This is a genomic window from Paenibacillus shenyangensis, assembly GCF_000346635.1.
Taxonomy (GTDB): domain Bacteria; phylum Bacillota; class Bacilli; order Paenibacillales; family Paenibacillaceae; genus Saccharibacillus; species Saccharibacillus dauci.
The window spans coordinates 1-115343 of record NZ_AOIG01000005.1; the positions used below are offsets into that span (position 1 = coordinate 1).

Here is a 115343-nt window from a genome sequence, read left to right on the forward strand (position 1 = left end):
GTTCATGAGTATTTCCTCCTCAAATGTTTTGGATAGATGGTCGTTCAACTTACCCCTTTAACATGCGGCGATTAGCTGCCCGGGTTGTACAGATCGGCGTCATCGTAAGTAACCCAGTCAATGACTTTCCAGCCTTTACCAGCTGCTGTCTCATTAACATCCAGGACCTGCATTTCCGGAGCTTGCCATTCCATTTTTGTCATGTTCATTATTCACCTCCTTTATAGGGTATACCTTGCTATGCTAAGCTGCGAATGAATCGTCCCATAATGAGACTGCGCATCAGCAGGCGTGTAGCCGGATTAAATGCCGCTTCGGCTGAAGGGGACTCGCCCACTTCATTTAGAGCTTCCATAATATTCTCTGTGTTCATCCACTGGGCAGCTGCCGAGTCCTGACAAATCTCACGGATCTCGCTTGTAAAAGCAGGCCACATCGGCAGCATACGCTGTACCCAATCCGCAGGCTGCAGACCGCGTACTTTCTGGTTCAACCTGATCTTGTCGGGCAGATCACCTGCCGTCGCACGCCGGATCAGCGCGCGGTCCATTCCATTTTGCACATACTGGTTATAAGGTACGGACAGACAGAACTTGATCACGCGTGGATCATTCGTCGGGTCACGTTCCCAGACACCATAACCCATGGATATTTTGGACGTTACAGCCCCATCTTTGTTGGCAGTAGCCAGATTGGAGAACTTGTCCAACCGGATATCCTGGTCACTCATGGTATCACTGCCTACCAGATTCAGTTCAGCCTGGCGTACCCGCTCGGCCATCCCGGTCCGCTCGGCGAGCTCGGGATTAATCCATTTCAGTGCATCTGGCCGGCCCAGGTCGCGGGTATTGCGGCTCAGACGGGGAAAGGCGGACTGCTGAATCTGCTGGATAATCTTTTTACGCCGGATACCGGCATTTTGGCTGTACATTTTCATTTCCTGATACAGTTTGATCCATTGGAACTTTTTGAGCATTTCGCCATAATACTCGATCGCTGGTCCCCAGGAGATAGTAAAGTTACCACGTGCTCCTGTCAGCAGTACTCCTGCCCCCTGCTGCTGGGCCTGCTCGAAAATGCCGCGAATCCAGAATGAATTCTCAAAGTACTTGTACGGCATCTCCATCAGGGAGAGCCAATGTTCCACTTCACTGAGTGGGCTCCGATCAGCAAAATCCATATAGTGATCATGGACCGGATGAATCTGGCTGACATGTCTGACCGTCTCTTCAATATATGGTCGTTCATTAGCCATTAGTCGTGAGGATGTCCAGTCTTTGAAGCCGGGAATCGGCACAAAGCTGTATGTATAAATCGGCTTGTTCTGACCCGAGAGGATCTTGGCTGCATAACTGACGACACTGCCTGAATCCAGTCCGCCGCTGAGTGTCGCTGCTACACCGTGGCGGGTACGCAGCTTGGCACGGATAACCCGGCTGTATACATCCCTGAACGCCTCTACATATTCTCCATCCGACTTGAGTCGCAGCGGTTCATCCGGCAGCAGTATACCGTACTGATAAATGGAAGATTTGTCCGCAGACAGCATCATCGCATGTGCCGGCGGCAGCTGCTTGATCTGATCATAGACCGTCGCCTGAATATCGGTCGACTCTTCCATCGCTACCGTTGTCAGGAACTCCGCCATCCACGGAGTGGACAATTTCTTGCTCACATCACCGGTCTGGAACAAAGCTTCCATTGTGCTGGCGAAAATAAACTTCTCGGCGGTCTGATAGTAATACAGTGTACGGTTACCGGACCAGTCTCTCGCCAGAAAGAGCTGCTGTCTCGATTCATCCCAGATTGCAAAAGCAAAGTCGCCGTTCAGATAACGAGGCATCTGCTCACCCCATTTGTCGTAGGCATGAAGCAGAAGCATAATATCCGGCATATCATACATAGAAGCATTCAATCCCAGCTGGCTGAACAATTCCTCTCGATTATCAATAATCACATCGCCCGTAATGGCCAGTCGGCGAACCGAATCGTAATGAGGCATACGCTGATGGACCGATTCGGGAGTGACCCATTGATCATGACAGCCAAGGAAAAGATGTTCTCCCTGCCATATTCCTGAAGCATCGGCTGGATATCTCTCCATGCTCTGCATCATCCGGTTGCCCTGCTGCTGCAATTCTTCACTACTATGTCGTTTTGCCATATCCCAGATTCCAGCTGTTGCACTCATGCCTGCACCTCCTTCGGGTGATTAATTATTTTGATATCGGTGTATTTATAATTCATATATGAAATATTTGGTATGGATTAATGAATATGCGGATCAATAAGTGTCTCCTGTCGTAGATAATCGCTGTACTGCTTTAGACGATCTCGCTGACCCATATAATCATCCAGCCTGCGGCGATAATGTTCTACAAAAGAAACTGTCTTATCAATACTGGTATCTCCCTGCCATAAATAGGCTCTGGAGCCGCTTGGATAAGTAATGACAGAATCGATTTTCTCCAGAGTAGCACGCGATGAGCAATGAACAGGTTGTGCAGATATTAGTGACTTATTCACTAACTTAGTTTTGTCGTATGCTGTGTGCACGTGTTTACCCTCCTATCCGGATCATTCTTCGATACGAACATTCACATCTACTGTAAGACCTCGTTCCTTTCAGCAGTCTTCATCTTTATATCAGGATAGAAGATCATGCTGCTGATCCATCAGCAGACAGATTGTTTTTCTCTGCCTGTCTCCTCATGAACATATGAACCCATTGTTACCTTTACCCAAATGTTATTCGTTTTGAATAACTTTATTGATTTGTAACATATTATATACTCTAATCGAATAATTTACATGATAAATTTTCCAATTACTAAGATAAATTATTTTTTTCGAGTATTCTCTAAATGTCGAAAGTCCTAGTCCCATCTAGATTCTCATCTTACATTTATGGTATTTTAAGTAAAAATATTTACATAAACCCTTATAACATAAGGAAATGTGCTAACTTATCATCATGGTCTATTCCTACTTTTTTGTTTAGATAACTTTCTTACGTAGCTAAAAAGTAAGCGTTCTTATTTATTACAATTTTGTTACATAAGTTATTTGGTTGTAATCAAATATGATATTTATTCCACTTATAGATCATATGTTCTGTTTATATACCTAATTAAAATATTCCCAATTTGGCTATCCGAATTTGATACTATTTTTTTATCACTTCTTTTGCTCACTTCTCATGTCAACTTCATCCTTTTTTACTCTACAATCCATGTATTTTCTTTCTTTTGGCTATAACAAAAAGAGCAGACTTTATAGAACAGTCTGCTCTTTTGCTTTTATTTATCTCTTTACTCCATATACATGGAGCAGAAAAAGACCGTATAACGGACTCTTACGTATAAGAATCAACATTTATTTATATACAGTTATGCTGGTTTCTTGTGGAATTATGGCATGGATTCGCCGCGTGCGGTCACATACAGCGTATACCATTCTTCTCTGGTCATGAGCTGGGATTGGCGCTCTGCATCTTCACAAGCTTTGATTCGCTGTGGATTGGTAGTACCAATAATCGGTTGGATCATAGCCGGATGGCGCATCAGCCAGCCCAGAACAATTGCCTCGGGAGTCGTTTCTTTTTCATTTGCCAGTTGTTGTACAAGCTTCGCTGCTTCCTGAATATGCTCAGGTTGATCCTTCACATCGCGACCGGAGAATTTGCCCTGTGCCAGTGGTCCCCAGGCTTGAAGCTGGATATTCTGGGTACGACAGTATTCCATCAGACCCTCGGCAAAATTCACTGCTGTACCTGCCGCCTGATTCACATGTACCCCCTGATCTACAAAGTGCAGATGACCCAGGCTCATTTCCAGCTGATTCACTGCAAAGGAATCCGGAATCGCCTGCTGCAAAAAGGCGATCTGTGCAGCACTCATATTGGATACACCAAAATAACGTACTTTGCCGGATGCTTTGAGCGATGCAAAAGCCTCTGCTACTTCCTCCGGCTCGACCAGCGGATCCGGACGGTGCAGCAGCAGGATATCCAGATAATCTGTACCAAGACGTTCCATACTGCCATCGACAGAATCCAGAATGTGTCCTTTGGAGAAATTAAAGCGACCCGGCAGCTCCTCATCTCCCAGCTGAATACCGCATTTGGACTGGATCACAATCTGGTCACGCAGTTCCGGGCGATTATTCAGCACACGGCCGAATACCTGCTCGGCTTTGCCTCTTGTATAAATATCAGCATGGTCAAACATCGTAATACCAATTGACAGTGCTGCATCGACAGCAGCTTCTGCTTCTTTGACATGCTCCTCTGTAAATGGAGTCTGATCCCAGCCGCCCCCAAAAGGCATACAACCGAGGGCCAGACGACTGCTGGAAATACCGCGATGAGCCAGTGGCATAATCTTGTTCATTTTATTTCCTCCTGTCTAATGATAGCGCTCTTTTTCTATTCTATGTTCTCACAGTTGCGGACATAAGCACAAGCTATCGTATCATTACCCACTAATTCGATCATGGTAGGTGGCTGGCTCTGACAACCACTCTTATCACAGCAAAGAAGAAGCAGCCCCTGCATAGGCTGCTTCTTCTTTTGCATTTCTATAGGATGGATAAGGAAGGCAGTGTGATGGACTGCCCATTCCTTTTTATTGATACAGTTCAAATTCGTTGACTACAACTTGAGTAGGACCGGAATTACGGTTGATAATCAATTTGTAGGATTTGTAAGCCGTATCGTTATCTACTGCATAGATTTTCTTCTGACCTGGTTCCCAGCGCATGGAAGACTTCACTTCGTGAATGACTTCATCCCACTGTTTACCATCATTGGAACCTACCAGCATCCATGATACAGGTGCTGTCGATTTGGCTGTTACTGCTACCGCATAGCCTTTGATCACTTTCGGGCTGGAGAAGGTATAAGACAGAGATGCATCAGCATACCGCTGCGAGTCGGATGCCCATACGCTGTCTTGACTTACCGAGTGGTCAAATGCTTTCCAGGCAGATTCTGCATTTACCGAAGCAGCAGCACCAGGCGCATTGTCAGCGCTTAATGTAGGCGCACCCATCGCCGGAATCACATTGGTATTACCTTCGAATGAAGTCAGCTCCAGATCGTTAATGCCTACCCATTTGCTGCCGTTATTGCCTGTGATGAACAGTGCATAACCGGAATAAGCTACATCGTTGTCTACTTCGAATGTACGCTTTTCTCCAGGTGCCCAGCCGCTTTGGCCGGCTTGCTCGTCAATTACGAGCCAGTTGTTGCCGATTTTACCGGCAAACTGCCATTTTTTCGGAGCATCTGCTGCATCATACGTATCTGTTTGTACTGTATATTTATTAACAACCTGCTTCTGGTTCAGCTCGTATGACAGCTTCGATGTGCTGTTTGCCGGCGCTCTCCAGTAGCTGTTTGCATTTCCATTATCGTCAAATGCTTTCCATGCTTCATAACCCGACTCTTCTACACTGGCTTTGGCTGTACCATTACTGCCTGCGCTGCTGCTAAGTGTCGGAACGATATCTCCGCCATATTGCAATGCATGCACCGTTCCACTCTGAAAAACAGTCCCAAGAAACAATGCGCCAGCCAGTACCATACCATTTTTGAAATTAAGCAATCCCATTTTAAAATCTCTCCTTTTGAATTAAATCATCTTTATGTCTGTGTGTAAATCGGATGGGATAGCTTTCTGTAGAAGTGCAATACATCATCGAGTACTATCACAGTTCCACTCCCATAGAACCGTTTGAGTTTGAAGATTGATGAACTGTCTACATCCATTTCTCCCCGAAAAAATGAATGATATTTCCATGACGGTTTAATAACCATATTTTGGATTGTTGACTCACTTGATTACATATTATTTTATAATTTTCCAATTTTATTTTTTTATTACTTGCCCCCTTTTGTGATGGCGAATTAGGAGTTGGATCGCCGGTATACTTTTTCGGACGAAAAACACAGGAATTGCAGTTGTTATGCGCATTATAGAGAACGATGTAGCAGTCTCTTTAAGAACAGAGGAGTATTTTTGCTACAATTCCTATATTTTTCTAATAAAAAGTATTTATGGATAAATTTTAACTTCATCGTTTGAAATTGGGATGATTCGAATTGCTCATTTATCTCTTTTTTATTTTTCGTTCTTCCATCGCTGTATTTTGCCGAAATACGGTTGTTTTTTTCGGCATTTTCCTTGTTATTCTTTTTACTCCATTCTAATTGACTATTTTCGACAAATAACCAGCTTTTTTATTTCAAAATTAATTAAACAAAAGGACCTCTCCGCTTCGGGATGAGGTCCTTTTGTTTGGATTGCTTTAGGATTGGAATAATCCGCAATTATTACTTGCGGGTTACAGTGAAGCTATTTCCATCAGCAGCTACGGTTGCACCCAGAATATTGGCTACCGAGCGCAGAGGTACATAGACTTTACCTTTGACATTAACGACTTTGGAAGACAACGTATGGGACTGACCATCCACTACTGCCTTATTGGAGTTCAGCTTCAGTACAGTCACTGCACCTGTAATATCATCTGTCAGTGTCAGCTGTTTGGAAGAAACATTCCACTGCATTTTGGCATCAAGGCCTTCTGCCAGATCCTTGACCGGAACCAGTGTTACATGATTACGGGTAATCGTGTCATCGTAATCACCATAAGATCCAAAGTAGATCGTTTTCTTGGTAATGCCGTTCATATTGTTAAGCAGCATGTACACCGGAGAAGTCTTTTCAAAGTTACGCAGGAAAGTACCCGGCGTTGTCTTCTCCGATACCTGCAGTACACCACCTGTAGTGTCAACCGGATCTGCAGTCACATTTCCATTGATATTCCATGATTCGCTTGCTGTAGACACACGGATCGAGGAAATTGGCGTATATTCGGTATCCGGCAGTGCAATCGTCATCTCCATCGACTGTTTACGGATATACATGTCCTTGTCGAAGTACACATCTGTGCTGACACGGGTATTTGGTCCAAATACAGTATTAAATTCTTTGGACTCCTGCAGTTCAGCCAGCTGGCTATCATACTCTTTGAGGACAAGATCCAGCGTTTTATTTACTTCTTTGTAGCCATTATTTACGAATTCTTCTCTGCTGCCGCCCATAACGGACTCGGTTGAGCCTGGCTCTGTCTGTTCCAGTGTGGTAGACATAAAGTCATAGACAGCACCAATCAGCTGACGGATTCCTTCTTTGTCCTGGGAGACACTCACAAGGAAAGGCTTAACCAGTGTAATCAGCTCTTCACCTGTCAGCTCGACATGCAGCTGGGTCAGATCCAGAGATTCACCATACACATCCTGTTGTACGGAGTTCACCGATACATTTGCAGGATTCGGCAGGTGGGTATACAGGAAGGAGATAACCTGCTTAACAAATTCCTGTTCTTCTCCCTTGAGGGAAGCTGCACTGAATCCGCCGCTCAGTCCGGACAGACCCATGGAATCATTGAGGGCAAAAGATATGTATATTGGCTGTTTGGCGCCCTCCAGATCAATAGTCATTCCCTGCTCATCCAGATAAATATGATAAGGCAGTTTCTGTCCGCTGTATTGTACCGACCCTTGTACAGACATTTTGCCGTCTGCCTGCAGTTTGGCACTATCAATATTCAGCTGCAATGCGTTTACAATGGTGGCCAGCTGAATATCTTCTGCATCAGCTGTAGCCGAAGGTGTCAGATGAACCGATATGGTCTGGCTGGACTCTATCGATTTAACATCCAGGTTGCGAATCATGGCATTTTTGATATCCAGATTTCCAACGGCTTGACAACCGGACAATACGATTAACAGCAGTACCAGTGGAAGTGTAATCCATAATTTTCTTTTCATGATTAGCTCCTTTCATATTTGAAATTCCCTTTCATTATCCCAGCTTGTCTTGTATTTGTAAAATAATCCTGTAATTTTATGTAAATATCTATGTATACGATTTAGCTATCCCTATCGCCTGCTATGTCTGACCCGAAGAGGAATATGATACAATACAGCCTGATCGCTAACGAGATGTATAACACAAGAAAAACCAATAGAAATGCTGGAGGAATTACCTATGATCAAAAATGAAAAAATCAAAGCATCCGAAGTGCATCTGACTGGTCTGAACGGCGAAGACCTGGGTATTATGCCTACCGCTGAAGCCCTGCAAATGGCGCGTAAGCTAAAAGTGGATCTGGTCTGTAATTCACTATTCAGCAGCCCGCCACCCTGCCAGCTGATTGCCGCCGGCGCTGCCCGGCAAAACAAACAGCAGGCTGCCAAAAGCGACAGACCTGCCAAAATCAAAGAAATTCGTCTGACTGCTCATATTGAGGATCATGATTATGACACTAAGAAAAATCAGGCACTGCGCATCCTGCAATCGGGTAATGCCGTAATGCTCGTCGTCAAAATACAGGGCAGCAAAGAATCTGCCAAAGCCAAAGCGATTATCGAAGATCTGCTGCGTGATCTCAAAGAAGCCGGCAAACCACAAACCGGTATTCAGATCAGCGGCAAGCAATCCATGGTGCAGGTAGACCCCGTATAATCCTCTTATCAAATATCATAATCAAAAAGCGGATCACCAGGGAGAGCCTCGGTGATCCGCTTTTGCATAATATAGAAGGATAGCCTCCATATTGTATAGGATATGCACTTGTTCTTTATAGCTGCGGATCAATGACCGGACGGCGAAGGCGAAGCATATCCGCACTCTCCTGCAGCACTCTCTGTAGTTCCGAATTCATCACCGGCTTACTGACAAAATTATGCATGCCGGCATTCAGGCATCGTTCCCTGTCTTCCTGACGGGCGAATGCCGTTACACCGATAATGATAGGTGTTTGTTCATTACTGAAATGTCCACGAATGATTTGTGAAGCTTCCAGTCCATTCATCCCAGGCATCTGCACATCCATAAAAATCAGATCATACGTCTTGTCCAGACAAGCCTGAACAGCCTCTTCTCCGTTCATAACCAGCTCTGCCGTGTATCCTTCACGATGCAGCATCGACAGCAGTACCCGCTGGTTGGATGGATGGTCCTCAGCGATCAGGATGCGCAGTTCCGGTATGTGCTCAGTTGTATCAGAACCGGCTGCTGTTAATAAACGACTTTCGCTCAGGAGAATATCCGGCACTTGATTGGTAGAATCATCCATCTGATCAGCAGTCACCGTACCAAGCTTCAGTACAAACCGGAATAAAGCACCCTGGTTTTCGTCGCTAATCACCCCAATACTGCCTTCCATCAATTCCACGAGCTTTTTGCAGATCGACAGGCCCAGACCGGTACCGCCATACTTGCGGTTCCAGACTGGATGCAGCTGGGAGAATGGCTGAAATAGCAGATGCTGCTGATGCAGGGCAATACCGATTCCGCTATCCTGTACAGCAAATTCCAGCCAGATTTCACCGGGGTGATCAGTCTGTCCCTCCGAGCGTTCCAGGGCGCGAACCGAGACATTGATCTGTCCCTCTTCCGTGAACTTCACGGCATTGCCTACCAGATTGATCAGAATCTGTCGGATTCGTCCGGCATCGCCGACCAGTACATCCGGTACTTCCGAAGCCACCTCCACAGTAAGCTCTGTTCCTTTCTCGGAAGCCCTTACCCGGAACAGTTCGGCAACAGAATCCAATACTCTTGTTGTCTCAAACGGTTCGGGTTCCAGTGTAAGCATACCGGCTTCCGCCTTGCTGAAATCGAGTATTTCATTTAGCAACTGTAGCAGCGTCTCACTGCTGTTCATCACAATTTCCAAATAGCTGCGCTGCTGTTCATCCAGCTCCGTATCCGCCAGCAGACCCGTCATGCCCATAATACCGTTCATCGGCGTGCGCAGTTCATGACTCATCACCGACAGGAACTCCGATTTGGCACGATCTGCTTTTTCCGCCGATTCCTTGGCACGCAGAATTTCCTTTTCGTCCGTAATATCCCGGAATACGATAACAGTCCCGCGGTATTCCTCCTGCTCGTATACCGGTGTTACCCGGTATGCAGCGAGGAAGCTGGAACCATCATTTTTCCAGAAGACGGTCTCTTCCTCCTGATGCGGTGTACCCTGCCGGATCGCCTGAATAATCGGAGACTGCTCGTTCAGAATATCCACATCATACAGTGCCTGATTCCGGCCATGAGAACTGTACAACCCTTGACCGTCCGGCTGCTGTATAACAAGTCCGAGCATTTCCGCACCAGCACGGTTAATAAAAATCCCATTGCCTTCCGCATCGACACTGAATATGCCTTCAGAGACCGAGTCCAGAATTAGCGCACGTTCGTTGCCCAGCTTCTCAATCTGGTTGATATACTCCTTAAGCCGGGTCGTCTCGGTAATAATTCCGTATAATCCAATAACTTCGGTATCCGCCATAATCGGCACATTGATCACATCCGCCGGGAAAAAGGAACCATCCTTGCGAGGTACGGAAATCTCGTACGTCTGCGGAACTCCTCTTGCCGCCATACGGGCATGATAACTAATCTTGCCCAGATCCTCTGCCGAGAAAAAGTTGAAAATCCGGCGTCCGATCAGTTCATGCCGGGAGAATCCGGTGATATCCTCCAAGCTACTATTGACCGAGAGGAAATGGCCTTTGAGATCCATCGCACATACACCGGACGGATTATTCTCGAATAGGGAACGATAACGATATTCACTGTCACGCAGCACCATTTCCAGATATTTGCGCTCGGTAATATCACGGGACACCGAAGTATATCCGTAGCTGCCTTCCTGTTCATTATAAGCATACCGGCTCAGGGTCTCGAACCATACATAATGGCCCTTTTTGTGCCGATATCGGAAAATGATTGTGTCATGCTGACTACCCTTGCCCTTGATCTCTTCCAGGAAGCGGCGCGCTTTGTCGACATCTTCCGGATGCAGCAGTTCATAGCAAGAACTTCCGATCAGCTCTTCCGGCTCATATCCCAGAATAATCATGCTGGCAGGAGATACATAGCGGAACGTAAACGCCTGATCATCGTAATGCCGGGAGATCATATCCAGCGAATTTTCGGTAATCAAACGATAATTTTGCTCGCTCTGCCGCAGCTGCTCGCTCATCTGGTGACTGGCAGTTACATCCTGCACGATGCCGATAATCTGCAGTGGTGTACCGCTGGTCTTGTCGGTAATGACTTCCCAGTAGGCCTGCACGACTTTTTGGATATTGCCAGGCAGTATAATCCGGTAAAGAGCTTCTCCGTTGGTCCCCTCATGGAGAGCATCCAGAATACATTTCATCACCCGCTCGGCATCATCGGGATGAATCGTGGACATATACGAATCAGTATCCAGCTCCACCGGTTTCATTACATTGCCGAAAATACGCCGGATATCTTTGGAGAAATGAATACGGTTGTTGACCATATCCCAGTCCCAGGCACCGATCTGGGCCAGCTTATGCGCCCGGGAGACAATATCTTCCTGGGCTTTGCGCTTGGTGACATCCTGCGCAATACTGAGGATTCTCTCCACTTCGCCATTCGCATTATGCATCGTCTGGGTGAATACTTCGATCCACAGATAATGCCCATCTTTGTGCTTCGCACGGCGGATGAAGGTTTTGCTGTCGTTATACATCAGTCCAGGCTGAAGCATATCTTTGGCATCTTGCTCATGATAATATTCCATCCGTTTGGAGTTCATTACTTCATAAGGCTCGTAACCAAGCATTTTTTTTATCGAAGGCGATACATAGTTGATTGTTCCGTCCGGCAAGCTGACCGAGATTACATTGGAAGCATTGCGGGCGACCATTGTATACAGGTCTTCCTCTTCCCGGTCGGCAATCTCACTGGCATACAGCACCAGATACTCCAGCGGCTGATCCGGTGCATCCGGATAGCGCGAAGCCTGCAGCGACAGCCAGATAGTCTCCTGATCGCGCCGCATCAGGCGCCGCTCGATTGTATCCTTCTGCTGCTGATACAGCCAGCTATCCGCCAGCTGCTGTATATTCAAACATCTTTTTAACTCTTCCTCTTCATAATCCAGTAAACGGCAAAAAGCGGGATTGACCTGCAGACATTCACCTTGAGGCGAGAAGATCGCAATCCCTTCCGGGATATGCTTATATACATGTGTTAGTAAAGACATGCCTGGTGCAGACGAAATATCCACGAACCAATCCTCCTTTGAATGATATGCCTTGAGTGTAGTGCGTATTTCTTCCGTACAACTGCCTGTGCGGTCAGCTGTTCCAGTATGCCGACAATCCAATAATCAGACTGCCCGGTCCTTGCAGATTTCACGGAAATTGCACTCTTTGCATTTGCGCGGAGACGGCATCGCGGTGAAATAGCTTTCCGGCTTGGGCCGGTTATAATAATCATCATCCAGACAGGAACGCATTTCCTCAATATACCTGCCGATGTTTTGTTCGACTTTGGAGATATCTTCACGAGTTACGCTGTATTCCTTATGCTCTCCGGTGACCAGGTACTCTACCCGGATCTGTATTTTTTCCAGAGGCATATTGTATTTTTCCTGAACATAGGAGGCGTACAGATACAGCTGATCGGAGAAATCATCTTCGCGGCCTGTTTTCCAGTCCACAATGACTACTGTACCATCTTCTTTGCGATATAATAAGTCCATTTTGACATAGACTTTGGTATCGAACAGAATCATCGTATCCCATTTCTCGATTTCCAGAATATTCACCTTGCTGCCAGTGATTTCCTGCCATGTCTTATTATGATAAAGATGGCTGACACACTCTTCTTGCCGCTGCCTAATTGTGGCAATACGGCTGTTCAGGGTATCGTCGCCATAATAAATTTCAGACAGCATCATATGATGCTTGGGGTTACGCAACCAGCCTTCCCGATCCTGGGACTGTACATAGGCGTCGTTAAGCAGCTTGCGTATGGTGGTTAATAGAAATTCGGGCCGTGGAGAGCTTTTGGATTCATCCCATTGCCGCAGCGCCGATTCGCACATCCGGTGCGCCAAATCGCCAAACAGCAGATAAAAATTACGCAGCTGTTTCAGCCGATAGGCCTGCACCTGCTCTGGCGAACCCAGCCGTTCATTCCAGCCGTTATGTGAACCATAATAGTGAAAGTAATATTTACGCAGACATTCATCAAACATATTGGCCCTGGACTGTGAGTAGGACCATTGCGGGTATTGTGCCATGCCAGACAGCCTTTCTGTAGATAATTGTAGATATTTATCGTAATTATACCCATTATACCAGACGTTTTGCGATAACTCTTTAGAGAGTACGATAAAGCGCTGCTAACAGGTCATACAGCCGCTCCGTATTCATTTTAATGTTATTAATGAAAACCCTTTCATTTTTAATGATATCCATGTATGCTGGGAATAATAGTACTAGTAAAATTACCCATATCTATTTTATTACGATATTCTACAACTCATCCAAGCCTGTTACACCAGCACTCTATCCAGCATAAAATGTGAGATTGGAGGTTATCGATGTCTACTTCCTTTATATCACCGGAATGGGGAATCAGCCTGTCTGAGACCATATGCCCGGACGTACAGACGACGGTTAATCTATTGGGAATTCATCTGCGTGAGGTTAGCCATGACTGGGAATGCCCGAGTCACAAGCACGACCAGTATGAGATCAATTATGTACTGCAGGGCACCCAGCAAATGAAAGCGGGTACACACAGTTATACCCAGCAGGCCGGGGATGTAGTCATCCTTCCGCCGGGTATTCCTCATACCAGCCGGAGTGTCGGCGATCAGTCACTGGTCTATGTATGCATTCATTTTGAAATGACGGATCGGGTGTTCCTGTCTCTGCTGGAACGTCTGCATCAGCTTGTCTTCCGCAAGGACAGCATGGCTGCACAGCAGATTCAGCCCTGCATCATGAAGCTTGTGCAGGCTGCCGAGCATGAGAGCGAGCATATGATTACACGACGAATTCGCCTGCAGGCAGCTTCGTTTGAGCTGTTCAGCGTATTATGGGAGATTTTATTAAATGAAGCTGCACAGGTATCACCTTCGACCTATGCACATATGGAGCTGGCTCATCAGATTGCTGCCCGCCTGCAGGGTATTGTAAACCGTAATCCGAGTCAGATCGCCGAGCGTCCCGATTCCCATTACGGAATCGACGATATTGCAGCAGAGCTGGGAATCAGCCCTTCACATTGCAACCGGATTTTCCATCAGGTTTTTGCCATCTCGCCGCGCAGCTATCTGTCCAATCTGGTATTGCACAAGTCCAAGCTATTGCTCGCCGATCCACAGATGTCTATTCAGGATATTGCGACGACACTCGGCTACCGGGATATCGCCCATTTCAGCCGTCAGTTCAAGCGCTGGTCGGGTATCTCGCCAAGTCACTATCGCAAAACCCATCTTCAGATGCGTCAACCTCTGGAGGCAGGTGTATAAATAAAACACACAACTGGCTAAGACATCCATGCGCAGCATAATATCAATGATGGAGTGTGAACCGTATGAGAATGGTATTTCGCTGGTTCGGTGAGAACAATGACACCATAACATTGGACCAGGTACGTCAGATTCCAGGCGTGGAAGGTATCGTCTGGGCTCTGCATGATCTTCCCGTGGGCGAAGTCTGGCCGCGGGAACGCGTGCAGGAGATGAAACAACTCAGCGAGCGTTATGGCTTACATATTGAAGTCGTGGAGAGCGTCAATATCCATGAGGATATTAAGCTGGGACTTCCCAGCCGTGACCGCTATATCGCCAACTACAAGCAGACCATTGAACATCTGGGTGAAGCCGGTGTCAAAGTGATCTGCTACAACTTTATGCCGATTTTTGACTGGCTCCGTACCGATCTGCACCATCCGCTGCCGGATGGATCGAATTCCTTATTTTACGAGAACAGCCGAATCGAGAATATGGATCCCTTTGAGCTGGTAATGCAGATTCAGTCCAACTCTGCACTGACCATGCCTGGCTGGGAGCCAGAGCGTCTCTCCCATCTGACCGAGCTGTTTGAGGCATATCAAGGATTTACGGAAGAGGATCTATGGCGTAATGTGCAGTATTTCCTGGATGAGATTATTCCGGTCGCCGAGGCTAATGGTATTCAGATGGCCATTCATCCGGATGATCCGCCCTGGTCGATCTTCGGGCTGCCGCGTATTATCCGCAGTCAGGATAATATTCGCAGATTCCTCGGCATGTATGACAGCAAAGCACACGGAATTACCCTGTGCAGCGGATCGCTCGGTGCCAATCCGGACAATGACATTATCTCTATGATTCATGAATTTGCGGACCGGATTCCATTTACACATATCCGTAATGTCAAAGTAGAAGACAATGGCGATTTTCAGGAGACCTCGCATCGTACGATCGATGGAACAGTTGATATTGCCGGTATTGTGCAGGCTTATCATGAGGAAGGATTCACCGGATATTGCCGACCCGATCATGGACGACATCTCTGGGGCGAACAGTGCCGTCCGGGATACGGATTGTATGACCGTGCACTTGGCATTATGTATTTATGGGGATTATGGGATTCCCTTCAATATCGCCGGAACCCCTTTCTGACAGCAGCGACCGGACGAAAGGAAGGGACTGCCGATGAATGAACAGAAACAGCAGACTCCAGGCGGCAATTTGCCGTATGCTTCGGACATACCAATCACGCCCACTGTTCCGGCAGCTCCCTCGACCGGTAATTCGCTGGTAGACAAAACACTGCGCGAAGTCATTCACTCGGTAGAAGCCAAGGAACAGGAGCCTCCGACAGCTTCCAGTACCCAGCCTCTGCCGCTGCATGATGGTCTTCATGGCAAAATAGCCGTCATCACGGGTGGTGCCGGTATCCTATGCCGGGCAATGGCGCTGGAGCTCGCCCATCAAGGCTGTCATATTGCTATCCTGAATCGTACCGTGGAGAAAGGTGAACAACTGGCAGAGGAAATTCGCAGTCTGGGTGTGCAGGCAATAGCGGTCGGATGCGATGTAACTTCCGAAGACAGTGTGATCCTCGCGGAGACAGCGGTTACTACCCAGCTCGGTCCCTGCGATATTCTTATCAATGGGGCTGGCGGCAATCGTCCGGATGCCAACACGACCGAAGAAAGCTTCCGCGAAGAGGACCTCAATGACGAGCTGAAGCAGACTTTTTACGATATTCGGATTGACGGGTTCCGGCACGTACTTGATCTGAATATGACCGGTACGCTGATTCCGACCCAGGTGTTCTCGCGCCATATGATCGACCGTCCAGAAGCGACGATTATTAACATTTCGTCGATGAGTGCTTTTGCTCCAATGACCAAAGTACCTGCTTACAGTGCTGCCAAAGCGGCAATCAATAACTTTACCCAGTGGCTGGCTGTTCATTTTGCCGATGCGGGTATACGTGTGAATGCGATTGCTCCCGGTTTCTTTTTGACCGCGCAAAATGAAAAGCTGCTCAAAAATGACGATGGCTCGCTCACTGCGCGGTCCGAGAAGATCCTCGCCCATACTCCGATGAACCGATTCGGTGTACCTGACGATCTGCTGGGTACGCTGCTCTGGCTCGCCGATGCACGCACCTCGGGATTTGTGACAGGAATTGTGGTACCGGTGGATGGTGGATTTATGGCTTACTCCGGTGTGTAGATAACAGGATCGAAGAGTTATTGGTATTATAGTAGAGTCTTATATATGATTTTATAAAAGTATACAAAAACGAAGCAGCACCGTTCGCGGGTCTGCTTCGTTCTTTGTATAGGTAATATTCTGTTTTTCATTGGATCGTTTTATCAAGCCAAAAGGTAGATGGCTCTAGAAAGATATTATCTGTCTGCTACCTTCTTTTATACATGCTTATGCATATTTCTTCTTCCTTTATATGCTTTTACCCAATCGTTAATGCTACTTGTATGGTTGATAGAAATGCTGCTCTATAGCTCCATTAACCTGTCTGTCACTTAGGCTTTATTTACAACTACATTCTCCTCTGACGCATATGCTGGAGACAATTCTTCGCGGAATGCCGAGCGATATACGAACCCAATCACTACAGCGGCAGTCGTCATTACACCTGCTACCACATACATATCCCGCATCCCATACCGGTCGGCGATCCAGCTAAGCAGCAGCATGGCAATTGCAAAAGTAAAATTGCTTAGCACGCTGAGAGCAGACATAGCACTTGGTGTCTCGGCTGGTGTCAGATTCTGCTGGATCAGTGTACGGCGGATGATGCCGGCAATCTGTACAGGCAGTCCCGATACAGCGAACAGGATCAGCGCCAGCATGGGAACACTGTTAAAGGCAAAGAAAAAGGTGATCATGACGTAAGCGAGCAGGCTAAACAACATCCACAGATAGGCATTTTTTTGCAGCTTTTTGACACGGGCTACAATAAATACGCCTCCGGCAATCGAGCCGATAAAGAACACCGTATTCATAAAGCCCCACCAACTGGCGTCCTGATGCAGCACTTCCACGACAAAAGCCAGAATAAATGCGCCGAGCCAGGCTGCGCCTCCAAGTGTATCGATATTATCAACAATCGCCAGTGTACGAATACGCCGATTGGTAGCGAGAATTTTCCAGCCTTCGGAGAGTTGTTCTCCATACGATGGCTTGCGAAGCGCCCCCTTTGCGCCAAACGCTTCAGGTGATGCATCAACATTCCCTATCCCTGCAGCGGCATACGGATCACGGATAAAGGCAGTAAAAAACATCGCCAAAAAGTAACTAACCGACGCGATCCACATCGTCGGAACCGCACCAATCACAGCGACTATCACCCCGCTGAGTGCCCAACCCGAGCATTTGACTACCTGATCGCTGACAGACATCAGTCCATTGGCTTTCATCAGTCCTTCGTCTTCTGCCAATCTAGGAATTAACGCATTACGGGCAGGATCAGTCCACCCATCGAGAAAGGACATTCCGAATACAGCCAGAAAAATAATCGGATACGATACTTCGGGACTCAGCCACAGATAAAAGATCAGTCCGGTAAAGATAACGAACTGTCCCAACTGTGAACCAATCAGAATAGACGTCAGACGGATACGTGACATGATTAGTGGTGCTACCAATCCACTGACCATTTTGGACAACATCCGGAACAATGGAATAAAAATCGTAGTGAGCAATGAACCACTCGCTGTAAATACCAGCGTTACCAGACTGAGCGTGTACACAATATCCGCAATATTCGATACGGTCTGTGTACCCCATAACATATAAAACGATTTTCTTATCAAAAACCCCATCCCTTTCTGAACAATGCTTGATCTTCTAAATAAATGGATATGTGACGGTTTTAAATTTGAAGCGCTTTAAATTAAAGTTAAATATTCAGTCTAAATACACTAGTATGTATGAACATGCAATAGGAATGCTAAATATGTATGGTATTAAATTGTTCTAATAGTAATTATATCCATTTAAATTGAATTAAAAATAGTATATGATTTTCTTTTCGCTTTTGTCAATTTTAAGTATCGCATGGATAAACCTTGTTGACTAGCCAAAAAGTAAAAATTGTAAACCAATTTCATATACACCTAAATATTATATTAATAGATCGATTGAAATTTATCCATATAATAATAACGTAATTGCGTATAAATTATCTATTTTAAGTATCTTAAAATCAATCTGTTATCTGCTCTTCGTTTTTTTCACTGATATCTCTTTATTATGAAGAAAAGAACAAAGCATTCGTTCGCTCTGCTCTTTTCCGAAATAAAAGATCATGTGTCTGTATTTCTTGATTCTGACTCTGTTTCATTATTATTCAGTCTTTGTAAGGATCGAATTCATCTGCCCCTGCCATACATACGCCGATCGGCTTGAGTACATGCAGTACATCGAGCGTCTCGCTATGCGCATCCAGTACGGTCTGCAGCTTGCGATAAGCAAATGGACTTTCGTCCGTATCCGCGCCGCGCAGCTCTACCCCAAAGCTGGATACTGCTTCTTTCATCTGTTCGCGGGTCACCTGACCACCAGATCGGGTACGGGTTTTCCAGTTCATTTTGCCGGCGGCCTGGGTACGGCTCATGACCCGGCCAGCACCATGTACAGTGCTGTACAGCGCTTCGCGGTTCTCGTCACTATCCTTGCCTTGGACAATAACCGAGATATCGCCCATGCTGCCGCCGATAAATCCGAGCTGTCCTGGTGCAGATGGGGTAGCTCCTTTACGTACAACGATCGTCTCCTGGCCTTCATGTTGTTCTTTCCAGGCAAAATTATGATGATTATGCACTTCAAAATCTGCTTGTGCGCCCAGCAGTCTCAACAATTCATCAATTACATAATCCCGTCCGGCATAAGCATACCGTCCAGCCAGTTTCATCGCCCGGTAATACATATCTCCCAGCTCGCTGTCCAGATCCAGCAGTACCGGCGGCTGATCCATATGTTCACCCGGTGCCTTGCCGAGGAATTCCCGTCCGGCAGCCAGATTAAGGAAGCCACTGGCTGTCTTGTGCCCAAATCCGCGGCTACCAAAGTGATTGCCGATCCAGAGTCGACCGGTTGCTTCTTCTTCGAACAGATCGACGTAGTGATTACCGCTGCCGACCGTGCCCAGTTGCTCACGCGCCAGGCGCTTTAATTTGTCATAAGCTTCACGACCGGCGGCAGACCTATACACATCCCAGTCCGGATCATCGAACAGTTCGTGATCGACGCGCTGCTGATTTACACGTCCTACGCCAAAGGAAATACTGGCGGCGATCCGGTCCATAATTGCGGCGATCTGCGGACGGATATCCGCAGCCATCAGATTCGTCCGAACCGCCTTGTTACCGCAGCCGATATCATAACCGACACCAGAAGGAGAAATCTGGCCGCTGTAAGCGACCACTCCACCGATCGGCTGACTGTAGCCTTTATGATGATCTGCCATTAATAGCGTCTGTACCACATTACCGGTACGCGAGCAGGTAACCGCCTGACTGAGTGCTCCCGGATCAGGTTCTCCCCACACACGTACCCCATCAATAATTTGAAATGCCATTGTATTCCCACCTTTCTCTTCCTTCAGAATCATTTGATATTAAAGCCTTGGATCGATCGCATCCGATTCGAGGCTCAGCGCAGCCAGTACACATTCATGCATACGCTCTAGCGGCTCCTTGCGGACAAAGCGGTCTACAGATTCCAGGCTCAGTGCAAACTCCATTAGTGCATGACGTTCTTTTTTACGGGTTTTACGCTGCTTGAGTCTGATGAGATGCTCCGGCTGCAGATAGTCCATTCCATAGATCATATGCAGATATTTACGACCTCTGACTTTGATGGCAGGCTGGATCAGCCGATCGCCATCATACATCGTCATATACTCCGGTTTGAGTACGATTCCTTCATGTCCATCCTCGGTCATCTCGATCCACCAGCGGATCAGTTCCTGTTCGCTGTCCGGATTATTTTCAATATCCATGACCCGATACTCGGTCGGCATAAACAGGACAGAACACTCTGCCAGCTCTGCGGCGTGCTGCATATGCCATTCATGCGAGCGATCCATCAGGGAACCGCTGCTGTGAGCAAGAATATGAAACGGCGCAATACGCAGTCCTTCTGTTCCTTCGGTATCCCAGCAGTATTTCTGGAACGTCTCGCGGAAGATATCCGCATTGGTCTTGCGGTTCATCCATTCTGCAATCCAGTCGTCTACTTCACGTCCTTCGCTACGGGCTTCATGGAGACGTTCCAATATATAACTCCGGTCCATATCAGCCGCTTCGGATACATGGGCATACTGGGAAGCAATCAATTCACGGGCTTTGAGATTCCACGGTACGATCTCTGTATCCAGCAGTACCCAATCTGTATCATAACGGTCAAAATAGCCTGCTTTGTCCAGATCACTGTGTAGCTGTCCAATAACCATCTGCTCCATTGTAGTCTGGAAAAAAGCTCTGCCGGTACGGGTATAGATAGTGCCAGCCAATGGGCGTCCCACATAAGGTACAGCCGCCTGCTCATTGCGGAACAGCAGCACAATCGCCCGGCTGCCCATATGCTTTTTTTCGGCTACCATTCGGGTAACGTTACGGGAGCGGTAATATTCTATCGCCTCAGCCGGATGTTCCAGATATCCCTCTGCTGCCGCTGGAGCAGGAGGTGGCGTCATGGTAGGCGGAATATAGACCAGTTCCTCCAGCGGCACTGTATAATGGGAAGTCGAATCCAGTGCCGATTTAACAAACTCACTACGAACGGCAATCTCACCGTAGCTGTCTGTTAGTACAGTATATCCATCGATAAACTGACGCAGATTCGGCGCAGCAAAGCGGCGCTTTTGCCATCGGATTAACGGACTGTCCGGGTCCTGGGCATAGTCTTCCCTCGCTTCTACACTCACAAAGCTCTGCTCCGGATAACGATAGGCTGTCAGTCTGCCGCCAAATACGGCTCCCTGATCAATATTAATCGTTCGGTTCACAATCGTCGGCTGCGGACGAGGATCATGTCCCCATACAATAATCTCACCCGAGGTATGGTCGGTAAACCAGTCTTTGCGAACAGGTTTGCCACCTTCTCCGATCTCCGATACATCCCCATAACGGCAATAATCATCAATGCGCCGTGATTGCTTGCCGATAAAACGATCCTGAATCCCGGCATGGGCCACGACCAGACAGCGAACACCATCATGCTGGAACACCAGATGCGAGGGAGCCGACATCAGCATATCTTTTAACGAACTTTGCAGCTGCTTCATTGCTTCTATTCCCTGCTCGGCTTCATAATCTTGCAGTTCGGCAGCGAATTTCTCGTCACCATGATTCATCGTGACCTTGCGACCTTCCAGATAACGAGCTACTTTCCAGCCGTGATTGCTATCAACCATCCGTCCCTGACCAGCAGCAATTTGACGCTGCCAGAACAGCATAGTGTCCAGCGAGCGAGGACCACGGCTCATAATATCACCAACCGATACCAACTGGCGTCCCTCGGGATGCTGATATATTCCGTCTGTATCCGGCTCATAGCCCAGCTGCTGGATAAGCTCCATCATTTCTTCGTAACATCCGTGAATATCGCCAATAATGTCGATGCCCTGACCGAGATCATGAACCAGGGGACTCGCTTTTCGTTCGAAGGTTACAGATTCCATATCCTGAGGCTTCAGAATATGGACAGCACGAAAGCCTTCACTTTTCAGAGTGAATATATTTTTGCGGAATACCTGATAATGCTGCTTCACCCGCTGGCGGCCGCGGGCATGCTCACGTTCACGGTCGCGCTCCAGTAGGGTTCTTTCGGGCACATCCAGTGCAATAATAGTGACAGGAACATGATATTTGCGTCCCAGTTCAATATAGACAGCTCGATCTTCCGCATGCAGATGCGTCGCATCAACCCATGTAGTCAAATTAAGCCTGCAGCGTGAACGGATAATTTCTTCCATAACGCGAAAAGCCTTGTCCGAGATCAGGCGATACTGCTGGTACAATACTTCACTCTCGTCGCGGGATGATCGCCGCCAATCGATATAGTCCGTATCCCCGACAACAGCGCGATACTGATCGGAAGAGATCGCTTCATGTGGACCGATTACTCCCTGCTCGATCAACGAGCGAATCCAGGTACTTTTGCCACTGTTGGAAGCACCCATCAGCAGAATGATTCCTGCATGAGGCAGCTGGATAGTTTTGTTTGAGGATTGTTCATTCATTGGGATGATGCTCCTTTCCGGCGGAATACCGCCATTTGGGTCGGTTGTCCATGTATTTCCGAGATATCTCCGATACCATGCAAGCTGACTTCATAAGGACGTCCGGATACCCAATCCTGACAATGGTCTGCCCATTCGGCACGCGTCCACTCGAATCGGTGATCCGTATGACGAATCTCCTGCTCTTCCATTTCATAGACGGCATTATATTCACGATTCGGCGTCGTCATAATGAGCGTCTCCGGATGATACTCATCCAGCAGTGTAGCCATCACCTGAGGGAGACGATATTCATTGATATGCTCGATCACTTCACACAGAATGATGACGTCCTGTCCTGCCCATTGATCATCCCGGTAAAAGAGTGAACCGGTCACCAGACGGGGTACGATCTGCTGTCCTTCCCGCTCCAATTTGCCAAAGCGCTCCAGCGCTCTCAGACCGGCATAAGCCGAAGGCTCAACCGCATAGACCTGCTCGACTCCCTCAATCCCTGCCAGACGCACTGACAGCTTGCCTTCGCCAGCTCCAAAATCAACTACGCTACGGCGGCTCGGCAAAATGCTTACCTGATCTACAATAGCCTGGTAACGCAGTTCATTCAGACGTATCGGTGGTGCAGCCGTCTCCTGAACATCTGCAGAAGAAGATAACGTATTAGCCTCACCTTGTTGTGAAGCTGTTATTCCTGTGGTTATTTGTTCATTTCCTGGCTGCTGCAAAGTGTTGGCATCTGTATCTTTTGTATTTGTATTTGTATTTGTATTTGTATTTGTATTTGTATTTGTATTTGTATTTGTATTTGTATTTGTATTTGTATTTGTATTTGTATTTGTATTTGTATTTGTATTTGTATTTGTATTTGTATTTGTATTTGTATTTGTATTTGTATTTGTATTTGTATTTGTATTTGTATTTGTATTTGTATTTGTATTTGTATTTGTATTTGTATTTGTATTTGTATTTGTATTTGTATTTGTATTTGTATTTGTATTTGTATTTGTATTTGTATTTGTATTTGTATTTGTATTTGTATTTGTATTTGTATTTGTATTTGTATTTGTATTTGTATTTGTATTTGTATTTGTATTTGTATTTGTATTTGTATTTGTATTTGTATTTGTATCAAGTAGGTTTACAGCTGCTTTTTGAACCTTATCACCTGCCAGCTTGCGATAATCCGCAATCAGCGGCGCGAATCGCAGTGCTCTTTTGATAATCAATTCCTGCTGCGGATGATCCTGCAACCATCCTTCTCCATAGCGCTGCAGTTTATCGACTTCCTCTGCCCCGATATAATAATGCTTGTAATCGTCCAATACCGGCATCAGAATAAACAACTGTCTGAGCATCTGCTGCAGCGTTGCCTGACCGCTCACTCGTATATTCCTGACACTGCTGCGACTTTTCAGATCAAAGGTATACTCAGCCGCTCCACGCTCAATATCCACCTCATACCCGAGAGCGGTAAACAGCGATTCTATCACTGCATCCGGCAGATTGGAGGCAACCGGACCAAATGTCACTTCCAGTGGAAAAACATGTTCCACCCAATCGGCATAATCCGTTTTGGGCTTGCCATTCAATGCCGTGCCCAGTGCAGGACGGATATAGGAACAGAACAGACTGCTGACGACAAATTCCCGGTCATTGATATACTGGGTAATATCGTAGCTATCCGGACTTCCTTTAACCAGATCGATCGGATCAGGCGTAGCAAAAATAGTAAATTCAATCTTCTCTTCAGCAAATGCCGAGTAGATCAGGCGCACCCTGGCACCTTTTTCGTTACGCTCGTATCGGTTATGCGGATTCTTGGCCAGCAGATGTGAAATCATCCCGGCATGGGGGCCTGCTGCTTTGACAGTTAAATACATCGTATATTGCTCCTCTCCTGCTCTTACTTCGCCAACTGCGCAAAAAAAGCCGTGGACTCTTCAGTCCACGGCCGGTATCTGCTCAGCGTATCCTGCCGAAATATACGCTGAATGCACGTATATCCTCAAGCAAAGGATCGTTCACATATGTAATTCCAGAATAGCTACACGGGTGCAGTACACATCTGAGCCTATAGCTCTACTGCCACCCGATCTCTGGAGGTCCGGTGAGGATGATTTGTCGTTGCCGTAATTGTCCGTGAGTGAATCGCTCATATTTGGAATACAAGCTACTACGCTGTTGTTCATAATGAAGCTGTTCCAATTGTGTCATCTCTACGGGCAATACGGGATTATACATCATCTGCTCACGACCTCCTGTTCATTGGTATTTTGAATATAGCAGGCTGCCAGGAATAACATCGGCGCCTTTGAATTGTCAACATCATAATACGGCTATCCAGATTCTGTCAACGTCTATCCGTTTACAGATTGTATACGAGCAGAGCAGCAGCAAATAGAATCATCGCCACCAGTACACAGCGAAGTGCCCACCGCATACGTACTTTTTTGCGCTGCTGATAGGCTTCTGCCGCCTGCTCATCCATATTCCATCTGGCATATCCACCGCCGAGTATCTGGCTGCTCAGCAGTACAGACAGCACGAGAAAAATCATGCCACCCCATAACAACGTACTTAACACACTCATATTTCTTTTTCCTCCTGATTTTTCTTCGAATTAGCACAATTCTTCAAGCCATTTCTTCAGCTACCCTCGTACTGATGATCATCTCATCTCTACCGGGATTAATCTCAACACAGCAGCATCCGCGTCTCAGAAGGCGCAAAATTACGATATTTTTTGAATGTACGACTGAAATATGAAATATCATTATATCCTGCTGCCATAGCCACTTCGGATACGGTCATACCGGTATTCAGCAGCAGATACTCCGCCCGGTTGATCCGCACACGGTTAATATATTCGGTTACTGTACGGTTGGTCAGTTCATGGAATAATCGGCTAAAATGAAACCGGCTGAGACCTGCCAATCCGGCAAGTCGATCGATCGTAATCTCTTCGGCATAATGTTCCTCAATATACTGCAAAATCGGTGTAAAACGTTCCAGATTCTTCATCCGGTGCTCGGTATGCTTCCAGTCCGAGACATTGGCGACATAACCGCGCACGAGCAGGGATAATAGCTGGTACATATACGATTTGACCGATAATTCATGACCGATCTCCCGGCTGCGGAACTCTTCCACAATCTCCGACATGCACCGCTGCAGACGTTGATCTCCACTAATATGACTTTGGAACAGCAGCCTGCTCTGGGTCATCGGCGTAATAAATCTTGTCTCCACCGCATCTTGTGAAGGACTTTGCAGCGAGTTCAGATCGGCAATCAGCGCATAATAGATCAGATGATTGGATAGGCTGGTGCCCTGATGCAGATCATTGCTGTTCAGCACAATCAGATCACCGGCTCGCACATGCACCGGCTCGGCATTGCATTCAATGATCGCTTCGCCGCTCTCAAAATACAGAAACTCCATATGACGGTGCCAGTGATGCGGGAACATCACCTGGCCATATTCATACGACTTGCAGAAATTCAGCTTGATTGGAAAATAAGGGTCAGGCATACTCATCGGTTCCTGCAAATCAACCGGCCAGTTCATGGACCATCCTCCTCTGATCACGTTCGATCCCGCCCTCTCCACAAGGCATGGCTTACCGAACGTCATCCAATGATTTCCGCTGGAATTACAACATATGTAGGTTTTCTTTTCACCATTAACTATAACGTAAAAATCAGGGATAGCACAATTGTGCAAATAAACCGCAAATCCATTCATGACCCTGCCCGCAGTCCGATTATATAATCGGTTCAATCTACATATTCCGCTGAATGGGAGAGAATCTGCATATGAAAACAACGATTGGTATTGGAGTCATTGGAACCGGCAACATCTCGGAGTATCATCTGAAGCCTTATGCCAAGCATGAGGGCGTCAGCATCCTGGGTATCTGCGACAAAAATGAAGAACGTGCCAAAACCGTCGCTTCCAAATATGAAGGTGCACGCGCATATAGCGATTACAATGAACTGCTCGCCGATCCGGAGATTGATGCCGTCAGCATCTGTACCTGGAACAATACCCATGCCGAGATCAGCATCGCCGCTCTGCGCGCAGGCAAGCATGTACTCGTCGAAAAACCGCTCTGTCGTACGATGGAAGAAGCTCATCAGATCGAAGCAGCTGTACGTGAATCCGGCAAGCTGTTGATGGTAGGATTCGTACGTCGTTATGATGACAATGCACAGATGCTCAAGCATTTCAGCGATCAGGGAGATTTTGGAAATATTTATTATGCCAAAGCTTCATATATCCGCCGCTTCGGTAATCCTGGCGGCTGGTTCAGCGATATTGAACGCTCCGGCGGCGGTCCGGTAATCGATATCGGCGTCCATGTCATTGATCTGTGCTGGTATCTGATGGGGCGTCCCGAACCGGTCTCGGTCAGCGGTAATACGTATTATGAGCTTGGCAATCGTGCCCATATTCAACATTTGTCTCATTACAAGGCTTCTGATTATGACGCTACCAAGAATGATGTGGAAGATATGGCGAATGTCATGATCCGTTTCAAAAATGGCGCGTCACTCATGGTAGACGTCAGCTTCAGTCTTCATGCCAAGGAAAATGAAGGCATGATCCGCATGTATGGCAGCAAGGGCGGATTCGAGGTCGATCCTGCAGTATCCATCACGACTGAAAAGTACAATACCGTGCTGAATATCCAGCCGCAGACCGATCATCCGGGCTTCCATTTTGAAGGAGCGTTCGAGAATGAGATTGGTCACTTTATCGAATGTGTACGCACCGGTAGCCAGCCGATCAGCCCGGTCGAAGATGGCGTCCAGATGATGCGGATGCTGACGGCTATTTATGAATCGGCACGTCTGCGCCGGGAGGTGATCCTGTGAAGCTGGGACTTAGCACGTATAGCCTGCACGGCTCCCTCAGCTCCGGTACGATGACCGTACTGGATGTAATTGATTATACGGCAGAGCTGGGTGGGCAGCATGTAGAGATCGTGCCGCTCAGCTATAGTCTGTCCGAGAATCCGGAACTGACGATGCAGATCGTTGAGCGCGCCCGTCAGCAGGGGATTGAGCTGTCCAACTATGCAATCGGTGCCAATTTTCTGACTGATGATCCTGATGCCTATGAACGCGAGATTGAACGGGTCATTAGCGAAGTGGATATCGCCGCCAGACTGGGCGTGAAGCTGATGCGTCATGATGTAGCGTCCTCGCCGGATGTGTCGATTGCTAATTTTAACCGCCATCTAGGTCGGCTGGCGGATGCCTGCCGCCGGGTCGCTGATCATGCTGCCAATTACGGGATAACCACCAGTGTGGAGAATCACGGCTTTCTGATCCAGCATGCCGATCGGGTACAGGCTCTGATCCAGGCTGTAGATCGCCCCAATTATAAAACAACGCTGGATGTGGGTAATTTTGTATGTGCAGATGAGAATCCGGTAGCTGCCGTACAGAAAAATCTGCCGTTTGCATCCATGGTGCATATCAAGGACTTTTATATGCGTCCTTCCCATCGCAATCCCGGTGCAGGCTGGTTCACCAGTACAAGCGGCGTCTATCTGCGCGGTGCCATTATCGGACAGGGAGATCTGGATACGTGGAAGATTCTGCATACGATCAAGGCTTCCGGGTACGACGGATATATTTCGGTTGAATTCGAAGGCATGGAAGACGGCATGACCGGTTCGAGGATCGGTATGGAAAATGTACAGCGAATCTGGGACGAAGTCTAAGCGATACAAGCTGGATATCGCCTCATACTGGACAGTCTGCCGTGAGTACCTGTTTACCGGCAGACTCGTCTTTCTTTTACCAAAACTGTGAAGGAAGTGATTCCATGGCAACAGAACTTGGCAAAATCGGCGTGATTGCAGACGCATTCAAACTGGAACTTCGCGAGAATCTGCTCAAAGCAAAAGAAGTTGGTGCAGACGGTGTACAGATCTGGGCTACCGAAGGCGTGATGGACCCGGATAATCTGGGCATCGACCGCCGCCTGGATCTCAAAGAGTATCTGGATGGACTGGGGCTGGAAGTATCGGCGCTGTGTGCAGACTTTGGCGGCAACGGCTTCCATAGCGCACAGGATAATATCTGGAAAATCGAAAAGTCCAAAAAAATTCTCACACTCGCTCTGGAACTGGGTACGCCTATTGTAACGACTCATATCGGAATCGTACCTGAGGATACCAATGCGCCTGAATATGCCATTATGCAAAAAGCCTGTAACGAGCTAGCCGAATTCGCTTCTTCGATGGGTGGTTACTTTGCGATCGAGACAGGTCCCGAACCGGCTGCCCGGCTCAAGCAGTTCCTCGATTCCCTGGACAGCAAAGGCGTAGCCGTAAACTTTGACCCGGCCAATATGGTTATGGTCACCGGAGACGATCCGGTGCAGGGTGTATACACGCTCAAAGATTACATCGTGCATACCCATGTCAAAGACGGCATTCGTAACCGCGAGGTCAATCCGCATGATGTGTACGGTAATCTGAGCCATGAACAGATCGCGGCGTTCGAGGATGGCAGTATTGGCTTCCAGGAAGTCGCACTCGGCGAAGGACAGGTCGATTTCAAAGCCTATTTCGCAGCGCTGCAGGATATTGGCTACACCGGCTACCTGACAATCGAGCGCGAAGTCGGTCAACAGCCTGAACAGGATATCCGGCGGGCCGTCGAGTTTATCCAGGGATTCAAAGCCACTGTCTAGAAATTGACAGGGATACCATAATGGGAAGACACAGCATACAGCGCGAGCAGTGGGTAGCCAGCATCCTGCTGCTCGCGCTGTATACTGTCGTGCATTTCCCCTATGCGGAGGATGAAAACTGTATGGATGATGCACACTCGGCATAGATAGATCCCCCTTCATTCATGTATAAAATATGTACAAAAAAAGCTGATTTCATCCACTGTCTGACAGCGATGAAATCAGCTTTTTAAGTTAACGATAGCCTTGATCGGTACTCTATCTTACTAACGATATTAACAAATAAAGAGCGATCACCCAGATCATCAGCGCCGAACAACGGTTCAGCCAGTAGAACCAGCGTCCGCTGCGATCAAATACTCCCACCGCCATCCCTGCTGCAGCCAACACTGCAAACCAGAGCCAGGAAACGATAATACAAGTCCACATAAACGCCAGCTTTTGCTGACCTTCATACTGAAGCGAACTTGTTCCTATGACGCCGACCGTATCCAGAATAGCATGCGGATTGAGCAGCGATACCGACAGCGCGAATAGTATCTGTTTGCGCGCGGGGAGAGCTGCCGTTTTGTTTGGCTGCTCTTCTCCGTCTACTACCGCGGCTGTCCGGACAGTCTCGGCACTTTTCCACGTCACATATCCCATGTAAAGCAGAAACAGCACTCCCGCCAGCATCAGTGCCGTTTTGACCCATGGTAGTCCCAGCACTAGGACCGATACTCCGCCGATAGCCAGACTGATCAGTAGCGTATCACATAATCCAGCGGTGATTACTACGGGCAACACTTTCCACCATCTGCGCTGTACCATTCCCTGCTGAAAAATAAACACATTCTGGACACCCAGCGGCAGAATCAATCCCAGCGCCAATATAAAAGCATGCAGTATAACACCAGCCATTTGTATCTCCCCCTTGTTCACCAATACCAGTGTAGCGCGGGATCAACAAACTGCATACAGCAATAATGTTTCTTTTATTTTTCTAATAATCTTATAAAATGAAACTCCATTTGCTCTTGCTTATCTCTTCTCTCCATCAACATACACCGATGATCCTCTTGTTCTCGCCCAGTCCGCAATCCGCGATGGATCGCCTTGCCATAATCGCTGCTTGCCCCATATATTACTCTCCGGCACACCATCACACTCCACTCGTATGACGGGAAAAAGAGCTGTCGGACGCTCTTTGGGAAGTCCTTTGATCCATACTACCTGATCCTGCTGTTCAAATTCCAGCTCATGTCCGGTCGTGAGTAGTGTCACCCGTTTTACTCGCGATACCAGGTCGGCAAGGCGTATTTCCGGCTTCCCATCCCAAAAGCGAATAATCAAATACAGATGGTTCCCACTAATGGTCTGTCTTCCCCGTGTAATAAACTCGGTCAGATCACCACCATCCGATTTGTATATCGCTTCACCATGCACTTCCAGCCACGCCCCAATCTCTAGCGCTCGCTGTACAAATTCCGGCGGCAGCTGGCCGTCCGGCTGGGGACCAACATTGAGCAGCAGATTACCGCCTTTCTCTGCACATTCGCATAGCATATCCAGCAGCATATCTGCAGAACGCCAGCGTTCTCCGGCAGCATATCCCCATAGACGCCAGGTAGTGACCTGGTTGGACTCCCATAACCGGTTCGGATCAGGCACAATCTGATGTTCCGGCGTACCAAAGTCACCCAGCACTTCCGAATCACCAGCGCCGGCGCCACCATCTGCGTAAGTACGCGTTCCATCCGACGGACCCAGCCGATTATTCACCAGTATACCGGGCTGCAGCTCTTTCATTCGGCGTACCAGTTCTACACTACCCAGCTCCTCTGCTGTTCGCGGCCATACCCCATCGAAGAAGAAGTGATCAATCTGTCCATACCGGGTCAGCAGTTCCTCGACCTGATTATGCATATATTCCTTCATCGCCTGCCAACCATCCGGGTCTTTCTCCGGTCCGTCAAAAAAAGCTGGAATCCGCCAGTCCATCCACGAATAATACAGTCCAATATGCAATCCCTCTGCCCGGAATGCCTCGACAAATTCACGTACCAGATCACGCCCGCATGCCTGAGCAGCAGTAGAATAGTCTGTGTACTGTGAATCCCATAGACAGAATCCGTCATGGTGGCGCGTTGTCAGACATGCATATTTCATTCCTGCTTTGCGGGCTGTCTGTGCCCATAACGGAGCGTTGAAATGCTCCGGATTCCAGCTGCACGCCTGCCGGGCATATTCCTGATGATCCAGATGTTCTCGGAACAGAACCTGTTCCCCGCGTCCATACTGTGCATAAGGTCCAAAATGAATAAACAATCCATACCGACTATCCGTGAACCATTTTGCAGACTCCGACCCAGTGTGCCTGCTGTTGTTATCCTGTCCCGTATTCATACACCCATCTCCATTTCACTTATACGATTTAGATTGGTTTTGTATCTACGCTGACTGAATGTATGTAGATTTTCTTGGTGTGCTTATTTTGCCTTTATGACTTTTTTTATTACTTATAAGCCCAATTCATCTAAACATCATAATGTTATTATCTATTTGCATTATATCATTGTTATTATGCTTATCGAGTTAAAATATCGAATTTCACAAATAGATTTCCAAACTCTCAAGACAGCAGAAGTTCTTAAATCCATCAGATTAAAATACCCATATATTGTATATTAAATTACAGTATATGGGTATTAATATATATATCGAATTTATCCTTTTTATATCCTGCCTATAGTGTTATTCTTAAAATTAACTGTGTAATTTCGACAAATCCAAAGGCAGGAGGATGAATATAGATATGAAAAAATGGGCGTACATGCTAATCGTTGCAGGCATCCTGGTGATGATCTATCCTCAGGCAAATGAATGGTATGACGATTGGCAGCAGGAGCGTCTTCTGAGTCAAGCGGAGCAGACAGCCGCCGTTTCTCATCAGAATACGACAAAAAATTTAAAAAATAGCTATTCGGAGGTAAATGCTCTACTAAATGAAGGAGCTGCTGCCGATAATATAAATAGTAAGACAGAACTACCAGCAAGCGGTGAGATTCTGGGAGTGATTCATATCCCGGTAATCGATGTGGAACTTCCGATCGTAGAAGGTGCCACTCGTGAAAATATGCGCAGCGCTGCTGTTCATATTTCCGAGACTGACCAGCTGGGACAGAAAGGCAACTTCGCTGTTGCTGCGCATCGCGCTCATAAAACCGGTCGTTTATTCAATCGTCTGGGTGAAGTTAAAGTCGGTGACTCGATCCAAATCGAATCTGCCGGTCAACAATACAATTATCAGGTCGATCGCATCCGAATTGTAGAACCCACTGAAGTATCTGTACTCGATAGCGATCATCAGTCGGAAGAATTGACACTCGTGACCTGCGACCCACTAATCAATCCAACCCACCGTCTTATAGTACATGCGGTACGCGTCTATGATCCTATAAATGAATAGCAAATTATTCATTTCGCGTACATTCCTGTTTGACGCTTTTAGTCGAATTATCGCTGTGGTACTATAAGATTATAACTAACCAGTAACTTATTATTTACCCATAAATCACACCAATATGTATATCTTGCATATTGTTGCTATGTAACTTGCTTATTAAGAGCTTTTACACGATAACGGCAAACCTGTCTAAAGATAGGGACGCAAAGCTAAAGGGCCTTACCCTCCGGGGTTGGCAGCCAGCTACCGAACGGAAAGGCTCTTTTTATATGAATGGATTGTAAAATATTACACTTTATAGAATATAATGGTTTAGTCAAACGACGGATAACAGTGAGTTAATGTGATCCTTCATTGATCGACTAAGCCCCTTTGAAAGGATTTGTCGTCATGAAGAAACTTTTGCTAACTTGCTTGACAACTATTTCGCTGCTTGCAGCAGCTCCATTATCTGTATTCGCAGCCGAAGATTCTAGCTGGCTGGACAGCTCCACTGCCAATCAGGGTTATGTCGCTGTTCACTATGAAGCTCCTTCCAATACACGTACCAAAGTTATGATTACTAAGAATGATACCAGTTATACGTACAATCTTTCTTCTTCCCATACTGATACTTCGTTGCCATTGCAGCTGGGAAGTGGTACGTATCAGGTAAGCGTTCTGGAAAATACATCCGGCAACAACTATAAAAAAGTATATTCCGATTCGCTGCAGGTACAATTGAGCAATGAGAACAGTGTATATCTGGCCTCCACTCAAAATATCGATTGGAAAAACAGTCCTGCTGTTACTTCACTCGCAGCCAAGCTAACCCAAAATGCTACAAACGATCAGCAAAAAGCACAGGCAATCTACGATTATATTACAAGCAGCATCAAATACGATTATCAGCTCGCTAGCGCATTACCAACCGTCTATGTACCTGATCCGCAGCAGACACTGTCTTCCCGTAAAGGCATCTGCTATGATTATGCTTCTCTGAATGCAGCGATGCTGCGTAGCCAGGGTATTCCTGCCAAGCTGGTAATGGGAACTACATCAGCTGTTAAAGAATATCATGCCTGGAATGAAGTTTATCTGAACGGTAAATGGGTCACTGTGGATGCTACTGTAGATGCATCGCTTCAACAAAAGGGCAAAAGTATCCCCTTTGCCAAAGACGCTACACAGTACCAAGCAGCCAAAGTATATTAATATCGTTACTGAAGGTTTCATCTTCTCCTAAACGTTGCACTCCTTATTCACAGCTTTTATCGAAGGTTAATTAGGCTTGATAAATAATAAACAAACTTCATATAACATTGAATTTAAGAAAATAAAAACCCCTTTGCCTACCATCGGCAAAGGGGTTTTTGTATTGTTACCCATGTATACATCACCCAGATACTTTATTGATATGATATATACTTTATTCATAATAAGTCGATTTAAACATCTGATCCATGCCTGCTTCTTCTTATATAGAAGAAAGAGGGGTTGTTATACCGGCAGTAGGGTTAGATGGTACAGTTCCTTTACCGATATTTGGAGAGCTCCCAGCCGACTGCTCCAGCTGCAGAAGTGCCTGCTTCATCGGCATACCTCCCCGGTATCCTGTCAAATTGCCATTTTTACCGATAACCCGATGACACGGAATCGTGATCAAGACAGGATTGGCCCCAATTGCCGCGCCTACCGCTCTCACTGCATCGGGTCTGCCAGCCATTTCGGCAACTGCCGAGTACGTTAGAGTCTGACCATATGGTATACGGCTTAGTGCTTCCCATACTGCCAGCTGAAAAGGGGTTCCCCTTAGATCATGCTTTACGTTATCCAGTGCATCTGCTGCTCCATGCAGATACTGGATTATAAGTGCTGCATAGCCTTCCATCTGCTGCCCATCTTCCACCAATACGTATCCCGGAAAACGGCTGCTCGCCCACAATACCAGGTCTTCCAGCGGCTGATCCGGTGAACTGACATAACATAACCCGTCTACTGTCGCAGCGATATAGAGATGCCACTGTTTATCATTTAACCACTTGTAGTACAAAATGGGCTGATCTGCTGACATATCGTAGGCCTCCTTTTGTCAAATTACATATACTCTACTTTATGCGGATTATTGCCGTTTTGTGCTGTAGCTTATTTCTCGTTTATTGCTTTTATCTATCTATCTTTCTGGTTCGTATGTTCCGACTGCATTTGATGATCTTCTGCTTCAGTTATATCACGATCTGATGTTCAAAATATTGCGCTTCTATTCCAGCTTCTATTCCAGCTTGTACTTCATCCTGCTATTTTCCCGGAATCCACTTCCCTTTCGGAACATACCAAAATGCAGCTCCTTGTGTCATCCCGGAGCTGCATTTGATATCCGTCCTTTTTCTGTTATGCCCTCTATGCTGGTTTGCTTTTACCTGTATCGCGTTATACTTCCTTGTGTGTTTCACTTTCTTTGCGCTGCGGATCAGCAAAAGAATCGGATGGATCGGGTTTTGGTTTGTTCAGCTCGCCGCCCATCGACTTGAGAAACTGGAGTCCAAAAGCCATCGTCGTACGCACATCCGGATCGCGCATCGTTTTGAGCAGATGCAGCATTCCCGGCGGTTCCTGATCCCGTGAATCTCCATGCTTCGAGTTCGCAGGGTCCATTTCACCGAGATGGCTTAACCCGCTTCCCAGTGCATTCAGCAGTCGATCCATTTCCAGCGGATCAATCTTGCCGACCATTTGACTCAGGGTAAAGGCATTGCGGATCAGCGGCGGAATATTCAGGGAGTTGATTAGATTGACTCCATGTACGCCTACTTCTGTCCGGTTCTTGAGCAGGGCACCGGCAATATCGAGCATGCCGGCGTTATCCAGTTCTTTGATAATATCCAGCGTTTTGAGAATGGCTTCCTTATTATCGCTGAGTGCCTTGATAATCTGGGTGAGGGATTCAGCCTGTATTTCCGCTTCTGTCGGTTCGTGGCGTTCAATCCGGTTAATGGCTCTGGCCATACTGGGCACGCTCCTTCCGAATGGTATCTGCTATCGGCTCATAATCCTGACGCTTCCACTTGTCCTCTACCCGAACGCTGATCTGCGGACGACGCTTGGCAAACCGGTGGTTAACCTGCGGCAATGGCGATACACCGCGATCTTCAAGTACTTCCATCCGTACACTGATTTCCTTGTAACTCGGCGTATGCGTAATTTTGTCCGTATGACTGCTGGTCAGACGATTGATCGCTTCACTTGCATTCTGGGTATTCATCGGCAGATATAGCTCTTTGCCTTTAACCCGATCGGTAACAACGACCGACAGCTTGGCCTGACCATATGGAGATACGAGCCGCACTTTGGCACCTGTCTCCATGCCTCGCTCGGCAGCCAGCTCCGGCGAGACTTCCAGCCATGTAGATGGTACTTTGTGGCGGATATTCTGGGATTGATACGTCATATTGCCTTCATGGAAATGCTCCAGCAGTCGGCCATTATTCAGATGAAGATCATATTCTGCTTCCGGCTCGTATGGCAGTGTCCAGCTGACCGGGAATAGACGTGCCTTGCCGCTTGGGAAAGCAAATTTCTCGGTATACAGTAGTTCTGTACTGCTTCCATCCGGTTCTACCGGCCAAACCTGACTATTCCATCCTTCCAGGCGATCATAGCTGACCCCCGCGAACAATGGAGCAAGGCTTGCTGCTTCCGCCATAATTTCACCGGGGTGGGTATAATTCCAGCCAGCTCCCAGAGCATTGGCTACATCCTGGATAATTCTCCAGTCCGGTCTGGATTCACCCATTGGCTCGAACACTTGATGGAAACGCTGAATCCGGCGCTCGGTATTCGTGAAGGTGCCGTCTTTTTCCAGACTTGGTGAAGCAGGCAGAACCACATCTGCGAACTGTGCTGTCCGGGAGAAGAATATATCCTGCACCACGAAAAATTCCAGCTTGCCGAACATTTCTTCCACAAAGTTGGAGTTGGAATCGACAAATGCCATTTCCTCTCCAAACAGATACATCGCTTTGAGTGTACCTTCTTCGATCGCATCGACCATTTCATGATTATCCAGTCCCGGCTCTACCGGCAGCTCCACGCCCCATGCCTGCTCATAACGGGAACGTACCGCATCGTCAGTCACTTTCTCATATCCGGGGAAATAGCTCGGCATCGTACCAAAATCACAGGCGCCCTGCACATTGTTATGACCACGCAGCGGATACGCTCCTGTACCCGGGCGACCAAAGTTGCCGGTAGCAAGCAGCAGATTACAGATCGCTGTCGATGTATCTGTACCACCGCGATGCTGAGTAACCCCCATCGCCCACAGGATACATACAGAACCGGACTCATGGATCATCTCTGCTGTACGAATCAGCTGCTCACGGGTCAGACCGGATACCTGTTCTGCATAATCCAGTGTGTATGGAGCGAGTGACTCACGATATTCCTCATACCCTTCAACACGGTTGTTCAGGAAATCTGCCGCTTCCCAGCCCTGATCGATAATGTATTTCGTCACCGCAGAGAGCCAGACCAGATCGGAACCTGGTTTGGGATGCAAATGCATATCTGCACGTTCCGCCATTTCATTTTTGCGAATATCCGATACGATCAGCTTCTGACCATTCAGCTTATGCGCACGCTTCACCCGGGTAGCGAGTACCGGATGGGATTCTGCCGGATTGGCACCGACAATGATGACCAGCTCTGATTGCTGGATATCGACCATCGTACCACTATCCCCGCCCATGCCAACCGTACGCATCAGACCGGATGTAGCAGGCGACTGACAGTAACGAGAGCAGTTATCGACATTATTAGTACCCATAATCGAACGGGCAAATTTCTGGAAAATGTAGTTCTCTTCATTGGAACATTTGGAAGACGCGATATAAGCGATCGAATCGGAGCCATGCTGCGCCTTGATACCGCCCAGCTTCTCGGCAATCAGTGCCAGCGCTTCATTCCATGTGGATTCCACGAACCGGTCACCCTGACGGATCAATGGGCGGGTCAGTCGTTCTTCACTGTTAACAAAGTCCCAGCCCCATTTGCCCTTGATACAGGTAGATACCCCATTCACTGGCGCATCTATTGAAGGCTCGATTTTGAGAATATGACGGTCTTTGGTCCATACTTCAAAGCTGCAGCCCACACCGCAGTACGTACATACCGTCTTGGTCTTCTCGATACGGGAATTGCGCATCGATGCTTCGATCTCGGAAATCTGGAAAATGCCCGAATAACCGGGCTCTACCGCTTTGGTCAGATCAATCAGCGGTTCCATCAGCTTGTTATCGATATTGGTCATGAATCCGGCTTCCCCGAGCATGGAAGATTCCATCAGTGCATTACACGGACAGACCGTAACGCAGTGTCCACAGGAGACACAGGAAGATTGGTCGATCGGTACATCATCATCCCAGACGACGCGCGGCTGTTCCCGGCTCCAGTCAATAGACAGCGTCTCATTGACTTGCAGATCCTGGCAGGCTTCTACACAGCGGCCGCACAGAATACATTGGTCCGGATCATAGCGATAAAACGGATTAGTGTTGTCGATCTCATAGGGTTTGTTCCGGAAAGGATAGGTCTGATGCTCGATACCCAGCTTTTCCGTGGTGTTATGTACCACGCAATTACCGTTATTGTTATCGCAGACCGTGCAGTAGAGTTCATGATTGCGGAGAATTCGGGACATGGATTCCTGCTGTGCATCCTTGACCAGCGGGCTCTGGGTTGATATACGCATTCCCGGTGTAATCACGGTACTGCAGGAGCGTATCAACTCACCGTCCACTTCGACCATACAGGTATCACAGGTATTGATCGGACCGAGCTGTTCGTTATAGCAGATCTGCGGAATATACAGATCAGGCGCCGTATTAACCGCCTGAACGATCGTCATACCTGGCTGTGCCACAACCGACTGTCCATCGACATGAATCACAATATTCTGCTGATCATCCATCTTCATGATGCCACTTCACCTCTGTCTGAGTAATTGGATATTTTGAAACCTATTACCCGTTTATGGTAAAAGTATGCAGCCTGTTCGTGCCTTACTGCTTATTTCGGAGCTTTATTCCACGAAGCCGTCACATATATGTAATTATTGAGTATATTATGTAAGAAAATATATATTAATTAGCAGCAGGAACTTCTGTCATACGGCTGGAACGATCCTGCTTATTTCTTTTCGCGCCAGTATTCTGTTAGCTTCATTTCCTTTACAATCTGCTATAACAGGAGTAACGTTAGAAGATAAGCTTGTCCAAGAAAGCTGGCATGGTTGAAGGAGGTACGCTGATATGGAGGCTTCACGCCTTGACAATACATTATCTAATCGAATACTTATTATGACAGCGGTCGAAGCTGAACGCGAAGCGGTACAGAGAGGACTCAGCGATAAGGATAAACTACGGTACGATGTTCAGCTCGCTGGCGTAGGACCTGCTTCGGCAGCAGCACGTACAGCGCTGCTGCTGGCACGAGGGTCATATGATCTGGTCATTAGTGCAGGGATCGGCGGCGGGTTCGAGCCTCATGCTGCTCCCGGCTCTATTGTGCTGTCCAATCGGATTATCGCTGCCGATCTGGGTTCGGGAACCCCGGAGCACGGATTTATTTCCGTGGATGAACTGGGATTTGGCTCATCCGTTATTCTGCCAGACACTACCCATCTGGATCGTCTGGCGACTGTGATGCGTGATGCAGGGCTTATGGTACATACCGGACCTGTGCTCACTGTATCCACGACGACCGGATCGGCAGAGACCACAGCCGCACTGATCCAGCGTATTCCTAATGCTTTGGCAGAAGGCATGGAAGGATTCGGTGTAGCCGAAGCGGCGCGACTGATGGATGTACCTGTGCTGGAGATCCGGGCGATTTCCAATAAGGTCGGCCCACGCGACCGTGGCAGCTGGCGTATTCCCGAAGCCCTGCAGTCTTTGACACTGGCAAGTTCCCTATTACCGGAGGTGCTTTAATATGAATATAGCTTTTTCCCCTTGTCCCAATGATACATTCGTGTTCCATGCCTGGGTGCATGGCCTGATTCCAGGCGCACCCGAGCTGGAAGTTACTTATGCAGATATCGATATCACCAACAACTGGGCTGCCGAAGGCGAAGGCCCCGAAGTACTCAAAATCTCCTATGCTGCTCTGCCGTGGGTACTGGAAGATTATGCACTAATCCCTTGTGGTGGCGCACTCGGACGCGGCTGTGGCCCACTCGTATTGACTGCCAATCCCGAGGCGACCGATGCTTCTGCACTCGCTGGCAAAAAGGTGGCGGTACCGAGCGAACGTTCTACTGCTTATCTGCTGTTCCGTCTATGGGCTGCCCAGAACGTACCTGGCGGTATTGGCGAAGTAGTCGTTATGCCTTTTGACCAGATTATGCCTGCTGTACGTGATGGACAGATCGATGCAGGTCTTGTTATTCATGAAGCCCGCTTCACCTATCAGAATTACGGTCTGACCCTGCTGCAGGATATGGGCAGCTGGTGGGAAGAAGATACCGGATTGCCGATTCCGCTGGGTGCGATTATCGCCCGCCGTTCACTGGATATTGCCCAGATTACCGAATGGGCACGGTCCTCGGTCGAATATGCCTGGGAACATCCCGAAGCTTCCCGCGATTATGTGATGGAGCATGCACAGGAGATGGATGCCAGCGTAGCTGATTCCCATATCAATCTGTATGTTAATGAATTCACCCGCAATCTGGGTGAAGACGGCTACGGTGCGATCGAAGCACTGCTTGGCCGGGCAGCCCGTGAAGGGCTGGTACCCGAGTTCGATCTCAGCCTGTTACGCAAATAACTATTACAAACAAGTCAATAAAAACCGTGATTAATGAAGCAAAACAAAACCCCCTGCTCTCCACAATGGAGAAACAGGGGGTTTTTTACGATATATTACGATTATTTGGGTCATACGCCCGTTTATCGGGGAATAAAGGAACAAAAGCATTTGCCAAATTCGGTATACGTCCTGTATACTGGGAGTGTTACTACAAAAAGTAACAACGACAAACAGCCTCTTTTGCCGAAGAGACTGTAAAACGCTGTATATTATGAGCACAGGAGGTGAATCATCATGGCTCAAGACGTATTGTGTGAAGTAAGTGCATGCACTCACTGGGCGGAACAAAACAAATGTACCGCTGACACTATTTTTGTAGTTAGTCACGCTGCTGCAAAAGAGCAAACTGCTGAAATTCAAGAAACAGATTGCCAAACGTTTGAAAAGAAATAATACTTACTGTTTGTTGTAGATCACGAGAAGGGACTTTGCCGAGTTCCTTCTTTCTTTTTATATTCTATCAACAATGATTATTATTATCAAGTGGATTTTCAATATTTGTTGAGAAAAGATTGAGAAAAGAAGGATGCCCCTGTTATAGGAGCATCCTTCTTCTTGTTGATCATTCGATAAATGGTTCATAAATTCCCTTTGCTGCAGGCTTGCTGCAGCAGAAACAATATTTATACTGCGATTCGTGCTCTCTCATGTCTGTTCACAGCTGAATAGATAATGGATATCAAGTAGACTATTACAGCTTGAATTTGGCTACAGATTCTGCCAATTCGTTAATCCCCTGCTTGGACTGCTTCATCTGCTCGGCTACGCGTGAAGTCTGCTGTACGATATCATCGGTTTTCTCGGCAATCATGCTGGTTCCTTCGGCACCTTCATTGGCTGCAACCGAGATTTCCTGAATTGCTTTGACGACATTCTCGATCGAAGCCAGCAGTTCTTCGGAAGTAGCGCTCAGGTCATTGGCAATATCATCGATTTCCTGGGCACTGGAAGCATACTGATCGGCGGAAGACAGCATCATCTCATAGTCGGTACGAACATTGGTACTGAACAGATTTAGCAGGTCGTTGGAGTTGGATGACAGATTACTTACTGATCCGACAACAACCTGGGTAATCTCATTGATCTGATCGGCTGCTTTTTTGGAATCTTCAGCCAATTTACTGATCTCACTCGCCACGACGGCAAAGCCGCGTCCGGCATCTCCTGCACGTGCCGCTTCAATACTCGCATTCAAGGACAACAGGTTCGTCTGTGAAGCAATATCGATAATAGAAGAGACCAGACTGTTAATTTGCTGTACGGATTTGGATTCTTCCAGAGCCTGTACCAGACTGTCCCGTACCTGATTGTACGTCGTTGTACTGGTATTGTACGACTGTTTGAACTGTTTGCTCAGATCGGCTGCACGTACAGTCAATCCTTCGGCTGCACGGGCACCTTCCTGGGCTTTGCTCGCCACAGAGTTTACCGCCGACTCGATCTCTGTCGATGTGGCATTCATCTCCTGCGTAGAAGCTGCAGTCTCTTCCATACCGGCAGACAGCTGCTCGGTTGTGGCCGAGATATCCTGTACGCCGCCTTCTAGCTTGTTCATTTCCTCATCAACGATCTGGATCGTATCCTGCAAATTACGACTTTCCTGAATAACACGACTGAAGGTGGTTCTGAACTCTTTTCTCGCTTCGCCGAGTGCCTGAATAATGACGGCAAACTCGTCTTTCTCTGTCAGATAACGGGTATAGCTATCATCATAGACCAGATCAAAATTCGCCGTTTTGTGGATCATGGTCAGTGTATCGTTGGTACGATTGCGTACATTACGTACGATGAAGAAAATCAGCACTGCAGCGATAACGAGAATCGCAGCCAGTTCAATAATCGTAACCAGACGCATCTGTCCGCTTAGAGCAGCACTCTCTTCAATCGCGTCCTTGCTGTACTGATCCATGATATTCTCAATTTGATCCAGATTCTGACGCGACGCTGCAAATTTCACTCCAGATTCGGTCGAATTCACATAACGATGTTCTTCGTAGTTGAATTGACTTTTCCATGCTTCGTAATTGGTATTAAAGTCTTCAATTAGCTGGAATACATTTTTTTTGGTCTCGGGATCTGTATATTTCTCGAATATAGCATGGTTCTTCTCCATAATCACTTTGGCCTGCTGTACACGGTCATACGTCTGCTTTACATTTTCGTTATAATTGTCCTGCTGAATCTTAATTTCGCTCTCGTTTTGAAGACCTGTCAGTGTGAATTCGGCAATCATCGCCTGGTAATAATCACGGTCTGCATTCAATACTAGATAATTGATCTGATAGGCTTCAGTATAGAGAGAGGTAATTAACTTATCTCCCATTTTATCGATATTACGGATCGCCAACACCGATAAGACGACCAGCGCAATGACGAGAATTGCTGCTGGTAACAACATCTTGGTGCTAAGACTCCAATTGTTCAATTTAAACATTTTCACTATTAAATCCTCCCGGCATATTGACTGACATAAGAGTTGAGGGGACGGCTAGGAACGGGTACGCTATCCGCCTTGCAAACTGGCTTGGAGTAACATACATAACAAACCGGCGATAGGATACTGCTGATATTAGTCAGGCCTTTACTAATTATCCGCACTTTTGTACTCACTACCGCTTCATCTCATTGATATGTACTATTATCGGTAAAACGACCTATTTTTTTATGTATATTTTCAGGAATATCAAAATATAGCTATTTATCAAAATATCATAGGATGAAAATTGGCCTAGATAAATAAACATCCGTAGTTAGATGAAGTTCGTATCACAAAAAATAAAAGCCACCAACCGGATTGGCTGGCAGCATCATAAACAATATAATCAGATCGCATATAAATAATTACGATAAAAGAACATAACATTCTTGTAATAAGGACAATTGAACTACAGGCTGATGATTACAAATATTCACATTCGTGTAGCATACGGACATTTATTGTACATGGGTAGATATCAGTAAAGACAGCGCACGGATACCATCGGCTACAAGTCGTGCTATCCGATCAGCCCCGTACTCCTGAAAATGAATATCGTCTGCCGAGCCTGCTATAAAAGCAGGATATTGTCCGGGAGCCGTATACAAAAACAGCTGCTTGGTTGCTTCTGCTCCAATCGAATTATAATAAGCGACACTGCTCGCACTCAGGTCCAGCAGCGGTGTAGCTGTATCTGACGCTACCTGCTTCATCGCCGCTACATACTCGGGGAAGCTGATCTGAAAGTGTCCGTCTGCATTCGGAGTACGCGTCCCCATCGGTGTAATCAGTATCGGCGTGGCCCCATGATCACGCGCTCCCTGAATGTACTGGTGCAGATAACTCTTGTAATCTGCTACCGGTGTATAACGATCCGGCTTCGCCTGATTGGCATCATTATGTCCAAACTGGATCAGCAGATAATCCCCCGGCTGAATTTCCTGCCAAATCGTGTCCAGTCTCCCCTGCTCGATAAATGTTCGCGTGCTGCGGCCGCTAATCGCGTGATTGCGAAAGGTAACTCCCTGATCAAAGTAACGACCAATCATCTGTCCCCACCCTGCCTGTGGGCGCTGGGCATCCGTATAGGTCTGTACTGTAGAGTCGCCTGCTATATAAATCACTGGCCGTCCATGTCCTGCACTCGTACCTGTAGAAGCCCCTACCGCAAACCATAGACTCACAATCATAATACCGAGCAGTACAACAGGACCCAATCGACGGTTAACCGAACTCCAGCGGTTAATAGTCTTCCGATGGTCACCAGCTTTTCGACGGTTAACAGCTTGCTGACGATTAACAGAATTCCAGAATCTATTACGCAAGGGCTTCCCTCTTTCATAAATCAATATAATGGATAGTTAACAGAATGGAAGATTAGACAGACAACGTTCATTAAATAGTGAGAACATCGATACATTGTTGTAAGCAAGTAAAGCAGCAGTGAACCGACAGTGGGATTAGAGAATAGAACTACAGAAACACAGGATAAGGTTCATATAAATAGAGAGATGGAGCATAATGATACTATCAGGAGATAATGGGCAGAAAGCAGCCTATACAACGTGTCATCAGGAATAATGGTGAATATCGTGGTTTTAAATGTATTTTAACGTATACTCTCCTGCACTGACAATTCATTTATTCGCAAATCATACATTCATAATGGATAGCCGTAGATGGAATAGGAAGAATGAAAGAACCGATGTTATATGACATTACCGAATAAAAATCAGACTTTCTGCTATTGGTATGTACACGTATTTGAATAGACTGGCAGCAGCAAAAAGGACAGTAGCCACACAGGCCTGCCCTTTTTGTTAGATGCATCCTGCCTGTAACCAAGTAGAGCTGCTAACTAATGCTGCGACAGGATGGTGGAGTGATCGGTTACATTTACTGAGCTGCGCTAGAAGCAGGATTCAGCACATGCTCGGACAGTGGCAACCCCAGGTCCCGGATGCCTTCAGCTACCAGCCCGGCAATCTGCATTGCTCCGTATTCCTGGAAGTGCGTATTATCTACAACACCATTTGGGAAATAAGGATACAGACCCGGCTGTACATGCAGGAAAATAGAAGTAGTTCCTTCTATACCCACCGAATTGTAGCAGGCCACACTGCGTGCACTGAGATCAAGCAGCGATGTCTGCGTGTCGGCGGCGACCTGCTTCATTGCTGCTACATATTCAGGGAAACTGACATTGAATTGACCGCTAGCATTATAGTCTCTTCTCGATACCGGAGTGACCAGAATTGGAGTTGCGCCTTTGCTGCGGGCACCATGGATGTAGACTTTGAGGTAGTTGCGGTAATCTTGTACAGGCGTATATCGTTCCGGCTTGCGGTCAGCATCATTATGACCGAACTGGATCATCAGATAATCTCCCGGCTGAATCTGACTGATAATCGTATCCAGTCGTCCCTGCTCGATAAAAGAGCGGGAGCTTCTGCCACCGATTGCCTGATTGCTGACAGCAATAGAATCATCCAGATACTGACCGATCATCTGTCCCCATCCTGCCTGCGGACGCTGCGCCTCGCGGTAAGTCTGTACCGTCGAATCGCCTGCCAGATAGATGGTGGGCAGATGAGTATAGACATCCTGGGTAACGGCTGGGGTAGTGAAATTGTTGGTTACGCCATGGGTAGCATCCTGCACAATCGTCGTCGATGATGCAGCTGAAGCTCCTCCATAACCAAATAACGTTCCCAGACAAGTGATGATACTCAGCAGCATAAAAGGCATTCGACGTTGAAGCTTTGCTTTATTTCTCAATTGCATCCCTCTTTTCTATTTTATAAAAGCGCTTACATTAATATGATAATCATTACGCTTGTGCTGAGGTATGCAATAAACCGCTCTGTTTGTTCAATAATCAGAGGGAACGGAGGTGTTATTTCTGCATGTTTATGGGGGTTATAAGGATAGGGTTGGGCACGGTCTGAGAAAAAGAATGCCATAAGGTAAAATACTGTACTCAAAACAACGCAATAAAAGAAGAGGATAGCTGTAAATGCGATCCTCTTCTTTTACTGTGCTAGATTATATTCTCTTGATTGAAAAAACTGTCAAAGAGTGTGTATTCATAAAATACATGACTGCTATTTTAAATATATATTTAGTGATACATGTTACTTGGGGAGAATGTTGTAAATCTCCGGGGTAATACTTTCTTTGTTTAGAACGCGATATGCCCCTGTTCCATCTTTGAATCTGAGCTTGATTATATAGCTCTGCCCTGCATTTCCACCGTCAGACTCGCTTCGATTCAACAATTCATTGATCTGGTTTTTGTTGCTGATTACGACCTGCTTAGAAGTTCCACGATATTTTTTGAATAAATCAGCATAATTGACCACTGCAATTTCTTTTTGATTCCGCTCATCCGGAATAATAACAATAGCAGAAATATCTTCCACCTTGGTAATCAGCAGATTCCAGTATCCTTTTTCTTTCAGCCACTCCTCAGTCGGCTTGAATTGAGGATTCCAGCTGTAATAATACTCTCTACCAAAATAAGGGTCTTTATAAATTTGTATTACCATATTTAACGTATTACCGTATATCGGATTGTTTCTTGGGTTTTTCACTGCCAGCTTTTCTTTTATAATTAGCTGATTCAACTGTTGAATTTCAGTCGGATCCATAATATCTATTTTACGCTTTGGATTATCCGGGTTTCTGATCTTTATTGCACTTTCGGATTTCTCCAACGCTCTGAGATTATAAAATGCCATTTTATATTCTTTGGATTGCTGAATTTGCTGAAGATATGGCTGGTATTCTTCACTCTTAGGTATCATATAAGATCTTAAAAGATGACTTCCATCCTTCATAATATAAGCTATTTGTATTTGTTCATTGACGTTATAATAGTTATAATCGTTTCTACTTCCAGGATCAGGTTTATCTTTTACTACCTGAGAATGTAACCGAATCACACTTTGAATATAATCAGGATTAGAAGAGAGCATATCAGGATTGGGTTTCTCGATGTCTATTCCATGTGTCGGGTAATTAGATAGATCATTTCTAATATCATTGCCTATATATATAGATTTCACATCATTTGGTGCAGGTACTTTTGTTTCGTATCCAGTCAGTGGAGACACTGGGATATAGATGAACAATGCAACTATCACTCCGTAAAAGACCATTCCCAACCACAATTTGCGATCAAATACGTGCCGGGTTTTGCGAAGCACCATTTCGGCTGCTACATAACCGATTACTCCGCCGATTATGCACCATACAACATCCCATTTTTCAAAAAAAGTTATTCCATATAATCCGATTAATAATGCACTGCACAGTGTAACTCCAACACGGAATAATGGATTAAAGTAACGGAATACGATAGGCTGGGTGGATTTCTCCGTTGGACGCAACTTATACAGCAAGTAGCTTAGACCAATTAGTACGAAGGAAATAACAAGGTATATCCAGCCAATTCGCTGACTAAATCCATTTGTAGATACATTCATTAATTTTTCAATAGGAGACCAACCAGTCATAAAAGTCGAACGAGGTTCTCCATCATAATATCCATAAAGATATCTGGAAAAATATCGAACATAAAGAAAACTCAATCCACTAGGAAGCAGAAATAATATAATTGTAACAATGATCTGTAGGATGGACTGACCAATACACATTCCTACAAATAACGTAAATGTAAAGATAAATAAACTAATAACTGTCAGAGACACAGCCCAGTCGATTACCTGATCAACCGTAAAAACAACATGATTCAGATTGCCTGCCATTGATCCAGTAATAATAGCCGTAACCCATATTGGAACAATCAACATGCCAAGTCCAGATACCAGTGAGACCGTAAGTAGCTGATCTCTGCGTACAGGCAAACTATGGAACATCTCAGCCGCTCGCTTGGATTGTATAAATCTCATCAAGAAAACGGCCATCAATATGCACATGATGAAAGCAAATAGAATTGCCATCTCTCCGTCTTCTTGGAACAGATAATTCACGATTCGAGTATCTTTTTGATATTCATAAGCTGAATTCGATGATAACAGCTGCATCGGTCCGGCAAAGATCAGCAGCAGCAAATAGATAACCCCGATCCAGCCGCCTTGCCGCCAGGCATGCATCCATAATCCCCGGTTAAAGAAGTAGTGGTTGAACGTCATAACCGGCATCCCCCATTTCGTATATAAATATCTCTTCCAGTGTCATCGGTAGTACGTCGAATACATAAGGCTGATAGGCTTGCACAACCTCGGTAATGCGCTCGACCGTACCTTTGATAATATAGGTGCCTACGCTACCCCGTTCTTCCTTATGCAGGATATCCAATAGTCCGGAGATCGCCTGCTCATGTCTTGGATCACGGAAAGCGATCTGGATTTTGTGGCTGGCGGCTTTGAGATCGTCCAGTTCTTTTTCAATCAATAGACGTCCCTGATGCATAATCCCTACATGATCGCACATATCCTCAATTTCCCTTAGATTATGCGAAGAGATGATCACAGTCAGTTCACGATCAGCTACTTCCTGGAATATCAGATTCTTGACCTGTCTGCGCATCACCGGATCAAGTCCGTCGATCGGTTCGTCCAGAATAAGCACGTCCGGCTTGCAGCTAAGTGCCAGCCACAGCGAAGCTTGACGCTGCATACCTTTGGACAGACGATGCAATTTACGCTTGAGTGGAATGGTCTTGAATGCCTGAGCCAGCTGCTGGAAACGCTGTTCATCCCAATTGGGATACATCGCCCGGTAAAATACCGCCATTTGCTGAATCGATGTCTGTGCAAAAAAATAAGGTTGATCCGCCAAAAAAATCATTCGCTGCTTGCTCTCGGGATGTTCATATATCGGCTGGCCTTCCAGCAGCACTTGTCCCCGGTCTGCGCGGTAAATACCTGCTACCGTCTTGAGCAGTGTCGTCTTGCCGGCACCATTTGAACCGAGCAATCCGAAAATCGAACCTTTATGTACGGTGAGAGATACTTCTTCTACAGCATGTTCTCCTTCAAAAATCTTGCTCAACTGCTTGATCTCAATCACTGCTTTTCCCCCTCTCCTGTTCTTCCATGGTCTGTTGATACAGCTTTTCAATGTCTGATTTGGTAAAGCCAAGATAGATCGCTTCAGCAAAAAGCTTGAGCAGCCGCTCTTTCATCTCTGTCAGCTGTTCGTTATTCGGCTGCTGCCGGGTCGGTGACACAAAGCTTCCTTTGCCTGCCTGGGAGTAAATATAGCCTTCTCTTTCCAGCTCCCGGTACGCTTTCTGGATGGTATTGGGATTGACGGTCAGCTGTGCCGACAATGTGCGTACCGAAGGCAGCTGTTCATCCGGCTTGAGAATGCCATACAGAATCATTTCCTTGATTTTATCCATTAACTGTTCGTAAATGGGCTTGCGACTGCGTACATCCAGTTCAAACATGGGCTTCCCCCTTTCACTGTATTAACTGTACTACTATTATTAATACAGTTGAAGACAATTGTCAATGACTGGGATTTACTTTTTATTAGGATAAGATGAAATGAGATGAACTATACAGCAAGAGTGGGCTGGATTTGTAGAGAAATTGGATGTGTGGAGTTACTGTATCTTTGAAAAGATGAAGGGGTACGTTGAAGGTCAATCCGCTGTGCAAAGAGATTTTACCGCTTCCTCCGGTTAAAAATGAAGAGCCTGAATGACCGATGATATCGGTCGATCTCCATTTTTAAATGTCGGGCGCTGGCAGAATTCTCTTTTCTCCGCTCTATGCTTGAAGGAAATACAATCGAGGATACAGAATAACGAAATACGAATACGAAATACCGGATACAATACACGGGACACTAGTTACGAAATACCAGATATCTCATCCAAAAAGAACAGTCTATCCATGTTATCGCTCTTCAGATTCGCTTTGAAATGTCACTATCATGATGCAACAGCACATAGCGAAGGGAAGGGAATTCTGCCAGAAGACCGATATTTAAGAATGGATATTGTCCGCTGCAAGCGGTCATTCCAAATATCCATTCTTAACCGGAGGTCGCCGGCAGAATCCCTTCCCGCAGCGATAGATGCATATAGCGCTCAAGCAGATCTATATCTATATCTATATCTATATCTATATCTATATCTATATCTATGCGTGCATCTACCTACCAATTCACCAATCTCATTTACCAATAAAGGAGAATCTCTAATGCCCATTCAACAGATTACCAAAGAACAAGCCTGGCAGCTTCGTCATGAAGTCATGTGGCCGGATCGCGAGCTGGATTATGTACAATTGAAAAATGATGATCAGGGTGCGCATTATGGATTGTTTGTGGATCGTCAGCTCGTATCGGTGCTCTCTCTGTTTATCGATAACAATGAAGCCCAGTTCCGCAAATTCGCTACACTGGCGCACCAACAGGGGCAAGGCTACGGCAGCCAGCTGCTCGCGTATGTGATTCAGCAGGCCGAGCAAGCCGGTGTACGGCGTATTTACTGTAATGCGCGCACCGAAAAGACCGGATTCTATAGCAAATTCGGTCTTCTTCCTACCGGCGATTCTTTTGTTCGCGGTGGCAAAAGCTATGTGATTATGGAACGCGTCTATGCCGCTTCTTTCAGCACTTCACATCATGATTCCAGCAGTGAAGCATAGCCTTCCAGCTGCTGCTCCAGCTCGGCAAAACGGATAAAGCGTGCTGCCCTGTACACTTCCTTGCCTTCATAAAACAGTATGAGTACGGGTGAGGTAAAGATTAGATACTCGGAAGCCAGCTCTGGTGCCTCTTCTACATAGATATAGGCACCGGTAATCTGTGGGTAATCCTCCAGCAGTTTTGCGGTCTGGGGCTGAACAGCCTCGCAGACACTGCAGTTATGCATTTTGAGCAGAAGCAGCTGCAGGCGGTTGCTTTGAATCTCTTCTCTCACCTGCTCTACGCTGTTTAATGATTTCATTGCTTGTCGATCCCCTTTCCAAACTACCCTAGAAAATAGCAAACACGATGCCTTGACCTTTGCTGGCTGCATCCAGATACAGATCAAAGACCTGATTCAGATACGGCATCAGATAGTCTTCTACGATCTCCTCATACGTATCGTTTTCATTGATCGCAAAGAAAAAGATCATCATCGCATGGTCTTCCACATCACCCGGGCTCTGCTGGTTACTGGCTTTCCAGCGGTCAAAATCGATACGCTGCTCCAGTGCTTCACGCTGGCGTACGACTGGAATCGATTCAGCCATCTGGGCGACCTGATGTGGCGGCAGATAGAAAGTACCAAATTCGGTCAACTGGCTGTCGATCTTATACTGATCCTGTACCGGCACAAATGGAATATCCGGAAACATATCCGCGATCAGACTCCATGTTTTATCGATATCCAGGTCGGGTCGACTGGGGTCTCCAGCCAGAACGGTCTGCAAATTCTCTTTTTCTACATAATAAATTCCTGTCATTCCCATGCTCATTACCCCCTGTGAATAATAGTGTTGTTACTCATTGTATAAGCTTCCGGGAACGATTACAAAACATCCATTTTATTCATATGTACATGTATGTATAATCGCTATTCCTTCCCACTATCTCTGTGCTGTATAACTATTATCGAAGAAGCCTGTGATCGCTCATGTCTTACTTGCGTTCATACGTAAGAAGGCTGCCTTGTCTGCATCATATGCAGCAAAACAGCCTTCTCTTATCCCCTTTTAAATACCTCCGATACCATACATCCGTTGTTCTGTGTCTCTCTTTATCTATGCGGTAGGCATGGCATGGTCAAGCTTTGCTCTGTAACTAACCCTTTTATCTCTGGAAAATCATCTCTATCTGTATATATCTAAAATAAACGAAAGTCCTCTGTTTTTATATCGGCTTTGTTTATATTAAAAATCGAATTTGAAATCCTCGTCAGTCAGACGCTCTACATTCATTGCACGTACATAGCCATTTCCTTTTTTGGAGAAAAAGTCATGCTGTTTGGTGTGTGTGCTGATTCCGTTGAAGACAATCGGGTTGACTTCTTCTTCCGGGAACAGCGGATCAAAGCCCAGATTCATGAATGCTTTGTTGGCATTGTAGCGCAGGAACACATTTACTTCGTCTGTCAGGCCGATCGCATCGTAGATCTCGGCTGTATAGCCTTCTTCGTTCTCATGCAGATAACGGAACAGGCCTTCCAGTGTCTCGTAAGCGTCTTTTTGCTCGTATTCGTCCAGCTCGTTGTAGATTTCCTGTGCCAGTACACCCACGTATACACCATGGATACTCTCGTCACGCAGGATCAGGTCAATGATCTCGCCACTGCAGGTCATTTTGCCTTGACCCGCCAGGTACAGCGGATAGAAGAAACCGCTATAGAACAGATAGCTCTCCAGCAGTACAGACGCAGCCATCGCCAGGAACAGCTCTTTCGGAGAATTGATGTTGGTGTAATACTGACGGATCGTCTCCGCTTTGGTCTGCAGACGTGGATGCTCTTCGACCCATTTGAAGATCTCGTCGATCTCTTCCGTTGAAGACAGTGTTGTGAAAATACTGCTATAGGACTTGGCATGGATCTGCTCCATCATTGCCATAAAGCCCAGTACCGCTTTGCGCTGCAAGCCGTCAACATGCTCCAGGATTTGCGGCATACCAATGCCACCCTGAATCGTATCCAGCAGGGTCAGTCCACCGAGGACTTTCATATAGGTTTGACGTTCCAGATCGCTCAGCTGAATCCAGGACATTTTGTCATCGGACAGCGGGATTTCGTCGTCTGTCCAGAACTGCATAATATTCTGGTTCCAGAACATCAGGGAAAAATCGTCATCCGGACGGTTCCAGTTGACTGCTTTGATTGGCTCACTCATGTGTTGTGCCCCTTTCTCTTACCTGTCGTTATGTAGTGAAACAGTAGCTGTTTTTATCATAACAAGACTACAGTATGCAAGAAGAAGGGTTGTTCGCTTCTGATGCATACTGCAAGGTAAAGATCCATATTTATATTTACGCCAGTGGCGGGTTAGATAGTTTTGAATGTTAATTCACAATAGATAGAGTTTACGATTCTGTACGATTGTGCAGCTGATCCCATTCTTGCCAGGACATAATCGGCAGATCGGGTCTTGGCTCATCGTCCAGCATCGCCAGATATTCAATAGAATGTCCATCCGGATCGTCAAAGTAAATCGAGACGGCAGGCATAAATGGGAATACCATTAACTGCGCTGCATCTTCACCATGAAAGTTCTCTGTCGATATTCCCAGACGAGACAGTTCTTCATGGGCAGATCTCAAATCCTCCAGCTCTACACGAAAAGCAAAATGCTGACGCTGCACAAGTGGCGTTGGATAATTCTCGCGAATCCCGAGCATACTCACACCAGGTGCACCGACCCAGTAGAATCGGCTTTTGCGAGCCGTGTCTTCATGAAGGAGTGTAATGCCGGGCAGACGCTCATAAAAAGCAGCGGATAGCGGTATGAATCAAGCAGATCAAATCGTATATAGATGAATATTATACGGAGCAGCTAATGCACTCTTCAACTGTCAGACGCTTGGTACGAGTGTAATACAGGGATTTCAGGCCTTTGTGTGCTGCGTACAGATAGTAGCGAGCCAATTGACGGGTCGTTACATCACTGCTTACGTGCAGGACTGTAGAGATCCCTTGATCGACGTGCTGCTGGATCTCGGCGATCAGATCCAGAACTTTGAACTGATCCATAGTGTAAGCGGATTTGTAGTAGAAATAGTTATCCTGCTGCATGTATGGCATTGGATAGTATGTGGTCGAGTTCGCATACGTACGTGTCTCGATCTGCTCTACAATCGGCATTACGCTGGATGTTGCATTCTGGATATAGGAAATGCTTGCTGTCGGCGCAATCGCCAGACGGTAGGCATGGTACAGACCATTTTTCATTACATCGGCTTTGAGGTTCTGCCAGTCTGCCGGTGTCGGGATGTACATGCTGCCAAACAGTTCTTGTACACGTGGCTTGGACGGACGATAGTCGGTCGCCAGATAACGGTCAAAGTACACACCACTTGCATAGTCAGATTTATCAAAGTCCATGAATGTTTTGCCAGTCTCGCGTGCAATCTCCATGCTCTTCTCCAACGAGTAATAGTTCATCATCATGAAGAAAGTACGTACGAAGTCGATTGCATCTTCGCTCTCGTAGGCAATTTTGTTTTTGGACAGATAGCCGTGCAGGTTCATAACGCCCAGACCTACAGAATGCATCTCACGGTTGGCTTTGGCTACACCCGGTGCATTAGCGATATTAGTCATGTCACTTACCGAAGTCAGACCCATAATGCCTTCATGTACGGATTCACGGATTTTGCCGAGTTCCATAACATTAACGATATTCAGGGAACCGAGGTTACAGCTGATATCGCGGCGGATAATATCATCTACGCCATAGTCCATGATTTCTGTTGTTTCCTGCAGCTGGAAAATCTCCGTGCACAGGTTGGACATTTTTACCGAACCGATGCCATTGAGGGCATGGAATTTGTTGGCGTTACTTTTGTTCATAATATAAGGATAGCCGGATTCCAGCTGGATGCTGGCAATTTTGGTCAGCATATCACGTGCGCTCATGATTGGTTTTTTCTTGACACGGTCATCTGCCATCAGCGTATCGTACATTTCGTCGATGTTCAGATCGTCGAGGTGCTTGCCGTATGCTTTGTATACACTGTATGGTGCAAATACGTGCAGCAGCTCGTTATCGGCTGCCAGCTTGTAGAAGCGGTTAGGCACGATCAGACCGATCGACAGTGTTTTCAGGCGAGTACGCTCGTCCGCATTGATCTTCTTGCTGTCCAGGAACTCCAGGATATCCCAGCCGAAGATGTTGTAGTACGCTGCACCGGAACCTTTACGTTGACCCATTTGGTCGGCATAGGAGAAAGCATCCTCCATCAGTTTCAGAACAGGCATGATGCCTTTAGCTGCGCCTTCGACGCCTTTGATTGGCTCGCCGCGTCCACGAAGCTTGGACAGGTTAACCGCTACACCGCCGCCGATTTTGGACAGCTGCATGCAGGTATTCAGTACATAGTTGATCGAGTTCAGGGAATCATCCATTTCCAACAGGAAACAGGATACCATCTCTCCACGGCGACTCTTGCCGGCATTCAGGAATGTCGGTGTTGCCGGCTGCAGACGCTGTTCCATCATGGAACGTGCCAGCGTCTTGGCATTTTCGGCATTACCGCGTCCGAGATGCAGTGCTACAACGGCTACACGATCCGGATAGTGCTCCAGGTACTTCGCACGGTCATTTGTTTTTACCGCGTAGTCCTTGTAGAACTTGGAAGCTGCCATATAGGAAGGGAACTGGAAGTTATAGCTGTGTGTAATCGCATATACTTCTTCCACGGCCTGCTCATTGTAATGCTGGTACATGTCCTCATAGTAATCGTTGTCGATCATGTAACGCACTTTGGACGAAGTGTCCGCGAAATGGATACTCTTCTCATCCACTTCCTTCATGTATTCCTGTACTGCTTCTTTATCTTTATCCAAACGGAAAAATCCGTTATCATCACGCTGCATCAATAGGTTGTTCAATTCAATATGCCGCAATTTTCTCTACCTCCTGTACGAATCGTTGTGCGTCTCCTGTAGTGCCGGATAGTTCAAATTTATATACGACCGGAACACCGTAGCGCTCCGATATCAAATCTGCACTCTTGCCGAAGTTCTCGCCCCAGTTACGGTTGCCGCTGGCTGCTACGCCAAGCAGACGGCCATGGTTTTTTTCCAGAAAATGAGTCACCTTCTCGGGAACCTGACCGAAGCCGGTTGTGTAGGTGACCAATACGAATGGTTCATTCAGCTGCAGCGCCTCTTCAATCTGTACGGCCTGCACCGATGCATTTTTCAATTTTCCGATAAACCGTTTGACGTTGCCTGTCTTGGAATCATATGCAATCAGCATGTGGGATGACATCTCCTTCTCACTCAATATATAGTGTTCATCACTGTTCTTTTTATAAAAAGAACAGTGATGAACTTGCGTCCGCCCTAGAGCAGCAAGGCCTCTCAAAGCCTTACTACATCAGCTTGGTTTCTCTTAACAAGGATTACCCATATACCGCATCTTAAAACAAGCCGTAACGCAATATATAGAACGTGAGATTAAGATTAAACGCTATATATAGTGTTGTCAATAGGACCAACCAGCGAGAAAGCAGCATCCAAAATAGCCGTAAAAAGCAGATAACAAGTAAAATCTCCATGTATTCCGGCTTATTTGAACGCTACCTATCTGGTGAAAACTATTCAAAAAAATAATTCACTTGACACACTATATCTAGTGTGTTTTTTCAAACCATCTTTACTATCATTTCCAGATTATGAAATGAAGTTAGACAGCCATCACGATATACACTCAAGTTTAAAATTTTACTGCTTTCAACATGAAAAAGCAAATGAAACTTATATAAAAATATAGATTTTTTTGACCTGTCATTTGTAGTGCTCCATGATAGCGGTTTATCCTGGAAGGCAGTCTGTCCATTGGTCAGAGACACTCATTTTTTTCGCTGCATACGCTGCAGCAGACGAATCAAGTCATTGCGATTTTTGGCCTCTTTCATATACTTGGGCAGCCGGTAGGAAGCGGTACGTACATGGCTGGAATTCGGCCTTTCGCGTAAACTCGCTGCAATATAGTCGATTAGATAGGTAAGATGCTCCCGGTTAACCGCCCAGACCATCTTGCCGCGATAATAATCAAGGAAATACAATTCCTGATCGAAAAAGGGATCGCGTCCATTACGTATGTCCGATCCTGTCCAGACGGAACTTTCTCGTTTGTGGAGCTCTACGATATTATCCGTATGGCATGCCGGACAAATAATATGTACATGTTTTTGGGTAAATTGACGTTCATCTTTGACCGGTTCGTTGAACCAGCATTCGCAAGCTGTGCAGATCGCTGCAGCAGAATACGTATAATCCGGTTCCGCCAGCTTCCGGTAAAAGCAGGAATGACAAAAAAGCTCGATGTTCTCTCTATTGGAATCGGCTCCGATATAGGCAGCACTTTGGCATTTGGGACATTTCACCACGATACTGCCCTTTCGGGCCAGTATATAGGGAACAGAGTACGGCTCAAACAAAGGATCGACAAAACGTTTCATCAATTGCTCCTCCTTTTTTGGGGAAATCTCATTTAATGATAGATCTTGATTCTCAAGTATAACTTTCTCTTTCTGCAGCAACAACCGGATGGAAACTTCGCTCTCCTTCAGAGCAGAAGCAGGAGACTGAAAAATGCACATGCTTTCCTGAGAAATGCACACGGTTTTTGATTGAATCCAATTCCATATATTGTAATAATTAAACATGCATCTGAAAGCGTATACAAAATAAGGAGGTAGTTTATGAGAAATTCGGTCTTCAAGTATGTATTGCTCGCTGTTCTGATCATGGTGTGCGGATTGTCTCCGCTCTCTACCACTTCTGTCTCTGCTGCTGCACCTTCGGTCGGTTCCATACCGGCTTCCTCCATCCCTGCGCCTTCCGGCAAGGGCGTCATGACGTTCAAAGTCATGAATGCCACTAATGGAGCCTATCCGGACAATCGTGTCTATTGGGGCATCCTGGGCATTAATCCCGAGACCAAGCAGTGGAGCTACCTGACCAGCACAGGCCAACTGCAGCCTATCTCCGCAGCGCTGAATGACGCTCCCGGACATCTGACCAAAAACAGTGTCAACTATGCCAATATCTATAGTACCATCAGCCAGGCCGAATGGGTAAGCCTACCGAAAATGGATTCCGGACGCATGTTTATTTGTGTGGGTTCGCCTTGTTATATTAAGACTTTCAATGATGGATTTGCCGGACCGGATATCAACAACCCAACCGATCCGAATCTGGATGTTTATTTTGACTTTGTAGAATTTACAGTAGATAACACCGGTTACCATGGCAATACGACTCGTGTTGATGGATTCGGATTCCCATTGCAACATCGTCTGGTGAATCGTGCGGGCAATTATGACCGTACGGTGGGCGAACTGGAATCCGAGACACGTGCGAGTATCTTCAGTAAGTATCGCGGTGAAGTGCCTGCAGCCTTCCGCTCACTGGCTGATATGCAGGCACCCTACCGAATCGTAGCACCGATCCATGGATCATTCAAAGCCGGTGGTGCGAATGCCAATTACTTTGGCAGCTACGGTGGCGGCTATAACACGCAGGAGATTCTACTCTGCAATGGCAGACTGCAGGAATCGCCTGGTATCTGTTCTGCGATCAACCGCCATGTCTATGAGAATCAGGCGAACTGGAATAATGTATCTGCCTATTACCAGGCAGCGCCTGCCAACTATTATGCCAAGTTTTGGCATGATCACAGTATCGACCGCCTTGCTTATGGATTCGCCTATGATGATTATAATCAGCAGGCTGCCTATCTGGAAGTCGGTGATCCAAAAGGATTAATTGTACGGGTAGGCTGGTAATTTATCAGCACCATTGTATGAGATTTTGCTGCTATCATTATTATTCTGAAGTGAAACCATTCTAGTCAGCCCCAACACAAAAAGCCCTGCATAACCGGCAGAATACATCTGCTGGCTGCAGGGCTTTTTTATATTGCTTTTATATGAATTCAAAATGAACAATAGAAGCTTCGATTATAGCTTGAATCGATCTACAATCCGATTCATCTCTTCAGCCATCTCGGACAAAGCCGAAGCACTGGAAGACAGTTCGTGCATGGATGCAGACTGCTGCTCCGAAGCGGCTGAGATTTTCTGAATCTCATCTGAGGAATATTCTACACTTTGAACAATGCCGGTGATAGATTGTTCCATTGCTGTAGCGCTTCGGTTAACGCTGCCCGACAGCTGTGCCGCTTCACGGCTCTGCATAGCTACTTCATTAACCGACTGTTTGATATCTTCAAATAAAGCGCCGGTCGTTCTCATGGATTCAGTACCGCTCAGAATCTGCTCGGCCGTCATATCCATGGCTTGATGAAGACGATCCGTATCCTGCTGGATCGATTCGATCATGCTGACGATCTGCCCGGCAGACGTGGAGGACTGCTCGGCCAGCTTCTGCACTTCGGCGGCAACAACTGCGAATCCTTTGCCATGTTCTCCAGCTCGCGCGGCTTCGATAGCGGCATTCAGAGCGAGCAGATTGGTCTGTCCGGCGATGCCGGTAATAATGCCGACGATACTGCCGATCTCCTGTGAGCGGCTTCTCAGCTCATTCACTACGCCGTTCATTTCATTCATTCGTGCCTGGGCCGTCTCCATTCGTCCGGCTGCTTCGGTGACCACGCCCGTTCCGTTAATCGAATGGTCGGCAGCTGTCTGGGCAGACTGGCTCACCTGTTCCATCCGGTTATCGATCTCCTGGATATTGGCGGAGATTTCCTGTACCAGTATGGCTCCCTGCTCCGATTGGCTCGCCTGATCGGCAGAACGGTCAGCCATGGAGACCAGTGACTCGGTCGTATGGGCAGAAGTTGAAGCATTCTCTTCGGCAATAGCAGTCAATTCTTCGGCAGAGCCATTAAGTCGCTGGGACGTTTCATTTACTTCGGTAATGACTCTGTTCAGGGAATGACCCATATTCTGCAGTCCTTTGGCCAGATCGCCCAATTCATCCTTTACATCAATCGGCAGTTCGGATGTGCGGGTCAGATCGCCCTCGGCAATATAGTTGACCTGATCCAGCATCTGGTGCAGTGGACGAATGATCATGCGCGAAATCACCAAAGCAAGTATGCTTCCGATTACGATCGCTGCAATCACCGCAGCCCATGTTATCAAGCGGGCCAGATTAAACTCGCTCAGTTGTTCATCTGCTGAACCTGTCACATCATTTACATTATGATCGACCAGTTTGCTTAGTACTTCATTCATGGATTCCAGCATCGGTGACGCATCCTGCTGCAGACTCATAGCCAGTGTATCGTTATTGGCATCGGAAGCAGCTGTAATCTGCGGAATGGTAGCCGTATAACTGGTCCAGCTTTTCTTAAAGGAATTATACATCTGGATCTCCTGATCATCGGACAGATCCGCCTCATACAGCTGCATATTCTTGGCAATACTGGCGCTTGTGCTGTTGATCTCCGAATTAATCTGCTGCATAGCTGTATCGTCTTGCTCAATAATACTGCGCAGCACGAGATTCTCTACATCGGTTACTTCATCATTGATCTGATAAAGGGATACCAGACTGGGGATGCTGTTACTTTGGATATCTGTAGCATTATCTCCTATCGAATCCAGTCGTATCGATACGAGCACGCCCAGAATCAGTATCAACACCATCATACCGGCAAACCCACTTAATAATTTGGCACGTACAGTCATTCTCACAGTTCTTGTTCCTCCATCGTTCCTAATTCTCAATTATTAGTTGTCACTACAACTTTTCATATACTATTCATTTCGACATAAATAGACGTTTTCATTACCTATTTTCTGAAAATAATTTTGTGAGCTTATGCTATGTACGGTTGTTGACCGATAAACCTTCCCTATCAAGTATAAAAAAGGATGATGCAAAACATCCGAAAAAAGATCCAAAAAAGCCCTGTACAATCAGCTGCTTTATGAATTCAGCAGACCGTTGTACAGGGCACAATACGATATGGGTAATCGGGTTTAGTAACTGCGTGATTATCCTGCAAATATGCAGCACTTCTATTTACAATTGCATATTATAGTTGATTGCCAGGAAACATCTACCGAATTCGAAACGATCGATCCTACTGCTGGAGTAAGTGTATCTCGCGAATTCCCGTTTACTTGCGACCCGGTGTATAAAAGTCCGGCTTCGGTACCCGTGACCAATCTGTATCGGAAGCCAGATAGAAGCTGGTATAACTTGGCTGGTTGTAGGCTGTATTCTGGCGTGCAATGCCTGTGCGATACTGGGTATCATGCATCAGGGTGTACAGTTTGTGGTTGGTCACTTCGGTACTGAGATAGATACGGATCGCCGAACTGTCTGCCGTGCGCAGCAGCAGCTCTTCACGCCAGTCTCCGAAAATGTCCGCGACCAACGACGGATTGCCTTTGGTACCGTTATTCGTCAGAGTACCATTGGCTACGAGCACCGGTCCCTTTTGCCAGTTCTGGATACTTGGCGTTACTTCCAGTGCACCATCTACGACCTGGGTCGTCATATCTGCGCTCCATTTGATATTCATATTCGTACCCGGTGCGCTGCGGCCAATCAGCTCACCACTGGCTGTACGCAGATCGGTCGCCCATGCTTCCAGACCCGGGCGGGTAGGATCGATATCGCCGACCATGCCGCGACCGGTATCCTTGCCACTATAAGCACCAAACAGCACTTTGCCGGTCGCTGCATCGCGCATGGCATAACCATAAGGTGCATACGTTCCGCCTTCATGTACCATATAGATCTCCATGCCTGGATGCGATGGGTCCAGATCGGACACATGCAGTGCATCGCCATGACCCAGCTTGGCAATCTGTCCAGGTATGGCACTGCCTGCCGGCATCACGTCTGTCGAGCTGTACAGCAGGCTGCCGTCATTGTCGACTGTCCCGGAACCATAGACGATCTCATCTTTGCCGTCACCATCCACATCCGCTGCGGTCAGCGAGTGGGCACCTTGCCCAGCCAGCGGTCCCAGATCCGGATCGGTACCGTCACGACCATGTGGTCCATCATTGAACGGGTTGCTCATGATCGCCCAGCCGCTATCGGCTGTCCAGTCCTTGCCAATTTTCTTGCCATCCCAGTTGTAGGAGACAAGTGCTGCACGGGTATAATAACCGCGTGCGAATACAGCAGATGGGGTCTTGCCATTAACATAGGCGACAGTCGCGAGGAAACGGTCCACACGGTTGCCCGGCTCAATGCGGGCCATTGCATAATCTCCCCACATCAGTCCATCATCTGTGCGCTCCGGCTCGTAACGAACCGTGTCTTCTTCCTTGCCGCTGCGTCCTTTGAATACAGTCATGTATTCCGGACCCTTTACGATAAAACCTTCAAAATCGCGCAGATTGTTACGCGTACTGCGGGCAGGAGCATAGACATCCATAAAGTAATCCGTCAGCGCTTTGGCATCTTGGAGGGACAACGGATACTGATACTTCGGTGCGATACCAAAGCATTCTTCCAGTGTCTTCGGCCAGTGACCATTCTTCACTTCAGGATGCTCGCTCCAGTTCTGGAACATCTGCACCACATGATCATAATAATCCGTACTGCTCATCCGGTAGTCATCACTGTTGGAGTAGCCGGCTTGACGATCTTCCTTGGGAAGGGAAATGTACTGCTCGGAGACGACATTGCCGCGTTTACCATAACGGGTGATCTTGGTTCCCGGTGCGGTCTTCATCATCAGTTCGGCTTTGCCATTCCCGTCAAAGTCATAAACAAGGAACTGGGTATAATGCGCTCCCGAGCGGATATTCACTCCCAGATCAATCCGGTACAGCAGGGTTCCATCAAGTCGATACGCATCAATGTACGTATTGCCGGTGTATCCTTTTTGGGAGACATCCTTGGCATTGGACGGATACCATTTGACGAAATATTCATACTCTCCGTCACCATCTACATCACCTACACTCATATCGTTGGCTGAATACGTATAAGCTTCACCTGCCGGAGTTACGCCATCCGCCGGTTTCTGCAGCGGCAGATCATAATAGGTATCATTCCATACTGTTGCCGGAGGGCTCCACTTTTGCTTATTCGGTCGGCTCAGACTCGCAGCACTGATGCCATAGTCGGCAGCATACTGCTTCAGCTGGGCAGAGCCTTCATCGGTCTGTGCACGATATGTAGCCGCATCTCCGCCCTGACCTGCACTTGCCTGCTGCATAGCCTCTTGCTGGTAGACATCATCACTTACCTGATCTGCGGTAGCATCTGTTGTCAGCGAAGCACTGCTGTTATTACTGCCGGAACCCCGTGCAGACAGAGGCAGGACACGATAACTGTCTTTGACAGAACCCTGGCGATCCAGATAATTGGTACTGTCTTTTATAACGGTGACGAACTTGCCGTTGCGATACAAAGCAAAGTCTGTACCCGTCAGGCCTGTTTTGGAATAACCACTGACTTCATTGCCGAGCAGACGCCAGCTGATAAATATTCCATCGCCGGTCTTGGCTGCGACCAATCCGCGATCCAGACTCTCCAGTTGTACTCCTCGCTGCGAATGACTGCTACTCTGCACGCTTACCGGATCAGCGGCGGATAATCCCCCAGTCGGAAGCACCAGCGCAATACCCAGTGCTACTGCCAGTGTCTTCACTGCCCATGAATGCTGCCTTTCTCTCATACGTTATTCACTCTCCTCGAATAGTAGTGGGTAATATGATAACGCTTACAATAGTAGGTGTAACTGATATTGTCCATTGTTACAACGACCATCCTCCTTCTCTGCTGGATTGCGCTTGTTCACTAGGCTGTCTCCTGTCAGATAAGCACTTGGGCTTATTCCAGCAGGTTGTTTCTATTATAGAATTCTGCGGTTACAGACGCTGTTCACAAATCCGGTTTATCTGTTTAAATAACAGAGCCTTTATTTTCCAGCTTTGCCGACGCGTACACTAGATAATCCGTTCATTGATCAATGCAAAAATCATCATATATTTTATATGTAATATTAATTAACATAATAGTTATATTTATGCATAGTCTAATCCTGTTAAGTTATATTTATTTCCAAAATTATTAAAAATATCTCTTCAAATCCTCACACAACCTCTAAGATAACGTTAAATCAGAAATTATTCAGATCAACTTTGTTGACATGGCATTTAATTTATCTACAAAAGGGGCGGATATGATGGAGAACAAGGCGCGCGGAGGAAGAATTTTCTCACTCGGACTGCAGCATGTACTGGCGATGTACGCCGGAGCGATTCTGGTACCCCTGCTCGTTGGACGAGCGCTTAATCTGACGGGAGAGCAGCTTTCCTATCTGGTAGCTATCGATCTGCTGACCTGCGGGATCGCTACGCTGCTGCAGGCATGGAAGACCCGGTATCTGGGTATTGGGCTGCCGGTAATGCTGGGCAGCTCCTTTGTCGCTATTACGCCCATGATTGGTATCGGTAACCAGTACGGTCTGGGGGCGATCTATGGGGCGATTATAGCAGCCGGTTTGTTTGTAGCCGTCTTTGCCGGATGGTTCGGGAAAATGATCAAATTGTTCCCGCCGGTTGTGACCGGTACAGTCGTTGTAGTCATCGGTCTCTCGCTAATCCCCACCGGCATCAAAAATATGGCAGGCGGAGCCACCAGTCCCGAATTCGGCAGTCTGCACAATTTGCTGCTTTCCTTTGGCGTACTGGCACTCATTCTGATCATCAATCGATTCTTCACCGGATTTATGCGCTCACTGTCGGTATTGATCGGGATTTTAGCAGGTACGATAGTAGCTGCCCTGATGGGCAAAGTAAACCTGGCAGCGGTCAGCGAAGCGTCCTGGTTCCATCTGCCGCAGTTTTTCGCCTTTGGCATGCCGGAGTTTCGGATTGCTCCTATTCTGACAATGATCATCGTCTGCATGGTCATTATCGTTGAATCGACCGGCGTATTTCTCGCTCTTGGACGTGTCTGTGATCAGAAGCTTACTCCACAGGACATGACCCGCGGCTATCGTACAGAAGGGATTGCGATTGTGCTGGGCGGATTGTTCAATGCTTTTCCGTATAATACATTCGCCCAGAATGTAGGTCTGGTCGAGCTGTCCCGGGTCAAGACGCGCAATGTGATCGTAATGGCTTCGGGGATTCTGGTAGTACTCGGTCTGGTGCCCAAGATTGCAGCACTGGCTACAGTAATTCCTGCGGCGGTGCTGGGCGGCGCTACGGTGGTACTGTTCGGTATGGTCGTCGCCTCCGGTATCCGTATGCTGACCGAAGTGAATTTTCAGGAACAGCGCAATCTGCTTGTTGTCGCCTGCTCGATCTCGCTGGGCATCGGCGCTACGGTCGTGCCGGAGCTGTTCGCTGGTCTGCCTTCTGCGCTCCGCATTATTGTCAGCGATGGTACGATTACAGGCAGTCTGTCCGCGATTGTGCTGAATCTGTTTTTTCAGGCAACATCCCGGCTCACCCGTCCTGCAGCTGCGACGGAAACTATCGAACCTGTAGAAAGAATCCGGGAGCAAATATCAAGCTGATCCCTGTGAAGCTACCCGCCATAGACTGAACGTGTTTACTCAGCAAAAGGTCCAATAGCTGTATCCGCTTGTCAGCAGCAATGATCGAATCAATTCGTTCAATAACGGGACAAGCACACTCTCTCCTTGCTATAATGGGAATATATGTGGGTATTCTGCGGAATACCCTCTTCGTATGACAAATATAGATAAGTGGATAGGAGCTGCCCATGTCTGAACAGAGCATTATTTTCTTCGATATTGACGGAACCCTGCTGGATCATAACAAAGAAATCCCCGCTTCCACCAAAAAGGCCATCTTCGATCTGCGTGAACGCGGACACGAAGTAGCCATTGCTACCGGACGCGCGCCTTTTATGTTTGAAGATATTCGCAAAGAGCTGGAAATTGATACGTATGTCAGCTACAACGGACAGTATGTTGTACTGCGCGGTGAAGTTATTTATACCAATCCGCTGAATCCGGACGCGCTGAAGACGCTGACCGAAACAGCGATTGAAAAAGAAAATCCGATCGTATATATGGATGCGGACGATATGCATTCCAATGTACCGGAAGATCATGAATATATTACGACCAGCATCAAGACACTACAGGTCGGCAAATTCCCGAGCTTTGACCCTTCGTATTATCAAAATCGTGACATTTACCAGTGCCTGCTGTTCTGCCTGGAAGGTGCCGAGCAGCAGTATGAAGCGGATTTCAAAGACTTTGACTTTATCCGCTGGCATCCGATGTCGGTCGATGTATTGCCTTCCGGCGGTTCCAAAGCCAACGGCATTTCCAAAATCACCGACAAGCTGGGATTCCCGCGGGAACGCCAGTATGCATTCGGTGATGGGCTGAACGATGTAGAGATGCTCAAGCAGATTTATAACAGTGTTGCCATGGGTAACGGTGAAGAGGAAGCCAAAGCAGCTGCCAGACATGTCACCAAAAATGTAGATGAAGATGGCATTCTACATGGTCTGCAAATGGTTGGACTGCTGGATTAAGGAATAACGGAATACTTTCCATACCTCAAATCAGTAATGATAACAGAAGCACATAAAGCGAGATCATTTATAAATAATCTCTATACCAAAAAGCCACCGGACCGGGGTATCAACCCTGCAATCGGTGGCTTTTCTTCATTTTCTTGTGTGGCATCATTAATCGTAATAAGAAGGTATGGTAACAGCAATAGTGGCAAAATATAAATTTCTCTTCTCATCTTCCAAATTTTCCGGAAGTACTTCTGCAAGAAATTCCGGCGAGTTAATGATGGCGTCTGTCATAACATTAGCCCTCCACAAGGAAAGTCCAATTTCTCTGAAAAAGAAAGTATATCCCAGCTCGGCTTCCATATTATTTACAAATGATGTATGGATACGAATAGTGCTTACGATATCCTCAGCTGTGGTATTGAAAAGATCCAAATCCTTGTATAGTAGTTTGAACCCGGCTGAGTCAAAAGGGTTATTCATCTCTATGAATTTCAGCCGATTATTGGAGTCATATTCAAACGTCTGTAACAATTCTTCGTTGTTAATCCATGGGGCATTCTGGAGTTCTTGTTGAACTTGCATTTCAGTCATCCCCAGCTGAATAGAACCTATACCCACTAATGGATTTATTGTAATGGTGTACATTAGTATGCTCCTGTTCATTCAATATCTGTCATCTATAATAACAAAATTAGATCATACTATATTTATGTCCGGCTGCGGAACAGCAAATATACAAAATAGGGCACGCCAATAATCGAGATTACAATCCCTGCTGCCAGCTGAGCCGGCGCAAAGATCGTCTTGCCAATTAGATCACCGAGCACGACCATCAGCATGCCGACCAGTCCGCTAATCGGCAGCAGCCGTGAATGATGTAGTCCGACGAGTCGTCTCGCAATATGCGGAGCGATCAAACCGACAAATCCGATCCCGCCCGATACGGATACACAGGCGGCTACCAGACCGACAGCAGCGAGGATCAGCCGCTGACGCTGGGCAGTGAGAGGTACCCCCAGACTGAGTGCCGTCTCATCATGCAGCTGCATCACATCGAGCAGCGATGACTTGCGCCAGATGTACGGAATCAGAATCAACAGCCAGGGCAGCATCGCAGTAATATACTCCCAGTTAGCACTATGCAGACTCCCTGCCAGCCAGACGGCTGCCGCTTCAAAGTCATCCGGGTTCATGCGTAGAGAAAGATATAACGTGACTGCCGAGAATCCCGAACTGACGGCTATTCCGACCAGAATCAACTGCTGCGGCTCCAAACGACCATTGCTCCGGGCAAACCAGAAGATCAGGATCACCGCCGCAACTCCTCCGCATAATCCAAACAGCGGCATCGCCATAAAAGCGAGCCAACCGGTAAGCTCCAGCGACTGCTTAAAGATCAGCATAAACAATACCACGGCCATACTCGCTCCTGCATTGATACCGAGCATTCCCGGATCGGCCAGTCCGTTACGGGTCACGCCCTGAATAACTGCTCCTGCAATACCAAGCCCCAGTCCGATCAACATCGCCAGCACGATTCGGGGCAGCCGGAAATCAAAGATTACCAGATCGTGTGCTGCCACTGGATCCACACGCAGCAGCGTCTTTACAATATCCCCAACCGACAAATCGAATGTACCATTGGTCAGACTGATATAAAATGTCGTCAGGATGAGTAGCAGTAGACCACATACAACCAGCAGCAGACGCCGTATGGAATCAGTTTTCATTGGTTTTTCCTCCTTTCCGGCGAATCAGGTAAAGGAAGAATGGTACACCAAACAAAGCGGTAATAACGCCAATCGGCGTCTCGAACGGAGCATTAACCCAGCGGCTCAAAATATCGCACCAGCCGAGGAAAATCCCTCCAAACAGCGCACTGCATGGGATGACCCGGCGATAATCCACACCGACCAGATAACGGGTCATATGCGGCACGAGCAGACCGACAAAGGCAATCTTGCCTGCCAGTGCTACAGATACGCCGGTCAGCAGCACCACAGCGAGCATGGATAATCCTTTGATCAGACCGGTTCGCTGACCCAGCCCCGCCGCGATCTCGTCACCCATGGATAGCACGGTAATCGAACGAGCCAATATCAACGCCAGCAGCATCCCCGCGATAGCAAACGGAATAATCATCCGAATCATCACCGGATCGATCTGATCCAGTCGGGCGTTATACCAGAAGCTCACCGATTGGGACACCTGAAAATACGTTGCAGCCGCTTCCGCCACTCCGCTCATAAATGTACCGATAATCGTACCCAGTATGGCCATCCGTACCGGTGATGTACCGTTCGGCAGTAGCCATGCCAGCCCGAACACAATACCGGCTCCTATCGCCGATCCGATAAGCGAATACACGATCATCGTTAGCGAAGAAGCGCCAGGCAGTAGAATCATGCACAGTGTAATCATCAGGACCGATCCATCCGAGACACCCATGATCGATGGTGAAGCCAGATAATTGCGTGTCATACCCTGCATCAATGCTCCCGAGACAGCCAGAAAGGCACCGATCAGCATCGTACCAATCTCACGCGGCAGCCGGGACTGCATAATGATCTGATGATCGATTTGATTCGGATCAAAATGAAATAATGCCTGGATAATCGTCTGAGCATCCATATCCTTGGCACCATACAAGATAGAAATGGAAATAGTGAGCGCCACCAGGAGGGGAGCGCTCACTATCAGGATCAGCGGATACCACTTGCGGATGCCGCTCATTATTGACTCAGTTCCTTCACAGCTGCTTTGAGGAATTGATCACGGCTCCATGCCGGACCGCCTTCGGACAGCGGATCAATGACATTGACATAAACATGTCCTTCCTGGAAAGCTTTCGTTTTGCTCAGGATTGGGTTCTTCTTCAGGTCTTCCAGTGCTGCTGGGGTGTCTGGGTTCTCATCTGTAGAGAACTGGATAAACACATAGTCCGGATTGATCTGGGCAAACTGCTCAATTGAAATTTCTTGCTGGGCTTTGGTCTGTTGGATAATATCCGGTACATTCAGACCTACATCTTCATACAGCGCAGCATTTACAAATACATTGGATGGATATACACAGACAGAACCCTGACGGATACGGACAGCCAGTACGGTTTTATCTTTCATTTTGTCTTTCAACTCGGCTTTGGCAGTGGCTACATCCTGCTGGTAAGTAGTGATCGCGGTCTGGGCTTCTTTGGACTTGCCGGTCAGCTCACCCATCAGCTTCAGATTATCCTGCCAGTTATCGGAGATATGCGATACCTGAATCGTTGGGGCAATCTTGTTCAGCTGCTCCACAACTGGTGCGTCGAATTTGGTGGTACCGAGGATCACATCGGGCTTGAGGGACAGAATCGTCTCAAAGTTCGGCTCGGTCTTCTCCCCGATTGATTCCGCTTGGTCGGTAATCGAAGCGAATTTCTCGGGGAACTTGCCGCTATATGTAATTGCACCAACCGGATGTACATCCAGCAGCAAGGCATCTTCCATCGCTTCCATGGAGCCGGTAATGACGATACGTTCTGCCGTTGCAGGAACCGTATATTCTTTGCCCAAGTAAGTGATAGTACGCTGCTCTCCGGAACTGTTCTCGCTGGTAGCTGTGCCGGCTGCTGATGTAGAGGTTGCCTGGCTGCTGCCACAGGCGGATACGAGCAGAGCGGTGAGTAGCAGTATAATCAGGACAGACCATCTGCCCGTCTTGCGATGTGTAGAGGAACTTGAATTCATTGGGTATATGCACTCCTTTTTGGACATTGATATCAATTGATGATAATGATTCTCAATAGAAATCATAGTATGGATTGTCCGGCAGGAACATGGACAATCTTCACAAAACTCATGGACGATTGTCTGTGAATACCGTCAATGCCTGCTGTGCCATCCGTTTGTATGCTTCCGGTGAGCAGTCCCGCCATGGATCGGAGCTCAGGATATGAACATGTTCCTGTCTGACCGCCTGCATGGATTGCCAGCTCGGCTGTTGGATCAGTTCTTTCCAGTGGAGCAGGGTCTCGCTCTCCTGACAGATCAGTAGCAGTATACGGTCTGCGTCGGCGCGGGTAATCTGTTCCAGTGTAAAAGGAAGATCTTCATGCTCTTCATCATCATTCCCGGTTAATGAGAGCAGATTCAACTGCAGATCCTCGCGCAGCATACGTCCTGCTTCGGTTAGTCGGCAGGAATAGAAGTGACCTTTCCAGTAACGAACAAATAATACTTGTCCCGGTAATCCCTGCTCGGCCAGTTGTCGCCGGATCTGCCCGTTCTGCTCGTGATAACGATCCAGCCAGCGCTGTGCCTGCTGCTCTTCTCCCAGCTGCCGTGCCAACTGCAGCAGCTGATCCTGCCATTCTGTCGACCAGGCATCCATATAGTGCACAGGAGCGATATTTTCCAGCAGCTGCTTCTCCTGCAAACTGATATGATTCGGTGCGATGATCAGCTCTGGCTGACAGCTGGTTAATATGCTGATATTTTCCCGCCACTGTGTATTGGCGCGCTGTACTTTTAGATGGACCGGAATGTCTGCTGCATACTGCCGCTTGTCATGACCGGTCCATTTGGGATGCAGTGGCGCTGCATAAGGAATAATGCCCATCGCCAGCAGATAACCGGTAACGACCGGATCATAAGAAGCAATCTTGCGCTGATGATTGCGTATGTAGGCAGATGGCGTAACGCCTGTCTCCTGCTTGAATTTGCGGCTAAAATAAAACTCGTCATTATAACCAATCTGATGCGCAATATCCCGCAATCGCAGTTCCGGATTGGTCATCAACCTGCGGGCCTCTTCCATCCGTAGCCGGGTAATATAATGGATCACACTTTCCCCGTAATATTTCTTGAACAGGCTTACGTAGTAATTGCGGCTGATCCCTGCCATATCGGCTAATTGATCCAGGGTCAGGGGTTCGCGGTAATGCCGTCCGATGTAGGCATATGTACGCTGCAGCTGGATATGAATATCACCTTCGGCAGCCGATTCCTGCTCTTGTAGATCACAGAGCATCTGAACGAACAGACTTCCTGCCCGTGCCCGGCTGCCGGATTTGTCTGCTGTCCATTGTTCGTACAGTGATTCGCACAGAGGCAGCAACCATGAACCGGATACATTGCAGGCAAAGTAACTATCGTCTTTTTCGCCTTGGGCGGATTGGTCCAGCCGCTGCAGCTCATCTTGCTGTTCCATATAACTGTCAAAGCGGATCAGCAGCAGACTGATTCCTTTACGACCTGAAGAACGCAGACCGAGCGTGGTTCCTGGAGCCAACCAGTGTACGCTCTGCGCCTGCACTTTACGCTTGCCCTGCTCATCGGTGAGGACGCCCTCTCCTTCCATGATCACGATCATTATATAGGTAGTTGTATACTGCTGGGGAAGATGAAATGCACTGCTGCGGCGAATTTTCTCCACGTCTCTCAGTCGAAATGATAGCTCATCCAGCTTGGCAAGAACAGACGGACGATAACTATGCTGATCCCTCTCTAATGAAGGAACCAAACGGGTATCCAGCATACGGTTCATCATAAGTTCCTCCTTTGGTTGATGTTTATTGGTAGGGTCATTTTATTTTATGGTAACGGTTCTATCGAGCTCCAATATTATAGAGATGTGGTAGGTCTGTTGATCAGGCGAAAATGGCTCTTATTTGATGGGTTCTTGTTTAATGTTTCTTTATCCGACTTCCTATTGATAATAATTCTCAATTAAGCATATGATCAATGTACCCTTTTCTCTCCGGCACGTCAATGGATACAGGGGCTCAAGGTGATGATTATCCATGTTATGCCGGAATATTGTTCATGGAAGAGGATGAAATGGTCTTTTATACTGGGAATTATGCTTATTTCGCTATATAACTGCCGGTAGAATATACAGATCATTCTGCGGCTGCTGCAGCTATACAGCAATCATCGATCCGTATGAACAGGAGGCGTATTATTTAATGTCTGAACAATCTGCTTACTCTATCTATTCTTCGAATCAGCCTATATATCCGGAAGTTCGACTGCGTGGAACGATGCAGTTCGATCTGCGCTCTGCCGAAGGACGGGATTACCGGATCATGGTGTCCATCCCGGATCTGGAAGCCCCGCAAGAAGGTTATCCAGTCGTCTATGCTTTGGATGGTCATGCTGTCTTCACTACTCTACTGGAGGCCGAACGTGCCCAATGCCGCCGCAAGGAGAAGACCCGTGTGACCCCTTCTATTATCGTCGGCATCGGCTACCCGTCTGAATTGCCTACCTCCTCGGAGCGGCATTACGACTATACTCTACCTGTACCCGTCGATAATCTGCCACCTTCCCGTGATGGACTGCCCTGGCCGGAATATGGCGGAGCGGATTACTTTTTGCGCTTTATCAATCAGGTATTGAAGCCCAAGGTTGAAAGTCTGCTGCCGGTTAATACGGATCATCAGACGCTGTTTGGGCATTCCTTTGGCGGATTATTCACGCTGCATGTGCTGTTCAGCTCGCCGGAATCTTTTCGCAATTATGTCTCTATCAGTCCCTCATTGCACTGGGGACAGCCGCAAATCGCCGAAGAAGAGCAGCAGTTTGCCGCGCGGCTGCGTACCGAAGTCCGGAAGCATCATCTGCTGATTGCGGCAGGTGAACTGGAGAGTGATGCTCCATTTCATATGCTGCAAAATGCCTGTGCACTGGCGGAACGGCTTGCTCCACTGCAGGCACATGGACTGAATGTACAATTCCGTGAGTATGCAGGTGAAAATCACGGATCGGTGGTTCCGACGGCGGTAAGCACGGCACTTCGTACTGCGGCGTTGTAGGGTCAATTGGCTACTGCTTAATGATGGGTTATGCTCTATTGTAATGATTTTATTCACTTCGAGAAGGTGTAAGAGCAGTTGGTGTGCTGAGTTCATTCACTTCGGAAAGGAATAAGAGCACGTCCTCCGGTTAAGCCTGGAGATCCTTTAAGAGTTGGAGTAGATGAGGATCTCCAGGCTTAAATGTCGTCCTTTGCTCTTATTTCCTTTCCTGCGTTATGTGCTTGTAGCTTCTTTTCTTATTCTCAACAGTTGATCTTTTATGTCAGTATGTACTTCTTTCCAGTTTTTGTAACCAGACTTAACTGGAGGACAGGTCCTTATTCCTTTCTGGAGTGAATGAAGCAATCCCCCTAATGTCACCACAATCCCAAGCCCTTTAGAGCTTATTGGAATGGCTTCAGATTTTCGGTTTATTTTCCGATATTAGTCTGGGACTGTTCTGCCAGCATGTTATACATATATAGAGCCGATGCGCTCATACAGCTGAATGGATCAGCTCCCATGGATGAGAAGATTCATCCGGACATCCACAGGATGATCGATTAGGGAAAAGGGGTATTTCATATGCAACATCATTCAACGTATCATCTGACACAGCGGTCAGCCCAGCGCTTTGGGAAAGGCGTAAAAAGCATGCTGTTTCTGCTGTTGGTCGCCGTCCTCTGGTTCGCAGCCGCAGGTCCGGCAGCTTCATTGGTTCAAGCCGCTCCAGCCAAAAACAGTACCTATCAGCAGGTGGCCCTATATGTTAACGGCAATCTGCAAATCACAGTACAACGTTCGCAGCTGGTAAATGGGAATACCCTTTACATCCCTGTCAAAATTATGGATCGTATTCCAGGCATCACCATCAATTATGGCAGTCCGCTCAGTCTGACGGGCAGCAAAGGCAGTATCACAATCAACAATTCCAACTCTTTTCAGTATGCAGGAGTCACGTATGTACAATTCAAATCATTGCTGGCGATCAGCGATCTGGAGAGCAAATTTGCCTCCAGTGCACTGGCTTTATTTATCTGGGATGGTGATAAAGGCAAAGCTGAATCCAGCAAAATTCTGACCAATATCAGCCAGCTTCCTGCAGGTGTTGGCAAAAAAATCGGTCAGAAGATTTACCCTTTCCAATATTCGGGTGCTTACTGGATTACGGATATTTCTTACGATCCGGGCAGCACGGTATACGACAACACCGCCATCAATTCCGGCGGTGAAGAGATTCAGATCAACGCCAATGCGCCTGCACTTGATTTTGTACTAGAAAGTGATCTGCTGACCGTACAGAATTGGCTGCGCGGCCAAAACGTCTGGTTTGATAACCGCAACTTTAACGGTTCGGGGGTTAAGCATCTGGAGAAACTGACGTTTGTGTCATTTCAGGTAGATGACGATAACAATTTTAGTATTGTTGTGCGCAATGCCAAAGGCAAGCTGCTCGGAATCAATGTGGCGGCTGATCAGGATGCGACTAAGATGGCGCTAGAATATCTATTCACCAAAAATCCGCGTTCAGTCTATAAATGGAGCAATAGCGTATGGAATACGATCAGTCAGAACCGCGTTACTTCCGGTATGTCCCGTGAGCAGGTGGTTATGTCGTGGGGGCTACCTATAGACGCCAACACATATCAGTCGGGATCGATTACGTATGAACAGTGGATTTACAATCATAATCAGTATCTTTACTTTTGGAATGGGAAGTTGAGTTCGGCGCAGAACTTGTAGGCGGCAGTGTTGTGTTCTGCTTGGTGTACTGGGTTCAGTTGCTTTGGAAAGGAATAAAAGTGATAGGTGCACTTGCTTCATTCACTTCGGAAAGGAATAAGGCTGATAGACGTTCTTCCTTCACCTACTTCGGAAAAGAATAAAGATGATAGGCGTTCTTCCTTCACCCACTTCGGAAAGGAATAAGAGCACGTCCTCCGGTTAAGCCTGGAGATCCTTTATGAGTTGGAATAGATGAGGATCTCCAGGCTTAAATGTCGTCCTTTGCTCTTATTTCCTTTCCTGCGTTATGTGCTTGTGCGTCATTTGCATTTGCATTATATCGTCAATTGGGAGAATGTACGGATTGTCGAATGATAAAGAAACAACTGCATTTTTACGCATTACGCATTACGCATTACGCATTACGCATTACGCATTACGCATTACGCATTACGCATTACGCATTACGCATTACGCATTACGCATTACGCTGGCAAGTATGACTGCTTCTGATTCAGCGGGCAACATCAAAAAAAAGGACATGCACGTGTATAAGTGCATGTCCTTTTTTGTATTTACTTAGGCTTAACGAATACGCCTATTTGCTCGTTGTGTACTAATGTCTTCCATAGGCTGCATGACGCTTAGCTTGATCCAAACTTACGGAGTGACGCCCCATACCAGTTTGTCCTGGTTATAGATGGTTACTTTGTTATAAGTGGCGAAGGTCGTGTTGCCGTTATTGTAGGAGTAGTCGTTCGTCTCGTTAAAGTTGCTCCAGTCGGACGGGTGAATACGTGCCTGGACTTCACCGCTTTGGCCGCCTGCAGGGATGGAACCGGCTGCATTAGTGAAAGAGAACTCTACATAGCAATTGGCTGTCGATTTGCTGCTGGACAGTGCTTTGGATGTAGTTGTTACATTCGCTGCACCAACTTGAGCCCAGTCGATATACGTCTGGTCACCGGATTTGCCATCGTTATTGAAGTAGTAACGCACTTTCAGATCGCTCAGCTTAACCGGTGTGCTTCCATTGTTCTTGATATTGAATACCGGACGGATTGCGTTATCCGACGGGTTATTATCGCCGCTGCGGAATTGTAGGGAGAGCGCACCTTTAGCTGGTGCTGTTGTACCTGTGCCTGGAGTGCCGCTACCTGTACCCGGAGTCGGAGTCGTTGTGCCGCCGCCTGTGTTACCACCACCATTACCTGGTGTTGTAGGAGTCGTCGGCTGCGTAGGTGTTGGAGTTGTCGTACCTCCACCTACCGTTGTAGAACCTGCGCGTGTCTGCTCTCTGACGAATTTACCAGAAGTAGACAGGTTGGCCTGGGACCATCCGCCAGTCGAGCTTGCTCCTGGTGCCAGTGCGGCAGAAGCTTCACTCTTGTCGGACAGAGACCAGTTTACCCAGCTTACTCCGCGGCTGTTCAGAAAGTCGACCCATGTCTTGGATTCAGTCAGGAAAGGACCACCGTTACCGGAAGCATCACTTGTGCCCCACTCGGTTACGAATACAGGTGCCTTTTTGCTCAGAGCATAGTCAATGCGATCGCGCAGGAATTGACCATGGGTACCGGCATAGAAATGCACCGCGTACATCGTATTGGCATCCGGCAGCTGGTTGTCTGCTGCATCCTGTACGTCCTGACTCCATGTGCCTGTACCGACGATGATGATGTTATCCGGGTCATTGGCACGGATAGACTTGGTCACATCGACTGCATACGGACGGATCTGGTTGTTCCAGTTCACGCCGCCATTCGGCTCATTGGCAATCTCATAGATTACGTTTGGCAGTGTACCGTATTGGGCAGACATTTCATTGAAGAAAGTTTTTGCCTGTGTTTTGTACGTATTCGGGTCGCCATCGGACAGAATATGCCAGTCGATAATCACATAAACGCCCAGATCCTTGGCTGCGGCTACCGCTTCTTTGACTTTATTGGCAACCGACGGATTGGAAATGTAACCGCCTTCGTTCGTATACATCGCTACACGGAACACCGAGATGCCCCAATCGTCGCGCAGCCATTTCATCGTGTCTTTATTCACATAGTTACCGAACCATTGGATACCGTGCGAGCTGATCCCTTTCAGCTGTACCGGTGTTCCTTTTGTATCAACCAAACGTCCATTCTTGATCGATAGCTGACCATGCTGCTGTACTGGAGTCGTTGCTGCTTCGGCAGACGTACCTCCTGCTGATACGGCTAGCGTTACGGTAAGCGTTGCTGCCAGAATGCCGGAAGAGAATTTCTTGACTGTTTTCATCCACATATCCCAGAGTCTCCTTTTGGTGTTGTTCACTTGGATTTCAGTATGTGAAACACACTGATTTTGAAAAGTAAGAGTTCAGACCTTGCTGCCTACGTCAGTATATACATCCCAAAACCAAAATAATATATTTCTGACAATAAATGAATATAAAGTTCTAGAAGCATAGGTGTTGTGAAGCAGGAAACTAATGGTCGATTTTGGTCATAAATTACAAATAACAAGGGACAGAGGAATCGAAGTTCGGCTAATAACGCTTAACTCAGCGGATTATGGACTGAATAGTCCCGATTCGAATACTTTAAATTTGTTCTTTATGCACAACTCTCTTTTTCTTCTAATGCTATGGAGCGGTAACTTAGGAACAAGGAAGGGGGTTATTGGGACAAAATTGTGCAGCACTTGTTCAGAATCAGGCAAGTTATCGATAATGTGGGTGGCTGCTCAGGTAAAAAAGTCCCTGATGATCCTATCTACCCGACTGAATCAGCAAGCCGAAAGCAGGCTTGGATTCTATGAAATATCCTGATAATTGCAAGAATGCAGGTATAAGAAGAGAATTGGACAGCAGATACTTTAATATCGTCCATATGCAGGCGTTATATGAGAAGAACCATTCGACCGAATGGCTCCTTTCAGCGGCGTTCGGAAGGGGAGAATAAGCAGATTGGAATGTGTTTCTTCTATTATAATGTATGCAAGGTTTTATAGCTGCATACTATTGAACGAACAAGATAGTCCATGACCATGAATAACAACATTTTTTAGCCGCTCAATGATCAGGATCTATTTTTCCTGTGCCAAAGGCGAAACAAGGTGACGGCTACAAATACAGCGAGCACAATAAAGATCATACCGAGTCCCTGCAGGACAGCATATACAAATTCCATTAATATATGCTCCTTTCCTATATAGTAAATGAATATGTGCGTGCCCCTGCCTACTTCCCTTTGCTCAGGCAGCTAGCGAACGATCCGATCATATTCGGTTACTATTTTAACACAGTCACTCGGAAGTACGAAAAGAGGCTTGAAATCAAACAGCATCTCAAGCCTCCGATCTTTATTTATCATTCTCGCTATACTCTCTGCTCATTATGCATATTTCTATCGCTATTCATCTTACCCTCTATCACCTCAATTTTAAGGCTCCATACCCCAGACCAGTTTACCGCCCTGATATAGAGTGACTTTGTTCCAGTCGGTATAGCTCGTCTTGGATGCATCAAAGGAATAATCGTTACTTTCATCCATCACGGACCAGTCGGATTTGGCCATGCGCAGCTGAATCTCTCCGCTCTCGCCACCGGGCTGTAATGTACCGGCTGCGCTGCTGAAGCTCAGCTCTACATATCCATTACCAAAATTACGCGTGATATTATCCTGTCCTACCTTGGCCCAGTCGATCCAGGAACTCATCTCCTGGGAACCTTCTGGAGTAAAGTAGTAACGCAGCTTCAGATCGCTCAGATTCACAGGTGTCGTACCGTTATTCTTGATATTGAAAAACGGCTTCATCTGCATATCCGATGCATTCGTATCTGCTGCACGATACTGCACGCTCAAGCTGCCTGTCGGAGTTGGTGTAGGATTAGGGTTCGGATTGGGATTGGGTTCCGGATCAACAGGTGGCACTACAACAACAGCGACCGGTTTGGCACTTACGGCTGCAGAGTCAGCGCTGGTACCTGCAGTGTTTACGGCACTCACTTTGTAATAATAGGTAGTGCCATTGGTTACTGCTTTGTCAGTGTACAGTGTGGTCGTAACTTTGCTGCCTACGGTAGTAAAAGGACCGCTCTCGCTGGTTGCTCTTTTGACTACATAGTGATCGGCTCCTGTTACGGATGACCAGTTCAGCTTCACCTGTGTATCAGCGGCAGCTGCTTTCAGCCCTGTTGGTACAGTTGGCACAGTTACAACCGGAGGTGTTACCGGTGTGGATGCACCCAGTGCAGGATAAGCATTATTGATCAGCATCACGAACTGGTCATGGAACCATGCACCGGAGATCGGAGCATTTGGCAGCGCGCCAGTCAGTACGCCGTCTGCTGTCGTGTAGGTTGGATCACACATACGGTCAAAGCCTTTACCTTCATTATTCGGGATCAGGGAGCTGGAGCCATCGGATTCACCCGGAGGTTTGACCCATACATAGGCATCCAGATGAGCGGCAGGCGCAGCAGTCGGCGGTGTACCCAGACCCGCTCCGCTGTTGTTACACCAGTTGCCCCGGTGAGCACGGCGGTCGACACGGCCGGAATTGACATACGTATTGATGTCGCTGCCCGATGCCATTGCCGGACGATTCGGTCCACCCCAACCATTGCGTCCGGTATCGATCAGCATGCCGATACCACTCGGGAATCCGGCACGAACGAACTCGGAGTACAATGCTGCAGTGAAGTCCGACTCGTCAAAGTACGGATTCCATTCATAGTACTTGGATGACTTGATCGGCTGTCCGCCGATGTTCAGATCCGGGTTCGGTAGATTCGGCTCATTCAGCGGTGTTGTATTCGCTGTATTGGTAATGAAGCCGTCAATGCTGGACAATCCGGCTGTTGTATTACGAACCACATTGGTGAACAATGTGATTGTCGCTGACCGGTTGTTATCCCAACCGAGCCAGCCCGAGTGACCGATATCCAGATAATTGTAGGTATTAGGGATCGCATGAAGCTTATTCAGCGCATACTGCACGCCTTCGACATAGATACCGCTGGAGTTGGCTGCTGCGCAGCGGGCATCATTCAGGTTGGTGACCAGATTCGGCAGACTGTCCGGCTCAATCACGTTAACAATGCGAATATCCTGGTACTTGGGATTCGCAAAAGTCTCGGCGATCACATCAATATATTCGGTTTTGTAGCGCTGCAATGCCTCCTGGGTCAAAGGAAGCTCACCGTTAGATGCCAGTGCATGGCAATCCCGTCCCGGCAGATCATAGATGACAAAGCTTGCTGTAATCGGGGTATTGCCTTTCTTTTGAGCCAGTGCGGCATCCAGATGCTGTTCAAGGCTGAGACGTCCGGCATTGGCCGCTCCACCTTCGATCGCATCAATCCGATCCAGCCATACGGCAGTTGGATAGGATTTGACCGTCTGCATTTTACCCTTGAGCGCAGGATCACTGACTCTGGCGATCGAACCGTCAACTTCTTTGGCGTAATCCGGATTCACGTATCCGGTCGCTCCAATAAACGGATTATCCACATGAGCCTCTGCATAAGCTGTCGGTCCATACATCGCCGATAGTAAACTTCCTGCCAGCAGTGATGCAGCCATCGTATACTTGAAACCTTGCCAGAATCCTTTTTTAGACTTCAATCCATTCACCTTTCTTTCTGGGAAATTTGTGTGGAGTCGAGCCCAACCTTTCCGGTAAGCGTTTTCTATTTTGATGTATTCTGTACTGCTTCCCCTTTCGAATCACCTCCTCAGCGTTGATTATAAGACACTCAATGAGTGGAGTATATTGTAAAATATGGATTATAATCAGAAAACCTAATGAAGAGTATCCTTATTGCGCCTTTATTTTTATATCCGCATGAAAGTATCTTATTATCCTCTGCTATTCCAGTAAACGCGCTAATTAGCAAGAAATTTGACGAAACGAAGCAGTCGGACAGATAAAGTCCAATAGTCGATAGATCACCAGACACTTTCACAGACTAAAGCATAGGATGAGATCATGCCCGAAAAACGATATCACAGGATGTTACAGAAGACTGCTGGTTCCCGATTACACTATCATTTATGCATAAAATAGCTCGGCTGCATGTATAAATGCGCGAACCGGGCCGATTTGATATAGGTGTTATTTCCATATTATGATGGGTAATAGTAGCGAGAAGCTGAATTCTGGCATCACCGCTTATGTGAACAAGTATTTGGAGGTATATACATATGAAAACAAAATGGTATTTGCGCCCGGGATTTCTCTGCGTACTCTGTCTCCTGACTCCGCCGATCGGCTATGTGCATCTGCTGTATCATCGCAAAAAGTTCCAACATCAGGAGTGGCTGGGGCACCTGACTATCGCAACATTTACTATGGCGATCTGGTTGACCAAGTTTATGAATCCGGTGATAGCGTTTATTGTGCTGGGGCTGTTGCTTTGGGTGATTTGGAAGTGGTAGGGTGGGCGTGTATTTATTTTGCACAAGTTGCTTCGATGTTAGGGGCATGTGCTTGGAAAAGAGACGACTCTTTGATGTTCATACGCTTTGCAAAGGGATAGAGGCACGTCCTCCGGTTAAGCCTGGAGATCTGAATGGTTAACATGTAAAGGTGGATCTCCAGGCTTAAATGTCGTCCTTTGCCTCTATTCCCTTTGCTCCGCTCTGTGCTTGGATTTATTTGTGGAAGGGTTTAGTTTATTAACGTTACAAGCACTACAAGCACTACAAGCACTACAAGCACTACAAGCACTACAAGCACTACAAGCACTACAAGCACTACAAGCACTACAAGCACTACAAGCACTACAAGCACTACAAGCACTACAAGCACTACAAGCACTACAAGCACTACAAGCACTACAAGCACTACAAGCACTACAAGCACTACAAGCACTACAAGCACTACAAGCACTACAAGCACTACAAGCACTACAAGCACTACAAGCACTACAAGCACTACAAGCACTACAAGCACTACAAGCACTACAAGCACTACAAGCACTACAAGCACTACAAGCACTACAAGCACTACAAGCACTACAAAGATTATCTGCTTTATGGGCGTTACCATGTCAATAGCATGATCCATATTACGGCTATTTTTTTTTCTTGCTACTTCTGCTCTTCTACGGATACGTCTATTACACGCTGTGCCAGATCCACATACTCGTTATCCAGTACTACTTTCACCTGACCCTGTCTGCGTTTCTCGCGCCATTGTCTCAGGTCTTCGTCGGATTCGAGGCGCAGTTCGGCTAGTTCATGGGCGCGGTCGAAGATGTACTTGCTCGTATACAGCAGTGTATAGATGCCCTGTCCGCCGAGTGTAATCGGCTCGCTGCGTTCCTGCCAGCGCTCTACAGTAAATTTTACATACAATTGGTCATCTCGTCGCTCGTCTGACGGAATCTCGGTAATTTCTCTGCGCTGCATAATCTGCCAGCCGGTGATGCGTCCGTAATAGTGGATACCGGCTTGACCGAGTGCGCCAAACTTGCGTTTGGACTGGTACATAGCGACATATTCGAGCTGGGTAATGACCTGTGAATTGGCAAAGTTCTTGAGCGGCACATGGTAGAATCCATGTGTTAATGCCAGTTCTACCTGCTCCGGTCCGCGTACCGATCCGACGATCATATTGCGGGTGACGAGCTTATTAGCATAATACTCTTCTGTACCGCGCGGCGTAGTAGATCGTTCGTATGCCTTTTCCGGGCTATCCTGAATAAGTTCGTCCAGGAATTCCTCTACCAGCGTTGTCGCATTCGGCAGGAAAGGAAGCGCACCTACATTGATCCGCCGTACACTTTTGTAAAAGTGGTGCTGGCGGTACTCTTTTTCGTTACCGTACGGGAACAGCACATATGCGCCGTACATGCTGCGTTCATAGCGGATACGGGGAGATATTGTATCTTCTTCAAGATCGCTAATAGTTGCTTCGGAATCATGCTCTGACTTATCTTTATTGGAAAATGAAGTCTTGGACTCCTGTTCAACTGCACCCTGTTCTGTAGCTGTCACTGGATCAATTGCAGACGAATCCTGCTCGTTCACTCCATGCACAATCGCATCCCGGTAGCGGTGCATCGTGTTGATGTCTTCTTCCTGTGGTCCAGGCTGACCATAGCTTGACCGGTAAGCAGATCCTTCTTCGGCTACATTCAATTTGTATTTGGCATCAAAAATAAAGCTGTATTCCTTCTCCTGTCCAGCGTCCACTTTCCGCAACGAAAGTACATTATCCGGTCGCTGCGGTAGTGTCGGCGTGCCCTGTCTATCCGGCGCACTATTGTAATACAGCACAAATGTCTCGCCGCTGCGCGGATTCACATACTCCATCCGCGAGCGCTGCCCCCGATCCAGCGTTACGAATAGACCGGAGTGATTCAGCCGAATCACATTCTGGCGAACCAACTGGTATTTGCGGCTGAGCAGTTCATTCAGCTTGAGGAAGCACCAGTATTCGTACAGCTCCGAGATTTCCTTCATGGACAGGCGCAGCAGATCGCTCTGGATCGATAGTCCTTTGAGCAGGGTCAGATAATATCGGTACATCTCCCGGTAGCCCGGCGCCATCTGCATGACCAGACTGAGACTCATGCTGCGCATCGGGGACAGCTGCTGCAGCCAGTTGGCAGACAGCATTCGCTCCATACGCGAGATCATCCCATCTACCCGGCGAACGAATTGCTTGTCATATGTGCGGCTGCGGTAATTCTGCGGACGGTTCAGCTGGGCATACTGGTTACGCAGACGATGCAGTCTGGAGAGGATACGCTCCAGCATCCAGCGCAGCATCCGGTTCTCTGCCGTATCATACGAGAGATGCTTGACCGTATCGAGCAGTCGAAGCGGACGGTAATCTTCTCCGTTAATAGATAGCGCTCCCCGGCGGGAAGGATCGGCTTGCCATTGTTCATCCTGAGGTCTGCTGCCTACGCCCTGTCCATTTTCCTTCTCCAGAGATGGACGCTGCAATTTCTCCAGATGCTGCGGATGACGAGCCAGATAGGTATTGTTGCGCCGACTGGCTCTTTTCACCAGAGCAGCATTACGCAGTTCCTGCTCGCGGTTCATCTGGTGATGCGGCTGGATGGATATTCGCTCCATCGCCTTTTCCATTTGACCAAATAGATGCGAAATAATCGAGAAAAACTCGCTCAGACTCTGGTGTTCACTGTCCCTTAGCGAGACCGATTGGTACGTACGCTTGAGAAAATCGAACGAAAGATTGTACACCTGCTCATTCACTTCACGCAGCAGAGCTACATAGTCCTGCTTGTAATCCAGCTTGGACGGGAAAATCTCCAGCTCGATCGACAGCAGACGCTGTCCGCTTGCCCGCAGCTCCAGCTCAGTAAAGCCCACTTCATTACGGAAGTTGAGCATCCCCGACAGCAGCCGCTTGCCCTTGGGCGTGACCGCTTCTCGTAGATACTGGTTATCATGGTAAAAGGTGACCGGCAGACTCGTATCCTCTGCCCGTTCATACACGAACTCATAATTCTGCTGCTCGTAAAAGCAGGGCAGCACATCTGCTCCGGCGCTCCACGGTACCAGTTCCCCTTCTACTGAAGAGAATACCCGGACCGACTGTACCTCAATATCCGGCATGAGCGAAGTGCACTTGAGATGGGCATCGACCCACTGCCCTTTTTCCCGGTGCAATTGCAGTGTCTCTACTGCCGGATGGTAAGGCTTGCCCTGCAGATAGATGCTGCCAATACTCGTCTCTATTTCCAGCAGATTCACACTTTTATTCAGATTCATGGGCACCTCCTGTAGAGATCATCAGGACACCCAGTACGAGGTGAACCCGTCTTCATCCAGCCGCCGGATCATATACACCAGCTTGCGCGCACTCTCTGGATAACGTGCCAATGGCGGTGTGCCGCCCCGACTCCATTGTCTCCAAAAGGCATCGTCGTCTTCGAGTGGTGACGGAATGCGTGTATTGCCTGTCAGACACAGCTTGAGCAGATCTACCAGCACACGCCGTACACCGGATTGACTACCCTGAATGCGCGGCAGAATCTTCTGCAGCAGCTGCAGGTCGAACGCTGCATCCTCTGTCATCAGATTAAAGCGCTCGTTGTACACGAGGTAAAAGCACACCGCATCACGGATACGGAATCCTACATGCGCATGGATGTCTTCCAAAACCGTATTCACCAGCACCAGCTGCTCGGTCGTGCGGCGGATCAGATCTTCGTAATCGCCAAGCGCGTCGATCAGCTGGAGATAGTCACTGCGGAGAAAAGACTGCTCCACCGGTACTACCTCGACCAGCTGCTGACTGTCCTCTGTAAGCCGCGGCAGCTGCATCAGGTCGATCGCATTGAACTCAATCGTATTCGCCCGGTCCAGCACACGCTTACTGAATGGGTACGTCGTCTCGTCCATGTTGACCGTGCCGACGATGTAGACGTTCTCCGGGATGCCGAGGTTGCCGTAGCGGGATTGGTCTTCCTCGGTATCCAATGCTCCCTCCGGGATTAGCGGGTCGGTCGCGATATGCCGCTCCTGTACCGTATTCACTCCATGACTGCGTCTGCTCGCTTCAGCTATATTCTGCTTCACTGCACTATCTGCCTGTCCGGCATATTCCCGTCCATTACCGGCAGAAAGCACTCCCTCTTCCATCCAGTGCTGCGTCTCCAGCAGACTCATCATGTCGCTAAAATAATGCTCGACCCGCGCCAGATTCATCTCATCGAGACAGACAAAGTACGGCTTTTTCCGGTTTTCCCTCCGCGACGCTTCCGCGATGACCATCGTCAGCGGTCCCGGCTTGAATACGCCGGACAGATCCTTGTATCCGATCAGATCTGCCGGATCGCTCCAATCCGGACGTACCGGAATCAATCGGAACTGCCCGTTATCTGCCGTAGCGCCTACTGCCTCCGCGAACAACCGGACCAGCCGCGTCTTGCCCGTACCCGATATGCCTGCCAGAATCACAAAAGGCCGCGTCTTCAGGGACAGGTAAAAGTTATGCGTCAGCTGCTCCGGGAAATAAAATCCACGCTGTGAGACATACTGCTGGATGTTATGCAGTGTCTCCTTCACATCCCGGTCACGAATGCGCGGTGAATAGGAGTCCGCACTGCTCTCTTCACGGATCTGACTGCTCCATACCGTATTCGGTGTAATCGCCGTGCTCTCGATATAGAACATATAACTGTCCATCGCATCCCACAGATCCGTGATCAGCTGCTCATTATCCGGCAAATGATCGGTCTCGTAATGGAAATACGCAATCGTCGACATCTGGTAATCATCCCCGAGCCGCCCATCGCCCAGCTCAATATCATCCGACATCTTCATCCGGCTGGCCGGCAGCCGGGAACGAATCTCCTGCGTACGCTCCTGCAGATAAGCCAGTCCCTCCCCGCGTCCCAGCTGACTGCGCGCCTCGCCCAGTCCCTGGTTGAGCGTCAGATAGATCCGCTTCATGTCTGCAGAGAACAGATACGCCACATATACACCACGCTGAATCGTATCCGTAATCTGCGGGTACATCACCGCAATCCAGGGTATGGTCGCCCAGTTGCCACGCCCCACCGATCCCTGAACTTTGAAATGATTATGGATAAACGGCAGCGACTTCAGATGCTCCGGTATATCCCGCCGCACATACTCCGCCAGCGGATGTCCGGACAGCGGCTGCGCCTTGGCCTGCGAGTAATTACGCGTGATGTTCATCAGGTCTTCGCGCAGGGAAAAGTCTGATTCTGGCGGAGCGTAGTAAGCATCCAGTTCATCGAGGGTGAAATGGTAGAGTTCATCCAAGACAGCCGGATTAAGCTGATCGTAGATCTCCGGCTTGAAGCCGATCGTGTAGCCGGAGTTGGGATAGTCCAGGATAGATGAGAGTGCTTCGATAGGTGTATCGATTACGTACTGCACTCTGTTCAAAGGCAGGTCTGCCCAGCGGAAAGCCATCCGGGATGGTGGTGCATCTACTGGCTCGCTTCTGGCTTCCCGTTTCTGGAAGTAATCGAGAAAGCGCTCCTTGATACGAGCCATGGATACTTCTCGTTCGCGGCTTGCTCGCATTTCATCGATGAGAACGAGGATGAGGACCATTTTATAGGATTTTTGCTTGTGTATGAAAATGTTTTGAAGTTCTGCAGGTAAGGTCATGTGTATGCTCCCATATTGTTTTATTACTGCTATTATATAGGACTATAGAAAAAAACAAAAAATGTTCTGCTGATAATATCAGCAGAACATTCATTTTAAACTACAACACCTTCATCTGTAGCCTTTTCATATAATTGATGCAGTATTTTACTTTGTTTCTCTGAAGGAGCGTGAATTAATCCTAAAGCCATTTTTTCAAGAATATCCATTTGTGTTTTTGTGACTTTACTTACCGATTGATACTTCTTATAATGTGCCAGTAGTTTTCCCCATACTTCTTTATGAGTATTTACAACGAAAACTTGAATTTCTATCCCACTATTTAGTTTCTTTTCCTTTTTATCTTCCCGCTTAATATACTTAGCTTCTTCTGTGTTCATTAATAGATTATCACTAAGAGATATTTTTAAATCTAGATCTTTTACTCGTCCCCAACATTCTTTCTTTTTACACCACTGAGCAATATTTGCAGAACCTCCAGGAGGAGTAGTAATAGAATCATACACTCCTTTTGTTATTAGCTTCATGAGAGAAGTAAGTTCTTTCGTAAGTCCCTGCTCTTCCCAGATTGTATTAAAGTTAAAATGCTTTCCTGAATATTCTACTAACTGAGATAAATAGGCAATACTATAGGTAACAGTCTGCGCTCTAAAACCACCATCATACCAGGAAGAACTAGAAATCAACTTTTCTACACTTTTAAAAAGAATCACACGTGATACTGCATCTTTAAAGTAACTCTCTGTTATTGCAAGTGTGTCTTTATCAAGCCATTCCGTAATATGATCTGCAAACGATGCAAAACTATATTGAGCTCCCTTTGAAACCACATCCGGTTTTTTTAGCCATGAATTTTCACTTTTAGATAAAAAGGTTTTATCTAAAAGTTGTGATTTGGGATTTTCTAACTGAAACTTAGCTTTCTCAGTTTTAGTAAGATAAGCTTGTTCATTAAGATATTCTCCTCTTACACGCTCATAAAACCAGTGAGTTCTTCGCTGAGAGCCTCCTACACTTGCAGCCCATACACGTTGAGAACTAGTCTTCATTTCTTTATGGTAAGGATTATTAGAAAAGAAATCCGATTTATTAACTTTATTTTGTGTATTTGCATACTCAGACACCTTAGAAACAAAATCATATTGCTGTTCTCTTTCTCTTACTACAGAAAGTTTCATTTGAACAGATACTTTCGAAACATCAAGCTTAGAGTTTTTCTTCGCTGCGTAAATAGATGATGTCGTCTGAGCGCCATTTACAATCTGGAAGTCTACAATTTTCGTTATATTTCCATGTTCATCAAACTCAACTTCAGTTGCTGTGGCGGTGATTCCATTATTATATGCAAAAAATAATTCTGGCTTGTATTCGATTGTATTTCGAATACCTTTATTGACCCCGCCTTTGAACTGTAAAAATGTTCTCACATTTTGCTCAAAAAGTTTCTGTCCAAATTGATCATAAATACCTACTAAATCATCGCCAGACATATATGATAAATAAGACTGATATTCCTCCGAACTAGTCGGAATCTCCAAAGCAGGCAATTTCACATTCACTTCAAAATTGTTATCTGTGTATTCTGATAAATTAATCTTATAAATGTATTCGATGTCAATAACTCTAAGATCGGTAGGTATGTCATCAATCACTTCTGAAGGCAGATCATTTAGAGTTCTAGTCATTTTTCCATCTGTCAATACAATTAATTTAAGTTTGCTAATTCTCTTAGTTTGAGCATAGTAATAAATATTATAAGCCATAGAATACGCATCTGAAGTTTCTTCCATATTTTTGTGAAGCCCTCGAAGACTTTTCTGTACAAATGTTCTAAGTCGTTTAAACTTTGTATTAATTTGTGTTTTGTTAAATGTCTCGATATAATCTTCTTGAAAAAAATGATGAACTAACACTGTAAGCATCTCTCTAGTCTCATCGTAATCATAACCATGAACTTCGATACCCGTCTTAGTATAATCTGCAGCTGTATAATCGCTGCTAAGCTCCCCTATACTAACCAAGGTCTCACATGTATTCTCAAAAAAAGATTGGCTCCGCATTAAACCTCTGCTTTCTGCATCAGCTAAAATACTTTGCAAAAAGTCTTGATGAAAGTCTTCTAGACTAATCATATTTTATCCCCTTACTTTAGAAAGGTATCTAGGCTAATTTCGAACTTTTCGCATCTTGCCAGATCAATCGAATAGGTCGCCAAAATGATAGCATCTGAAACATCTTTTGGTGTTATTTTAGGAAACTCTTCTGCGACATAGAAAAGACGCTGCTTGTCTACGATAAAGCTATTTAACTCCTCTTTGATCAGCTCAGGAGCATAACCGTAAGATATAAGCTTGGCTTCAAACAATTCTAAGTCAGCAGAGCTTCCTTGCTCAATGATTAAAAATCTAATTTTGTTGACTAATTCCTCAATCGATTGGCCATTTTCTGAAGCAGTCAAAGCAAAAGTTGCCAGATAGATCGATTCTTTTTCGCTATATAATTGTTTAAGAGAGGAGATGCTAACGGCATCTCCTTTAGACGTTCTATAAGATTTCACTTCTAGTACTGAATCATCTAGTAAAAAATCTTGCTTATCAGCTTCAGGTCCATTCCAAGATATAAGAGCTTGACGAACTCCAACTTTAGGAATTATAACCTCTACAAAGCAGCAAAGCTCAGCAAACAATCCCATTTGTCTTTCTATAGTAAATGAACTTGTTTTATCATATTGAAGCAGTTGTTGCCAGCGCTTAAGCCGCTGTTCTACTGCTTCAATCATTTTAGAACTGTTAGGATAATTTAGAACCACTTTAATAAGATCTTCGCAAAGAGTATAAAAAATTTCCCATTCATGTAGATTTTGTAAGATAAGAAAAAAAGCTGCTTGGTCTACTTGTGTCTCATCTTTGATAAGGTGGATACTTTTGAGTTTAATCATGTGAGTTTCCTTACTGAAAGCCCCATCTGTTTGAATTTTCAGACCATAGTTCCCTTTAGAATCGATAATCCAAAACAAATTATGAGAAGTAGCAGCATCTACACGACGTTGAGATAGCCTATCCATTTTAATCCAAGGATTAAATTTCGGGATCATAGTCATCATAATCTTCCTCTGTCTCACTTAGCAGGTTTTTAATAGTTACACTGTTGATTTTTACTTTTACAGTTTTTTTTCCACTCTGTATTCCGCCTGGAAAGCTTATACCAAATGCAGCTAAATTAGTTTCTTTTCTTGTATTTTCTTGATTTATAATGTTTCCTTTTCCTAAACTAATGCTCCCGTCAATCATATGCAGCATCAAAAGCGGTCTTTTCAACTTGCTCCGCGCAGCTTTTCGATCACTCCCACACTCAGCACGCTCCTCGGGTGAAAGAGAGATACTCTCTGCTGTACCACTTGATACCTGTCTATTCTTGACTTCTAAATAATCATTTATATGAATAAGTTGCCGTTTTTCTTGTTTAATCTTAATGTTACCCACAGCAAATTCTGCAGTGTCCTTGCTACCATTATATAGAGCGACGTCCCAATCTGTATTCATTTTTCTTACATATTCTCGAACAAACTCAATAGGCATTCTAGAATTAAATCCAAATTGATCTGAAGCTACAACTTCAAAATTATTTAAAAAGTCTTCAATGATACTTTTTTCAACACACTTCCACAGGTGACTTTTATATATGGGTTCCTCTTTATCTTGATCTGACCATTCCTCTACTTTATACTCATCTTCTAATTGGAGGATAAGTTTTTCAATTAGTCCTACATTTTTTTTATTTAATTCAGTATCGCTTGGAATCCAACTTGTTTCTTTAGATGTACCATCTAGCTTCATTTCAAAATAAAGGTCTTTACTACTTTTCTGCTTATTTCTTGCTGTAACTTGTAATCCACTATCTGGATGGTATTTAACAGAAAGACCAAAATCTTCTGGAGTCATTTTAGCTTTAGCCATTCTATTCAAATCATCAACCAAATCCTCAGTTGCTTCAATAATTAATTTAAATCGAGTTGCAACATCTTCTGGCATATAAATGTAGCAGAGATCCTCATAATTAGTTCGATAACCAAACCATCTTCCCATTTGCATAAGTGTATCGTAAAACACAGTACTTCTAATAAAGTAACTTATACTTAATCCTTCAACTGTGTATCCTCTTGATAAACTAGTACCTCCAACAACTATAGCATTAGTGACTGTGTCATTTCTGTAAACAAGTGGAATTGTAGTATTATTATGAACTTCTCTTACAATGACAGTATTAATCGTTTCTAATAAGCTCCGAAGAACTTCTATCCATTCAAACTCCAGTTCAGCATATCGTAAGTTAAATGTGTGTTCTAAATTTTTAATAATTTGATTTTGTTCTGAAGCTTCATGATTCAATCCACCATAACAATTGACAGAATATTGAATTTCTTCTAAATATTTCTGTGTTAAAAAACTGACTTTTTGGTGAACCATAGTAAAACGAGTAACATGTACTAGCATACTATTATGTTTATCACCTTGTCTTCTTAACTTCCTGATTGCTATATTAAGCAAGAAATGACGTACGGCTTCATATAAACTTTCAGGTAAACTAGTTAAAGGAATTTCTTTCTTGTGTGTAGTAGGAAGAATTTTGATATGATCTTTGATTTTTATAATATGTTTTAACTCTGGATCCAAAAAGATTTTAGCTGCTCCAAAGTAATTAGTTGGAGCTTTCAACGCATAAATGAAATCTTTCGGAAAAATATCTTTACCTACATCATCATTAGTAGCCTCATGATCTATAAAAATATTAGCATAAGGAGTAGCTGTGTAAGCTACATAAGCACTTTTATGAAATAAACTTAAGAGTTCTCTAAGTCTCCTATTAATGATAGTAGGATCTTCTTTACTACTTGTATTGATCGATGCATAATCCGATTCATCGTCAATCATTAACATCGCATGCTTAGCAATAGGTCCTCGATATTGTGTTTTTAACCAGCCAATCACATTCTTCAATGTATTAGAATTTTTTTTAATGACTAGCAAAATTGGAGCACTAATATTATCTAAGTTTAATCCTTGTTTATTTCTATCTGCATCTCGTTTATTAAAATCTTGTTCGGCTGTTGTCAAGCTTATTGGTAACATTTCCGTTTTCATGTTTCCAAGAGTACCTACACCCACAGGAATGCCCTTATCCTTTCCAATAAAGGCTTCATTCATGCGAACTTGTGTCTGATCTCTTAAGTTATTCATACCACCAGCAACAACAACTATAAATTTATAGCCAGCGTCTGCAGCTTTGCAAACTAAGGCTGAATAATTTCCTGTCTTTCCAGACTGAACATGTCCTACAACCATGCCCAATCTTGAGAAGGCTTGAATCGATTCATTCAGTGGATTCTCTATATTATCCATTACTCTGTCAGTGTCTTCATCTGTCGTTGTAACAACTTCCCGAGACATATAACGGCCCATTTGTTCTTTATACCTTTTCCAATAGTAACCTTCACATTCCTGTTTTACCTTACTAGTCCACCATGTTGTATCTCTTTTTTGTTGATCTTCACCCTGTACTAAAATTCCTCCCTCCATTCTAATATCAAAATGGGTTTCCAATTCACGTTCCATACGTTGCCAATCCTCGTCAGAAAGTTCTTTAAGCTCAGGAACAGACAAAATCATTGCAAACGTCGTAAGACCTATAGAAGGTATAAACTTTTTAGTGTTTTGAATTTCTTCTTTAATTTTATTTTCTGGTAAAACTCCTTCAACTTCTTGAAGTTTTTTAAGAATAAACTTTTTTATTTCTTGATAGCTATTGATTTCCATTATTAAACAACTCCTTATGATTTTTAAAAATCTCTGTTTTGAGTAAATCTTTGATGGCTTCGTCGCTTAATCCTGCCAATTTCAATTTAGTTGCAATATCCTTAATATCTTCATCAGTTAACATCGTTGTCTGCTGCAATTCATAAGGATTCTGCTGCAACTGGGCTTGAATCGATTCAAGTGGAAGATATGCCTGCAGACCTTTTAAGTACATATCTAAAAGTTGACGATTACTTTCAGACAGATCTTCTTGTAGCTTTTCTAAAAGAGGATGACTTTGATTCAATGCAAAGCGTAACCCAGAATCATGAGGAACTAACTCCCAAAATTTTGTTGTTGTCTTGTCTTCAATTTTCCTGCCCCTGCCTGTATAGGGTCTTGATCCTTTTTCAGTAACTTGCCGAATAATATTTTTAAGATCATTCTTTATTTCTGGTGCAGGACTAGCTGTAGATTTTTTAATATCGATATCCCATAATTTATCCTGTTCATTTGTAATATCTACTTTTATACGAACCAGTTTATGAGCATCATTTGCTCGATGAAGTCCCCACCATGTTCCATAAATCAGCAATCTACGTGCTCTGTACAAATAAAATCCTTGCGACTTTATGTAGCCATCTTCAGTAGCATACTGCTCGTACTCTTGTTGAGACAATTTCGAATGGTGCGGCAGAATGTATGGCTGTACAATAATAGTCGATTTATTAATTTTCAATTTTTCAATAGCCAACTGTTGTGTAGCAGGATGGCTAGTATTAAATGGGTTAAACGGTTTCAACGGATTATTATTGATCGTTATCGTTATTGCTTTATACTTAGGAGCACCTTCAAGAAATTGATGAAAAACTAAAGAAAGATGTTTTCTTAATCCTGAAATAGTAGAGGATAAATCATCTTTACTGACACCGTCGATCAGCTGCCAAACAATCAAAGTTCCACTTTCTTGAGCTTTTAGTTGCTTAAATAAAGGTAAATGGTTGAGCTGTCGAAGCGTAGGAGTGAGAAGTGCCCATTCGTCTTCTTTAGCAATATAATTAAGATCCCACTGTTTAGCTGAAATTTTATTGCTTTTCTTAGAGATCACTGTAAGCTTAGTGCACTGGGAAAAAGAAGCCGTTTTCAATCCAAGTCCAAATCTTCCTAAGTCTAATTTGCTTCTCGTATCGTTAGGGTTTTTAGTACCCAAACGCATGGCTTCCACAAGATCTTTATTGGACATTCCATTGCCATTATCGAGCATACAAAATATAAGATCCGGTTCAGGGAGCATATGAATATGTATTTCAGAAGCTTCTGCTGCAATGCTATTATCTAAAACATCTGCAACAGCTACATCGAATGTATAACCAACATCTCGAAGAGACATAATAAAATTTCGAACATTAGGACTCACAATTTCTTTTTTCATGATCATCAACGCCTTTTCTATTAAGCTTACTGATTTTTATTGTCTACTTTTGCAACTTTTGCTTATATTTATCGGCATAAGGTTAATTTTTTATTACCAAATCACTTCAAATTGAGGTATTAATATGGATGATAAAGACTCAAAAATTTTATTTTTTTGGAACACGCTAAAAACATGGTTTAATCAGAACCATAGAGACTATCCATGGCGTCATACTGCAGATCCTTATTATATACTCTTAGCAGAATTCTTATTACAGCAGACTCATGTTAGGAAAGTAGAAGAAGTATATTATTCTCTATTAAATCAATTTCCGACTATTAAAGATCTGTCTAAGGCTTCAGAATCACAACTTATTAATTTAATTAGCCCTATTGGTCTAATTTACCGTGCTCAGCGGATTAAATCAACTGCTAATCAGGTATATTTTAACTATGATGGTAAAATATCTGATAATTTTGAAGATTTGATGTCGCTCCCAGGTGTTGGTCATTATATCGCTAATGCTGTTCTATGCTACGCCTATCATCAGAAGACAGTTCCTATCGATACCAATGTTATTAGATTATTTATACGATATTTTAATTTATCTTCAGATAAACCACGTCCTAGAACTGATAAAGTTCTTGCTTCACAAATACGTCAGCTGTATATATTCGATTTTGATTATCGAACAGCCAACTGGGCTATTTTAGATTTTGCTGGTTTAGTATGTACCATGATTAAGCCCAAATGCTTAGATTGCCCTCTAAATATACATTGTGCCCACTATAAAAAAAGATCCTCTAGCTCATAAGAGCCGAGGATCTTTTCTTTATAAATCAGCTAATTCTACAGGCAAAATTATATCTTTTAGAGAGTGATCTGGTGTATGCCCTAAATAGGCGAGCAGCTGATCAGCTACAGCACGCCCAAGCAGCGGAGGAACAGCATTACCTACCTGCTGATATTGAGCATCTTTCGCCCCTATAAAGATAAAATCATCTGGAAAAGTCTGAAGTCTAGCTGCTTCTCTTATACTTACTGCTCGATTTTGAACCGGATGAATCCACATTGACTTACGAGCGTTTAATACTGTTCCCGAAGGAGCATCATATTTTAATCGCAGATATACCGTATTTTGAGTTCGATTAGGATTTGAATACGTATGTTTAAAGGACTCATCCAAATGATGAAAGTTTTGTCCTGGCTGTAAAACTTCAAATCTTTGCATAGCTGTCGCTCTTGTATCTGTCATAATATGATTTCTTACATCTGGCATGCCTGCCTGAAGATAAGTAAGAAGAGGATTAGGATATTCCATTTTGGTTTTTAGTAATGGACGATCTTCTTCCATTATAACTAAAGGTTTTACATGTTCTAAATCTTCAATGGCATCCTTTACTGTATAAAAGTTGGTAGGATTTTCAATAATAGCATTCGGCAGTTGAATTTTCTCTTCGCCAACGATTTCTTGTCTTACACCCATTAAGAATAAACGTTCACGCTGCTGAGGAGCTCCAAAGTTAGCAGAATTAAGGATAAAACTCTCTTTATTCAGTTGATACCCTAAACTTTCAAATTTAGATATTAAATAATCTAAGACAACATAGGTTTTAAGCTCAACTAATATTTCATTATTCTCTCTATAGAAGCTTCCAAATTCGAGTCGATTTGTTTCAATTTCTCCAACTCGCATGATCACCTGTTGAATTGAGATAACTTCATTTAAACAAGAATAAATATCTTCAGTCGAACTATTACTATCTTCCAAAAGATTCCCAAGAATAATCCATTTTTTACGATATTCAGTACTCCAATAATACTGATGTTGCTCTTCCCAATTTGAAAAATAACCTTTAAGAGCTGGTCTTATTTTATTCAAGTAAACTGCTGCTTCTTTCTTTTTACGATTGAGATGGCTAAGTTTAGAAAAAAGTACTCGATCTTTAAGCTCATACTCAGGCATAGAAACTCGAAAAGGATCATTCAAAAAAGCAAGTAATTCATCATTCAATGCTTTAACTTCTCCCAAAGAAACTTTCTCATCTGTTGGGTTAAGCCCCAGAGTTCTCACTTCTGATTCATCTTGCTCTGCTAAAAAGAATTTATGTTTATTGGATTTAAGCTCTTTAACATTTTCCATAACAAAAGCATCTGGTTGAAGTTGCTCAATCGCCTTTACATATTCTTTAACTAGCTGATTATTTGCAGAGATAAGTGCAGCTTTCTGCCTATTAGCATTGGAAAATCCTTGACAAGGTGGACCACCAAACACAATGTTTACTTTACCTTGTCCTATACTCTTACATTCATCCAATATTTGATTATAATCAACGTTTCGGATATCTCCGTACATTTTAACTTCAGGGTGATTAGTTACATAGGTTTGCTGAGCTGATACATTATTTTCAACGGCTGCTATTATTTTAACTTGCCCAGTTTGTAGAAACCCCAAACTTAGGCCGCCAGCTCCAGAGAATAGATCAACGGCTGTCAACTTACCGCTCTCCACTACGAGCGCCTCCTTCTGCGGGAACAAACGTTCCTTTTAAGCAGCTTAACATGAATTGCTGCAAAGTACAATAAAATGGCTTTAGAAATCTATTTTACAGTTTAAATTCTTCAAACGCTAGACAAAAAGAACCTGTTTATTAAACAGGTTCTTTTATTTACTATTTTTAGAAGAGCAGTGCATCTAGCTTTTCGCTAATTATTAATTCTAAATCAGCTCTATCTAGTGCATCTAAAATTGTTACGCCACCAAGCTGATTGACATACATCATAAGACTTCGGAATGTTTCACGTTTCACCGATATCTGTTCTACTTTTTCTTTTTGATGAAGCACAGTTAGAACGGCTCGGGTAATATCTCGGTTGCCAGAAAACACTCGTTCTAAGAGACTCTGCGCAATATCCAATTTAGATAGAAGCATAGCAGTTAACTCAAATGGATCTTCTCTGTCCTCATCATAAGAAACATACCCGTACCACCAAAGACGAGCTATACCATGACGAACTAAAGCCCTTCCTTTATTTGACATAAAGAAATATCTTTCTCTAATAGCGTCTTCTGGTTTTTCTTTTTTTAAATATGATTCCACTGGCCATCTCTTACGCATATAATTCCAAAAGGTTTGATGAGATAAGTATACCCACATCCTTTCATCACATGCTTGTGCCAGCGTTAGATCTTTCAAAGCATTATATACCTTTTTAGTATTTTCTAAATCATAGTGTATAGTGGTGCTTGCTGGCATATGCAGATCAATCTCTTCAACACGGATTTTAGAAAGAAAGCTCCATTCTGCTTTACCAAAGTAATCAGTTAACCAAGGTTCATTCATTTTATATTTTAGAATATTATTTTTAATATTAGATTTAATATCATCTAATGAATCTTCACTAATATAATTTAGGTTCAATATTATTCACCTTCATCTTCCAAATTCATAAGTGCATTAAGGGATTGAGTCAGCGGATCTCCTATTAATTTCTGAGCGATAGAAATTGTAGATTCTTGATCAAAATTATGGTTGCCTAGCTCAATACCAAAGTCCTTTAATCTCATACTTATCACTTGATACCATCTGCACTCTTCGTAGTCAATATCAGCAGTTTGTTCATTCTTTAACATTTCCAATATCGAAACAAGCGCTGGAATAACGATCATAGAAGACAGCAATGGCTGAAGACTAGAGTTCAATGAAATAGTCTTGTATTGATCAAAATTATCAGTAGAAAGCTTAATAATAATTTTGTTTCCTGAAGAATCAACCTCGATTGCTTGTGCTTCATCATTCCGATTAGGTTGTATAGAGAAAATGGACGGGATTCTTCTAAGTGGATCAATCTCTTTCTCTGCATAGAAAGAACGCTCCATATCTAAAGCAAGAATATCTCCTTTTTTAATTTGAAAACCAAATCCTTCGTAGTCAGGATGAAACTCATCCAGTATATAATTATTAATATTATCTACAGCAATGATAAATGCACAGATTTGTACTTTTCCCTCCACATCTTGAGCCGGAAGCTGAAAAGTAAATTTATTATTAAACGAAGAAAAAATTCTACGATAACGTGTAGTCTGACATTCGAAATGAAAAGCATATTTAGCTTTTCCTTCCTTAATCAATTCATGTATTCCTTCACTACTAGTTACACATTCTGCATCAAACAAATAAGTAGTTTGTGTTTTCGAACTTTTAAGTGAAGCTTGAAAATCACTATAAGGAAAATCATCAGAATAGTAAGAAAGAACAGGATGCGGATACTGTCTAGAACTAATTTGCATATACAGCCACCTCCAGTGCACAGCGAAGTGGTTCTTTTAATGTAATTGTTAATACTGCACGTTCTTTTTTATCAAACAATATGGGTCCTAGTTTGATTTCATTTTCAATATGGATATGCTCTCCTAATTGTTCAGCAGCACGAATCTTAGCTTTTTCGCCTCCAACTTCACCTAGGATATTAACACCTACATAACCATAACCATCTTCATTCGATTTCATGGTTACTCTGTATTTTCCTTCTACTGGATCAATACAAAAAATTCTAGATTGTGTTATGCGAAGGTTTTTGTTCGCTTTAGGTTCCAATTGTTTGTCTGCCTCCGGGCGTAATGATCCTTCCTTATTTCCCTTTTCTTCCAACCCATGTTCCTCAGAATTTTGATCATCGTCATTAGATCCATTATCACCTGTTTCACTCTCTTCAGCTTTATCTGAGTCAGAATTGCTTTCTGGGTTAGATGGTCTGTTTACCTCTCTCTGATCTACTTCAATACCAGGAGAAGTATACTCCTCTTCCTCCTCTATTGAATCCTGCTCATAAGAAGGAAAATCACCTTCATTGGTAATATGGTGAGTATTTGGTCTGTTTTGACGATCATTCATTTGCATTTGAATTTCTTTAGGTGCCGATTTTTCTCCTTCTAATTCAGCCAATGGAGTATTAAGATGCTGGTCATCCATTTGATCTGGCAAATAATCGCTTAAACCTTCTACATCTAGTTCTTCTACAGCTTCTCCTAAAGAAATAGAACGAATATGTTCATTCATCCAAGCATAAAGTTTCTTTATAATATTTTTTGCATATTTAGGATCATCATGACGCTCTGCTTCCCAAGCAGTATGTGTAGGAGGCTCAATCTGTCTTAGGAATTTATTGATTTCATCACCATCAGCAATGAGTACACCTGCAAATTTAAATGGGGTCCTAAAGTTACCTTTGTCATAAATTTTCATTCCAGTACTTCTCACCATTGCAACTCTTTTAGGTGCCTCTTTGCCTGGTAAAACATACATACGAATTTCGCCTAATCCTTCAAAATTTTCTTCAACAAATTTGTTGGCATTTGATAAGGTATACGCTTCATAGTAAGAATAAGATAAGCAATCTGCTTCATTCTTTGTATATTTTTCTAAAATTAAAGGCAGCGTCTCAGCATTTATCTCTGTATCTCCTACAGTTACAATAAGCTTCTGATCTAAAATAGCTATAATGAAACTTTCAAGCACAGAACGAATCACTTTAGATTCCCAGTCACTTTCTGCATGAAACCCAGCTACAAAAACATCAGTCCCTACTTCGTCTCGAAGGAACATTTCGCTGATTTTCATTCTTTCGTTGATCGGTTCATTTCTAATAGCTTCGCCATAGTAACCAGTTCCTTGAGTGGGTTCATTATTATCATTCATATGAGTAACTAGCTTCGCTACACCTTGGAAAGCTTCTACACCATCAATATCCATTGTGCTGTAAAATACAGTTCTGAGATCTGAACAGGCAAATGGGGCATGCTTACCAATACCAAAAGATCCACCAGATTTAGAATCTTTATTAGAAGAACCTACTGATTTGATTAAATTATGCCATCCTCCCTGACGTCCCAGTTTAGAACCAGTGAGTCCTGTTGTATTATAATCACTGATTTTCAAGAATTTAATTGTATCAGCACCCATAACATTTAAAGCATTTTCGAAGAAAGCTACTGTCTTAGCATTATCTGACCAATACTTTAAACTATCTTTAAGCATTTTAATATATGCATCCCGAGCTGGAAAATCAGAAGCTGGTATCTCAAGCACTTGAAATTCTACTCTAACAGGCTCTAGACTTCCTGATACTCTAGCATCACAAGAATTCTGATTAATCTCTCGTGCTAGAGAATCCCAAGGATTACCCTTAAAAGTTTCTATTCCTGCATCATTAAGTCCCGTAATTTGTCCATAGTTATTAGACGGAAAATTCCAACCGATCATTTTTAAGCTCCTGTTCTATCAAGTTTCGTTTACATTCTACTGCTAGCTTTTGTACAAGATCTACGGTAACAGCATTACCTACCTGCTTATACTGCTTATTTTTTGGCATATCATTCGGAAAAGAGAAAAAGCTATCCTTAAACCCCTGCAATCGAGCACATTCGATTGGTGTTAGTTTACGAATTCCCCAATCATCTTTAATCACCGGAACATTATGTCCACCTTCCCCCATATTTGCTGTTAAAGTAAATGTGGTAGAATTTTTATTTTCGCGTACATAAGCTCGTCTTAGGAGGTATACTGAATCTTCGCTACCTTCTGCCATTTTATCAGCAAACATCTTTCCATATTTACTATCTTCGTCAAAATAATACTCTGCCTCTGCTTTGCCTTCTATATCTAGATATTCTTTCACATCATTTATTGATTCTATTACTTCAGGAAATTTAAAAGTATTCATTCGGAAATAGTCTTGTGAAAAAGCCACCATATATAGTCTTTCTCTATTTTGTGGAATATCAGTATGATCTTTTGTATTTAGAACTATTGCATTACTTCGTTGGGTCATTAAGTTTCCTTTAGGATCAAGAGGTACTCTAAACCAATATCCAGCTCTCTTGATTTCTTCTTCAATTATGTTAATTGTATTTTTATTATCATGGTATATAAGGTTTTTCACGTTTTCTAGCACTAATATTTTTGGCTTATTTTCTCCAAATTCTTTAATCAATCGAATAATTTCAAAAAAGAGTTGGCCTCTCGGATCGTTAAAACCAAGCTTATTCCCTGCAAGTGAAAACGATTGACACGGAAATCCTGCTGTTAAAATATCTATTGGTTCTAACTTGTCTCCTCTAACTGAAAGCTCTTCTACAGACTTCTCAATCAATCTAGTTTCCGGGTAATTATGTCGATATGTTTTCGCAGCATAATTGTCTAATTCATTTGCCCATACCACATTAAATCCTTCATTTTTAAAAGCACTACAAAAACCACCAATGCCTGCAAAAAGGCTGCCTACTGTATATTTCTTACTCTCATTTAAATTCAAGTATCTCCACTCCAAAAATGATAAATTTACAATTTTCATTGATACTCTTAATCTTTTTAATAACGAAATAGCATAGTGTACAGAAATGAATTTAATTTAAAATTAGATACTGGGATTATATGCGTGATTCCTCACACAGTCAATTTAGATCTAAACTCCTAATTTTATTAATGCCAATCCTCTATGCAATCTATTTTATACTTTCCTCCAAAATTATAATATAGACAGAAAAAAGTGACTCGCCAAAGCTTATGTAGCTTGACAGGTCACTTTCTCTTATTATAGCTATATAATATGATCGAAAACGACCACTATATTAGGAGCAGTTAGTTTCCCATCTCAATTTATAGTTACTATAATAACATAATCAGAAAAGGTGACTCAAGTAATCCTATAAATAGATCTTCTTCAAAATCACTCAAATACTTTTTAAGCTTTAAATAATCTTAACTACATATCTCATACGGAAGGGAATAGGTGCTAGTGAAAGAGTATATTTTATATTTTTTATCTATAATAAGTTTAAGCCTTACTTTGTTGTTTTTGTTTTTCAATCCCTACCATGTCCCTGCTGATGCTGGAACAATTCTAATTATCGCAGTACTACTAGTTGTTCCCCTTTTAATGACTTTATTATTCTTCCGGTATCAACTTTATAAGTGGGCGTCACTATCTTTTATTATTCAAATTCCTATATCTAGCTATCTCGGCATCTCTAGCTTTTATAGTATTTGGAATCTATTCCTAGTCATTAATATTATAGTTATGTATATTCTAATTCAGTCAAAACAACGCATCTAGAATTATTTATCCAGTATTTTACGACTTCATTTAGAAAGCAGGTTACCCTATGCGCGACTCTACTCGACAACGAACTGGCTTCATCCTGCTCGCCGCTCTATCCCTCATCACAATCATCATTCTAACCATGATCTTCACCAATTCACGCCGTGCCAGCGTCTACCTGATCCCGGAGAACTACAATGGATGGGTACAGATCATTTACAACCAACAGAGCTATCCACCGATCGATACCAGTCTCACCAAAGCTACCTTCCCTATCGGATCAGACGGTGTCCTTCGGACTTCAACACCAGAGGTATCCGAAGGGATCGCAGAGGATCAGTATTACTGGGTAGATGCACAGGGAGAACGAACGCCAATCGATACGCAGAAATTGATACACGGCAAGAGCGTCCGCAGCAGTGGAACAGACGGTACTGAACAAGACTCTGAAACCGTAGCCGAGGAATTTTTTGTAGGTACAGAGGAAGCGTATAAGCAGACTCCGGCTCCTTCGCTGGAAGATCATCTATAATATTGAATGATATGCTCTCTTTTCTACGACTGGTGTGATTGAAGTTATATTCGTATCCAGGAATTTTCTGTGGTTAGGCATTATACTTTCTAAATATATTCCACTATCCTTATAGTAAGCTTAGAAGAGCAGACCCGCTTAGAGGTCTGCTTTTTTGTTAATTCTACGGGTTATACGTTAAATTCACATGCATAATACCATCCTTACCACCAGGAAAAGGATCGACATACTGAATATCCAGAAAGTCTAGCTTCTCCTTCCACTGTTCTCTCTGAAGATCGTGGTAACTCTCACCATATCGATCAAAGACATACGACAATACGAGTGCATTGATAGAAGCTGCGCCATTCTGCATCTTTACCCAGGATTCCGGTAGAACGATCTGATGATCGCTGGAAGAGATGGAGTGATCGGAAAAGTTCAAGATCATCTCGGAACCATCCTTTTTCACTACAGCGACCTTGCGCTTGCTATCCCAGGTAATCTGGTCGGCATGGCCTTTGAAAATGTCTTTGACCGGAATATAGATTGTGCTGTATACCTTTTCCTTGGCAGAAGGGCCAGTGATGAGAAGACTGGAACGGGTCAACGTACCTGCGTAGACCGATTTGGCTTTTTGGACAAATAGATCGGAACTTGCAGCAGCAGCGGCTGGATGATTCCAGGATACGGCCAGGGTACTAATTGCTAATAGGATGCTGGTCAGTACTTTTGCGGCTTTGTTCATAATTACCTCCCTGATATTACATTTTTGGTATATTCTATCTATATCTATAACGCGGATTAAGCTCTAAGGGGTGCAGTCCGTCCCCATATAAAGCGGAGACCGAGCTGGCATAGCCTTTTCCTATAACCCATTATCACTATTAACAGTTACGCTCTCTCTCCCTCCCCATGCTATGATACATGCAAAATAGAGACAAAAAGGGGTCGGATGATGCGTACTATACAGCCACATCAGGTTATCGCGGATAGCCGGTTTAACAAATTTCATCTGTTGGTGTTTTTATGGTGTTTCTTTGCGATCGGGTTCGATGGATTTGATATTGCTACATATGGGATCGGGCTGCCGTTTATGATGGAGGATTACGGACTCACACCTGTTGAGGCAGGGGCGATTGGCAGTTATACGCTGGTCGGTATGATGCTGGGGGCTTTTGTACTGAGTGCATTATCTGACGTGATCGGGCGGAAAAAGGTGTTGGCGATCTGCATGCTGCTCTTCAGCATCTTCTCGTTACTCGCAGGTCTGGCGCCGAATGCGACGGTGTTTACGATTATGCGGTTTATCGCAGGGATCGGGATGGGCGGGCTGATGCCGGCTGTAATTTCCCTAATGACCGAGTATTCGCCCAAGAAGAATCGGGCGCTGACAGTAGCGATTATGTACTGCGGCTACTCGATCGGCAGCATTGGTGCGGCGCTCGTAGGCATGTATCTAATGGAGAATCTGGGTTGGCGGTTCCTGTACTGGCTCGGCATTATTCCACTGTTCGCACTGCCGCTGTTCTGGAAGCAGTTCCCGGAATCGCTCTCCTATTACATCGTGCGCAAGCAGGGCGCGCCGGTCGCGGCGATATTGAACAAGGTGAATCCGCAGGGGAACTACCAGGCGAGCGATGACTTTGAATATGCAGCGGTACAGCAGCGTGCCCAGGATATGCCAGTGAAGAAGCTGTTTGTACAGAGTCGCGCAGTGAGCACGTTCGCCTTTTGGCTCGCGGTGTTCAGCTGTCTGCTGATGATCTATGGTCTGAATACATGGCTGCCCAAGATTATGCAGGGTTCGGGTTACGGCATTACGTCCAGCCTGTCGTTCAGTCTGGTACTGGCGATCGGGCAGATCGGCGGATCGCTGCTGGGCGGGTATCTGGTGGAGCGTGTCGGCCATCGCAGGGTACTGGTCTCGCTGTTCTTGACTGGAGCGGTATGCTTTGTTCTACTGAGTATGACGTCGAATACGGCGCTGCTGTATGTGCTGATCGCACTCGGTGGTGCCTGCACAGTGGGTACGCAGAATCTGGTGAATCCATACATTTCCGAGTACTATCCAAGAGAGATCCGCGCGACAGGAGTTGGGGTGAGCGTCGGCGTCGGACGAATTGGAGCGATATTGGCACCTGTGTTGATCGGGCTACTGCTGGCGACGAATATGGCGCCGCAGAATGCCTTTATGTTCTTCGCGGTACCCTGTCTGCTCGGAGGGGTGGCGTTCCTGCTGGTACAAGAGAAGTATGGCAGCTTCGATAAGGTGAAGGCTACGCGCAGTGTACGGGCAAATCTGGCGGGAAATGAAGCAAGCTAGCCTGTTCTTATTAGTAGATGAGAACAATAAAGAGCCTATTCCAGCAGGAATAGGCTCTTTGGTTTGCATTGAGAAATTAATCTATTGAAATAGAGATTATTTAGAGAATTCAGATATTTATTTGCCTAAGGCTTCTGAACGATATTGTTCTAGCAGCTTCATCGACTCTTGAATAGCTTCTTTATTATCCAGTTGTACGGCACTTTTAAAACACTGCATTAATCGGTCTAATCCTTTTTTATAGTCCTTTTTCCGGAAACAATATAAAGCATATTCTCGGTTAAGATCATAGTATTTAAGCAAGACAAATTCGATTTTATAGTTTTCCATTTTATAAATAGAAATAGAATCAGATTCCAGATAGTCTCGGAAATCTTTTACAATATCATCTATATAATAGTCATTTTTATTGGAAGCCATAACAAGATTAACTAAACCACTCAGAATTTCATTTTCATGATTTTTAAGAAGATTGATATAGTCAGGTATAAATTCACGATGATCCAGCAGAATTTCCAATGCTAATAGATTTGCTTTTGCATAGAAGCTCAAAATATCCACTTCACGTTTTCCGTTTTCATCCAATTTAGGGAACCAGCTTAAATCTAAATACTTTTGAATATATAATCGAAATAGATCCCATTCTTCCTTAACTTCATAATAACAAGATTTGAGTAAGTATGCTTGTCCATAGTAGTAGACAAAATGACGATCAGTAATAAAATCTTCCTGTAGCCAAGCCTTTTCCTCATATACTCTATGAGTCAAATCCAGTAGCTCATTCATATACTTGAACGTTGTATCCATATCATTCCTTGCACGAAAGAAATGATACAAATGAAGTAGTCCATCCAGCAAAATATGATCTGGCAGCTTGTGCCGATGCGGGATAAACTGCATCGCTGCCTCTACATTCTTGCGTGGATTGGAACTGTGCATCTGGAACAGCCGATAGTAGCTGATCGCCAGCCGTTCCGACTGATTCGACCGCTCGCTCTCTACGACATATCCGTACAGCAGCGCAGCCGCTTCCTTTTGCTCATTCTGGTACAGCTCTTCGGCCGTCTCGAAAATAAGCGGAATTTGCTTGAGATCGTCTGCCGCATGCTCCAGGATTAACCGGATATCGTCCAGTCGTCCAATCTCGGCACAACGGATCAGCAGCATCTTGATTCTACGCCAGTGACCGCCTTCCTGAAAAGATTCTTCTATATATAACGGATAATAATGCCCTTCCGGCAATCCCATATAATGGGTTATCGCATCCAGCATGGTCACCGACAACATTTTGGGCGGATTGCCGTTGATGGCGGCGCTCAGAGAGCCTCTGTTGATTCCGGTCGCAGTAGATAGCTCACCCAGGTTGATCTGATGATCGGCGAGGAACTGCTGAATATGATGCTGGATGGTCTCTCTATAATTCACGTCTATTCCTCCCGCTAGCTTCTAGTGCGCCCCGGTCCCATGTCTAGCTTGGTATCCTGTAACGTCGATTGTTCCATTATATGATGACTATCCCGTCCGATAAAACCTCATTTTGGTTACAACTTTCCTCTGCAAACAGGCTCCTAACCATATGTCAGGAGCCTGCTATATCCAGCCTATTTGATTCGCTGCCGCAGTTGCATCTCCCGGACATCCAGTTCACGATGCCGGGTTCGGAAGTTCTGAATCGTACTGTAAAAGGCCAGCACCACAACTCCAACGACCAGCAGGGCCAGTACATAATAGAGAGCATCTATACTCACGGTCATCACATCCTTTGGCCAGTAGTGTATCGCTCTTACTCCTACCGTACTATATTACGCACCGAATTACCAATTGATTACCAGCCATATTCTATTGCTAGGCGATTCGCTCTTCCTGCTGATCGAACGGTAGATCCATAAGCAAAAACCTGCCCATAACCCGGCAGGTTCCTGTTGGATTAGCTTCATGCCCCGTATACAGCAAAGGCAAATCCATGGCTGGTCTTGGATCGTCTACTAGGAATGCGAACCGACTGCCGGTTCATTCGGCCGCTGATTCAATTGAAGCTCCAGCTGCTGCAATTCCAGTTCACGATTGCGAACTTTGTAGGTCTGTACTGTCGTATAAAAGGCGAGCACAATAACTCCGACAACCAGAAAAGCCAGACTGTACATAAGCACGGTGAGTCCCATAATAATCAACACTCCTTTCGTGATCACATGCAGGGAATCAGAATCACCTTTGTTTAGGCGTAAACTGCTTCTAGATTATAAAAGCATGTTTTGCAATGCAAAGCTGTTGATGCTGTACAGCTATATCTGTTATTTCACACATTCGAATTTGTAACCATTGGCACCTTCAGCTGCACCGCTGTTAGTGGTACCATTCAGCCCACTACTGTCACGGCTGTCGATCTTCGGTGTACCACCTTCATCATAACATCTGTTGATCAGCGTCATTTTCTGTTGATGATTGAAATACAAGGCAGTAAAGATGATTCCACCGGCAATAACGCCGATCGCAATAATACCAATCCAGATAATTGGAGCAATCTGTGGTGTAATCTCTCCCTTACCGGTCTCGGCTGTAGATACATCCACACCATAGGCACTCAGCAATTCCTTAGTCTCTGCCGGAGTCAGGCTATCCAGAAAGGTCGCATAACCTTTTATGTCCCGATCTGAGAAGGGATACAGCTGCTTAGCTTTGGTCTGATTAAGCATAATTTTACCAGTATGTGCACTGTATTCAAGCGACTCTGAGAGAGCAGCTTCTTTCTTTTCCAAATCCGGTATACTACCAAAAGCTTCCTGACGTTCCTGTTCACTCATCGCAGCGGCCGACTTAGCCCGATCCAGTGCCTGCTGATTAACTTCGTTCTTCTGTACTTCCGCATGAGCATAATTGGAGAACGCCGATGTGAATGCCAGGACCATAGCCAGAAACGGGATGAAATAACGGTTTACCTTTTTCGTCATGTGAGTCTCCTTTGTGTGTTTATTTGGAAAATACAGGTACTACGCTACTATATCTGTTAGCGAATAGCTACGTATCTGGGGAAATCGCAACCTCTGTCTCTGTATGGGGTTACATATGTCCGCCTATTCCATTGTAAAATTGTAGTCAGAAGGCTGTGCAGCCTAATCTTCCGTCAACAGGATAACTATGCAGGGTGCGAACGTTATTTCTATTTGCCCATCTGAATAAATAGCATTTTTTACAGTACTTTCTAGTGCTCTGACACTTCTGGCTCTTTTCTCCTGCTCATTTTGTACCGGATTCGACAATATTCCAGGTGTGATCAAGAGCCAAAGTTGCAGTCCTTCTCTCCTGGTACTACTTTGAATATCGGAGTGCTTATGTAGTCAGTTGTTCCTTCACCTGATATTTTGGTCTAATATAGTAGCGGTAAGTCAGCAGACTTCAGCCGGATCCAGAGGAGAAAACAGCGTATAGCTATTACATCGTCAATGTCCGGCTTGCCGGAATACTATATACTTTGTTCATATTTTCATTTTACCGTTATTTTGCATCTATTTACTTCGTCTACTCTATACCATCTATTCGGGAGGTTCTCATGAATCAACGTTTACTTTTAATCGAAGACGATCTCGCGATCAGCGATATGGTCTGTTCCTATTTAGCCAGAGAAGGTTATGACATCGATACCGTCTATGAAGGAGAACATGCAGCGGCAGCCTTTATGCAAAAGCCGTACGATCTGGTTCTGCTTGATCTGATGCTGCCGGGACTCGGTGGATTCGAAGTACTACAGCAGATCCGCAGTACCAGTCTCGTTCCTGTCCTCATCATGTCTGCCAAAAACAGTGATCTGGACAAAGCGCTTGGTCTTGGATTTGGGGCAGATGATTATATTGCCAAGCCCTTTTCGATGATTGAACTAACGGCACGGGTGAAGGCTGCGATCCGTCGAGCCAGTTATGCGCCACAGCAGCATCCGACAGCGGTATCCGATTCTCCTGATGCTGGTCTTCCTGCTGCCAGTTCGCTTATCTACTGGGCTAATCTGATCGTCGATCCGGATAACTATACGGTAACCAAGAACAATGAACCCATACAGCTGACAGCCAAGGAGTTCCAGATTCTCAAATTATTCGTGACTCATCCCAATCGGGTATTTACCAAATCCCAACTGTATGCCAGCGTATGGCAGGACGAGTATTACGGCGATGAGAATGTGATCAATGTACATATGCGCAGACTGCGGGAGAAGATCGAAGATGAACCTTCCAAGCCGCAGTATATCAAGACACTATGGGGCATCGGCTATAAGTTGGGAGAACCGGGATTATGATGATAGCCCTCCTGCTGCTGTTGATTCTCGTGCTGCTCATTGTCCTCTTCTCCCAGCAGAATCGTCTGCGGAGCCGCTCACGGGAAATGCGCTACGTGCATGACAAGCTGAATGCCATTCTCGACCAGCAGACACAGGAAAGGCTGCTGCTGGTCAGCTCGGACCCTCGTATCCGCGAACTGCTGATTGATCTGAACCGGCTGCTGGATGTGAATCACCGGGGTATCGTGGAGCGCGCACGACTGGAAAGTTCCATGCGCAATATGCTCGCCAATATGTCTCATGATCTCAAGACGCCGCTGACTGTTGTACTCGGCTGCAGTGAGATGCTGCAGCGCAGCGATCTGCCGGAAGGTGAACAGCAGCAGATTATTCAGTCTATCCACCGCAAGTCAGCGGAGACGATTGGACTAGTGAATGCTTTTTTCGATCTGGCCAAGCTGGAGTCGGGAGATGCAGCGCCGGATATGTCACGGATCGAACTTGGTGAACTTTGCCGGCGCAATATGCTCAGCTTCTATGATCTGCTGGACCATCAGGGAACTGAAGTCCATATTGAGCTGCCCGAAGAGAAGGTACATATTATGGGCAATACCGAAGCACTGGATCGCATCCTCAGCAATCTGATCTCCAACAGTATCCGCTATGGACTGGATGGTGCAGTACTGGGACTTCGCCTCTATACGGATGCCGAGTATGCTCATATCGAAGTCTGGGATCGCGGCAAAGGCATCGCCGAGAGTCATCAGGATCAGGTATTCGAACGGCTGTATACGCTGGAAGATTCCCGCAATCGTACCTATCAGGGCAGTGGTCTGGGGCTGACGATTACCAAGCGTCTGACCGAGCAGATGAACGGCCGGATTGCACTTACGAGCCAGCCGTATGTACGAACCACTTTTACGGTATCTTTTCGCAAAATGTCCTATTAAACTTTCTTATTCTTTAATCGTCCATGCAAGGTACGGCATATCCGAACATAGCATACGCAGCTGCAGCTTAAGAATTGAGTAAGAATCGATTAAGAAAAAAGCAAACTCCCCTCCGTACAATAAAGAGTATCAACATACAGCAAGCCGCAGCCATCATGGCTGTAAGAGAGAGGATGATAGATGATGGAGTATATTTTGCGGACGCAGCAGCTTACCAAAGCCTATAACGGGCATGAAGTCGTCAGGCAGGTAAATATGAATATACGCCCGGGAGAGATATACGGATTTCTCGGACCCAATGGAGCAGGCAAGACGACGGTGATGCGGATGATCATGAATCTGGTCAAACCTACCAGCGGCGAGGTTGAATTGTTCGGTCAGGCGATTACGGGACATTCTTACGAAATGTTCAAGCGGATGGGCAGCATTATCGAATATCCGGTCTTCTACGACAAATTATCTGCCCGGGAGAATCTGATGCTGCACGGTGAATATATGGGCTACTATGACCCGGTTGCTGCTAAGGAAGCGCTGGAACTGGTCAAGCTGGGTAACCTGGATAACAAGCCGGTCAAGCAGCTGTCCCTTGGAATGAAGCAGCGGCTCGGTATTGCCCGGGCGATCATGACCCGGCCGGAGCTGCTGATTCTGGATGAGCCAATTAACGGACTGGACCCTGCCGGAATTAGAGAGCTGCGTGAAATCTTCCGCATGCTCAGCCGCGAGTATGGCATGACTTTGCTGATCTCCAGTCATATTCTCGGAGAGATGGAACAGATCGCAGATACGATCGGTGTGATTCATCAGGGCCGGCTCGCTGAGGAAGTATCCATGGCAGCGATTCGCGACCAGCAGACTGCGTTCATCGAACTGGTCACTGCGGATACAACCCGGGCCGCTTATGTGCTGGAGAGCAAGCTGAATCTTGGTAATTTCAAAATTATCGAACCGAATACGATCCGTATCTACGACGGCGATATCACTACCCGGGAGATCGGTAAAATGATGGCACTGGAAGATATCGAACTCGACAGCCTGAACAAAAAGCAGCACTCCCTTGAAGACTACTTCCTGCAGCTGACCGGAGGTGAGCATATTGCTTAAATTAATGGCACTGGAATTCCGCAAGCACCGGGTTGTCGATGTGCTGTTCAAGGGTGTAGGTCTCGCTATGCTCATTATCATCACATTTGCCTGCCTGCTCGTATTTGTCGATCTGGAAGAAAGCGTAAGCTTTAATACGTATGCGGACATTTCCGATATGATACTGATTTTTACCAAATCGACCTTTTTGATCTTCTCGTCGGTTCTGCTGTGCCGGCTCGTTATTAATGAATACAAAAATGGTACGATCAATCAGCTGTTCACGTATCCGGTCTCCCGTAAAAAGCTGATGGCAGCCAAGCTCGCCATGGTGTTCCTGTTTACCTTTATAACCATTGTTATGACTTATGTGGTTACTGGTGCCATCGTGCTGGGAATCAACCATTATACAGGACGGATTCAGGAAGTACTGACCGGAGCCATGGTCATGCAGTATCTGCTGAATCTGGTTATTAACGCTTTTTGGTCGGCAGGGATGAGCCTGATTCCTCTATTCTTCGGAATGCGTCACAAGTCGGTTCCGGCGACCATTGTCTCTTCGGTATTTATTACGATTATTTTATCGAGCGATTTTGGTTCTTTTCAGTTGAGTGATTTTGCGATGGTATCTGTAGGATTTGCTGTAATTGGTGTGGGATTTGCCTATATGGCGATCCGCAATATCGAGAACAAGGATATTGTCTGAATCTATATTAATTAAAATGAGGTGAATATAATGTTGGAATGGCTGGATCTTCATTACAAAAAGCTGGTTGGTTTTCTCGTGCTGCTCATGCTGATCAATTTCGTTATGCTGAATGTGGGCTGGAATATGTGGGTCATACTGGTGTACGTACTGCTCACGGCTCTTCATCATCGCAAAGATATTCGCAGCTATCTGCAGTTCTCTTCCCGTCAGGAAAAGATAGCCGGGGTACTCGGATTCGTGGCGATCGTAGCGGTAGCTACCGTACTGATTATCTATGGTCTACGCTGGATTGCAGCTATGGAGATGTCTGTGGTGCTGCAGTATATCTGGATTATGATTGTCTGCTTTGGTCTGATGTCAGCATACTTTTATATGATGCGCTCGATCAAAAAGAAAACAAACAGCTCCAACTCTTGAATGAACGAATATGCCAACCAATAATACTCCTGCCAAAAAGCGCTGATACTGTCATCCTACAGTCAGCGCTTTTGGCATGCCTTCAGTCTTCAATACGGATTAATGGTTTTTCTACCGTTCAGCGGTTGAGATGACCGTGATACAGCCACTGCCCATTCTCGCCTTTCACATAATCAAATACCAATTCATACGACGGAGTCCCGTTATGGCTGACGACAGCAAAAGCCAGTTCAATATGCTGCGGGTCACGCGGGAAATAATAGCGGTATTCCAGATTGTCCAGACTGATATTTTTGAGAAAAGAACGCTCGTAGTCATCTACCGTAATCGTTTTTTGCTCTGCATCGACTTTTACATCCGGTGCAGAAACAGAAGTTATGTAAGCGGAATCATTCTTGTTCATGGCAGTGATCAGGTCAAAGGATAGGTTAATCGTCTCCTTGAGTGCCATTCGGGCATTCTCGTCATAATGAACTCCTGCGTTCTCCTCTACTGCCTGAGCGGCTTCCATGGTCTGAATGCTGACCGTATTGGTATCCGCCTCGCCTGTTGTAATCGGGCTGGAAGAGGCAGATGCAGGATTTGATGGCGTTCCACTCGCAAGAGGATGATTGCTCCCTGCCCCGGAGCATCCGGACAATAACAGGGTAAACACTGCAGGCAGTACTACAAATTTAAACGCTTTCATATGTATGTCCTCCTTGTGTTGCGGCTATAAGAGAGCCGATGTATTTCTACACAGTCCCAACGTGGCGGCTTGAAGCGGTATAGTACCATATTACCCGAAATGGACAGCTTTTGAATACCATCTTCGCTGCCAGATCATGTTATTAACGCCCCGTTATATAACCGTCAGTTCCCCATATTCCCGCCTTCTACTCCCGGCCGCATGTTATTCACAAGTCATCTATCTGGTTAATTGTGTCTATGCTGCTCTGCCTTCTGGTCAGCTGGCAGCCTACGGTTGCTCGGTCGGCATCTGATAGATTACATCATGGTAATATCCGCTGTTCTTCCGGAGCTAACTGAATTACTTGTACAAACTATATTTAAATTAGTAACTATTCTTGCCCAGTTCAACATGGTAAAATAGTCAGGCACGGTTTATGCAATTGTGCTGAAGTAGAGATCGCTTTTACGGTCTGTCTTTTGAATTCATGTGGTTAACACATTAAGTTACTCGCAAGTATTGATACTATGATTTATCCTGCGCCTGTCTGTTTTTACTCGTTTCTATTCGAAATCCATGATTCCTTACCACTCTCCGGCATGATGATACACCGAGAAGATGCAGCCTGCTCTGTATCCTCGTTCTTTACCGGCTATGTTCTTAGACAGCCGGCTGCTTGTTTCTATGCTGAGATACCGGTGAGGACATGGTTTTTTTTGTTATACAGCATATAAACCATTTTAATTCAGATAAGGTGCGATGAAGATGACTACAAATGTACTGGAACAATTACGACAGGATACGGCGGATGCTCATCAGCAGATTGAGAATAATGCCTATGCCCGGTCCATGATGGACAAAAGCATGACCCTGCCGGGATATGTTTCTTATTTAAAACTGTTTTACGGATTCCTGAAGCCGCTGGAGCAGCAGGCGGTACAGTCAGGATTGCCGGAACAGCTGGGCTTTGATATGACGATCCGCGGCAAAGCCGCTTTGCTAGAACAGGATCTGCTGCATCTGGGACTTACTCGTGAGCAGCTGCAGCAGCTGCCCCTCTGTACGCAGCTGCCGGATATTTCTACACCGGCGCGGATGATTGGCTGCTTTTATGTTATTGAAGGCTCCACACTGGGTGGACAGATTATCACCAAGCAGCTGATGAAATTCCTGCCGGTAGAACCGGGCGCAGGGATCTCTTATTTTAATGGATATGGTCAGGACACCCGCGAACAATGGATGGGATTCCGTCAAATGGTACTCGAAGCCGGTGCATCGGAGCAGGACAGTCAGGAAATTGTTCATTCCGCAAGAGAGACTTTCGGGCTGCTGGATCAATGGCTGAGCGCATAATTTAAATACTACCCAAGAACGGAGGCCTGTCCATTATGTCTGATGCTCAAAATAAGGAAAATCAACCGCTAAACCGCTCACTATTAAAGGATGGCGGATATGTTACCCAGGAACCGATCGATCTGACGAATTGTGACCGTGAACCCATTCATATTCCAGGGCGCATTCAGCCTCACGGGGTACTGCTCGCTGTCACGAAGGATAGCGAACACCAGATTGTACAATGCAGTGCCAACTCCGGTGAGCTGCTGGGGCGTCCAGTCGATGAACTGCTCGGTCAGCCGCTGGAAGCCATTATTGGTGAAGAGCAGCTGTTCACACTGCTCAAAGGCGATCTTAGAGCAGAAGCAACATCGGATCTTCAATATACCGAAGTCGCTATTGAAGTTGGTGAAGAGATCGTTGATTTCTTTGTTGTACTGCATGAGAGTGAAGGACTGATCATTCTGGAGCTGGAGATTTCCTCCAAGGAAGATGATCGGATCTTTAATGAATTTGAATGGATTCGCAGCTTTTTCAATCTGGTTAAGCAGACCAGCAGCCGTGCCGAGGCCAGTCGGGCTGCTGCCGAACAGATTCAGGATATGCTTGGTTATGACCGAGTCATGATTTACGAATTCGATCAACAGTGGAATGGTAAAGTCATCGCCGAAGCCAAAACGGATGATCTGGAGCCGTTTCTGGGTCACCATTATCCGGCATCCGATATTCCCAAGCAGGCACGGGCGCTGTATCTGCGCAACTGGCTGCGGGTAATTGTGGATGTGAACTATGAGCCGGTAGATGTACTGCCGGCGGTACAGCCGCTGACCGGCAAACCGCTGAATCTCAGCCTGTCCGTGCTGCGCAGTGTATCTCCGCTGCATATCGAGTATCTTCATAATATGGGCGTAGGCGCAACACTGACTATTTCCCTGATCCATGACAATCAGC

At 45.6% G+C, this 115343-nt stretch carries 91 protein-coding genes and 1 riboswitch (1 of these 92 running past the window's edge); of the genes, 30 read left to right on the forward strand and 61 right to left on the reverse strand.

The window, feature by feature from the left end:
• Nucleotides 1-71 precede the first annotated feature (71 nt).
• From H065_RS27645 to H065_RS0103145, 6 genes are all read right to left on the reverse strand, one after another.
• Nucleotides 72-209 (reverse strand): paeninodin family lasso peptide, encoded by a 138-nt coding sequence (locus tag H065_RS27645; protein ID WP_017811556.1) that lies wholly within the window; start codon nucleotides 207-209, stop codon nucleotides 72-74.
• A 29-nt stretch (nucleotides 210-238) separates the two neighbouring features.
• Nucleotides 239-2191: an asparagine synthase-related protein gene (locus H065_RS0103125; protein WP_017811557.1), complete on the reverse strand. Its 1953-nt coding sequence runs from the start codon at nucleotides 2189-2191 to the stop codon at nucleotides 239-241.
• Nucleotides 2192-2268: 77 nt separating this feature from the next.
• Nucleotides 2269-2526, reverse strand: a complete 258-nt coding sequence (locus tag H065_RS0103130) for a hypothetical protein (RefSeq protein ID WP_238557868.1) — start codon at nucleotides 2524-2526, stop codon at nucleotides 2269-2271.
• An 884-nt stretch (nucleotides 2527-3410) separates the two neighbouring features.
• Nucleotides 3411-4391, reverse strand: a complete 981-nt coding sequence (locus H065_RS0103135; protein ID WP_017811559.1) for an aldo/keto reductase — start codon at nucleotides 4389-4391, stop codon at nucleotides 3411-3413.
• A 234-nt stretch (nucleotides 4392-4625) separates the two neighbouring features.
• Nucleotides 4626-5612 (reverse strand): hypothetical protein, encoded by a 987-nt coding sequence (locus tag H065_RS0103140; RefSeq protein ID WP_017811560.1) that lies wholly within the window; start codon nucleotides 5610-5612, stop codon nucleotides 4626-4628.
• A 722-nt stretch (nucleotides 5613-6334) separates the two neighbouring features.
• The gene (locus tag H065_RS0103145; RefSeq protein WP_017811561.1) at nucleotides 6335-7834 is read right to left on the reverse strand and encodes a copper amine oxidase N-terminal domain-containing protein; all 1500 of its coding nucleotides are present in this window, start codon (nucleotides 7832-7834) and stop codon (nucleotides 6335-6337) included.
• 220 nt (nucleotides 7835-8054) lie between these two features.
• On the opposite strand from H065_RS0103145, the gene infC reads away from it, so the two are divergent.
• Nucleotides 8055-8531: a translation initiation factor IF-3 gene (infC, locus tag H065_RS0103150; RefSeq protein ID WP_017811562.1), complete on the forward strand. Its 477-nt coding sequence runs from the start codon at nucleotides 8055-8057 to the stop codon at nucleotides 8529-8531.
• A 115-nt stretch (nucleotides 8532-8646) separates the two neighbouring features.
• On the opposite strand, the gene H065_RS0103155 is transcribed toward infC, so the two are convergent.
• Nucleotides 8647-12117, reverse strand: a complete 3471-nt coding sequence (locus tag H065_RS0103155) for a PAS domain S-box protein (RefSeq protein WP_017811563.1) — start codon at nucleotides 12115-12117, stop codon at nucleotides 8647-8649.
• A 102-nt stretch (nucleotides 12118-12219) separates the two neighbouring features.
• Nucleotides 12220-13137, reverse strand: a complete 918-nt coding sequence (locus H065_RS0103160) for a PD-(D/E)XK nuclease family protein (protein ID WP_017811564.1) — start codon at nucleotides 13135-13137, stop codon at nucleotides 12220-12222.
• A 303-nt stretch (nucleotides 13138-13440) separates the two neighbouring features.
• Between H065_RS0103160 and H065_RS0103165 the strand changes: the two genes are divergently transcribed.
• From H065_RS0103165 to H065_RS0103175, 3 genes are all read left to right on the forward strand, one after another.
• Entirely contained in the window at nucleotides 13441-14376 is a 936-nt protein-coding gene (locus H065_RS0103165) for an AraC family transcriptional regulator (protein ID WP_017811565.1), read from the forward strand.
• A gap of 65 nt (nucleotides 14377-14441) precedes the next feature.
• A complete protein-coding gene (gene uxuA, locus H065_RS0103170) occupies nucleotides 14442-15554 on the forward strand; it encodes a mannonate dehydratase (protein WP_017811566.1) in 1113 nt (370 codons plus the stop codon).
• The gene (locus H065_RS0103175; protein WP_017811567.1) at nucleotides 15547-16578 is read left to right on the forward strand and encodes an SDR family oxidoreductase; all 1032 of its coding nucleotides are present in this window, start codon (nucleotides 15547-15549) and stop codon (nucleotides 16576-16578) included. The genes uxuA and H065_RS0103175 overlap by 8 nt, the downstream gene beginning before the upstream one ends.
• 311 nt (nucleotides 16579-16889) lie before the next feature.
• Here the strand turns inward: H065_RS0103175 and H065_RS0103180 are convergent, their stop codons facing one another.
• The 7 genes from H065_RS0103180 to H065_RS0103210 all read right to left on the reverse strand — a co-directional run bounded on the left by H065_RS0103180 (nucleotide 16890) and on the right by H065_RS0103210 (nucleotide 26179).
• Entirely contained in the window at nucleotides 16890-18161 is a 1272-nt protein-coding gene (locus H065_RS0103180) for an MFS transporter (protein WP_017811568.1), read from the reverse strand.
• 557 nt (nucleotides 18162-18718) lie between these two features.
• Nucleotides 18719-19948, reverse strand: a complete 1230-nt coding sequence (locus H065_RS0103185) for an RtcB family protein (protein WP_017811569.1) — start codon at nucleotides 19946-19948, stop codon at nucleotides 18719-18721.
• A gap of 39 nt (nucleotides 19949-19987) precedes the next feature.
• Nucleotides 19988-22615 (reverse strand): polynucleotide kinase-phosphatase, encoded by a 2628-nt coding sequence (locus H065_RS0103190; protein ID WP_017811570.1) that lies wholly within the window; start codon nucleotides 22613-22615, stop codon nucleotides 19988-19990.
• Nucleotides 22612-24492, reverse strand: a complete 1881-nt coding sequence (locus tag H065_RS28105; protein ID WP_017811571.1) for a methyltransferase domain-containing protein — start codon at nucleotides 24490-24492, stop codon at nucleotides 22612-22614. The genes H065_RS0103190 and H065_RS28105 overlap by 4 nt, the downstream gene beginning before the upstream one ends.
• Before the next feature lie 199 nt (nucleotides 24493-24691).
• Nucleotides 24692-24856: a hypothetical protein gene (locus H065_RS27785; RefSeq protein WP_017811572.1), complete on the reverse strand. Its 165-nt coding sequence runs from the start codon at nucleotides 24854-24856 to the stop codon at nucleotides 24692-24694.
• A 121-nt stretch (nucleotides 24857-24977) separates the two neighbouring features.
• Nucleotides 24978-25202, reverse strand: coding sequence for a hypothetical protein (locus H065_RS0103205; RefSeq protein ID WP_017811573.1), 225 nt, complete (start codon nucleotides 25200-25202; stop codon nucleotides 24978-24980).
• 104 nt (nucleotides 25203-25306) lie between these two features.
• Nucleotides 25307-26179, reverse strand: a complete 873-nt coding sequence (locus H065_RS0103210) for an AraC family transcriptional regulator (RefSeq protein WP_017811574.1) — start codon at nucleotides 26177-26179, stop codon at nucleotides 25307-25309.
• A gap of 248 nt (nucleotides 26180-26427) precedes the next feature.
• On the opposite strand from H065_RS0103210, the gene H065_RS0103215 reads away from it, so the two are divergent.
• The 4 genes from H065_RS0103215 (at nucleotide 26428) to H065_RS28435 (ending at nucleotide 29466) form a co-directional block, all read left to right on the forward strand.
• Nucleotides 26428-27489 (forward strand): Gfo/Idh/MocA family protein, encoded by a 1062-nt coding sequence (locus H065_RS0103215; protein ID WP_017811575.1) that lies wholly within the window; start codon nucleotides 26428-26430, stop codon nucleotides 27487-27489.
• Nucleotides 27486-28343: a sugar phosphate isomerase/epimerase family protein gene (locus H065_RS0103220; protein WP_017811576.1), complete on the forward strand. Its 858-nt coding sequence runs from the start codon at nucleotides 27486-27488 to the stop codon at nucleotides 28341-28343. Before H065_RS0103215 ends, H065_RS0103220 begins: the two co-directional genes overlap by 4 nt.
• Nucleotides 28344-28447: 104 nt before the next feature.
• A complete protein-coding gene (locus H065_RS0103225; RefSeq protein ID WP_017811577.1) occupies nucleotides 28448-29320 on the forward strand; it encodes a sugar phosphate isomerase/epimerase family protein in 873 nt (290 codons plus the stop codon).
• Between the two features lie 20 nt (nucleotides 29321-29340).
• Complete coding sequence (locus H065_RS28435) at nucleotides 29341-29466, forward strand: hypothetical protein (protein WP_274517926.1); 126 nt, start codon at nucleotides 29341-29343, stop codon at nucleotides 29464-29466.
• 112 nt (nucleotides 29467-29578) lie between these two features.
• Here the strand turns inward: H065_RS28435 and H065_RS0103235 are convergent, their stop codons facing one another.
• Nucleotides 29579-30220, reverse strand: a complete 642-nt coding sequence (locus tag H065_RS0103235) for a LysE/ArgO family amino acid transporter (RefSeq protein ID WP_017811579.1) — start codon at nucleotides 30218-30220, stop codon at nucleotides 29579-29581.
• 120 nt (nucleotides 30221-30340) lie between these two features.
• Complete coding sequence (locus tag H065_RS0103240) at nucleotides 30341-31705, reverse strand: alpha-L-fucosidase (RefSeq protein WP_017811580.1); 1365 nt, start codon at nucleotides 31703-31705, stop codon at nucleotides 30341-30343.
• Between the two features lie 409 nt (nucleotides 31706-32114).
• Here H065_RS0103240 and H065_RS0103245 point away from each other — a divergent pair, with 409 nt between their 5' ends.
• Entirely contained in the window at nucleotides 32115-32768 is a 654-nt protein-coding gene (locus H065_RS0103245; protein ID WP_017811581.1) for a class D sortase, read from the forward strand.
• Nucleotides 32769-32933: 165 nt separating this feature from the next.
• Nucleotides 32934-33016: riboswitch (cyclic di-GMP riboswitch) on the forward strand.
• 139 nt (nucleotides 33017-33155) lie between these two features.
• On the forward strand, nucleotides 33156-33959 hold the full coding sequence (locus H065_RS0103250; RefSeq protein ID WP_017811582.1) for a transglutaminase-like domain-containing protein: 804 nt from the start codon (nucleotides 33156-33158) through the stop codon (nucleotides 33957-33959).
• Nucleotides 33960-34025: 66 nt separating this feature from the next.
• Here H065_RS0103250 and H065_RS28110 read toward each other — a convergent pair whose 3' ends face one another.
• The 4 genes from H065_RS28110 to fdhF all read right to left on the reverse strand — a co-directional run bounded on the left by H065_RS28110 (nucleotide 34026) and on the right by fdhF (nucleotide 38718).
• On the reverse strand, nucleotides 34026-34181 hold the full coding sequence (locus H065_RS28110; protein ID WP_238557869.1) for a hypothetical protein: 156 nt from the start codon (nucleotides 34179-34181) through the stop codon (nucleotides 34026-34028).
• A gap of 40 nt (nucleotides 34182-34221) precedes the next feature.
• Entirely contained in the window at nucleotides 34222-34818 is a 597-nt protein-coding gene (locus H065_RS0103255; protein WP_017811583.1) for a methylated-DNA--[protein]-cysteine S-methyltransferase, read from the reverse strand.
• Between the two features lie 356 nt (nucleotides 34819-35174).
• On the reverse strand, nucleotides 35175-35750 hold the full coding sequence (locus tag H065_RS0103260; RefSeq protein WP_017811584.1) for a helical membrane plugin domain-containing protein: 576 nt from the start codon (nucleotides 35748-35750) through the stop codon (nucleotides 35175-35177).
• Nucleotides 35734-38718 carry a formate dehydrogenase subunit alpha gene (gene fdhF, locus H065_RS0103265; protein WP_017811585.1) on the reverse strand — a complete coding sequence of 995 codons (2985 nt, stop codon included), beginning with the start codon at nucleotides 38716-38718 and terminating at the stop codon, nucleotides 35734-35736. The genes H065_RS0103260 and fdhF overlap by 17 nt, the downstream gene beginning before the upstream one ends.
• A gap of 334 nt (nucleotides 38719-39052) precedes the next feature.
• Between fdhF and H065_RS0103270 the strand changes: the two genes are divergently transcribed.
• From H065_RS0103270 to H065_RS27285, 3 genes are all read left to right on the forward strand, one after another.
• Complete coding sequence (locus H065_RS0103270; RefSeq protein WP_017811586.1) at nucleotides 39053-39733, forward strand: futalosine hydrolase; 681 nt, start codon at nucleotides 39053-39055, stop codon at nucleotides 39731-39733.
• Nucleotide 39734: 1 nt separating this feature from the next.
• Nucleotides 39735-40571: a 1,4-dihydroxy-6-naphtoate synthase gene (locus tag H065_RS0103275; protein WP_017811587.1), complete on the forward strand. Its 837-nt coding sequence runs from the start codon at nucleotides 39735-39737 to the stop codon at nucleotides 40569-40571.
• A 276-nt stretch (nucleotides 40572-40847) separates the two neighbouring features.
• Nucleotides 40848-41006 (forward strand): DUF1540 domain-containing protein, encoded by a 159-nt coding sequence (locus H065_RS27285; RefSeq protein ID WP_017811588.1) that lies wholly within the window; start codon nucleotides 40848-40850, stop codon nucleotides 41004-41006.
• Nucleotides 41007-41304: 298 nt separating this feature from the next.
• Here H065_RS27285 and H065_RS0103285 read toward each other — a convergent pair whose 3' ends face one another.
• The 6 genes from H065_RS0103285 to H065_RS0103310 form a co-directional block, all read right to left on the reverse strand.
• Complete coding sequence (locus H065_RS0103285; protein ID WP_238557880.1) at nucleotides 41305-43047, reverse strand: methyl-accepting chemotaxis protein; 1743 nt, start codon at nucleotides 43045-43047, stop codon at nucleotides 41305-41307.
• Nucleotides 43048-43547: 500 nt separating this feature from the next.
• Nucleotides 43548-44414: a rhamnogalacturonan acetylesterase gene (locus tag H065_RS25085; RefSeq protein WP_017811590.1), complete on the reverse strand. Its 867-nt coding sequence runs from the start codon at nucleotides 44412-44414 to the stop codon at nucleotides 43548-43550.
• Between the two features lie 571 nt (nucleotides 44415-44985).
• Nucleotides 44986-45867 (reverse strand): rhamnogalacturonan acetylesterase, encoded by an 882-nt coding sequence (locus tag H065_RS25090; RefSeq protein WP_017811591.1) that lies wholly within the window; start codon nucleotides 45865-45867, stop codon nucleotides 44986-44988.
• 356 nt (nucleotides 45868-46223) lie between these two features.
• Complete coding sequence (locus H065_RS0103300; RefSeq protein WP_017811592.1) at nucleotides 46224-48245, reverse strand: ABC transporter permease; 2022 nt, start codon at nucleotides 48243-48245, stop codon at nucleotides 46224-46226.
• Nucleotides 48220-49125: an ABC transporter ATP-binding protein gene (locus H065_RS0103305; protein WP_017811593.1), complete on the reverse strand. Its 906-nt coding sequence runs from the start codon at nucleotides 49123-49125 to the stop codon at nucleotides 48220-48222. The genes H065_RS0103300 and H065_RS0103305 overlap by 26 nt, the downstream gene beginning before the upstream one ends.
• A complete protein-coding gene (locus tag H065_RS0103310) occupies nucleotides 49118-49507 on the reverse strand; it encodes a GntR family transcriptional regulator (protein WP_017811594.1) in 390 nt (129 codons plus the stop codon). Before H065_RS0103310 ends, H065_RS0103305 begins: the two co-directional genes overlap by 8 nt.
• Before the next feature lie 760 nt (nucleotides 49508-50267).
• Here H065_RS0103310 and H065_RS25095 point away from each other — a divergent pair.
• Entirely contained in the window at nucleotides 50268-50717 is a 450-nt protein-coding gene (locus H065_RS25095; RefSeq protein WP_017811595.1) for a GNAT family N-acetyltransferase, read from the forward strand.
• On the opposite strand, the gene H065_RS0103320 is transcribed toward H065_RS25095, so the two are convergent.
• The 7 genes from H065_RS0103320 to H065_RS0103350 all read right to left on the reverse strand — a co-directional run bounded on the left by H065_RS0103320 (nucleotide 50693) and on the right by H065_RS0103350 (nucleotide 57210).
• Nucleotides 50693-51019, reverse strand: coding sequence for a thioredoxin family protein (locus H065_RS0103320; RefSeq protein WP_017811596.1), 327 nt, complete (start codon nucleotides 51017-51019; stop codon nucleotides 50693-50695). The genes H065_RS25095 and H065_RS0103320 overlap by 25 nt on opposite strands.
• A gap of 28 nt (nucleotides 51020-51047) precedes the next feature.
• Nucleotides 51048-51527 carry a hypothetical protein gene (locus tag H065_RS0103325; protein ID WP_017811597.1) on the reverse strand — a complete coding sequence of 160 codons (480 nt, stop codon included), beginning with the start codon at nucleotides 51525-51527 and terminating at the stop codon, nucleotides 51048-51050.
• A gap of 420 nt (nucleotides 51528-51947) precedes the next feature.
• Nucleotides 51948-52916: a class 1b ribonucleoside-diphosphate reductase subunit beta gene (nrdF, locus tag H065_RS0103330; protein ID WP_017811598.1), complete on the reverse strand. Its 969-nt coding sequence runs from the start codon at nucleotides 52914-52916 to the stop codon at nucleotides 51948-51950.
• Nucleotides 52917-53106: 190 nt separating this feature from the next.
• Nucleotides 53107-53529, reverse strand: a complete 423-nt coding sequence (locus H065_RS25100; protein ID WP_051058681.1) for a VOC family protein — start codon at nucleotides 53527-53529, stop codon at nucleotides 53107-53109.
• A gap of 34 nt (nucleotides 53530-53563) precedes the next feature.
• The gene (nrdE, locus tag H065_RS0103340; protein WP_017811600.1) at nucleotides 53564-55648 is read right to left on the reverse strand and encodes a class 1b ribonucleoside-diphosphate reductase subunit alpha; all 2085 of its coding nucleotides are present in this window, start codon (nucleotides 55646-55648) and stop codon (nucleotides 53564-53566) included.
• Nucleotides 55635-56003, reverse strand: coding sequence for a class Ib ribonucleoside-diphosphate reductase assembly flavoprotein NrdI (gene nrdI / locus H065_RS0103345; protein ID WP_017811601.1), 369 nt, complete (start codon nucleotides 56001-56003; stop codon nucleotides 55635-55637). Before nrdI ends, nrdE begins: the two co-directional genes overlap by 14 nt.
• 595 nt (nucleotides 56004-56598) lie before the next feature.
• The gene (locus tag H065_RS0103350) at nucleotides 56599-57210 is read right to left on the reverse strand and encodes a hypothetical protein (RefSeq protein ID WP_017811602.1); all 612 of its coding nucleotides are present in this window, start codon (nucleotides 57208-57210) and stop codon (nucleotides 56599-56601) included.
• Between the two features lie 243 nt (nucleotides 57211-57453).
• Between H065_RS0103350 and H065_RS0103355 the strand changes: the two genes are divergently transcribed.
• On the forward strand, nucleotides 57454-58539 hold the full coding sequence (locus H065_RS0103355) for a glycoside hydrolase family 64 protein (protein WP_017811603.1): 1086 nt from the start codon (nucleotides 57454-57456) through the stop codon (nucleotides 58537-58539).
• Between the two features lie 174 nt (nucleotides 58540-58713).
• Here the strand turns inward: H065_RS0103355 and H065_RS0103360 are convergent, their stop codons facing one another.
• Nucleotides 58714-60411, reverse strand: a complete 1698-nt coding sequence (locus H065_RS0103360; protein WP_017811604.1) for a methyl-accepting chemotaxis protein — start codon at nucleotides 60409-60411, stop codon at nucleotides 58714-58716.
• A gap of 434 nt (nucleotides 60412-60845) precedes the next feature.
• Nucleotides 60846-63371, reverse strand: a complete 2526-nt coding sequence (locus H065_RS25105) for a rhamnogalacturonan lyase (protein WP_017811605.1) — start codon at nucleotides 63369-63371, stop codon at nucleotides 60846-60848.
• Nucleotides 63372-63881: 510 nt separating this feature from the next.
• On the opposite strand from H065_RS25105, the gene H065_RS25110 reads away from it, so the two are divergent.
• Both H065_RS25110 and H065_RS0103375 read left to right on the forward strand, forming a co-directional pair.
• A complete protein-coding gene (locus H065_RS25110; RefSeq protein WP_017811606.1) occupies nucleotides 63882-65222 on the forward strand; it encodes a nucleobase:cation symporter-2 family protein in 1341 nt (446 codons plus the stop codon).
• A 209-nt stretch (nucleotides 65223-65431) separates the two neighbouring features.
• On the forward strand, nucleotides 65432-66217 hold the full coding sequence (locus H065_RS0103375) for a Cof-type HAD-IIB family hydrolase (RefSeq protein WP_017811607.1): 786 nt from the start codon (nucleotides 65432-65434) through the stop codon (nucleotides 66215-66217).
• Nucleotides 66218-66373: 156 nt separating this feature from the next.
• Here H065_RS0103375 and H065_RS0103380 read toward each other — a convergent pair whose 3' ends face one another.
• The 5 genes from H065_RS0103380 to H065_RS25115 form a co-directional block, all read right to left on the reverse strand.
• Nucleotides 66374-66853 carry a hypothetical protein gene (locus tag H065_RS0103380; RefSeq protein ID WP_017811608.1) on the reverse strand — a complete coding sequence of 160 codons (480 nt, stop codon included), beginning with the start codon at nucleotides 66851-66853 and terminating at the stop codon, nucleotides 66374-66376.
• 62 nt (nucleotides 66854-66915) lie between these two features.
• The gene (locus H065_RS0103385) at nucleotides 66916-67938 is read right to left on the reverse strand and encodes a FecCD family ABC transporter permease (RefSeq protein ID WP_017811609.1); all 1023 of its coding nucleotides are present in this window, start codon (nucleotides 67936-67938) and stop codon (nucleotides 66916-66918) included.
• Nucleotides 67928-68941, reverse strand: a complete 1014-nt coding sequence (locus tag H065_RS0103390; RefSeq protein WP_017811610.1) for a FecCD family ABC transporter permease — start codon at nucleotides 68939-68941, stop codon at nucleotides 67928-67930. The genes H065_RS0103385 and H065_RS0103390 overlap by 11 nt, the downstream gene beginning before the upstream one ends.
• On the reverse strand, nucleotides 68941-69936 hold the full coding sequence (locus tag H065_RS0103395) for an ABC transporter substrate-binding protein (protein ID WP_017811611.1): 996 nt from the start codon (nucleotides 69934-69936) through the stop codon (nucleotides 68941-68943). Before H065_RS0103395 ends, H065_RS0103390 begins: the two co-directional genes overlap by 1 nt.
• A 109-nt stretch (nucleotides 69937-70045) precedes the next feature.
• Nucleotides 70046-71737, reverse strand: a complete 1692-nt coding sequence (locus tag H065_RS25115) for an AraC family transcriptional regulator (protein WP_081604043.1) — start codon at nucleotides 71735-71737, stop codon at nucleotides 70046-70048.
• 418 nt (nucleotides 71738-72155) lie between these two features.
• On the opposite strand from H065_RS25115, the gene H065_RS0103405 reads away from it, so the two are divergent.
• Together H065_RS0103405 and H065_RS0103410 are read left to right on the forward strand one after the other, a co-directional pair.
• Nucleotides 72156-73004: an alpha/beta hydrolase gene (locus tag H065_RS0103405; RefSeq protein ID WP_017811613.1), complete on the forward strand. Its 849-nt coding sequence runs from the start codon at nucleotides 72156-72158 to the stop codon at nucleotides 73002-73004.
• Between the two features lie 567 nt (nucleotides 73005-73571).
• A complete protein-coding gene (locus H065_RS0103410; protein WP_017811614.1) occupies nucleotides 73572-74729 on the forward strand; it encodes a hypothetical protein in 1158 nt (385 codons plus the stop codon).
• A 642-nt stretch (nucleotides 74730-75371) separates the two neighbouring features.
• Here the strand turns inward: H065_RS0103410 and H065_RS0103415 are convergent.
• Nucleotides 75372-76991 (reverse strand): cellulase family glycosylhydrolase, encoded by a 1620-nt coding sequence (locus tag H065_RS0103415; RefSeq protein WP_017811615.1) that lies wholly within the window; start codon nucleotides 76989-76991, stop codon nucleotides 75372-75374.
• Nucleotides 76992-78130: 1139 nt separating this feature from the next.
• The gene (locus H065_RS0103435) at nucleotides 78131-80275 is read right to left on the reverse strand and encodes a glycoside hydrolase family 6 protein (protein ID WP_051058686.1); all 2145 of its coding nucleotides are present in this window, start codon (nucleotides 80273-80275) and stop codon (nucleotides 78131-78133) included.
• 621 nt (nucleotides 80276-80896) lie between these two features.
• Here H065_RS0103435 and H065_RS0103440 point away from each other — a divergent pair.
• A complete protein-coding gene (locus tag H065_RS0103440; protein WP_017811620.1) occupies nucleotides 80897-81130 on the forward strand; it encodes a hypothetical protein in 234 nt (77 codons plus the stop codon).
• Nucleotides 81131-81362: 232 nt separating this feature from the next.
• Here H065_RS0103440 and H065_RS27790 read toward each other — a convergent pair whose 3' ends face one another.
• The 7 genes from H065_RS27790 to H065_RS0103475 form a co-directional block, all read right to left on the reverse strand.
• Nucleotides 81363-81761: a hypothetical protein gene (locus tag H065_RS27790; protein ID WP_193746755.1), complete on the reverse strand. Its 399-nt coding sequence runs from the start codon at nucleotides 81759-81761 to the stop codon at nucleotides 81363-81365.
• 23 nt (nucleotides 81762-81784) lie between these two features.
• The gene (locus H065_RS0103450) at nucleotides 81785-84442 is read right to left on the reverse strand and encodes a DUF2357 domain-containing protein (protein WP_017811622.1); all 2658 of its coding nucleotides are present in this window, start codon (nucleotides 84440-84442) and stop codon (nucleotides 81785-81787) included.
• Nucleotides 84443-84463: 21 nt separating this feature from the next.
• The gene (locus H065_RS0103455; RefSeq protein ID WP_238557870.1) at nucleotides 84464-86731 is read right to left on the reverse strand and encodes an MrcB family domain-containing protein; all 2268 of its coding nucleotides are present in this window, start codon (nucleotides 86729-86731) and stop codon (nucleotides 84464-84466) included.
• A 182-nt stretch (nucleotides 86732-86913) separates the two neighbouring features.
• Complete coding sequence (locus H065_RS0103460; protein WP_017811624.1) at nucleotides 86914-88950, reverse strand: AIPR family protein; 2037 nt, start codon at nucleotides 88948-88950, stop codon at nucleotides 86914-86916.
• An 11-nt stretch (nucleotides 88951-88961) separates the two neighbouring features.
• Nucleotides 88962-89921 carry a PD-(D/E)XK motif protein gene (locus H065_RS0103465; RefSeq protein WP_026136017.1) on the reverse strand — a complete coding sequence of 320 codons (960 nt, stop codon included), beginning with the start codon at nucleotides 89919-89921 and terminating at the stop codon, nucleotides 88962-88964.
• Nucleotides 89896-92631 (reverse strand): Z1 domain-containing protein, encoded by a 2736-nt coding sequence (locus H065_RS0103470; protein ID WP_017811626.1) that lies wholly within the window; start codon nucleotides 92629-92631, stop codon nucleotides 89896-89898. The genes H065_RS0103465 and H065_RS0103470 overlap by 26 nt, the downstream gene beginning before the upstream one ends.
• Nucleotides 92618-94042 carry an ATP-binding protein gene (locus tag H065_RS0103475; RefSeq protein WP_017811627.1) on the reverse strand — a complete coding sequence of 475 codons (1425 nt, stop codon included), beginning with the start codon at nucleotides 94040-94042 and terminating at the stop codon, nucleotides 92618-92620. The genes H065_RS0103470 and H065_RS0103475 overlap by 14 nt, the downstream gene beginning before the upstream one ends.
• A 124-nt stretch (nucleotides 94043-94166) precedes the next feature.
• Between H065_RS0103475 and H065_RS25125 the strand changes: the two genes are divergently transcribed.
• On the forward strand, nucleotides 94167-94838 hold the full coding sequence (locus H065_RS25125) for an HhH-GPD family protein (protein ID WP_017811628.1): 672 nt from the start codon (nucleotides 94167-94169) through the stop codon (nucleotides 94836-94838).
• A gap of 18 nt (nucleotides 94839-94856) precedes the next feature.
• Here the strand turns inward: H065_RS25125 and H065_RS0103485 are convergent, their stop codons facing one another.
• From H065_RS0103485 to H065_RS0103505, 5 genes are all read right to left on the reverse strand, one after another.
• A complete protein-coding gene (locus tag H065_RS0103485) occupies nucleotides 94857-96536 on the reverse strand; it encodes a DNA cytosine methyltransferase (RefSeq protein ID WP_017811629.1) in 1680 nt (559 codons plus the stop codon).
• A 166-nt stretch (nucleotides 96537-96702) separates the two neighbouring features.
• Nucleotides 96703-97446, reverse strand: coding sequence for a DUF6339 family protein (locus tag H065_RS0103490; RefSeq protein ID WP_017811630.1), 744 nt, complete (start codon nucleotides 97444-97446; stop codon nucleotides 96703-96705).
• 2 nt (nucleotides 97447-97448) lie between these two features.
• Nucleotides 97449-98315 (reverse strand): hypothetical protein, encoded by an 867-nt coding sequence (locus H065_RS0103495; RefSeq protein ID WP_017811631.1) that lies wholly within the window; start codon nucleotides 98313-98315, stop codon nucleotides 97449-97451.
• On the reverse strand, nucleotides 98305-100287 hold the full coding sequence (locus tag H065_RS26805) for a hypothetical protein (protein WP_017811632.1): 1983 nt from the start codon (nucleotides 100285-100287) through the stop codon (nucleotides 98305-98307). Before H065_RS26805 ends, H065_RS0103495 begins: the two co-directional genes overlap by 11 nt.
• Nucleotides 100262-101377, reverse strand: a complete 1116-nt coding sequence (locus H065_RS0103505) for a DNA cytosine methyltransferase (protein ID WP_081604044.1) — start codon at nucleotides 101375-101377, stop codon at nucleotides 100262-100264. Before H065_RS0103505 ends, H065_RS26805 begins: the two co-directional genes overlap by 26 nt.
• Nucleotides 101378-102188: 811 nt before the next feature.
• On the opposite strand from H065_RS0103505, the gene H065_RS0103510 reads away from it, so the two are divergent.
• On the forward strand, nucleotides 102189-102656 hold the full coding sequence (locus H065_RS0103510) for a DUF6843 domain-containing protein (RefSeq protein ID WP_017811634.1): 468 nt from the start codon (nucleotides 102189-102191) through the stop codon (nucleotides 102654-102656).
• Between the two features lie 163 nt (nucleotides 102657-102819).
• On the opposite strand, the gene H065_RS0103515 is transcribed toward H065_RS0103510, so the two are convergent.
• Complete coding sequence (locus H065_RS0103515; RefSeq protein WP_017811635.1) at nucleotides 102820-103383, reverse strand: stalk domain-containing protein; 564 nt, start codon at nucleotides 103381-103383, stop codon at nucleotides 102820-102822.
• A gap of 207 nt (nucleotides 103384-103590) precedes the next feature.
• On the opposite strand from H065_RS0103515, the gene H065_RS0103520 reads away from it, so the two are divergent.
• Nucleotides 103591-104961 (forward strand): MFS transporter, encoded by a 1371-nt coding sequence (locus tag H065_RS0103520; protein ID WP_238557871.1) that lies wholly within the window; start codon nucleotides 103591-103593, stop codon nucleotides 104959-104961.
• Nucleotides 104962-105078: 117 nt separating this feature from the next.
• Here the strand turns inward: H065_RS0103520 and H065_RS0103525 are convergent, their stop codons facing one another.
• The 4 genes from H065_RS0103525 to H065_RS26810 all read right to left on the reverse strand — a co-directional run bounded on the left by H065_RS0103525 (nucleotide 105079) and on the right by H065_RS26810 (nucleotide 107909).
• The gene (locus H065_RS0103525) at nucleotides 105079-106386 is read right to left on the reverse strand and encodes a helix-turn-helix domain-containing protein (protein ID WP_017811637.1); all 1308 of its coding nucleotides are present in this window, start codon (nucleotides 106384-106386) and stop codon (nucleotides 105079-105081) included.
• Between the two features lie 176 nt (nucleotides 106387-106562).
• Nucleotides 106563-106709, reverse strand: coding sequence for a hypothetical protein (locus H065_RS27795; protein ID WP_017811638.1), 147 nt, complete (start codon nucleotides 106707-106709; stop codon nucleotides 106563-106565).
• A 237-nt stretch (nucleotides 106710-106946) separates the two neighbouring features.
• Complete coding sequence (locus H065_RS27800; RefSeq protein WP_017811639.1) at nucleotides 106947-107123, reverse strand: hypothetical protein; 177 nt, start codon at nucleotides 107121-107123, stop codon at nucleotides 106947-106949.
• Nucleotides 107124-107252: 129 nt separating this feature from the next.
• Complete coding sequence (locus H065_RS26810; RefSeq protein WP_017811640.1) at nucleotides 107253-107909, reverse strand: hypothetical protein; 657 nt, start codon at nucleotides 107907-107909, stop codon at nucleotides 107253-107255.
• A gap of 599 nt (nucleotides 107910-108508) precedes the next feature.
• Between H065_RS26810 and H065_RS0103545 the strand changes: the two genes are divergently transcribed.
• The 5 genes from H065_RS0103545 to H065_RS0103565 all read left to right on the forward strand — a co-directional run bounded on the left by H065_RS0103545 (nucleotide 108509) and on the right by H065_RS0103565 (nucleotide 112387).
• Nucleotides 108509-109246 carry a response regulator transcription factor gene (locus tag H065_RS0103545; protein WP_017811641.1) on the forward strand — a complete coding sequence of 246 codons (738 nt, stop codon included), beginning with the start codon at nucleotides 108509-108511 and terminating at the stop codon, nucleotides 109244-109246.
• Nucleotides 109246-110178, forward strand: coding sequence for a sensor histidine kinase (locus tag H065_RS0103550; RefSeq protein ID WP_026136020.1), 933 nt, complete (start codon nucleotides 109246-109248; stop codon nucleotides 110176-110178). The genes H065_RS0103545 and H065_RS0103550 overlap by 1 nt, the downstream gene beginning before the upstream one ends.
• A 183-nt stretch (nucleotides 110179-110361) precedes the next feature.
• Nucleotides 110362-111282: an ABC transporter ATP-binding protein gene (locus H065_RS0103555; protein ID WP_017811643.1), complete on the forward strand. Its 921-nt coding sequence runs from the start codon at nucleotides 110362-110364 to the stop codon at nucleotides 111280-111282.
• Complete coding sequence (locus H065_RS0103560) at nucleotides 111275-111967, forward strand: ABC transporter permease (protein WP_017811644.1); 693 nt, start codon at nucleotides 111275-111277, stop codon at nucleotides 111965-111967. Before H065_RS0103555 ends, H065_RS0103560 begins: the two co-directional genes overlap by 8 nt.
• A 30-nt stretch (nucleotides 111968-111997) precedes the next feature.
• Nucleotides 111998-112387: a hypothetical protein gene (locus H065_RS0103565; protein WP_017811645.1), complete on the forward strand. Its 390-nt coding sequence runs from the start codon at nucleotides 111998-112000 to the stop codon at nucleotides 112385-112387.
• Nucleotides 112388-112505: 118 nt separating this feature from the next.
• On the opposite strand, the gene H065_RS0103570 is transcribed toward H065_RS0103565, so the two are convergent.
• Nucleotides 112506-113075 (reverse strand): hypothetical protein, encoded by a 570-nt coding sequence (locus H065_RS0103570; RefSeq protein WP_017811646.1) that lies wholly within the window; start codon nucleotides 113073-113075, stop codon nucleotides 112506-112508.
• 747 nt (nucleotides 113076-113822) lie between these two features.
• Between H065_RS0103570 and H065_RS0103575 the strand changes: the two genes are divergently transcribed.
• Nucleotides 113823-114410 (forward strand): biliverdin-producing heme oxygenase, encoded by a 588-nt coding sequence (locus tag H065_RS0103575; protein ID WP_017811647.1) that lies wholly within the window; start codon nucleotides 113823-113825, stop codon nucleotides 114408-114410.
• Nucleotides 114411-114445: 35 nt separating this feature from the next.
• On the forward strand, nucleotides 114446-115343 hold the 5' portion of the coding sequence (locus tag H065_RS0103580) for a sensor domain-containing diguanylate cyclase (RefSeq protein WP_017811648.1). Its footprint extends 1646 nt past the window's final position; the window shows 898 of its 2544 coding nt (coding positions 1-898); it begins with the start codon at nucleotides 114446-114448; the stop codon falls past the right edge of the window.

Coding starts and splice junctions, on each gene's coding strand:
- H065_RS27645 (WP_017811556.1), bottom strand. CDS start 209: ATGAACATGACAAAAATGGAATGGCAAGCTCCGGAAATGCAGGTCCTG.
- H065_RS0103125 (WP_017811557.1), bottom strand. CDS start 2,191: ATGAGTGCAACAGCTGGAATCTGGGATATGGCAAAACGACATAGTAGT.
- H065_RS0103135 (WP_017811559.1), bottom strand. CDS start 4,391: ATGAACAAGATTATGCCACTGGCTCATCGCGGTATTTCCAGCAGTCGT.
- H065_RS0103140 (WP_017811560.1), bottom strand. CDS start 5,612: ATGGGATTGCTTAATTTCAAAAATGGTATGGTACTGGCTGGCGCATTG.
- H065_RS0103145 (WP_017811561.1), bottom strand. CDS start 7,834: ATGAAAAGAAAATTATGGATTACACTTCCACTGGTACTGCTGTTAATC.
- infC (WP_017811562.1), top strand. CDS start 8,055: ATGATCAAAAATGAAAAAATCAAAGCATCCGAAGTGCATCTGACTGGT.
- H065_RS0103160 (WP_017811564.1), bottom strand. CDS start 13,137: ATGGCACAATACCCGCAATGGTCCTACTCACAGTCCAGGGCCAATATG.
- H065_RS0103165 (WP_017811565.1), top strand. CDS start 13,441: ATGTCTACTTCCTTTATATCACCGGAATGGGGAATCAGCCTGTCTGAG.
- uxuA (WP_017811566.1), top strand. CDS start 14,442: ATGAGAATGGTATTTCGCTGGTTCGGTGAGAACAATGACACCATAACA.
- H065_RS0103175 (WP_017811567.1), top strand. CDS start 15,547: ATGAATGAACAGAAACAGCAGACTCCAGGCGGCAATTTGCCGTATGCT.
- H065_RS0103180 (WP_017811568.1), bottom strand. CDS start 18,161: ATGTTATGGGGTACACAGACCGTATCGAATATTGCGGATATTGTGTAC.
- H065_RS0103185 (WP_017811569.1), bottom strand. CDS start 19,948: ATGGCATTTCAAATTATTGATGGGGTACGTGTGTGGGGAGAACCTGAT.
- H065_RS0103190 (WP_017811570.1), bottom strand. CDS start 22,615: ATGAATGAACAATCCTCAAACAAAACTATCCAGCTGCCTCATGCAGGA.
- H065_RS28105 (WP_017811571.1), bottom strand. CDS start 24,492: ATGTATTTAACTGTCAAAGCAGCAGGCCCCCATGCCGGGATGATTTCA.
- H065_RS27785 (WP_017811572.1), bottom strand. CDS start 24,856: ATGATGTATAATCCCGTATTGCCCGTAGAGATGACACAATTGGAACAG.
- H065_RS0103205 (WP_017811573.1), bottom strand. CDS start 25,202: ATGAGTGTGTTAAGTACGTTGTTATGGGGTGGCATGATTTTTCTCGTG.
- H065_RS0103210 (WP_017811574.1), bottom strand. CDS start 26,179: ATGAACTGGCCGGTTGATTTGCAGGAACCGATGAGTATGCCTGACCCT.
- H065_RS0103215 (WP_017811575.1), top strand. CDS start 26,428: ATGAAAACAACGATTGGTATTGGAGTCATTGGAACCGGCAACATCTCG.
- H065_RS0103225 (WP_017811577.1), top strand. CDS start 28,448: ATGGCAACAGAACTTGGCAAAATCGGCGTGATTGCAGACGCATTCAAA.
- H065_RS28435 (WP_274517926.1), top strand. CDS start 29,341: ATGGGAAGACACAGCATACAGCGCGAGCAGTGGGTAGCCAGCATCCTG.
- H065_RS0103235 (WP_017811579.1), bottom strand. CDS start 30,220: ATGGCTGGTGTTATACTGCATGCTTTTATATTGGCGCTGGGATTGATT.
- H065_RS0103240 (WP_017811580.1), bottom strand. CDS start 31,705: ATGAATACGGGACAGGATAACAACAGCAGGCACACTGGGTCGGAGTCT.
- H065_RS0103245 (WP_017811581.1), top strand. CDS start 32,115: ATGAAAAAATGGGCGTACATGCTAATCGTTGCAGGCATCCTGGTGATG.
- H065_RS0103250 (WP_017811582.1), top strand. CDS start 33,156: ATGAAGAAACTTTTGCTAACTTGCTTGACAACTATTTCGCTGCTTGCA.
- H065_RS28110 (WP_238557869.1), bottom strand. CDS start 34,181: ATGAATAAAGTATATATCATATCAATAAAGTATCTGGGTGATGTATAC.
- H065_RS0103255 (WP_017811583.1), bottom strand. CDS start 34,818: ATGTCAGCAGATCAGCCCATTTTGTACTACAAGTGGTTAAATGATAAA.
- H065_RS0103260 (WP_017811584.1), bottom strand. CDS start 35,750: ATGGCCAGAGCCATTAACCGGATTGAACGCCACGAACCGACAGAAGCG.
- fdhF (WP_017811585.1), bottom strand. CDS start 38,718: ATGAAGATGGATGATCAGCAGAATATTGTGATTCATGTCGATGGACAG.
- H065_RS0103270 (WP_017811586.1), top strand. CDS start 39,053: ATGGAGGCTTCACGCCTTGACAATACATTATCTAATCGAATACTTATT.
- H065_RS0103275 (WP_017811587.1), top strand. CDS start 39,735: ATGAATATAGCTTTTTCCCCTTGTCCCAATGATACATTCGTGTTCCAT.
- H065_RS27285 (WP_017811588.1), top strand. CDS start 40,848: ATGGCTCAAGACGTATTGTGTGAAGTAAGTGCATGCACTCACTGGGCG.
- H065_RS0103285 (WP_238557880.1), bottom strand. CDS start 43,047: ATGTTTAAATTGAACAATTGGAGTCTTAGCACCAAGATGTTGTTACCA.
- H065_RS0103300 (WP_017811592.1), bottom strand. CDS start 48,245: ATGACGTTCAACCACTACTTCTTTAACCGGGGATTATGGATGCATGCC.
- H065_RS0103310 (WP_017811594.1), bottom strand. CDS start 49,507: ATGTTTGAACTGGATGTACGCAGTCGCAAGCCCATTTACGAACAGTTA.
- H065_RS25095 (WP_017811595.1), top strand. CDS start 50,268: ATGCCCATTCAACAGATTACCAAAGAACAAGCCTGGCAGCTTCGTCAT.
- H065_RS0103320 (WP_017811596.1), bottom strand. CDS start 51,019: ATGAAATCATTAAACAGCGTAGAGCAGGTGAGAGAAGAGATTCAAAGC.
- H065_RS0103325 (WP_017811597.1), bottom strand. CDS start 51,527: ATGGGAATGACAGGAATTTATTATGTAGAAAAAGAGAATTTGCAGACC.
- nrdF (WP_017811598.1), bottom strand. CDS start 52,916: ATGAGTGAGCCAATCAAAGCAGTCAACTGGAACCGTCCGGATGACGAT.
- nrdI (WP_017811601.1), bottom strand. CDS start 56,003: ATGCTGATTGCATATGATTCCAAGACAGGCAACGTCAAACGGTTTATC.
- H065_RS0103350 (WP_017811602.1), bottom strand. CDS start 57,210: ATGAAACGTTTTGTCGATCCTTTGTTTGAGCCGTACTCTGTTCCCTAT.
- H065_RS0103355 (WP_017811603.1), top strand. CDS start 57,454: ATGAGAAATTCGGTCTTCAAGTATGTATTGCTCGCTGTTCTGATCATG.
- H065_RS0103360 (WP_017811604.1), bottom strand. CDS start 60,411: ATGACTGTACGTGCCAAATTATTAAGTGGGTTTGCCGGTATGATGGTG.
- H065_RS25105 (WP_017811605.1), bottom strand. CDS start 63,371: ATGAGAGAAAGGCAGCATTCATGGGCAGTGAAGACACTGGCAGTAGCA.
- H065_RS25110 (WP_017811606.1), top strand. CDS start 63,882: ATGGAGAACAAGGCGCGCGGAGGAAGAATTTTCTCACTCGGACTGCAG.
- H065_RS0103375 (WP_017811607.1), top strand. CDS start 65,432: ATGTCTGAACAGAGCATTATTTTCTTCGATATTGACGGAACCCTGCTG.
- H065_RS0103380 (WP_017811608.1), bottom strand. CDS start 66,853: ATGTACACCATTACAATAAATCCATTAGTGGGTATAGGTTCTATTCAG.
- H065_RS0103385 (WP_017811609.1), bottom strand. CDS start 67,938: ATGAAAACTGATTCCATACGGCGTCTGCTGCTGGTTGTATGTGGTCTA.
- H065_RS0103390 (WP_017811610.1), bottom strand. CDS start 68,941: ATGAGCGGCATCCGCAAGTGGTATCCGCTGATCCTGATAGTGAGCGCT.
- H065_RS0103395 (WP_017811611.1), bottom strand. CDS start 69,936: ATGAATTCAAGTTCCTCTACACATCGCAAGACGGGCAGATGGTCTGTC.
- H065_RS25115 (WP_081604043.1), bottom strand. CDS start 71,737: ATGATGAACCGTATGCTGGATACCCGTTTGGTTCCTTCATTAGAGAGG.
- H065_RS0103405 (WP_017811613.1), top strand. CDS start 72,156: ATGTCTGAACAATCTGCTTACTCTATCTATTCTTCGAATCAGCCTATA.
- H065_RS0103410 (WP_017811614.1), top strand. CDS start 73,572: ATGCAACATCATTCAACGTATCATCTGACACAGCGGTCAGCCCAGCGC.
- H065_RS0103415 (WP_017811615.1), bottom strand. CDS start 76,991: ATGTGGATGAAAACAGTCAAGAAATTCTCTTCCGGCATTCTGGCAGCA.
- H065_RS0103435 (WP_051058686.1), bottom strand. CDS start 80,275: ATGGCTGCATCACTGCTGGCAGGAAGTTTACTATCGGCGATGTATGGA.
- H065_RS0103440 (WP_017811620.1), top strand. CDS start 80,897: ATGAAAACAAAATGGTATTTGCGCCCGGGATTTCTCTGCGTACTCTGT.
- H065_RS27790 (WP_193746755.1), bottom strand. CDS start 81,761: ATGGATCATGCTATTGACATGGTAACGCCCATAAAGCAGATAATCTTT.
- H065_RS0103450 (WP_017811622.1), bottom strand. CDS start 84,442: ATGAATCTGAATAAAAGTGTGAATCTGCTGGAAATAGAGACGAGTATT.
- H065_RS0103455 (WP_238557870.1), bottom strand. CDS start 86,731: ATGCGAGCAAGCCGCGAACGAGAAGTATCCATGGCTCGTATCAAGGAG.
- H065_RS0103460 (WP_017811624.1), bottom strand. CDS start 88,950: ATGATTAGTCTAGAAGACTTTCATCAAGACTTTTTGCAAAGTATTTTA.
- H065_RS0103465 (WP_026136017.1), bottom strand. CDS start 89,921: ATGATGACTATGATCCCGAAATTTAATCCTTGGATTAAAATGGATAGG.
- H065_RS0103470 (WP_017811626.1), bottom strand. CDS start 92,631: ATGGAAATCAATAGCTATCAAGAAATAAAAAAGTTTATTCTTAAAAAA.
- H065_RS0103475 (WP_017811627.1), bottom strand. CDS start 94,042: ATGAAAAAAGAAATTGTGAGTCCTAATGTTCGAAATTTTATTATGTCT.
- H065_RS25125 (WP_017811628.1), top strand. CDS start 94,167: ATGGATGATAAAGACTCAAAAATTTTATTTTTTTGGAACACGCTAAAA.
- H065_RS0103495 (WP_017811631.1), bottom strand. CDS start 98,315: ATGCAAATTAGTTCTAGACAGTATCCGCATCCTGTTCTTTCTTACTAT.
- H065_RS26805 (WP_017811632.1), bottom strand. CDS start 100,287: ATGATCGGTTGGAATTTTCCGTCTAATAACTATGGACAAATTACGGGA.
- H065_RS0103505 (WP_081604044.1), bottom strand. CDS start 101,377: ATGAAAATTGTAAATTTATCATTTTTGGAGTGGAGATACTTGAATTTA.
- H065_RS0103510 (WP_017811634.1), top strand. CDS start 102,189: ATGCGCGACTCTACTCGACAACGAACTGGCTTCATCCTGCTCGCCGCT.
- H065_RS0103515 (WP_017811635.1), bottom strand. CDS start 103,383: ATGAACAAAGCCGCAAAAGTACTGACCAGCATCCTATTAGCAATTAGT.
- H065_RS0103520 (WP_238557871.1), top strand. CDS start 103,591: ATGATGCGTACTATACAGCCACATCAGGTTATCGCGGATAGCCGGTTT.
- H065_RS27800 (WP_017811639.1), bottom strand. CDS start 107,123: ATGGGACTCACCGTGCTTATGTACAGTCTGGCTTTTCTGGTTGTCGGA.
- H065_RS26810 (WP_017811640.1), bottom strand. CDS start 107,909: ATGACGAAAAAGGTAAACCGTTATTTCATCCCGTTTCTGGCTATGGTC.
- H065_RS0103545 (WP_017811641.1), top strand. CDS start 108,509: ATGAATCAACGTTTACTTTTAATCGAAGACGATCTCGCGATCAGCGAT.
- H065_RS0103550 (WP_026136020.1), top strand. CDS start 109,246: ATGATAGCCCTCCTGCTGCTGTTGATTCTCGTGCTGCTCATTGTCCTC.
- H065_RS0103555 (WP_017811643.1), top strand. CDS start 110,362: ATGGAGTATATTTTGCGGACGCAGCAGCTTACCAAAGCCTATAACGGG.
- H065_RS0103565 (WP_017811645.1), top strand. CDS start 111,998: ATGTTGGAATGGCTGGATCTTCATTACAAAAAGCTGGTTGGTTTTCTC.
- H065_RS0103570 (WP_017811646.1), bottom strand. CDS start 113,075: ATGAAAGCGTTTAAATTTGTAGTACTGCCTGCAGTGTTTACCCTGTTA.
- H065_RS0103575 (WP_017811647.1), top strand. CDS start 113,823: ATGACTACAAATGTACTGGAACAATTACGACAGGATACGGCGGATGCT.